This window comes from Streptomyces sp. AJS327 (assembly GCF_013450295.1).
In the GTDB taxonomy this organism is placed as follows: domain Bacteria; phylum Actinomycetota; class Actinomycetes; order Streptomycetales; family Streptomycetaceae; genus Streptomyces.
In genome coordinates this window covers 632,469-747,811 of record NZ_SKBR01000002.1, presented here as the reverse complement: position 1 = coordinate 747,811, position 115,343 = coordinate 632,469, and the positions used below count along the sequence as shown (strand labels likewise).

90 protein-coding genes and 3 tRNA genes (1 of these 93 only partly in view) are annotated in these 115,343 nt (G+C 72.3%); 19 read left to right on the top strand and 74 right to left on the bottom strand.

Going from position 1 to position 115,343, the window contains the following annotated elements:
• The 4 genes from coaD to E0L36_RS12965 all read right to left on the bottom strand — a co-directional run.
• Positions 1–376 carry the 5' portion of a pantetheine-phosphate adenylyltransferase gene (gene coaD / locus E0L36_RS12980; protein WP_308416802.1) on the bottom strand. The gene continues 104 nt to the left of window position 1, outside the view, so only the first 376 of its 480 coding nucleotides appear in the window; it begins with the start codon at positions 374–376; the stop codon falls past the left edge of the window.
• 26 nt (positions 377–402) lie between these two features.
• The gene (rsmD, locus tag E0L36_RS12975) at positions 403–993 is read right to left on the bottom strand and encodes a 16S rRNA (guanine(966)-N(2))-methyltransferase RsmD (protein WP_180929175.1); all 591 of its coding nucleotides are present in this window, start codon (positions 991–993) and stop codon (positions 403–405) included.
• A gap of 59 nt (positions 994–1,052) precedes the next feature.
• Positions 1,053–4,268 (bottom strand): helicase-related protein, encoded by a 3,216-nt coding sequence (locus tag E0L36_RS12970; RefSeq protein ID WP_180929174.1) that lies wholly within the window; start codon positions 4,266–4,268, stop codon positions 1,053–1,055.
• Positions 4,269–4,447: 179 nt separating this feature from the next.
• Positions 4,448–6,280 carry a DAK2 domain-containing protein gene (locus E0L36_RS12965; RefSeq protein ID WP_180929173.1) on the bottom strand — a complete coding sequence of 611 codons (1,833 nt, stop codon included), beginning with the start codon at positions 6,278–6,280 and terminating at the stop codon, positions 4,448–4,450.
• 318 nt (positions 6,281–6,598) lie between these two features.
• Between E0L36_RS12965 and rpmB the strand changes: the two genes are divergently transcribed.
• On the top strand, positions 6,599–6,784 hold the full coding sequence (gene rpmB / locus E0L36_RS12960) for a 50S ribosomal protein L28 (protein WP_180929172.1): 186 nt from the start codon (positions 6,599–6,601) through the stop codon (positions 6,782–6,784).
• A 215-nt stretch (positions 6,785–6,999) separates the two neighbouring features.
• On the opposite strand, the gene thiD is transcribed toward rpmB, so the two are convergent.
• Positions 7,000–7,809 carry a bifunctional hydroxymethylpyrimidine kinase/phosphomethylpyrimidine kinase gene (thiD, locus tag E0L36_RS12955; protein ID WP_180929171.1) on the bottom strand — a complete coding sequence of 270 codons (810 nt, stop codon included), beginning with the start codon at positions 7,807–7,809 and terminating at the stop codon, positions 7,000–7,002.
• A 168-nt stretch (positions 7,810–7,977) separates the two neighbouring features.
• Positions 7,978–9,000 (bottom strand): thiamine-phosphate kinase, encoded by a 1,023-nt coding sequence (locus E0L36_RS12950; RefSeq protein WP_180929170.1) that lies wholly within the window; start codon positions 8,998–9,000, stop codon positions 7,978–7,980.
• Between the two features lie 159 nt (positions 9,001–9,159).
• On the opposite strand from E0L36_RS12950, the gene E0L36_RS12945 reads away from it, so the two are divergent.
• Both E0L36_RS12945 and E0L36_RS12940 read left to right on the top strand, forming a co-directional pair.
• A complete protein-coding gene (locus E0L36_RS12945; RefSeq protein ID WP_180929169.1) occupies positions 9,160–9,393 on the top strand; it encodes an Lrp/AsnC ligand binding domain-containing protein in 234 nt (77 codons plus the stop codon).
• 20 nt (positions 9,394–9,413) lie between these two features.
• Entirely contained in the window at positions 9,414–9,926 is a 513-nt protein-coding gene (locus tag E0L36_RS12940; protein WP_180929168.1) for a DUF3515 domain-containing protein, read from the top strand.
• 361 nt (positions 9,927–10,287) lie between these two features.
• Here the strand turns inward: E0L36_RS12940 and E0L36_RS12935 are convergent, their stop codons facing one another.
• The 3 genes from E0L36_RS12935 to E0L36_RS12925 all read right to left on the bottom strand — a co-directional run bounded on the left by E0L36_RS12935 (position 10,288) and on the right by E0L36_RS12925 (position 13,432).
• Complete coding sequence (locus tag E0L36_RS12935) at positions 10,288–11,424, bottom strand: D-alanine--D-alanine ligase family protein (RefSeq protein ID WP_180929167.1); 1,137 nt, start codon at positions 11,422–11,424, stop codon at positions 10,288–10,290.
• Positions 11,425–11,486: 62 nt separating this feature from the next.
• Complete coding sequence (locus E0L36_RS12930) at positions 11,487–12,593, bottom strand: NAD(P)H-dependent glycerol-3-phosphate dehydrogenase (RefSeq protein WP_180929166.1); 1,107 nt, start codon at positions 12,591–12,593, stop codon at positions 11,487–11,489.
• Positions 12,590–13,432, bottom strand: coding sequence for a 1-acyl-sn-glycerol-3-phosphate acyltransferase (locus tag E0L36_RS12925; RefSeq protein ID WP_180929165.1), 843 nt, complete (start codon positions 13,430–13,432; stop codon positions 12,590–12,592). The genes E0L36_RS12930 and E0L36_RS12925 overlap by 4 nt, the downstream gene beginning before the upstream one ends.
• A gap of 171 nt (positions 13,433–13,603) precedes the next feature.
• On the opposite strand from E0L36_RS12925, the gene cofC reads away from it, so the two are divergent.
• Together cofC and E0L36_RS12915 are read left to right on the top strand one after the other, a co-directional pair.
• Positions 13,604–14,257 (top strand): 2-phospho-L-lactate guanylyltransferase, encoded by a 654-nt coding sequence (gene cofC / locus E0L36_RS12920; protein ID WP_180929974.1) that lies wholly within the window; start codon positions 13,604–13,606, stop codon positions 14,255–14,257.
• Positions 14,258–14,267: 10 nt separating this feature from the next.
• A complete protein-coding gene (locus E0L36_RS12915; protein WP_180929164.1) occupies positions 14,268–14,471 on the top strand; it encodes a hypothetical protein in 204 nt (67 codons plus the stop codon).
• A gap of 135 nt (positions 14,472–14,606) precedes the next feature.
• Here E0L36_RS12915 and E0L36_RS12910 read toward each other — a convergent pair whose 3' ends face one another.
• The 4 genes from E0L36_RS12910 to leuC all read right to left on the bottom strand — a co-directional run bounded on the left by E0L36_RS12910 (position 14,607) and on the right by leuC (position 17,739).
• Positions 14,607–15,224 carry an HU family DNA-binding protein gene (locus E0L36_RS12910; RefSeq protein WP_180929163.1) on the bottom strand — a complete coding sequence of 206 codons (618 nt, stop codon included), beginning with the start codon at positions 15,222–15,224 and terminating at the stop codon, positions 14,607–14,609.
• Positions 15,225–15,348: 124 nt separating this feature from the next.
• The gene (locus E0L36_RS12905; RefSeq protein ID WP_180929162.1) at positions 15,349–15,603 is read right to left on the bottom strand and encodes a hypothetical protein; all 255 of its coding nucleotides are present in this window, start codon (positions 15,601–15,603) and stop codon (positions 15,349–15,351) included.
• A 114-nt stretch (positions 15,604–15,717) separates the two neighbouring features.
• Complete coding sequence (leuD, locus tag E0L36_RS12900; protein WP_180929161.1) at positions 15,718–16,311, bottom strand: 3-isopropylmalate dehydratase small subunit; 594 nt, start codon at positions 16,309–16,311, stop codon at positions 15,718–15,720.
• A gap of 3 nt (positions 16,312–16,314) precedes the next feature.
• The gene (leuC, locus tag E0L36_RS12895) at positions 16,315–17,739 is read right to left on the bottom strand and encodes a 3-isopropylmalate dehydratase large subunit (protein WP_180929160.1); all 1,425 of its coding nucleotides are present in this window, start codon (positions 17,737–17,739) and stop codon (positions 16,315–16,317) included.
• Positions 17,740–17,850: 111 nt separating this feature from the next.
• Here leuC and ndgR point away from each other — a divergent pair, with 111 nt between their 5' ends.
• Positions 17,851–18,564, top strand: coding sequence for an IclR family transcriptional regulator NdgR (gene ndgR, locus E0L36_RS12890; RefSeq protein WP_180929159.1), 714 nt, complete (start codon positions 17,851–17,853; stop codon positions 18,562–18,564).
• Between the two features lie 50 nt (positions 18,565–18,614).
• On the opposite strand, the gene E0L36_RS12885 is transcribed toward ndgR, so the two are convergent.
• On the bottom strand, positions 18,615–19,079 hold the full coding sequence (locus E0L36_RS12885; protein ID WP_180929158.1) for a DUF4188 domain-containing protein: 465 nt from the start codon (positions 19,077–19,079) through the stop codon (positions 18,615–18,617).
• Between the two features lie 267 nt (positions 19,080–19,346).
• On the opposite strand from E0L36_RS12885, the gene E0L36_RS12880 reads away from it, so the two are divergent.
• A complete protein-coding gene (locus tag E0L36_RS12880) occupies positions 19,347–20,075 on the top strand; it encodes a MerR family transcriptional regulator (protein WP_180929157.1) in 729 nt (242 codons plus the stop codon).
• A 388-nt stretch (positions 20,076–20,463) separates the two neighbouring features.
• Here the strand turns inward: E0L36_RS12880 and E0L36_RS12875 are convergent.
• From E0L36_RS12875 to E0L36_RS12815, 13 genes are all read right to left on the bottom strand, one after another.
• Positions 20,464–20,536, bottom strand: a tRNA-Glu gene (locus E0L36_RS12875).
• Between the two features lie 24 nt (positions 20,537–20,560).
• Positions 20,561–20,633: transfer RNA gene (locus E0L36_RS12870), tRNA-Glu, on the bottom strand.
• A 34-nt stretch (positions 20,634–20,667) separates the two neighbouring features.
• Positions 20,668–20,739, bottom strand: a tRNA-Gln gene (locus tag E0L36_RS12865).
• Positions 20,740–20,945: 206 nt separating this feature from the next.
• The gene (gltX, locus tag E0L36_RS12860; protein ID WP_180929156.1) at positions 20,946–22,433 is read right to left on the bottom strand and encodes a glutamate--tRNA ligase; all 1,488 of its coding nucleotides are present in this window, start codon (positions 22,431–22,433) and stop codon (positions 20,946–20,948) included.
• A complete protein-coding gene (locus E0L36_RS12855; RefSeq protein ID WP_180929155.1) occupies positions 22,426–23,208 on the bottom strand; it encodes a fumarylacetoacetate hydrolase family protein in 783 nt (260 codons plus the stop codon). Before E0L36_RS12855 ends, gltX begins: the two co-directional genes overlap by 8 nt.
• 79 nt (positions 23,209–23,287) lie before the next feature.
• The gene (locus E0L36_RS12850) at positions 23,288–23,872 is read right to left on the bottom strand and encodes an ATP/GTP-binding protein (protein WP_180929154.1); all 585 of its coding nucleotides are present in this window, start codon (positions 23,870–23,872) and stop codon (positions 23,288–23,290) included.
• Positions 23,853–24,584: a DUF742 domain-containing protein gene (locus E0L36_RS12845; RefSeq protein WP_180929153.1), complete on the bottom strand. Its 732-nt coding sequence runs from the start codon at positions 24,582–24,584 to the stop codon at positions 23,853–23,855. Before E0L36_RS12845 ends, E0L36_RS12850 begins: the two co-directional genes overlap by 20 nt.
• A 100-nt stretch (positions 24,585–24,684) precedes the next feature.
• Positions 24,685–25,098, bottom strand: coding sequence for a roadblock/LC7 domain-containing protein (locus E0L36_RS12840; RefSeq protein WP_086814009.1), 414 nt, complete (start codon positions 25,096–25,098; stop codon positions 24,685–24,687).
• A 10-nt stretch (positions 25,099–25,108) separates the two neighbouring features.
• Positions 25,109–28,321, bottom strand: coding sequence for a nitrate- and nitrite sensing domain-containing protein (locus tag E0L36_RS12835; RefSeq protein ID WP_180929152.1), 3,213 nt, complete (start codon positions 28,319–28,321; stop codon positions 25,109–25,111).
• A 411-nt stretch (positions 28,322–28,732) separates the two neighbouring features.
• Positions 28,733–29,359 carry an ATP/GTP-binding protein gene (locus E0L36_RS12830; RefSeq protein ID WP_374705532.1) on the bottom strand — a complete coding sequence of 209 codons (627 nt, stop codon included), beginning with the start codon at positions 29,357–29,359 and terminating at the stop codon, positions 28,733–28,735.
• Positions 29,340–29,750, bottom strand: a complete 411-nt coding sequence (locus E0L36_RS12825) for a DUF742 domain-containing protein (protein ID WP_180929150.1) — start codon at positions 29,748–29,750, stop codon at positions 29,340–29,342. Before E0L36_RS12825 ends, E0L36_RS12830 begins: the two co-directional genes overlap by 20 nt.
• Before the next feature lie 71 nt (positions 29,751–29,821).
• Positions 29,822–30,235, bottom strand: a complete 414-nt coding sequence (locus E0L36_RS12820; RefSeq protein WP_180929973.1) for a roadblock/LC7 domain-containing protein — start codon at positions 30,233–30,235, stop codon at positions 29,822–29,824.
• Positions 30,236–30,244: 9 nt separating this feature from the next.
• Entirely contained in the window at positions 30,245–33,637 is a 3,393-nt protein-coding gene (locus E0L36_RS12815) for a nitrate- and nitrite sensing domain-containing protein (protein WP_180929149.1), read from the bottom strand.
• A gap of 613 nt (positions 33,638–34,250) precedes the next feature.
• On the opposite strand from E0L36_RS12815, the gene E0L36_RS12810 reads away from it, so the two are divergent.
• Positions 34,251–34,433 carry a hypothetical protein gene (locus E0L36_RS12810; RefSeq protein WP_180929148.1) on the top strand — a complete coding sequence of 61 codons (183 nt, stop codon included), beginning with the start codon at positions 34,251–34,253 and terminating at the stop codon, positions 34,431–34,433.
• A gap of 272 nt (positions 34,434–34,705) precedes the next feature.
• Here E0L36_RS12810 and E0L36_RS12805 read toward each other — a convergent pair whose 3' ends face one another.
• The 6 genes from E0L36_RS12805 to E0L36_RS12780 form a co-directional block, all read right to left on the bottom strand.
• Positions 34,706–34,957, bottom strand: coding sequence for an acyl-CoA carboxylase epsilon subunit (locus tag E0L36_RS12805; protein ID WP_308416743.1), 252 nt, complete (start codon positions 34,955–34,957; stop codon positions 34,706–34,708).
• Between the two features lie 11 nt (positions 34,958–34,968).
• Positions 34,969–36,573: an acyl-CoA carboxylase subunit beta gene (locus E0L36_RS12800; RefSeq protein WP_180929147.1), complete on the bottom strand. Its 1,605-nt coding sequence runs from the start codon at positions 36,571–36,573 to the stop codon at positions 34,969–34,971.
• A 331-nt stretch (positions 36,574–36,904) separates the two neighbouring features.
• Positions 36,905–38,647, bottom strand: a complete 1,743-nt coding sequence (cimA, locus tag E0L36_RS12795) for a citramalate synthase (RefSeq protein WP_180929146.1) — start codon at positions 38,645–38,647, stop codon at positions 36,905–36,907.
• A gap of 565 nt (positions 38,648–39,212) precedes the next feature.
• On the bottom strand, positions 39,213–40,451 hold the full coding sequence (locus E0L36_RS12790; RefSeq protein WP_180929145.1) for a PD40 domain-containing protein: 1,239 nt from the start codon (positions 40,449–40,451) through the stop codon (positions 39,213–39,215).
• A gap of 516 nt (positions 40,452–40,967) precedes the next feature.
• Positions 40,968–42,071 (bottom strand): branched-chain amino acid aminotransferase, encoded by a 1,104-nt coding sequence (locus tag E0L36_RS12785; RefSeq protein WP_180929144.1) that lies wholly within the window; start codon positions 42,069–42,071, stop codon positions 40,968–40,970.
• A 248-nt stretch (positions 42,072–42,319) separates the two neighbouring features.
• Positions 42,320–43,378 carry a 3-isopropylmalate dehydrogenase gene (locus tag E0L36_RS12780; protein ID WP_180929143.1) on the bottom strand — a complete coding sequence of 353 codons (1,059 nt, stop codon included), beginning with the start codon at positions 43,376–43,378 and terminating at the stop codon, positions 42,320–42,322.
• Between the two features lie 165 nt (positions 43,379–43,543).
• Between E0L36_RS12780 and E0L36_RS12775 the strand changes: the two genes are divergently transcribed.
• On the top strand, positions 43,544–45,136 hold the full coding sequence (locus tag E0L36_RS12775) for a metallophosphoesterase family protein (protein WP_180929142.1): 1,593 nt from the start codon (positions 43,544–43,546) through the stop codon (positions 45,134–45,136).
• Between the two features lie 27 nt (positions 45,137–45,163).
• On the opposite strand, the gene E0L36_RS27640 is transcribed toward E0L36_RS12775, so the two are convergent.
• The 3 genes from E0L36_RS27640 to E0L36_RS12765 form a co-directional block, all read right to left on the bottom strand.
• Positions 45,164–45,295, bottom strand: coding sequence for a hypothetical protein (locus tag E0L36_RS27640; RefSeq protein WP_258016154.1), 132 nt, complete (start codon positions 45,293–45,295; stop codon positions 45,164–45,166).
• Positions 45,296–45,723: 428 nt separating this feature from the next.
• The gene (gene pruA, locus E0L36_RS12770; protein ID WP_180929141.1) at positions 45,724–47,355 is read right to left on the bottom strand and encodes an L-glutamate gamma-semialdehyde dehydrogenase; all 1,632 of its coding nucleotides are present in this window, start codon (positions 47,353–47,355) and stop codon (positions 45,724–45,726) included.
• A gap of 81 nt (positions 47,356–47,436) precedes the next feature.
• Positions 47,437–48,363: a proline dehydrogenase family protein gene (locus E0L36_RS12765; protein WP_180929140.1), complete on the bottom strand. Its 927-nt coding sequence runs from the start codon at positions 48,361–48,363 to the stop codon at positions 47,437–47,439.
• A 244-nt stretch (positions 48,364–48,607) separates the two neighbouring features.
• Here E0L36_RS12765 and E0L36_RS12760 point away from each other — a divergent pair, with 244 nt between their 5' ends.
• On the top strand, positions 48,608–50,008 hold the full coding sequence (locus E0L36_RS12760; protein WP_180929139.1) for a CdaR family transcriptional regulator: 1,401 nt from the start codon (positions 48,608–48,610) through the stop codon (positions 50,006–50,008).
• A gap of 95 nt (positions 50,009–50,103) precedes the next feature.
• Here the strand turns inward: E0L36_RS12760 and serA are convergent, their stop codons facing one another.
• The 6 genes from serA to E0L36_RS12730 form a co-directional block, all read right to left on the bottom strand.
• A complete protein-coding gene (gene serA / locus E0L36_RS12755; protein ID WP_308416742.1) occupies positions 50,104–51,693 on the bottom strand; it encodes a phosphoglycerate dehydrogenase in 1,590 nt (529 codons plus the stop codon).
• 383 nt (positions 51,694–52,076) lie between these two features.
• On the bottom strand, positions 52,077–53,072 hold the full coding sequence (ilvC, locus tag E0L36_RS12750; RefSeq protein WP_180929137.1) for a ketol-acid reductoisomerase: 996 nt from the start codon (positions 53,070–53,072) through the stop codon (positions 52,077–52,079).
• A 105-nt stretch (positions 53,073–53,177) separates the two neighbouring features.
• Complete coding sequence (gene ilvN, locus E0L36_RS12745) at positions 53,178–53,702, bottom strand: acetolactate synthase small subunit (protein ID WP_180929136.1); 525 nt, start codon at positions 53,700–53,702, stop codon at positions 53,178–53,180.
• Positions 53,703–53,725: 23 nt separating this feature from the next.
• A complete protein-coding gene (locus E0L36_RS12740; protein WP_180929135.1) occupies positions 53,726–55,588 on the bottom strand; it encodes an acetolactate synthase large subunit in 1,863 nt (620 codons plus the stop codon).
• Positions 55,589–55,828: 240 nt separating this feature from the next.
• Positions 55,829–59,227: a bifunctional diguanylate cyclase/phosphodiesterase gene (locus E0L36_RS12735; protein WP_258016153.1), complete on the bottom strand. Its 3,399-nt coding sequence runs from the start codon at positions 59,225–59,227 to the stop codon at positions 55,829–55,831.
• Between the two features lie 169 nt (positions 59,228–59,396).
• On the bottom strand, positions 59,397–60,383 hold the full coding sequence (locus tag E0L36_RS12730; RefSeq protein WP_180929134.1) for a 2-hydroxyacid dehydrogenase: 987 nt from the start codon (positions 60,381–60,383) through the stop codon (positions 59,397–59,399).
• Between the two features lie 93 nt (positions 60,384–60,476).
• Here E0L36_RS12730 and E0L36_RS12725 point away from each other — a divergent pair, with 93 nt between their 5' ends.
• The 4 genes from E0L36_RS12725 (at position 60,477) to E0L36_RS12710 (ending at position 65,721) form a co-directional block, all read left to right on the top strand.
• Positions 60,477–61,472, top strand: coding sequence for an aldo/keto reductase (locus E0L36_RS12725; RefSeq protein WP_180929133.1), 996 nt, complete (start codon positions 60,477–60,479; stop codon positions 61,470–61,472).
• A 396-nt stretch (positions 61,473–61,868) separates the two neighbouring features.
• Positions 61,869–64,145: an MMPL family transporter gene (locus E0L36_RS12720; protein ID WP_180929132.1), complete on the top strand. Its 2,277-nt coding sequence runs from the start codon at positions 61,869–61,871 to the stop codon at positions 64,143–64,145.
• Positions 64,146–64,151: 6 nt separating this feature from the next.
• On the top strand, positions 64,152–64,946 hold the full coding sequence (locus E0L36_RS12715) for a hypothetical protein (protein ID WP_180929131.1): 795 nt from the start codon (positions 64,152–64,154) through the stop codon (positions 64,944–64,946).
• Between the two features lie 163 nt (positions 64,947–65,109).
• Positions 65,110–65,721, top strand: a complete 612-nt coding sequence (locus E0L36_RS12710; RefSeq protein ID WP_180929130.1) for a M23 family metallopeptidase — start codon at positions 65,110–65,112, stop codon at positions 65,719–65,721.
• A 117-nt stretch (positions 65,722–65,838) separates the two neighbouring features.
• Here E0L36_RS12710 and E0L36_RS12705 read toward each other — a convergent pair whose 3' ends face one another.
• The 11 genes from E0L36_RS12705 to E0L36_RS12655 all read right to left on the bottom strand — a co-directional run bounded on the left by E0L36_RS12705 (position 65,839) and on the right by E0L36_RS12655 (position 79,428).
• A complete protein-coding gene (locus tag E0L36_RS12705; protein ID WP_180929129.1) occupies positions 65,839–66,087 on the bottom strand; it encodes a DUF6191 domain-containing protein in 249 nt (82 codons plus the stop codon).
• 39 nt (positions 66,088–66,126) lie between these two features.
• Complete coding sequence (locus E0L36_RS12700) at positions 66,127–67,284, bottom strand: PQQ-dependent sugar dehydrogenase (RefSeq protein ID WP_308416801.1); 1,158 nt, start codon at positions 67,282–67,284, stop codon at positions 66,127–66,129.
• Positions 67,285–67,563: 279 nt separating this feature from the next.
• On the bottom strand, positions 67,564–69,072 hold the full coding sequence (gene gatB, locus E0L36_RS12695; RefSeq protein ID WP_180929128.1) for an Asp-tRNA(Asn)/Glu-tRNA(Gln) amidotransferase subunit GatB: 1,509 nt from the start codon (positions 69,070–69,072) through the stop codon (positions 67,564–67,566).
• 23 nt (positions 69,073–69,095) lie between these two features.
• Entirely contained in the window at positions 69,096–69,335 is a 240-nt protein-coding gene (locus E0L36_RS12690) for a hypothetical protein (RefSeq protein WP_180929127.1), read from the bottom strand.
• Positions 69,332–70,840 carry an Asp-tRNA(Asn)/Glu-tRNA(Gln) amidotransferase subunit GatA gene (gene gatA / locus E0L36_RS12685; protein ID WP_180929126.1) on the bottom strand — a complete coding sequence of 503 codons (1,509 nt, stop codon included), beginning with the start codon at positions 70,838–70,840 and terminating at the stop codon, positions 69,332–69,334. The genes E0L36_RS12690 and gatA overlap by 4 nt, the downstream gene beginning before the upstream one ends.
• A 5-nt stretch (positions 70,841–70,845) precedes the next feature.
• Entirely contained in the window at positions 70,846–71,142 is a 297-nt protein-coding gene (gene gatC, locus E0L36_RS12680; RefSeq protein WP_180929125.1) for an Asp-tRNA(Asn)/Glu-tRNA(Gln) amidotransferase subunit GatC, read from the bottom strand.
• 317 nt (positions 71,143–71,459) lie between these two features.
• A complete protein-coding gene (locus E0L36_RS12675) occupies positions 71,460–73,508 on the bottom strand; it encodes a bifunctional diguanylate cyclase/phosphodiesterase (protein WP_258016236.1) in 2,049 nt (682 codons plus the stop codon).
• A gap of 416 nt (positions 73,509–73,924) precedes the next feature.
• The gene (ligA, locus tag E0L36_RS12670; protein WP_180929123.1) at positions 73,925–76,135 is read right to left on the bottom strand and encodes an NAD-dependent DNA ligase LigA; all 2,211 of its coding nucleotides are present in this window, start codon (positions 76,133–76,135) and stop codon (positions 73,925–73,927) included.
• Positions 76,136–76,155: 20 nt separating this feature from the next.
• The gene (locus E0L36_RS12665; protein WP_219636672.1) at positions 76,156–77,226 is read right to left on the bottom strand and encodes a methionine synthase; all 1,071 of its coding nucleotides are present in this window, start codon (positions 77,224–77,226) and stop codon (positions 76,156–76,158) included.
• A gap of 172 nt (positions 77,227–77,398) precedes the next feature.
• Entirely contained in the window at positions 77,399–78,088 is a 690-nt protein-coding gene (locus tag E0L36_RS12660; RefSeq protein ID WP_180929121.1) for an SDR family oxidoreductase, read from the bottom strand.
• A gap of 308 nt (positions 78,089–78,396) precedes the next feature.
• Entirely contained in the window at positions 78,397–79,428 is a 1,032-nt protein-coding gene (locus tag E0L36_RS12655; protein WP_180929120.1) for a rod shape-determining protein, read from the bottom strand.
• Positions 79,429–79,959: 531 nt separating this feature from the next.
• On the opposite strand from E0L36_RS12655, the gene E0L36_RS12650 reads away from it, so the two are divergent.
• On the top strand, positions 79,960–81,453 hold the full coding sequence (locus E0L36_RS12650) for a class I SAM-dependent methyltransferase (RefSeq protein WP_219636546.1): 1,494 nt from the start codon (positions 79,960–79,962) through the stop codon (positions 81,451–81,453).
• 467 nt (positions 81,454–81,920) lie between these two features.
• Here E0L36_RS12650 and E0L36_RS12645 read toward each other — a convergent pair whose 3' ends face one another.
• Entirely contained in the window at positions 81,921–83,873 is a 1,953-nt protein-coding gene (locus E0L36_RS12645) for an NAD(P)-binding protein (protein WP_180929968.1), read from the bottom strand.
• Positions 83,874–83,910: 37 nt separating this feature from the next.
• Between E0L36_RS12645 and E0L36_RS12640 the strand changes: the two genes are divergently transcribed.
• Complete coding sequence (locus E0L36_RS12640; RefSeq protein ID WP_180929119.1) at positions 83,911–84,477, top strand: TIGR00730 family Rossman fold protein; 567 nt, start codon at positions 83,911–83,913, stop codon at positions 84,475–84,477.
• Between the two features lie 97 nt (positions 84,478–84,574).
• On the opposite strand, the gene E0L36_RS12635 is transcribed toward E0L36_RS12640, so the two are convergent.
• From E0L36_RS12635 to mnmA, 3 genes are all read right to left on the bottom strand, one after another.
• Positions 84,575–85,237, bottom strand: a complete 663-nt coding sequence (locus E0L36_RS12635) for a DUF4276 family protein (protein WP_180929118.1) — start codon at positions 85,235–85,237, stop codon at positions 84,575–84,577.
• Positions 85,234–86,430, bottom strand: a complete 1,197-nt coding sequence (locus E0L36_RS12630; RefSeq protein ID WP_180929117.1) for an AAA family ATPase — start codon at positions 86,428–86,430, stop codon at positions 85,234–85,236. The genes E0L36_RS12635 and E0L36_RS12630 overlap by 4 nt, the downstream gene beginning before the upstream one ends.
• A gap of 227 nt (positions 86,431–86,657) precedes the next feature.
• A complete protein-coding gene (mnmA, locus tag E0L36_RS12625) occupies positions 86,658–87,803 on the bottom strand; it encodes a tRNA 2-thiouridine(34) synthase MnmA (RefSeq protein ID WP_180929116.1) in 1,146 nt (381 codons plus the stop codon).
• Between the two features lie 244 nt (positions 87,804–88,047).
• On the opposite strand from mnmA, the gene E0L36_RS12620 reads away from it, so the two are divergent.
• Entirely contained in the window at positions 88,048–88,701 is a 654-nt protein-coding gene (locus E0L36_RS12620) for an N-acetylmuramoyl-L-alanine amidase (RefSeq protein ID WP_180929115.1), read from the top strand.
• Between the two features lie 51 nt (positions 88,702–88,752).
• Here E0L36_RS12620 and E0L36_RS12615 read toward each other — a convergent pair whose 3' ends face one another.
• From E0L36_RS12615 to nudC, 12 genes are all read right to left on the bottom strand, one after another.
• Complete coding sequence (locus E0L36_RS12615) at positions 88,753–89,967, bottom strand: cysteine desulfurase family protein (protein WP_180929114.1); 1,215 nt, start codon at positions 89,965–89,967, stop codon at positions 88,753–88,755.
• A gap of 147 nt (positions 89,968–90,114) precedes the next feature.
• Positions 90,115–90,594 (bottom strand): Dps family protein, encoded by a 480-nt coding sequence (locus E0L36_RS12610; protein WP_180929113.1) that lies wholly within the window; start codon positions 90,592–90,594, stop codon positions 90,115–90,117.
• Between the two features lie 219 nt (positions 90,595–90,813).
• Positions 90,814–91,719 carry a thioesterase family protein gene (locus E0L36_RS12605; RefSeq protein ID WP_180929112.1) on the bottom strand — a complete coding sequence of 302 codons (906 nt, stop codon included), beginning with the start codon at positions 91,717–91,719 and terminating at the stop codon, positions 90,814–90,816.
• A gap of 112 nt (positions 91,720–91,831) precedes the next feature.
• The gene (locus tag E0L36_RS12600) at positions 91,832–92,926 is read right to left on the bottom strand and encodes an ABC transporter ATP-binding protein (RefSeq protein ID WP_180929111.1); all 1,095 of its coding nucleotides are present in this window, start codon (positions 92,924–92,926) and stop codon (positions 91,832–91,834) included.
• A 14-nt stretch (positions 92,927–92,940) separates the two neighbouring features.
• A complete protein-coding gene (locus E0L36_RS12595; RefSeq protein WP_258016150.1) occupies positions 92,941–94,299 on the bottom strand; it encodes an ABC transporter ATP-binding protein in 1,359 nt (452 codons plus the stop codon).
• Positions 94,296–95,303: an ABC transporter permease gene (locus E0L36_RS12590; protein ID WP_180929110.1), complete on the bottom strand. Its 1,008-nt coding sequence runs from the start codon at positions 95,301–95,303 to the stop codon at positions 94,296–94,298. The genes E0L36_RS12595 and E0L36_RS12590 overlap by 4 nt, the downstream gene beginning before the upstream one ends.
• Before the next feature lie 187 nt (positions 95,304–95,490).
• Entirely contained in the window at positions 95,491–97,236 is a 1,746-nt protein-coding gene (locus tag E0L36_RS12585) for an ABC transporter substrate-binding protein (RefSeq protein ID WP_180929109.1), read from the bottom strand.
• A 63-nt stretch (positions 97,237–97,299) separates the two neighbouring features.
• Positions 97,300–98,301 (bottom strand): ABC transporter permease, encoded by a 1,002-nt coding sequence (locus E0L36_RS12580; protein WP_180929108.1) that lies wholly within the window; start codon positions 98,299–98,301, stop codon positions 97,300–97,302.
• 673 nt (positions 98,302–98,974) lie between these two features.
• A complete protein-coding gene (locus E0L36_RS12575; RefSeq protein ID WP_180929107.1) occupies positions 98,975–99,400 on the bottom strand; it encodes a rhodanese-like domain-containing protein in 426 nt (141 codons plus the stop codon).
• A 113-nt stretch (positions 99,401–99,513) separates the two neighbouring features.
• A complete protein-coding gene (locus E0L36_RS12570; protein WP_180929106.1) occupies positions 99,514–100,797 on the bottom strand; it encodes an MFS transporter in 1,284 nt (427 codons plus the stop codon).
• Positions 100,798–100,825: 28 nt separating this feature from the next.
• The gene (locus E0L36_RS12565) at positions 100,826–102,049 is read right to left on the bottom strand and encodes an ATP-grasp domain-containing protein (protein ID WP_180929105.1); all 1,224 of its coding nucleotides are present in this window, start codon (positions 102,047–102,049) and stop codon (positions 100,826–100,828) included.
• A 47-nt stretch (positions 102,050–102,096) separates the two neighbouring features.
• A complete protein-coding gene (gene nudC / locus E0L36_RS12560; RefSeq protein WP_180929104.1) occupies positions 102,097–103,059 on the bottom strand; it encodes an NAD(+) diphosphatase in 963 nt (320 codons plus the stop codon).
• 1,168 nt (positions 103,060–104,227) lie between these two features.
• Here nudC and E0L36_RS12555 point away from each other — a divergent pair.
• Both E0L36_RS12555 and E0L36_RS12550 read left to right on the top strand, forming a co-directional pair.
• Entirely contained in the window at positions 104,228–105,241 is a 1,014-nt protein-coding gene (locus E0L36_RS12555; protein WP_180929103.1) for a helix-turn-helix transcriptional regulator, read from the top strand.
• Positions 105,242–105,442: 201 nt separating this feature from the next.
• Positions 105,443–107,125 (top strand): DUF885 domain-containing protein, encoded by a 1,683-nt coding sequence (locus tag E0L36_RS12550; RefSeq protein ID WP_180929102.1) that lies wholly within the window; start codon positions 105,443–105,445, stop codon positions 107,123–107,125.
• A 174-nt stretch (positions 107,126–107,299) separates the two neighbouring features.
• Here the strand turns inward: E0L36_RS12550 and E0L36_RS12545 are convergent, their stop codons facing one another.
• The 5 genes from E0L36_RS12545 to E0L36_RS12525 form a co-directional block, all read right to left on the bottom strand.
• Positions 107,300–108,601 carry an acetyl-CoA carboxylase biotin carboxylase subunit family protein gene (locus E0L36_RS12545; RefSeq protein WP_180929101.1) on the bottom strand — a complete coding sequence of 434 codons (1,302 nt, stop codon included), beginning with the start codon at positions 108,599–108,601 and terminating at the stop codon, positions 107,300–107,302.
• A gap of 95 nt (positions 108,602–108,696) precedes the next feature.
• A complete protein-coding gene (locus E0L36_RS12540) occupies positions 108,697–109,953 on the bottom strand; it encodes an acetyl-CoA carboxylase biotin carboxylase subunit family protein (protein ID WP_180929100.1) in 1,257 nt (418 codons plus the stop codon).
• Positions 109,954–110,165: 212 nt separating this feature from the next.
• On the bottom strand, positions 110,166–112,802 hold the full coding sequence (ectB, locus tag E0L36_RS12535) for a diaminobutyrate--2-oxoglutarate transaminase (protein WP_180929099.1): 2,637 nt from the start codon (positions 112,800–112,802) through the stop codon (positions 110,166–110,168).
• 4 nt (positions 112,803–112,806) lie between these two features.
• Positions 112,807–113,997, bottom strand: a complete 1,191-nt coding sequence (locus E0L36_RS12530; RefSeq protein ID WP_180929098.1) for a fatty acid desaturase — start codon at positions 113,995–113,997, stop codon at positions 112,807–112,809.
• Between the two features lie 56 nt (positions 113,998–114,053).
• The gene (locus E0L36_RS12525) at positions 114,054–114,842 is read right to left on the bottom strand and encodes a hypothetical protein (protein ID WP_180929097.1); all 789 of its coding nucleotides are present in this window, start codon (positions 114,840–114,842) and stop codon (positions 114,054–114,056) included.
• Between the last annotated feature and the right edge of the window lie 501 nt (positions 114,843–115,343).

Sequence of the window (115,343 nt, the reverse complement as noted above, 5' to 3'; positions counted from 1 at the left end):
AGAGGAAGCTGTAGGTGGGGTTGGTCGGGACGAACAGCGTCTCGACGCCGGAGAGGCCGTTGTTCATCTGGGCCATCTGGAGTTCGTAGTCGAAGTCGCTGACGGCGCGCAGTCCCTTGACGATGGCGGGGATGTCCCGCTCCTTGCAGAAGTCGACGAGCAGGCCGTGGTACGCCTCCACCTCGACGTTCCCGAAGCTGGCGGTGGTCTGGCGGATGAGGTCTATCCGCTGCTCCACCGGGAAGAGCCCCTGCTTCGACTTGTTGATCATCACGGAGACGTGCACCACGTCGTACAGCTTGGACGCGCGCTGGATGATGTCCAGGTGGCCGTTGGTGATCGGGTCGTAGGACCCGGGGCAGACTACGCGGCGCACGGGCGTCTCCTCGCTCTCCGAAGTCGTCATGAGGCGGTCGTCGCCTCGGGTGGGGCGGCGCGACCGTACCAAAGCGTGCCTTCCCCGTAGCGGCGGGACCTGACGGCCACGAACCCCTCCGGCCAGTGGAATTCACCACCGCGGGTGCCGCGCTCCACAGTGACCAGCGCGGTCTCCTCGATCCAGTGCCGAGCGAGGAGTGTGAGCAGGATCTCGCGGAGATCATCGTCGGCGAGGGCGTAGGGCGGGTCGAGGAAGACGACGTCGTAGGGGGCGACGGGGTCCTCCTCCGTCACCACCCGGGCCGCCCTGCCGTGCCGGACCTCGGCGCCCGGCAGCCGCACGGCACGGACGTTCTCCCGGATGGTGCGGACGGCGCGCGCGTCCGCCTCGACGAGCAGGACGTGGGCGGCGCCACGGGATAGCGCCTCCAGACCGACGGCGCCCGATCCGCCGAACAGGTCCAGCACCCGCTTTCCCCGTACGCCGCCCGCGAGTTGGGCCTCCCAGCTGGAGAAGAGGCCCTCCCTGGCGCGGTCCGAGGTGGGGCGGGTGCCGCTGCCCGGCGGCACCGCGAGGCGGCGGCCCCCGGCGGCACCGGCGATCACACGGGTCATGTCCTGGCGTCCTTCGCGTCGGGCGGGTGCGAACCGCCCCATTGTCCCGGCCGTCGCGCTCAGCCCTTGTCCAGGTACTCCTCGCGCTCGGCGTCCAGCAGGGCGGTCAGGGCGGTGCGCAGCGCGGGGTGGCCGTCCAGCTCCGGGTCGGCGGCGACCAGCGCGCTCGCCTCCTGGCGGGCCTCGGCGATGACCTCCTCGTCCTCGATGACGGTGAGCATCCGCAGCGAGCTGCGCACCCCGGACTGGGCCTGTCCCAGCACGTCCCCCTCGCGGCGCTGCTCCAGGTCGACGCGGGACAGCTCGAAGCCGTCCAGCGTGCTGGCGACCGCGGCCAGGCGAGCGCGGGCGGGGCTCGCCTCGGGCATCTCGGTGACCAGCAGGCAGAGTCCGGGGGCCGAGCCCCGGCCGACGCGTCCGCGCAGCTGGTGCAGTTGGGAGACGCCGAAGCGGTCCGCGTCCATGATCACCATCGCGGTGGCGTTGGGGACGTTCACTCCGACCTCGATGACGGTGGTGGCGACCAGGACGTCCAGCTCGCCGGCGGTGAACCGGCGCATCAGCTCGTCCTTCCGGTCAGGCGGCATCCGGCCATGCAAGGCGGCCACCCGCAGGCCGCTCAGCGGGCCCTCGGCCAGCCGCTCGGCGACCTCCAGCACCGCCAGCGGCGGGCGCTTCTCCGCTCCGTCGGCGCCCCCGCCCTCCTCGTCGCTCTCGCTCTCCCCGTCGCTGGCGCCGCCCGGCGCGGGCTGGGCGAGCCTCGCGGGTGCGCCGCCGGGGGGTTCGGCGGCCTCGTCGAGCGTGGGGTGGCCCGGGCGGGCGGGCTCCTCCTCGTCCCCGATGCGGGGGCAGACGACGTACGCCTGGTGGCCGGCGGCCACCTCCTCGCGCACCCGCTCCCAGGCGCGGGTCAGGAAGTGCGGCTTGTCCGCGACCGGGACGACGTGGGTGGCGATGGGCGACCTGCCGCTCGGTAGCTCGTCCAGCACGGAGGTCTCCAGGTCGCCGAAGACCGTCATGGCGACCGTGCGCGGGATGGGGGTGGCCGTCATCACCAGCAGGTGCGGCGGCTGTTCGCCCTTGGCGCGCAGGGCGTCCCGCTGTTCCACGCCGAAGCGGTGCTGCTCGTCGACCACGACGAGGCCGAGGTCGTGGAAGGTGACGCGGTCCTCGATCAGCGCGTGGGTCCCGATGACCAGGCCCGCCTCGCCCGTCGTCAGGTCCAGCAGCGCCTGCCGCCGGGCCGGGGCGCCCATCGAGCCGGTCAGCAGCACGACCTTGGTGCCCGGCTGGCCGGACACCCGGCGGGGCACCGCCAGTTCGCCCAGCATCTCGGTGATCGAGCGGTGGTGCTGCTGGGCGAGGACCTCGGTCGGCGCGAGCAGGGCGCTCTGCCCGCCCGCGTCGGCCACGGTGAGCATCGCGCGCAGCGCCACCATGGTGTTGTGGGTCACGGTGAAGTGGTCCGTCACGTAGGCGTGTTCCGGGTGTCGGACGCTGATGCAGCGGGCCGGCCGGCGCCCCACCCACACCACCCGGCGTACGGCCCGCCGGAACACCGCCCCGCCGCTCCTCGGCGCCAGCCCGGCCGTCCGCCGCTCGGAGCGGAACGGGCGGTACTCGGCGGGGAGTTCGGCGGTGACCTCGCTCGACTCCGGGCCGTGCTCGACCCGGGCCCAGCCGCCGAGCGAGCGGACCAGCCAGGCCAGGTCCCCGGCCAGCGCGGGCGACGGGCAGCGGAAGCGCACGCCGTGGCCGTCCGGGGCGGCCTCGCCCGCCGTGTCCAGCAGCCCCCGCGTCAGCGCGAGCCGCTCCTTGAGCGGGGCGTTCCGGTAGGCGCCGGGGACGGCGGCGCGGCGTGGGGACGGGTCCACCCCCAGCGCGGCCAGCGCCTCCCGTGGCCCGGACGCGGCGGGGTCCGGGGGCCCGGCGGGGGTGCCGCCCACGAGCAGGGTGCCGAGGAGGTGGGCGTCGAGCGGGCGGGGCTCCGCGCCGTCGAGGTCGACGGGGGTGGCCTCGGGCAGGTACCAGACCGGTGAGCCGTCCGGGGCGAGCAGTTCCTCGCGGATCCGCCGGGTGGTGAGGACGCTGGGGGGCGCGCCGCTGCGCCACTGGCGGCTGGTGCCGACGATCCACAGGTGCTCGTCGTCGCACTCCACGCTACTGCCGTCGGACAGCTCCAGGCGCCAGATGTCCCGCTCGCCCTGGGGGAACACCCCGTCCACCGGGGCGATCTCGCCGGAGGGGGTGATCACCGGGTCGCCCACCCGGAGGTCGCCGATGGGGCGGTACCCGCTCGGGGTGAGCACCCCGGCGTCGAGCGGCTGGGCCTTGCCCGAGCCGACCTCGCCCTGGAGGAGGCGGTGCATCGGGTGGCTGGTGGCGAGGTCAGCGAGGATCTCCCCGCTGACCCGGCGCTGCCCGCCGGTGAGGGTGAACGGCAGCGCGGCGTCGAACGCCTCCAGCAGTCCGCCGCCGCGCTCCGGGCGGGGTGTGGCGGGCAGTTGGGTCTCGGCCTGCCGGCGGCGGGCCAGCGCGGTCTGGAGGACGAACGCCTCGTCCCACTTCAGCCGGGACCGCGCCTCGGCCACCTCCCGCCGGTCGCGCGGGTGGTGCGCCTTGGTCAGCGCCTCGGCCAGGGGGAGGAGGCGCCGCCCCTGGCGCACGGTCTCGGGCAGCGGGTCGGTCAGCTCCCGCCAGCCACCGCTCTCCATGGTGCGCAGCAGGGTGTCGACCGCCTTCTCCAGCTTCCACGAGGGGAGTTGGGCGCAGGCCGGGTAGATCGGCAGCAGCCGGTTCGCGAAGGCGTCGACGCGGGTGGAGTCGTCGGCCGGGTCGTCCTCGCCGTCCAGCAGTTCGTACTGCGGATGGGCCAGCTGGAGACGGCCGTTGAAGACGCCGACCTTGCCCGCGAACATGCCGCGGCGCCCGGGGAGCAGCTTCTGCTGCGGGACGTGCGCGCCCCGGCCGAAGAAGACGAGCTGGAGGCGTCCGCTGCCGTCGGTCAGGGTGACCTCCAGCCGCTGGCCGCGCCCCCGGTTGAACCGGTGCATCCGGGCGTCGGCGACCCGCGCGACCACGGTGACGTGCTCGTCGAGCGGGAGGTCGGCGAGACCGGTCAGCTCACCGCGCTCGGCGTACCGGCGCGGGTAGTGGTGGAGCAGGTCTCCCACGGTGCGGAGATCGAGGTGCTCGGCCATCACCTTCGCGGTGTTGCCGCCGAGGACCTTGCTGAGGGGTTCGTCGAGCGCGGGCACGGGCCTATTGCACACCATCCCGCTGACAGCGGGCGTGTTCCCGACGGTGCCCCGCCGCTCCCGCCGGTTCCCTGACCGGTCCCCGGCGGTTCCCCACCCGTGCACGGCCCGCCCCGGCTCGGCCGGTTCCGGCCGGGGGAAGGCCGGTCCCCTTCGGTCCCGGCCCGGTCGCGGCGGCCCGGGTCACCCGGTGCCGGTCACTCGACGCCGATCAGCAGCGGCGAGTGAGGCTGGCCGCCCGCGCACACCACGGTGCTCACCCCGAGGTGCCGGTGGCGCACGTGGTCCTCCAGCCGCTCGGTCATCCCGCAGGGCGCCCCGGCGCCGGTGACGAGGGTGACGAGTTCGCCGCCCGCGGCGAGCATCCGCGTGAGCACCCCCAGCGCGGCCCGCTCCACGGACTCGCCGATCAGCGCCACGTCGCCGTCCACCAGCCCGAGCACGTCCCCGGCGGCACAGACCCCGGCCATCGTCCAGGAGCGGTGCTCGGCGACGGTCACCTCGCCGTACCGGGTGGCCCCCGCCGCGGCGGTCATCGCCACCACGTCCTCGTCGAAGCTGAGCCCCGGCTCGTGGACGGCGAGCGCGGCGACCCCCTGCACGGCGGCCCGGGTGGGAATGACGGAGATCCGCACCCCGCCCGACCGGGCGCGGGCGGCGGCCCGGGCGGCGGCCTCCCGCAGCGCGGTGTCGTTGGGCAGCAGCACGACCTCGCGGGCGCCGGTGCCGCGCACCGCCTCGTACAGCGCCTCGGCCCCGGAGTCCGCGCGGGCGGCCTCGGCCGGTACGGGCCGCGCGCCCGCCTCCGCGCAGAGTGCCGCCAGCCCCTCCCCCGCGACGACGGACACCACCGCGCGGGGCGCCGGTGCCGCAGCCAGCCGCGCGGGTGCGGCGGATGGCGGCGCGCCCGGCGACGGGCGGCGCTCAGCGCCGGGAACGGTGCTGGGGGCGGTGGCGGCGTCCGGCGCCTCCGGCGGGGGGCCGGGCAGTCCGCTCACCCGGATCCGGTGGGGGCGGCCCGCGGCGATCCCCGCCTCCACGGCGGCGCCCGCGTCCCCGGTGTGCAGGTGCACGCTCCACGTGCCGCCGCCGCCCGCGACGGCGAGCGAGTCGCCCAGCGCGTCCAGCCGGGCGCGGAGCGCGGGCAGCGCGGACTCCTCGGCGTCGAGCAGGTACATCACCTCGAAGTGCCCGGCGGGCGGCCCGCCCTGCCCGGGGAGCGGCCCTCCGGGACGCGCGCCCGGACAGCGCGCCGGAGCGGCGGGGGGCTCCTCGGGCGGTGGGGCGCCGAGTGCCTCGGCGAGCGCGCCGAGCACCGCGGTCAGCCCCCGTCCGCCCGCGTCCACCACTCCGGCCTCGGCCAGCACGGGCAGCCGCGCGGGCGTCTCCAGCAGCGCGCGTTCGGCGCCACGGCGCGCCGCCAGCGCGACCTCCGGAGGACCGCCGCCCGTCCGCCCGGCGGCCTCGGCCGCCGCGGCGGCGACGGTCAGCACGGTGCCCTCGGCGGGACGCGCGACCGCCTCGTACGCCGCCTCGGCGGCGCTCCGCAGCGCGCGGCACAGCGCCTCGCCCGCCGGATCGCGCCCCTCCGCCCCGGAAGCCGCCCCGGTGTTCCGGGGGTTCGCGGCGGGCTCGTCCTCCCCGCCGCTCTCCCCACCGGACGCGGTACGGGCCAGCCCCTCCGCGAAGCCGCCGAGGTACTGGGCCAGGATCGTGCCGGAGTTGCCGCAGGCCCCGAGCAGCGCCCCGCGCGCGAGGGTCCGCAGCAGCGTCACGGCCTCCCCCGCGCCCGCCGGGCGGGACGCCTGCCCGTCCGGCTTCCCGTCCGGGCTGTCGTGCGGGGTCTCCCTCCGGCTCTCGTCCACCGCGCGGACGGCCGCGTCCAGGGTGTGCCACAGGTTGGTCCCGGTGTCGCCGTCCGGCACCGGGAAGACGTTGATCGCGTCCAGCTCGGCCCGGTCGGCCCGGAGGGCCTCCAGCGCGAGGGCGCACCAGCGCCGTATCGCCGCCGGGTCGAGCGGTCGCGGCATGGGGGGCTCCCTCACGGGTCGGACTCACGGGCCGGGCGCGGACGGGGTCCGGATCGCGGCTGCTGCCTGGAAGGTTAGGGCACCGGGCGTGGGACCCTGATCCGGTGACCGCCTCCGGTACGGGCCGCGCGGGCGCCCGGGGCCGGGCGGTGCGGGGTCGGGGACGGGTGCGGTTTCGCTGTTCGAAGACGCCCGTTGTATGCTGCTCCGGTTGCCTGACATGGGTTGGGCACCATCCACCTGACAGAGACGGTCACTGCGTGACCCTCAGCTCGTCAGGATTCTCCGTTCGCGCATCAGAAGTCTTTGGAGTGACCCGTGGCTGCCAACTGCGACGTCTGCGGCAAGGGGCCGGGCTTCGGCAACAGCATCTCCCACTCGCACCGCCGCACCCGGCGCCGCTGGAACCCCAACATCCAGCGCGTGCGTGCCGTGGTCGGCGGGACGCCGAAGCGCCTCAACGCCTGCACCTCGTGCATCAAGGCTGGCAAGGTCTCGCGCTGAGCACGGGTGCTCCCCGTTGACGCGGGGTGATTCCGCGGCGCGGCCACCTCGCTGGTTGCTGTGAAGCCGGTCCGCTCATGGCGGGCCGGCTTTCTGGTGCGCCCGCACGTGTTCGACGTGCCCGCGGGCCCCGCCCGCGAAGACGCGCCCTGCCCCGCGCCCCTCGCCGGGGGCTGACGGGGGCGCCGGGACTGACGGGGGCGCCGGTTGTCCGGTCAGTGTCCCGGGACGCACCAGCCGTGGTCGACGGGCCCGATCCCGGCGCCGAGCGGGAAGCCGGCGGCGATGGCTCCGGTGACGTACTCCTTCGCGGCGCGTGCCGCGCGCTCCACCGTGTCACCTGCGGCGAGCCGCGCGGCCAGCGCGCTGGCGAGGGTGCAGCCGGTGCCATGGGTGTGCCGGTTGTCGTACCGGGGTGAGCGGAGCCAGTGCTCGGTCGCCCCGTCCGTCAGCAGGTCGACGGCGTACGGGCCGGGCAGGTGGCCACCCTTGATCAGCGCCCAGCGGGGCCCGTGGGAGAGCATCGCCACCGCCGCGTCCCGCATGCCCTCCTCCGTCTCCACGCACACCCCGGTGAGCTGCGCCACCTCGTCCAGGTTCGGGGTGACGACGGTGGCGGTGGGCAGCAGCTTCGTGCGGACCGCGTCCAGCGCCTCGGTGGCGAGCAGCGCGTCACCGTGCTTGGACACCCCGACCGGATCCACGACCACCGGTACCGCCAGCCCGGAGAGCAGTCCGGCGACGGTCTCGGTGAGTTCGGCTGAGGCCAGCATGCCGGTCTTCACGGCGTCCACCCCGATGTCCTCGGTGACGCTGTGGAACTGGGCCCGCACCGCCTCCGCCGGCAGCTCCCAGTAGCCCCGCACGCCCAGCGAGTTCTGCGCGGTCACCGCGACTATCACGCTCATGCCGTGGGTGCCGAGCGCCAGCATCGTCTTGAGGTCGGCCTGGATCCCGGCGCCGCCGCCGGAGTCGGATCCGGCCACGGTCAGGACCCGGGGCGGAGCGGTGGGCTGCGATGTCATACGACGACGGTACGCCGCCCGTCCCCACGTCCCTCCGGCCACCCGGACCGTCCGGCCGCCTCCCCCGCCGCTCGGCACCTCTCGGCCTCGCCGGACGCCGTCCCGCCGACGGCGCCGCCCCGGCGGGACGGACGCGGCGGGGCGCCGCGGGCCGAGGTGGGACGGGGGTCAGTCGACCGGGTCGGAGCCGAAGTGGTCCCAGCCCCCCGCCTTGTCCCACGGCGCCCCGTCGACGGTGACCTGCGGCAGCGCGGTGGGCGCCAGGACCTCCCCGATGACGCGCCAGCGGGCCGGGAGCTGGGTCTCCCGGGGGAAGGTCGCGACGATCGCGTGGTCCTCGCCGCCGGTGAGCACCCACTGGAGCGGATCGACGCCCACCGCCTGCCCGATGTCGGACATCTGCGCCGGGACGTCGAGGTCGGCGGCGCGCACGTCGATGCGGACCTTGCTCGCCTCGGCGATGTGCCCGAGGTCGGCGATGAGCCCGTCACTGACGTCCGTCATGGCGGTGGCGCCGCGCTGGGCGGCGGCGGGCCCGGCGTGGTACGGCGGCTCGGGCCTGCGGTGCGCCTCGACGAAGGCGCGCGGCGAGCGGAAGCCGCGGGAGAGCACCGCGTGCCCGGCGGCCGACCAGCCGAGCCAGCCGGTCACCGCGACGGTGTCGCCGGGCCGGGCACCGGATCGGGTGACGGGGTCGGCGCCACGCAGGTCGCCCAGGGCGGTGATGGAGACGGTCACCGCGTCGCCGCGCGCCACGTCGCCCCCGGCCACGGCGGCCGCCGCGACGTGCGCCTCGTCCCGGATGCCGTCCATCAGCTCGGTGGGCCAGTTCGCGGGGAGTTCGGCGGGGACGACCAGGCCGAGCAGAAGCGCCGTCGGGTAGGCGCCCATCGCCGCGATGTCCGCCAGATTCTGGGCTGCGGCCTTACGGCCGACGTCATACGCTGTTGACCAGTCACGCCGGAAATGCCTGCCCTCCAGCAGGATGTCGGTGGTCGCCACGACCCGCCGGTCCGGCGCCGCGACGACCGCCGCGTCGTCACCGGGTCCGATCCGCACGGCGGGCGCGGGGGTGACGCGGGAGGTCAGCTCCCGGATCAGCCCGAATTCCCCCAGTTCGCCGACCGTTCCGGGGGTTCGCCCGACGGCGTAGCCGCCCGCTGGCGCGCCGCCCCCGTTCAGATCCCGCATCCCACTCGCCCCTTCATCGCCTCGCTCCTCGCGCTACTGGTTCGTCATCTCGGTACTCCACCGTCCGGCGGGGCCGCGGGGGCTCCCTCGCGGCTCGGGGGCGCGGTACCGTAGCGTCCCTTTTCCCGGAATGATCCTCGAAGCCGTCCTGGAGGACCCGTGGTACAGGCGTACATCCTGATCCAGACCGAGGTCGGCAAGGCGTCCGCGGTCGCCGACGTCATCGCCAAGATCCCCGGAGTGATACAGGCCGAGGATGTGACGGGGCCTTATGACGTGATCGGGCGCGCCCAGGCGGACACGGTCGACGAACTCGGCCGCATGGTGGTCGCCAAAGTCCAGCAAGTGGACGGCATCACCCGCACCCTGACCTGTCCGATCGTCCATCTCTAGCTCCCCCGTATGCTCGTCCGGTGAGCGTTCAGCACCACCGGTCCCCGCATCGCACCGTCCGTCGCGCCCTCGCGGCCGTGGGTGCCTGCGCCGCCCTCGCCGTCGGCTGTTCCTCCTCGTCCGGCCGGGTCGGTCCCCAGGATCCCAGCCCGTCGGGTGCGGCGGCCACGGCGTGCCGGGCGCTCCGGGCGGAGTTGCCGGAGCGGCTGGACGGGCAGCGGAGGGTCACCCCGGAACCCGCGACAAAGTACACCGCGCTGTGGGGGGATCCGCCCATCGAGCTGCGCTGCGGCGTGCGGCGGCCGGAGAAGCTGACGCCCGGGAGTGAACATTACAACCCCACCTCGGACGCGGCGGAGGTGAACGGCGTCTCCTGGCTGGTGGAAGAGGAGGACGGGGGCTATCGGTTCACCACCACGGACCGCACCGCCCACGTCGAGCTGACGGTTCCGGACGACTACGCGCCGGAGGTCGGCCCGCTGACCGAACTGGCCGACGCGGTGCGGAAGACGCTCCCCCGCCGCGACCCCTGACCGCCCGTCGAGCACCGGGCGACCTCCCGCTGACCGACCCGCCCGCGCCCGGGGGCATCCCCGAGGGCGCTTCCGGCCGCGCGGCCGCCGGAAGTTGAAGTGGGTGAGCCGGGGGTGGCTGGCGGTCCCCGGGGAACTGACGCGGCCTCATCACCGGTGTGCCCCGCCGGTCGTGGTCGCCGCCAGGCCACGGCCGGGCGGCGGGGCGGACCAGGCTCCGGCGAGGGGCGGACGACCTCAGCGCGGGCCCTGTCCCCGCTCCGGCGCGTGCGCTCAGCGGGGGCCGGGCGACGGAGACGGGGGCGGGGCCGACCGCCGGGGCGGGGACGGCGCCCGGGACTGACCCGGCGCTGACGTGCGTTCAGCGCAGGCCGGTGCCGCGCCGCAGCGCGGCCTGGACCAGGCGGTCGACCAACTCCGGGTAGTCGACGCCGGTCTCCCGCCACATCCGCGGGTACATCGAGATGGGCGTGAAGCCGGGCATGGTGTTGATCTCGTTGATGACGAACTCGCCGTCCTCGCGGAGGAAGAAGTCAGCCCGCACCAGGCCCTCGCAGGAGGCGGCGTCGAAGGCCCGCACGGCGAGGCTCCGCACCCGCTCCGTCTCCTCCTCGGTCAGCGGGGCCGGGACGACGCCGGTGGCCGAGTCGATGTACTTGGCGTCGAAGTCGTAGAAGTCGTGCGCGCTGACGGGCGGGATCTCGGCGGGGAGGCTGGCGCGCGGGCCGTCCTCGAACTCCAGCACCCCGCACTCGATCTCCCGGCCGCGCACCGCCGCCTCCACGATGACCTTGGGGTCGTGGCGCTGGGCCTCCTCGATCGCCGCGTCCAGCCCGGCGAGTCCGGTGACCTTGGTGATGCCCATCGACGAACCGGCGCGCGCGGGCTTCACGAAGACCGGCCAGCCGTGGTCACCCGCGAGGTCCACCACCCGCTTCCGGGCGGCGGTCGGGTCCCCCTCCCAGTCCCGGGGACGGATGGTGACGTAGGGACCGATCGGCAGACCGAAGGAGTCGAAGATCCGCTTCATGTACTCCTTGTCCATCCCGACCGCCGAGGCGAGCACGCCCGCGCCGACGTAGGGCACCCCGGACAACTCCAGTAGTCCCTGGAGGGTGCCGTCCTCGCCGTACGGGCCGTGCAGCACCGGGAAGACGACGTCGACCTCGCCCAGCGCCTTCGGCACGGCACCCGGCTCCAGGTACGTGACCTCACGGCTGCCGGGGTCGACGGGGAGCAGCACGCCGCCCGCCTGGGAGTCGGCCAGTTCGTCCACGCTGGGGAGCTTCCGGCCCTCGATCGCCATCCGCTCGGGGTCGTCGGCGGTCAGCGCCCAGCGTCCGTCCCGGGTGATGCCGATGGGCAGCACCTCGTACCGCGACCGGTCGATGGCGGACAGCACCGCGCCCGCCGTGAGGACGGAGATCGCGTGCTCGGAGCTGCGTCCACCGAAGACGACGGCGACGCGGGGCTTGCGGGAAGGGGAGTTGCTGCTCATAACGCGTCGACTGTACCCGCTGGCCAGTGGCGCGTCAGCGGCGCGGCACCGGGTCGGGCCGGTCACACCCGCTCGGCCTTGGCGCTCCGCGCCATCAGCTCCTTCAGCGCGACGTGCGGCGGCTTCCCGTCGTGCACGATGTCCACCACGGTCTCGGTGATCGGCATCTCCACCTCGTGGCGGCGCCCCAGATCGAGCACCGACTCGCAGGACTTGACGCCCTCGGCCGTCTGCCTGGTGACGGCCACGGTCTCCTCAAGCGTCATCCCCCGGCCCAGGTTGCTGCCGAAGGTGTGGTTCCGGGACAGCGGTGAGGAGCAGGTGGCGACGAGGTCCCCCATCCCCGCGAGCCCGGCGAAGGTGTGCTCCCGCGCTCCCATCGCCAGCCCGAGCCGGGTGGTCTCGGCCAGGCCCCGGGTGATGAGCGACGCCTTGGCGTTGTCGCCCAGTCCCATGCCGTCGGCGATGCCGACCGCCAGCGCGATCACGTTCTTGACCGCTCCGCCGAGTTCGCAGCCCACCACGTCGGTGTTGGTGTACGGCCGGAAGTACGGGGTGTGGCAGGCGGCCTGGAGGCGCTGGGCCACCGCCGCGTCGGCGCAGGCGACGACGGCCGCCGCGGGCTGCCGCGCGGCGATCTCCCGGGCGAGGTTGGGCCCGGTGAGGACGGCGACGCGCTCCGGCCCGGCGCCGGTGACCTCCGCGATGACCTCGCTCATCCGCGCGGCGGTGCCGAGTTCGACGCCCTTCATCAGCGAGACCAGGACGGTGCCGGGGGCGAGCAGCGCTGTCCAGCGCTCCAGGTTGCCGCGCAGGGTCTGGGACGGGACGGCGAGCACGGTGACGTCCGCCCCGGCCGCCGCCCGCGCCGGGTCGGTGGTCGCCCGTACGGCGGCGGGGAGTTCGGCGTCCGGCAGGTAGTCGGGGTTCCGGTGTCGCAGGTTGACGGCCTCGGCCACCTCGGGGCGGCGACTCCACAGTGTCACCGCGCAGCCGGCGTCGGCCAGGATCATGGCGAAGGCGGTGCCCCAGGAGCCGCTGCCGAAGACCGCCGCGCGGACTGGCGGCTGGCCGGTCCCGGACGGGTCGGGCCCGTCGGCCGCGGCGGGACCGGGAGTCTCCGGACCGTCCGGACGCGGGGGTTGTGCGGGTGGTGCGGGAGGGGTCACGCGCTCTCCTCCTCCGCGCCTCGCGAACGTGCGCGCGCGGTCTGGGTCCGTCGCTGTCCGGGCCGGGGCTTGCGGGACGTACGGGGCGTACGCTCCGGCCGCCCGGCGGAGTTCCCGCCGGGGGTGTTCCGGGCGTTCCCGCGGTGCGTGTAGCGCTCCGCGGGCGCCGGTTCACCGCGCAGTTCGGCCAGTTCCGCGGTGATCGCGTCCATGATCAACTCGGTGACCTCGCGCAGCACCTCGGCGGTCGGTTCCATCCCGTAGTAGCGGGAGAGGTCGACGGGCCGCCCGGCGCGCACCGCGAAGGTCTTCCGGGGGAACAGCCGCGGCCGCTTCGCGTACGGCGGCAGCACCCGGTGCGCGCCCCACTGGGCGATGGGCACCACGGGCGCCCTGGTGACCAGCGCCACCCGCGCCGCGCCCGTCTTGCCCTGCATCGGCCAGAGGGCGGGATCGCGGGTCAGCGTGCCCTCCGGGTAGAAGGTGACGCACTCGCCGCTCTCCACGGCGTCCACCGCGGCCCGGAACGCGCCGACCGCGTCGCTCGACTCGCGGTACACCGGGATCTGGCGCGAACCACGCATGAAGCGGGCCGGCAGTCCGTTGCCCCGGAAAAGGGACTCCTTCGCGAGGAAGCGCGGCAGACGCCGTGAGTTGTAGGCGAAGTGCGCGTACGCGAGCGGGTCGAGATACGAATTGTGATTGACGACGGTGATAAAGCCACCCTCGGCCGGAATGTGTTCCATTCCTTGCCAGTCCCGTTTAAACAGCACCAAGAGCGGCGGTTTCGCCAGCACCGCGGCAAGGCGGTACCAGAAGCCGACTTTCTGGCGGGACACCCGGACACCATCTCCTCTGGCGCTCTCGACAACCGCACAAGTGTCGCCGCAGAGCACCGCTCTGTCGACCACACCGTGCGTCCCCTCTGACGTGCACACCGTAACCCCGCGGATGCCCGGACGCTGCGGCGGCGGTCCAGAATGGGGGGCGTGCAGCCACCTCCGACGCCGGTGGCCTGGACCCTGGTGGTGCCGCTGAAGCCACTGGCCCGGGCCAAGAGCAGGCTCGCGGACACCGCGGGCGCCGCCGCGCTCCCCGGGTTCGCACTCGCCTTCGCGCGGGACACCGTGGGCGCGGCGCTGGCCTGCGAGGCGGTACGGGATGTGGTGGTTGTCACGGACGACCCCCTCGCCACGAGGGCGCTGACCGAGACGGGCGCCCGGGTCATACCCGACACCCCGGGCGCCGGGCTGAACCCCGCGCTCGCGCACGGCGCCAGCGCGGCCCGCGCCCACCGTCCGCTGGTGCCGGTGGCCGCGCTCAACGCGGACCTGCCCGCGCTACGCCCCCGCGAACTGGCCCGGGTGCTGGGCGCGGCGTCCCGGCACCCGAGGTCCTTCCTCGCGGACGCGGCGGGACTCGGCACCACGTTGCTCAGCGCGATGCCGGGCAGCGAGCTGAACCCGGGCTTCGGCGGGCCCTCCAGAGCGCGGCATCTGGCCTCCGGCGCGGTGGAACTGCGGTTGCCCGACGTGCCGAGCGTGCGCCAGGACGTGGACACCGGAGGCGACCTGCGGGCCGCGCGGGCCCTGGGGGTGGGCCCCTTCACCGCGCGGTACGTCGGCCTTCCGGCGCCCGGTGCCGCCCCCGGCGCCGCCCGGTAGGCTGCGCCGCATGCAGGCCACCTCGTACACCTACGACGCGGAGACCCGCTCCGGCAGCGTGCTGCTCGACGACGGCACCCCGCTGCCGTTCGACGCGGCGGCGTTCGACGCGGGCGGCCTGCGGCTTCTCCGCCCTGGCCAGCGAGTGCGGATCGAGGTGACGGGCTCGGGCGCGGAGGCCCGCGTCACCCTGGTCACGCTCCAGACCTTCTGACCCCCGAACCCGCCGGGCGGTGACCGCCGCCCCGCCCCGCTGACGGGCGAACCGCGCGCACAGCGCCGGGCCGAGCCCTCCTGGGGCCCGGCCCGGCGCTGAGTGGTGCGGAACGTGTGGTTCTCGGGAGGCGCGTCAGCGCCTGCGCGCGGTCGCCCTCTTGGACGTGGTCTTGCGGGCCGCCGTCTTCCGGGCGGGAGCCTTCTTCGCGGTGCTCTTCCGGGCCGGTGCCTTCTTCGCGGTGGTCTTGGCGGCCGTGCTCTTGGCGGCTGACTTCTTGGCCGGTGCCTTCTTCGCGGTGGCCTTGGTCGCCGTCTTCTTCGCGGTGGCCTTCTTGGCGGTGGTACGCGTGGCCGTCTTCTTCGCGGTGGTCTTCTTGGCCGCGGCCTTCTTGGTGGCGGCCTTCTTGGTGGAAGTTCCACCGGACAGGCTGCCCTTCGGTGCCTTCTTGACGGCCACGTCGTTCTTCGGGAGCTTCTTCGCTCCGCTGACCAGGTCCTTGAATCCGGCACCGGCGCGGAAGCGCGGCACCGAGGTCTTCTTGACCCGGACCCGCTCACCGGTCTGCGGGTTACGCGCGTACCGGGCCGGGCGGTCGACCTTCTCGAACGACCCGAAGCCGGTGACGGACACCCGCTCACCGGAGACGACCGCGCGGACGATGGCGTCGAGTACGACGTCGACCGCGTCCGACGCCTGCTGACGTCCACCGAGCTGATCCTGGATTGCTTCGACGAGCTGCGCCTTGTTCACGTCTTCCCCTTCGGAGGCATTGCAGGGCGAATGGGTTCAAGCTTTTTCGCACGCTAGGCAGATATATACCGCAAATCAAATACGAAACGGGCGAATCACCCTTGTGCCGCAACGAAGTCGTCCGTCACGGAGTTCCGTCAGCGCGCACATCCCCGCGCGCCATGGGGATTCGGCCCGCGTCAAGCTCGGCCATCAGGCGCTCAAGGCGCCGCTCGGCGTGCGCCAGATCGTGGTTGGCGGCTGCCGTGATCACCAGTAGCTTCTTGGTGAGCACCACCCGGACCCCGTGCGGGACCCGCAGCGTGCGCACCGTGCGGTGCGCGTCCTTGAGCCGGGCGGCGAGGCGGCCGTAGAGCTCCAGTTGACCGTCGCGTTCCATGTACCGATTGTGGCAGCTAGGGCGAGTTGTGCCGACACCGGGCCTCAACACGGCGAACGCGCCCCGGCCGGCAGGCGGGGCGCGTCGCGCGCGCGAGGGCCTTCCGCCCCTGGCTCACACCCGCAGGGTACGGGGCAGGAAGGAGGGGCGGGCGGCCTCGAACTCGGCGATGTGGGACTCGTTCTGGAGGGTGAGGCTGATGTCGTCCAGCCCCTCCAGCAGTCGCCAGCGGGCGTTCTCGTCCAGCGTGAACTCCTCCGCCACACCGGGCGCCGTCACGGTGCGGGTCACCAGGTCGACGGTGACCTCGGTGGCCGGGTCGGTCTCGCTCAGCTCCCAGAGCCGCTCGATCACCGGCTGCGGCAACACCACGGTGAGCAGGCCGTTCTTGAGGGAGTTGCCCCGGAAGATGTCCGCGAAGCGGGAGGAGAGCACGGCCTTGAAGCCGTAGTTCTGGAGCGCCCACACGGCGTGCTCGCGGGAGGAGCCGGTACCGAAGTCCGGTCCCGCGACGAGCACCGTCCCACCGTGGTGTGCGGGCTTGTTGAGCACGAACTCCGGATCCCTGCGCCATGCTTCGAAGAGACCGTCCTCGAAGCCGTCCCGGGTGACCTTCTTGAGCCAGTGCGCGGGGATGATCTGGTCCGTGTCGACGTTGCTGCGGCGCAGCGGGACGACCCGGCCGGTGTGCGTGGTGAAGGCTTCCATGGCTCAGACTCCGGCGGGCTCGGGTACGTCGGACAGGTCGGCGGGCGAGGCGAGATGGCCCAGCACCGCGGTGGCGGCGGCCACTTGGGGTGAGACCAGATGGGTCCGGCCACCCTTGCCCTGCCTGCCCTCGAAGTTGCGGTTGGAGGTCGAGGCCGACCGCTCCCCCGGCGCGAGTTGGTCCGGGTTCATCCCGAGACACATCGAGCAACCGGCGTGCCGCCACTCGGCCCCGGCCTCGGTGAACACCTTGTCCAGGCCCTCCTCGACGGCCTGGAGCGCCACCCGCACCGAGCCCGGCACGACGAGCATCCGCACGCCGCTCGCCAGCGACCGGCCGCGCAGCACCTCGGCCGCCGAACGCAGGTCCTCGATACGGCCGTTGGTGCAGGACCCGACGAAGACGGTGTCGACGGCGACCTCGCGCAGCGGCTGCCCGGCGCTCAACCCCATGTACTCCAGGGCCTGTTCGGCGGCGAGTTGGGCGCTGGGGTCGGAGAAGGAGCCGGGGGCGGGGACGCTCTGCGAAAGCGGCGCGCCCTGCCCGGGGTTGGTGCCCCAGGTGACGAACGGGGCGAGCCCCGCGGCGTCGATGACCACCTCGTGGTCGAACCGGGCGTCCGCGTCGGTGCGCAGGGTGCGCCAGTAGGCGACCGCCTCGTCCCACTCGGCGTCCCGCGGGGCGTGCGGGCGGCCCGCCAGGTACGCGAAGGTGGTGTCGTCCGGCGCGATCATGCCGGCGCGGGCGCCCGCCTCGATGGACATGTTGCAGACGGTCATCCGGGCCTCCATCGACAGCTTCTCGATGGCCTCGCCCCGGTACTCGATGACGTACCCCTGGCCGCCGCCGGTGCCGATCCGCGCGATGACGGCCAGGATCAGGTCCTTCGCCGTGACGTCCGCCGGCAGCTCGCCGTTGACCGTGACCGCCATCGTGCGGAACGGGGCCATCGGCAGCGTCTGGGTGGCCAGGACGTGCTCGACCTGGCTGGTGCCGATACCGAAGGCGAGGGCGCCGAACGCGCCGTGGGTGGAGGTGTGGCTGTCGCCACAGACCACGGTGGTGCCCGGCTGGGTCAGGCCCAGCTGCGGTCCCACCACGTGGACGACGCCCTGCTCGACGTCGCCCAGCGGGTGCAGCCGCACACCGAAGTCCGCGCAGTTCTTACGGAGCGTCTCCAGCTGGGTACGCGAGACGGGGTCGGCGATCGGCTTGTCGATGGCGAGGGTCGGGGTGTTGTGGTCCTCGGTGGCGATGGTGAGGTCGGTGCGGCGCACCGCGCGCCCCGCCTTGCGCAGGCCGTCGAATGCCTGTGGGCTGGTGACCTCGTGCAGCAGGTGCAGGTCGATGAAGAGCAGGTCCGGCTCGCCTTCCACGCGCCTGACGACGTGGTCGTCCCAGACCTTCTCCGCGAGTGTGCGTCCCATCGCTTTCCCTCCGGTGCCGTGCGACGCCGTGTGGCTGCCGTGAGTACAGCCTGGCGGGTGCGGGGGAAATCTGAACTTGCGTTTCACACTCTGAGACGGGAGTATCGACGCATGGACAACTCTAGTGGCGTCGGCGTTCTCGACAAGGCCGCGCTCGTGCTGAGCGCTCTGGAGTCCGGTCCGGCCACCCTTGCCGGGCTGGTCGGGGCGACCGGCCTCGCCCGCCCAACGGCCCACCGGCTCGCGGTGGCCCTGGAGCACCACCGCATGGTGGCCCGCGACATGCAGGGCCGGTTCATCCTGGGCCCCCGGCTCGGTGAACTGGCCGCCGCCGCCGGGGAGGACCGGCTCCTCGCCTCCGCCGGGCCGATCCTGACCCACCTGCGCGACGTGACCGGCGAGAGCGCCCAGCTCTACCGGCGGCAGGGCGATATGCGGATCTGCGTGGCGGCGGCCGAGCGGCTGTCCGGCCTGCGAGACACCGTCCCCGTCGGCTCCACCCTGCCGATGAAGGCGGGCTCGGCGGCGCAGATCCTCATGGCCTGGGAGGAGCCGGAACGGCTGCACCGGGGCCTCCAGGGTGCCCGGTTCACCGCCACGGCGCTCTCCGGGGTGCGGCGGCGCGGCTGGGCCCAGTCGATCGGGGAGCGCGAACCGGGCGTGGCCTCCGTCTCGGCACCGGTACGCGGTCCGTCGAACCGGGTGGTGGCGGCCGTCTCGGTCTCCGGCCCCATCGAGCGGCTGACCCGCCACCCCGGCCGGATGCACGCCCAGGCGATCGTGGACGCGGCCGCCCGACTCAGCGACGCCCTGCGCCGGGGCTGAGACGATCCGTGCCCCAGACCCCCGCCCCGGGGCACGGATCCACCGGCGGCTCAACCGGCTCGGCTCCGCAGCCGGTCCGCGGCGCGGGCACCACCCTGACCAACCGGTGCGGTCCCCCGGGCCGCGCCGAGCCCGAACGCTGGCATGTCGACGTAGACGCTTTCGTAGTGCCCCGGGGGCACGCGGTAGGACTCGTGCCAGATGCCCACGGCCCCGTTCGCCCGCCGCGCCCGGCGATGGAACGCCGCCCAGGCGGGCCGGTGTTCGCGCTCCGGACTGGAGGCGTAGGCGTGGAGCCGCTCCTGGGACTCCCAGTACTGCACGACGCAGAAGATCCTCGGCCCTCCGAACAGCAGGCGGTAACCGAGCATCCCCGCCGAGGGGTCCCGGGACAGTTCCCGCAGCATCCTCGGCATCGCCCGGAATACCGGAAGCCAGGCGCGCGGCGCGCGCAGCCGGTTGATCCGCATCCCGATCAGGAAGACGACGATCTCGCCCTCCGACGCGTCCGTCATCCGACCCGGCAGCACCTCGTGACGCACCACACACCCCTCCCCTTCGACACAATGGACGACTCTTCGGCAGAACCGAACGACCGCTGGACAGCGGCAGGTCAGCACCGACGCGTCAGCGGTGACAGCGACGCTGGGCACAGCACCGACAGCAGGACGGCACGGCAGGACTGAACACCAGAACTGGAAAGCAGGACTGGATAGCCGCACTATCCAATACATGGATAGTGCCACTCTCCAAGTGCTCGGCACAACCCCAGGAAGGCCGATATGCGACTGGCGGAACTCAGCGAGCGGAGCGGGGTCCCCACCGCGACGATCAAGTTCTATCTGCGCGAGGGGCTGTTGCCGCCTGGAGAGCGGGTCAACGCGCGGCAGTCCCGGTACGAGGAGGACCATCTGCGCCGTCTGCGGCTGGTGCGCGCGCTGATACAGGTCGGCGGGATGTCGGTGGCCACCGCCCGCGAGGTGCTGACCGTCGTGGACGACGACTCGCGCAGCCCGCACCAGCGGTTCGGGGCGGCCCACTCGCTCCTGCCGCCCAGCGCCGGACCCCCGGGGACATCAGCGCGCGCTGAGGGCCCCGGGAGCGCGACCCACGGGGACGGGGCGGAGGGGGAGGACGAGGGGGAGCCCGGGGAGCCGGGACCGCACGAGCGGACGGCCCGGGAGTCGGTCGACGCGCTGCTGACCCAGCTCGGCTGGGACTTCTCCCGACGGCTGCGTCACCACGTCCCGGCCTACACCTCGCTGATCAACGCGGTGGCGGCGCTCTCCCGGCTCGGCTACCCCTGCGACATCGAGCGGCTACTCCCCTACGCCCGGGCCGCCGCCCAGATCGCGGAGACCGACACCGAGACGATCGCCGCCTACGACACCCTCAGCGAACAGGTGGAGGCCGCCGTCGCCTGCACCGTGCTGTACGAGCCGGTGCTGCTGAGCCTGCGGCGGCTCGCGCAGACCGAGGAGTCCAACCACCGGTTCGGGGAAGGGAGTTGACGCACCGTCGCCGACCGACGTTCGACGGCGGCGGCGCCACGGACTCCGGGGCGGCACTGATCACCGAAGCGCGCGGACAGCCCGGGCCGAGAACCGGGCGGAGCCGCCGGGCGGGGGCCTCGACGGGTCGCCGCCCGGCGGCCGGGAGGCCCCACAGCCCCGGGAAGCGCCCCCGGAGAACCGGGAGGACACGGGGAGTACCGGGCGCGCGGGGAGTACGGGAACGCGGGGAGTCGTGAGGGTGGAGAGAACACGGAAAACCGCGTGAGCCAGGTGATCCACGGAAATTCCCGGTAAACGGGGGAATGCGGAAATACCGGAGTGCGGGAAAACCAGAATGCAGGGGAACGAAAAAGACCCTCCCCGAGGGGAGGGTCTTGTGATCGCGTACCCCCGACCGGATTCGAACCGGCGCTACCGCCTTGAGAGGGCGGCGTGCTAGGCCGCTACACAACGGGGGCCCTAGCAGATCCCTGGTGGATCCGTACCCCCGACCGGATTCGAACCGGCGCTACCGCCTTGAGAGGGCGGCGTGCTAGGCCGCTACACAACGGGGGCATCGATCATGCGACATGGAAAAACGCAGATCGTGCTGGGCTACCAGGACTCGAACCTAGACTAACTGAACCAGAATCAGTCGTGCTGCCAATTACACCATAGCCCACCAAAACACAATCCCCGGTGGGGATCTTGTCTGGATGGCCGCCGGTGGTGTGGGCCTTGTGGCCCGCCCCTCGCGGCGACAGGAAGAACATTACCTGATCGTGGACGGTGCTCCAAAACGGGTTCTGGGGCCCCGAGGCCGCCGTGGTGCGCTGGGATTCACCGGATCTCCGGCCTCTCCCGGCCCACCACGGACGGCGGGGGGCGTCAGCCCGAGAGTTTCGCCAGGGCGGCGTCGATCCGGGCCAGCGTGCGCTCGCGGCCCAGCACCTCCAGCGACTCGAAGAGCGGCAGCCCGACCGTACGGCCGGTCACCGCGACCCGGACCGGGGCCTGCGCCTTCCCCAGCTTGAGCCCGTGCTCCTCGCCGGCGGCCAGCACGGCGGCCTTCAGCTCGTCCGCGGTCCAGCCGGAGAGGGCCAGCTTCTCGCCCGCGGTGCGCAGCAGCGCGTCGGCGCCCGGCTTCATCGCCTTCTGCCAGGACTTCTGGTCTTCCACCGGCTCGTCGAGGAAGAGGAAGTCCACGTTGGCGGTGATGTCGGAGAGCACCGTGAGCCGTGTCTGGGCCAGCGGGGCCAGGGCGTCGAACCCGGCCTGGTCGAAGTTCTCCGGGGACCAGGGCGCGTAGGGGGCCTGGAGCCACGGGGCGCAGGCGGCGGCGAAGTCGGCGACCGGCAGCTCCCGCAGGTGGGTGGCGTTGATCGCCTCGCACTTCTTGAGGTCGAAGCGGGCCGGGTTGGCGTTGACGTCCCGCACGTCGAAGGCGGCGACCAGCTCGTCGACCGAGAAGATGTCCCGGTCCTCGGAGATCGACCAGCCCAGCAGCGACAGGTAGTTGAGCAACCCCTCCGGCAGGAAACCGCGCTCCCGGTACAGGTTGAGCGAGGACTCCGGATCGCGCTTGGAGAGCTTCTTGTTGCCCTCCCCCATGACGTACGGGAGGTGCGCGAAGACGGGGGTGTGGCCGGCGCCCACCCCCAGCTCCGCCAGCGCGCGGTAGAGGGCGATCTGGCGCGGGGTGGAGGAGAGCAGGTCCTCGCCGCGCAGCACGTGCGTGATCTCCATCAGCGCGTCGTCGACCGGGTTGACCAGGGTGTACAGCGCGGCGCCGTTGGCGCGCACGATGCCGTAGTCGGAGACGTGTTCCGGGGCGAAGGTCAGCTCTCCGCGCACCAGGTCGGTGAAGGTGATCGGCTCGTCGGGCATCCGGAACCGCACGATCGAGGTGCGACCCTCGGCCTCGTACGCGGCGACCTGCTCGGGGGTGAGGTCGCGGCAGGCGCCGTCGTACCCGGAGGGGCGGTTCTCGCGCCGCGCGGCCTCCCGCCGCTTGTCCAGTTCCTCGGCCGTGCAGTAGCAGCGGTAGGCGTGCCCGCTCTCCAGCAGGCGCCGGGCGACGTCCGCGTAGATCTCGGTGCGCTCCGACTGCCGGTAGGGAGCATGCGGTCCGCCGACCTCCGGGCCCTCGTCCCAGTCGAGGCCGAGCCAGCGCATCGCGTCCAGCAGCTGCTGGTAGGACTCCTCGGAGTCCCGGGCCGCGTCGGTGTCCTCGATCCGGAAGACCATGGTGCCGCCGGTGTGGCGGGCGTAGGCCCAGTTGAAGAGGGCGGTGCGGACCAGGCCCACGTGGGGGTTGCCGGTCGGGGAGGGACAGAAACGTACGCGGACGTCCGATGCCGCGGTCGCGTTAGTCACGCTTGATCACCTTGTTGGTGAGAGTGCCGATGCCTTCGATGGTGACGGCGACCTCATCGCCGATCTGGAGCGGGCCGACGCCCGCGGGGGTGCCCGTCAGGATGACGTCGCCGGGGAGCAGCGTCATCGCGGCGGAGATGTGGACCACGAGGTCCTCGACGGAGCGGACCATCTCGCTGGTCCGGCCCAGCTGCCGCTGTTCCCCGTTGACCGTGCACATCACGCCGAGGTCGGAGGGGTCCAGCTCGGTCTCGGTCCAGGGGCCGAGCGGGCAGGAGGCGTCGAAGCCCTTGGCCCGGGCCCACTGTCCCTCACGGCGCTGAACGTCCCGCGCGGTGAGGTCGTTGGCGCAGGTGTAGCCGAGGACGACCTCCCGCACCCGCTCCCGCGGAACCTCCTTGCAGAGCCGCCCGATCACCACCGCCAGCTCCGCCTCGTGGTGCAGGTCGGCGGTGATGGCCGGATAGCCGACCGGGTCCCCCGGGCCCGCCACCGAGGTGGAGGGCTTGAAGAAGACGATCGGGTCGGCCGGAACCTCGTGCCCCAACTCCTTCGCGTGTTCCGCGTAGTTGCGGCCGACGGCCACCACCTTGCTGGGCAGGACCGGCGGCAGCAGCCGGACCGCGCTCAGCGGCAGCCGCCGGCCGGAGCGTTCGAAGTCGGCGAAGGGATGGCCCTTGATGATGTCGAGGACGGGGCCGCCCTCGGTGTTCGCGTCGCCTTCGACGACGCCGAAGGCGACGTTCCCGTCGAGGGAAAACCTTGCGATACGCACGGGTGCGCTGTCCTTACGGTGACCGGGGTGCGGGCTGAGCCCCCAGCGTATGCCACCCGCTCGCCGGCCCCGCCCGGGATCAGCGCAGCCGGGCCATGAGCGCGTGCTCGACCAGGGTGATCAGCGCGCTCTTGGCGTCCGCGCGGTGCCGCGCGTCCGTCGTGATGATCGGGGCGTCCGGACCGATCTGGAGGGCTTCGCGAACCTCCTCCGGCGAGTACGGCTGGTGGCCGTCGAAGCCGTTCAGCGCGATCACGAAGGGCAGTCCGCTGTTCTCGAAGTAGTCCACCGCGGGGAAACAGTCCGCCAGCCGCCGGGTGTCCACCAGCACGACCGCGCCGATCGCCCCGCGCACCAGGTCGTCCCACATGAACCAGAACCGGTCCTGCCCGGGAGTGCCGAACAGGTAGAGGATCAGGTCCTGGTCCAGGGTGATCCGGCCGAAGTCCATGGCCACCGTGGTGGTGGTCTTGTCGGCGGTGTGCGTCAGATCGTCGATTCCGGCCGAGGCGGAGGTCATCACGGCCTCGGTACGCAGCGGATTGATCTCCGAGACCGCGCCGACGAAGGTCGTCTTGCCCACGCCGAAGCCGCCCGCCACCACGATCTTCGCGGAGGTGGTGGAACGGGCAGCAGCACCGCCACTAGAGCTTGCGAAGTCCACTGAGCACCCTTTCGAGCAACGTCACGTCTGGCTGGCCGTCGGCGGAGGTCTGCTCGCCGCCGGGCTGGTGGATGGCGACGAGTCCGGCCTCGGCCAGGTCGGCGACGAGGATCCGGGCGACGCCGAGCGGGATGGACAGGAGTGCGGAGATCTCGGCGATCGACTTGATCTCGTAGCACAGTCGGCAGATCCGCTGGTGTTCGGGCAACTGGCCCTGGAGCCGCGCGGAATCGGCCGTGGTGTGCACCAGCGCCTCGATGGCGAGCTGGTATCGGGGACGGGTCCGGCCACCCGTCATGGCGTACGGACGCACCAGCGGCTGGTGGTCGTTGCGGCCGCCCGGGTCGTCCGGGCCGCCCTCCGGCCCGGTGCCGTCCGGTGCGGACGGCACCGCTGGCTGGACCGGCTCGGCCGGCGCCTGGTCGTGCGGCGCCGGAGCGGGCACTCCTCCCGGCGCGCCGGGGAACCCGGTCCCGTCCGGGCCTGGCCGCGGCGGGCCCGGGGGCTGGGGCTGCCGCGCCTGCGGGACGCGCGGCGGGACCTGCCGCTGCCGCGGCATCGGCTGTTCGCGAACGCGTTCGCTGGGCGCGGAGGGAAAGTTGAATCGCTTGAGGAACGGAGCGTCCCCGCCCGAGGCGAGGGTCGGATCCGCTGGCTGCTGGTGGTCGTCACCGGTGCCGTACGACGACGGACCTCCTGGGGGCGTTGCCACGTTTCCTCCTCCGACTCACTGAACCGCGCCCATGGCGGGCACCACGCCCCGCACTTTATGGCGCGGAGACGGGATGTGCACTGCCTGTCTGCTGGTTGACCTAGTTGAGCAGGCTGCCCTGGAGCTCAGCGCGGAGGTCCGGGGTGAGGACGGTACCGGCGCGGTCGACGAGCAGCGCCATCTCGTACCCCACCAGACCGATATCGGCCTCCGGGTGCGCGAGCACCGCCAACGACGAACCATCCGAGATCGACATGATGAACAGGAACCCCCGCTCCATCTCCACCACCGTCTGGTTCACCCCACCCCCCTCGAAGATCCGCGACGCCCCCGCCGTCAGCGAAGTCAACCCCGAGGCCACCGCCGCCAACTGATCAGCACGATCACGCGGGAAACCCTCGGACATCGCCAGCAGCAGTCCGTCGGCGGAGACCACCACCGTGTGCGAGACACCCGGAGTGTTCTCCACGAAATTGGTGATCAACCAGTTGAGGTTCTGCGCCGCCTGACTCATCGGGCTCACACTAACGCTCCTGATCGTAGGTGCTACCGGGGCCGAAGCCCTGGCGGTCATTCCGGACCGAGCCACCCGCACCGCGCCCCCTGCGGACGCCACGGTGAAGGTTACTCAGCCTGCCGCGCACGTCCTCGGGCGCGCGGGAAACTGATGGGCCACCCTGGGCGCTCTCCTCCGCCACGCCCTCGACCAGATTGGCCCGGGGTACCCGGCGGGGAAGGCCGGACGTGGTGACGCCGCCCGCCTGGGGCGCGCGCAGCCGGCCCGCCCGCTCCCAGCGGTCGTCGTTCGCGGCGCGGAAGCCTCCGGCCGCCTCCGGGGACTCCGCGGATTCCGGTCCCGAATCCGCCGGACCCTCCGGGCCGCCGCCGAGGTGCGACTGCCCCGGCTCGCGGCGGGGCAGGCCCACACCGGTCGTGGAGTGATAGCTGCTCGGATGCGGTCCTGGCCGGTCGAAGCCTACGCCGTCAGAGGGCGGTTGGGGACCGCCGACGGCGGGTTCCGCTTCCACCCGGGGCGCGGGGGCGTCCCACACGCTCCGCTCCTCCCCCAGGGGCGCCTGCGCCTGCCCGGCGGGCTCGTCGCGGTCGGCCCACCATCCGGGACCGGGCTCCGGGGCGCCGTCACCGGGCCCGAACACGCCGCCGTAGCCCACCGGTTGGGCCGGGGCGTCGGGGAAGGCCTGACCGAACGGGTCGGCGCCCGCCGGGTCGTGGGGGGCGGGCCCGGCGGGCGCGTAGCCCTCCTGGTGGCCCGGTACGGGGAACTGGCCGGTCCCGGTGGGGTCCACGGGGTCGTAGCCGCCTCCGGCGGGCAGCGCGGGGCCCGGCACGGGCGCCTCCGGCCCCGGATCGGCGGCGCCCTGTGGGGAGCCGAAGTACGGCTCGTCCGGGCCGTGTTGGCCCTCCAGCGCGGCAAGGCGCTCCTCGCGCATCAGGGAGCGCCCGATCGGGTCCAGCCGTCCGGGCGCGCGCCGCTCCCCGGCCCGGGCCTCTGGGCCCTCCAGGGCTGGGGCGCCGGGGTGCTGCTCGGGGGCGCCGGGCGCGGTCGGGGACTCCATCACCCGGGAGACGGTGATGTCGCCGTCCACCTCCTCGGTGAACCCCGAACCGCCGCCTCCCTGGGTGATGTTCTCGGGCAGCATCACCAGCGAGGTGGTGCCGCCCTGTTCCCCGGAGGGTCGCAGCTGCACCCGGATGCCGTGCCGGGCGGCCAGTCTGCCGACCACGAACAGGCCCATGCGCTGCGAGACCGACACGTCGACGGTCGGCGGGTGGGCCAGCTTGTGGTTGATGTCGGCGAAGTCCTCGGACGTCAGGCCGATGCCCTTGTCGTGGATCTCGATCATGACCCGCCCGTCCGGGAGGCGGGTCGCGGTCACCCGCACCTTGGTCTGCGGCGAGGAGAACGAGGCGGCGTTCTCCAGCAGTTCGGCGAGCAGGTGGACGAGGTCGTTGACGACCCGGCCGTGGATCTCGCTCTCCGGGACCCCGCTGATGTCGATCCGCTCGTACTGCTCGACCTCCGAGGTGGCGGCGCGCAACACGTCCACCAGCGGCACCGGCTGGGTCCAGCGGCGGCCCGGCTCCTCGCCCGCGAGCACCAGCAGGTTCTCGCCGTTCCGGCGCATACGCGTGGCGAGGTGGTCCATCCGGAAGAGGCTGTGCAGCTGGTCCGGGTCGGACTCGCTGTTCTCCAGCTGGGTGATCAGGTCGAGCTGCCGTTCGATGAGCCCCTGGTTCCGGCGCGAGAGGTTGGTGAAGATGGCGTTGACGTTGCCCCGCAGCAGCGCCTGCTCGGCGGCGAGCCGGACGGCCTCCCGGTGTACCTGGTCGAAGGCCCGGGCCACCTCGCCGATCTCGTCCCGGGTGCCGATCGGGATCGGCTTCACCCGGGTGTCCACCCGGCCCGGCTCGGTGCGCGAGAGCTGGTCGACGAGGGCGGGCAGCCGCTGCTCCGCGACCTCCAGCGCGGCGCCGCGCAACCCGCGCATGGAACGGCTCATCGACCGGGCCATCTTGCCCGCCAGCACGAAGGCGGCCAGCAGCGCGGCGATACCGACCGCGCCGTTGACGATCGCGTCCCGCTTGGCGTCCGAGGCGATCTGCTTCGTCTCCTCGAACGCGTCCCGGCTGTGCCGCTCCTCCACCTCGCGGTAGGCGTCGAACTTGGCCGTGGCGGCGTCCATCCAGCTGTCCTGGGTGATGCCCTGGCCGCGCAGGGTGCTGGGCGAGGCACCGCTGGCGATGGCCTCCCCCATCTTCTTCAGCGAGGGCGGCGTCACGAACTTCTCGCCCTCGGCCTCCGCCTCCTCCCTGGCGTTGGCGTGCAGCTGCCGGGCGTTCCTCTCGCCGGCCGCCGTCTCGCGCTTCAGCAGCGTCAGGTCCTCCGGACGGCCGCCGGAGGTGTACTCGATGAGCGCGAGCCGCTCCAGGTAGGCGTAGGAGGCGAAGGCGGTGAGCTGCGCCTTCTTGTCCTTGGCCCCGGGGCCCGGGTCGACGAGCAGGTGCAGGCCGATCGAGCGCTGGAGGGACTCGGCGGCCTTCGCCAGCGAGATCGCGTAGACGGTGCGCCCGAAAGAGGTGACGTTGCCGGTGCCCAGGCCGAGTTCGTTCGCGAACTCCATCAGCGGGTGCTGGATGGTGACGTAACCCTCGTGGGTCTCGATTCCGCCCATCCTCGCGGTGTAGGCGTGCTCCCGAAGCTTCCCCAGCTTCGGCTCCTGCTCCATGAAGACGGCCAGCCGGCGCTTGAGCCCGTCCTGGTCGGGCATCCGGTCGACGGCGTCGTGGAAGACCTCGGCCGCCTTGTCGGTGGTGTTCCGGACCTTGGCGATCACCGGGTCGTCCTTCTCACCGGTCAGCAGCGGGACGGCGGTGCGGTCCCGCTCGTCGATCAGCGCGTGGCCGTAGTCCGCGGCGGCGGCGACCAGTTCGGCGACCTTGCGGGCGTCCTCCGCCTCGCGCCAGGTCTGGATCTGGCTGTTGACCTGGATACTGCCGAAGACGAGCGCGATGACGACGGGCACGAGCAGGATGGCGTTCAGCCGGGTGGGCACTCTCCAGTTGCGGACGGCGAGTCTGCTGCCGCTCCGCGCCTCTGGCTCCGCACCGGCGTCGCCCGCGGGCGGCTCCGCGTGCGACGGCGGGGTGAAGTTCCCCCTCGTCTCACCCGGGGCCTGCGACGCGGATTCCGTCGCGCCTTTCCTGCCTAGCCTCACTCGCGTCCTCACTCTCGGCACGCGGCCCGCCCGGGTCAGGTGCCGTCGCTACTGCTGAGTTCATGGAATTCCAGCACGTCACCGTCGTACCGTCCAAACACCTCAGCGAACTCTTCACACCCTCCCTGCCCGGCGAACCCAGCCCGCAAAAAGGGACATTGAGCCTTTGCCGCACCAAACAGGTTAAGGAGTGTGCACAGAGTGAAGCGCCTTGCTCGCCACCCGTATAGCGGGAGCGCGGTTTTCACACCTGAAACGTTATGAACGCGCCAGTCAGGATGGCGAAGAACACAACGAAAAACCAGCGGGAATCACGACGCCGGCGCCGGACCCGTCCGTATCCCGGGGCCGCACCGTCCGGCAGGGCCCCTCGGGAGACCGGCTCCGGCGCCAACGCAGCGTGTTCCCAGGCTACTTGAGGCGCGCCAGCAGCGCGTGCTCGACGAGCGTGATCAGTCCGCTCTTGGCGTCCGCGCGGTGCCGCGCGTCCGTCGTGATGATCGGCGTCTCCGGGCCGAGTTGCAGCGCCTCACGGACCTCGTCGGGCGAATAGGGCTGGTGGCCGTCGAAGCCGTTCAGCGCGATCACGAAGGGCAGTCCGCTGTTCTCGAAGTAGTCCACCGCGGGGAAACAGTCCGCCAGCCGCCGGGTGTCCACCAGCACGACCGCGCCGATCGCCCCGCGCACCAGGTCGTCCCACATGAACCAGAACCGGTCCTGCCCGGGAGTGCCGAACAGATACAGGATCAGGTCGTCGTCGAGGGTGATCCGGCCGAAGTCCATGGCCACCGTGGTGGTGGTCTTGTCCCCGGTGTGCGTCAGATCGTCGATTCCGGCCGAGGCGGAGGTCATCACGGCCTCGGTACGCAGCGGATTGATCTCCGAGACCGCGCCGACGAAGGTCGTCTTGCCCACGCCGAAGCCGCCCGCCACCACGATCTTCGCGGAGGTGGTCGAACGCGGCGCGGACGTCGCCTGGTCGCCGGGGGCGGTCCCCGCCATCGGCCCCGGCTGCGTGCTAGAGCTTCCGAAGTCCACTGAGCACCCTTTCCAGCAAGGTCACGTCCGGAGTGCCGCCGGGCTCCGCGCCCCCGCCGGGCTGATGTATCGCCACCATCCCGGCCTCCGCCAGGTCGGCCACCAGAATCCGGGCCACCCCCAGCGGAATGGCCAGCAGCGCCGACACCTCGGCCACCGACTTCACCTCGCGGCACAGGTGACAGATCCGCTGGTGTTCCGGGAGGAGCCCCTGGAGGTGCACGGGGTCGGCGCTGGTGCTCACCAGCGCCTCGATGGCGAGCTGGTAGCGCGGCCGGGTCCGGCCGCCCGTCATGGCGTACGGCCGCACCAGCGGCTGGTCACCTTCACCGCCGTACGGTGATGAGTGCGGCACGCCGTACGGGCCGGTCGAGGCGGGCGGCGGGGTCATGGGTCCTCCGGAAGAGGCGTCAGTGGGGACGGGCGGACAGTGGGGGCTCGGGTGGGGCCGGGCCGGTCGGGCTAGTTCAGGATGCTGCTCTGTAGTTCGGCGCGTACGTCCGGGGTGAGGACGGTACCGGCGCGGTCGACGAGCAGCGCCATCTCGTACCCCACCAGACCGATATCGGCCTCCGGGTGCGCGAGCACCGCCAACGACGAACCATCCGAGATCGACATGATGAACAGGAACCCCCGCTCCATCTCCACCACCGTCTGGTTCACCCCACCCCCCTCGAAGATCCGCGACGCCCCCGCCGTCAGCGAAGTCAACCCCGAGGCCACCGCCGCCAACTGATCAGCACGATCACGCGGGAAACCCTCGGACATCGCCAGCAGCAGTCCGTCGGCGGAGACCACCACCGTGTGCGAGACACCCGGAGTGTTCTCCACGAAATTGGTGATCAACCAGTTGAGGTTCTGCGCCGCCTGACTCATCGGACTCAACTAACGCTCCTGCTGGTAAGTGGGGCCGGTGCCGCGTGTTTCCGTACCGGCCTGCCGACCCTGCTGGATTCCGCGACGGAGGTTGGTGAGCCGACCGCGGACGTCATCGGGCGCACGGGACACCTGCGGACCGGACGGGCCCGCTGGCTCCTGCTGCGCGGTACCGGCGACGAGGTTGGCCCGGGGTACCCGGCGCGGCAGGCCGGAGGTCGTGATCCCGCCCGCGGCGGGCTCCCGCACCGCTTCGGCCTGACGCCAGCTCTCGTCGTTCGGTGAGGCGCCCCAGCGGCCGCCGGAGCCGGACTCCGGCGCGCCACCGCCGCCCACGTCGCCACCTCCGGGCACCGGACGCCGCGGCATCGGGCGCTGCGGCATCGGCGGCACCTGCTCCGGCCGCCCGCCGGGGGAAGCCCCCCGCGGGGCCTGGGGCGGGCCCGGCGCCGGGCCCGGCTCGGCCAGCCGCCCGGCGGGCGGGGCCTGCTGGGGAACGGCGCCGGAGGGGTGTCCCGAGGAGTCGCGGAACCAGCTCGACTCCATCGACTCGAAGATCGGCGTCGAGGCGTTCTCCGGGGCGTGACCGGCGGGGATACCGAACGCGGGGTCCGTGAACTCCTCGCCGGAGCGCGCCGGTTCGGCGTGGTGCCCCTGACCGGCGGACACCGGTTCCTCATGCCCGCGCGGGGTGTCGTGGTCGGCCGCGACGGGGGCGGACGGCGCGGCGGGGTGGCCGGGGCCGGACGCGACGCCGTTGGGCCGGGGCTCACGGGGCAGGTCGCCGGGGGCCGTCTCCGGCCGGGCGAACTGCCCGGTGTCGCCGGGGCCGCCCACCTGTGGACGGGCGAACTCGGCGGTGTCGCCGGGGCCGGGGCGCGCGGGGGCGGCGCCGTTCGCCACCGAGCCGCCGTGCGCGGGCGCTCCGGGGAGCTCACCGGCCGGTCCACCGCGGGTGGGCAGCGCGGGAGGGACGTCGGCGGGGCGTGCCTCCGCGCCGCCCGGCCGCTCGCCCGTGGACGCGCCGCCGGGGGCCGCGCCGGGCGCGGGCGGTGACGGCGGGGCGCCGAAGAAGCTGGTGGCGCCGGACTGCTGGCCCTGCGGCTCCCCGCCTCCGGTGAGCGCCGCGCGCGGCGCTCCGCCGGAGACCTGACCGCGGGTGTGCAGCCCGCTGAGGCCGCCCTTGCCGCCGCCCGGACCGCCCTGCGGCCCGCGCTGGAGGGCGGCGGCGAGCCCACCGGACTTCCCGGCCGCTCCCCCGGCGGGGCCGCCCTTGCCGCGCGGGCCCTGGGCTCCGCCCTGGGCCACGTCGACGGGCAGCATGACCAACGCGGTGGTGCCGCCGGAGTCGGAGGGCCGCAGTTGGATGCGGATGCCGTGCCGCAGCGAGAGGCGCCCGACCACGAAGAGGCCCATGCGCCGGGAGACCGAGACATCGACCGTCGGCGGGTTGGCGAGCCGCTCGTTGATCGAGGAGAGGTCCTCGGGAGAGAGGCCGATGCCGGTGTCGTGGATCTCGATCAGCACCCGGCCGTCCGGCAGGGCGTGCCCAGTGACCTTCACCTTGGTCTGCGGGGAGGAGAACGAGGTGGCGTTCTCCAGCAGCTCGGCGAGCAGGTGGACGAGGTCGTTGACGACCCGGCCGGCGACCTCCGTAGAGGGGACGGAGTTGAGTTCGATGCGCTCGTACTGCTCCACCTCGGAGGCGGCGGCGCGCAACACGTCCACCAGCGGCACCGGGCGGGTCCAGCGGCGGCCGGGCTCCTCACCGGCGAGCACCAGCAGGTTCTCGCCGTTCCGGCGCATACGCGTGGCGAGGTGGTCCAGCTTGAAAAGCGAGGAGAGCTGGTCCGGGTCGGCCTCCCGGGACTCCAGCTCGGAGATGAGGGAGAGCTGACGCTGGATGAGCCCCTGGCTCCGGCGCGAGAGGTTGGTGAACATCGCGTTCACGTTGCCCCGCAGCAGGGCCTGTTCACCGGCGAGCCGGACCGCCTCGCGGTGCACGTCGTCGAAGGCGGCGGCGACCTTGCCGATCTCGTCCCGGCTGTGCACGCCGACGGACTCGACGGAGGTGTCGACGTCCTGCGGCTCGGCCTCGGACATCTGCTTGCCCAGCTCGGGCAACCGCTGCCGGGCCACCTCCTGCGCGGTGTCCTGGAGGCGGCGCAGCGAGCTGACCATCGAGCGGGCCACCACGAAGGCGCCCACCAGCGAGATCCCGAGGACGAGGAAGATGATGACGCCGTTGACCACCGCCTCCCGCTGTGCCTCGGAGCGCAGTTCGCGGGCCTGCTCCTCCATCTGCGAGAGCAGACTGGCCTCGATCTTGCCCATGGCCTCCAGCTTGGACTTGTCGAGGTCGATCCAGTCCATGTAGGAGCGCTGCTTCTGCTTGATGCCGTCCGGATGGTCGAGCACCCGCTCGCGGTACTGGTCGGCGGTGACGATGTTGACCACGCCGCCGTCCAGCGGGGCCATCAGACCGGCGGCGCGCTCCTCGCCGTAGATCTGCTCGAAGCTGCCGAGGGCGGCGTTCTCGCGGGCCATGGCGGTACGCGCGTACAGCCGGTCGGTCTCGGAGAGTTCGGGACCGCCGGGGCGGGCGAGGCCGGCCGAGATGACGGCCCGCTGGATCGAGGCGAACTCCTTGGCGCTGGAGAAGGCCGCCAGCGCGCGGGTGCTCTGGATCATCTCGGAGTTGCTGGTCGCCTGCGCCATGTCCTGGGAGAGCGAGAGCAGCGAGGAGATCAGCTGGTTGTAGCTGTTGACGGTCTGCGAGGTGTACGCGGCGTTGGTGTAGGCGCGTTCCCGGATGTCCTTGATGGTGCCCAGCTGGCGGGTGATGTCCAGCACGGTGGTCTGGACACCGGCCATCGCCTTGTCGGTGTCGTCGATGCTGGCGGTGCGTTCCTTGAACGCCTGGAACGCCTGGTCGGTGCGCTCGCGCGGCCCGACCACGGTGTCGTCCTTGGCGTTCTTGGTGGCCACCAACGGCCCCGCGGAGCGGTCCCGTTCCTCCTGGAGTGCCTGGGCCAGCTCCGTCGCCTGCTCGGTCATCTCGGTGAGCAGCTTCATGTTGTCGAGCTGCGAGACGTTGTTCAGGGAGCTGTGGATCCGCATCCCGCCGAGCGTGGTGGCGGCGATGACGGGCAGGGCCAACAGCGAGACCAGGCGGGTGCTGATGCGCCAGTTGCGGAGGGCGAGCCGGGAACCGCTGCTCACCGCGGCCTCGTTGGCGGCGTCGGCCGTCGCCGCGGCGGCGCCCTCGGCGGTGTTACCGCCCTCGCGCCCGGCGGCGGTGCCGCCCTCCTGGGCGCGCTCGGCGGAGGAGCCACGGTCGGTCGAACCTCCCGGCTCCCCGGACCCCTCGGCGCTGCCGTTCCTCTTGAAACGTCCCTGCACTAGCGTCGCAACCTCTGGACCAGGCGTCCCCCCGCCTGCGACGGAGGGACGGTATCGAGTCGTGGGGGTTCCCAGGCCCCCCGCTGTCGGTCGTCAGTGACCGGCTCGTCCCCTCATCTCCGCCGCACGGTGCGCTGCATCTGCGCCCCCAGCGCGCCGGCCGGGGGTGCCTCCGGGTCGAAACTCTGAGGAGGCGTCCTGCGCGGTCCGTGGAATTCCAGCACAGCGCGGGATCTCCAACAAGGGCTGTGGATAACCCGCCGGAGGGCGCTACTCCCCGGATCGGCACGACTACCTCTCGTGCACAACTCCGACCGGAATTCCGGACTTTCCCCTACAGCTCACCCTGACCCCCACCGCCGGACCCCGGGGGCACGCGGCGGCGGCACGCCGGAGGAATGCGCGGTACGCCCACAACGCCCGTATTTCCGGGGGGAGATACGCGATGGCAATTGTCGCTTTTGACCGCAGCTCGTGAGCAAACTCACACGCTCCGCGTTGTCTACATCACGCTGCGAGCGGGAAAGGCGCGTCTACTCTCACCGTTTACACTTTCCAGAGAATCGACAAGCGAGAGTCGACACACCAGCAGCCGAGTGAGGAACGGGCGATCGTGAAGTCCACCATCTCCATCCGGAGCACCGCCAACCCGCGCCGCACCACCCTGGCACACCTCTCCGACGCGGACGAACTGACCGTCAGGCCGCACGAGTCCGCCGCGTCCGGCGCGGAGGGCCTGCCCGCGAGCACGGCCAACCCGCGCCGTACCGTCCTGGAGGACGCGCCGGGCAACTGACCGCGGCTCAGGCACGCGAGAGCGCACTGCGGTACCCGAGAACACACAGCGCGGGACGGGAGCGAGTCTCCCTCCCGCGCTTCGTGCGTTGCGCCCCCGTCCGGCGACGAGGTCCGGCGGAGGGGCGGCAGGAGGTCCCGCCGTCCGCACCGGCCCGCCCGGACGCCGACTCGGCCCGTGCCGGGAACCGGGCTCCGTGGCGGCCCAACCTGGGCCACGGCGCGGTGAGTTGGCGCGGTGAGTTCAGGGGTCCCGGCGGGCGGCTCCGCCGCTCAGCTGTGCCAGCTCCGCGGGGACTGGTAGCCGTGGTGTCCGTGGTGGCTGTCCAGACGGCGCCAACGCGGCTTGCTGGCCGGGCGGTTGTCCGCCGCCCGCGCGGGCGCGTGGGTACGGGCGAGGAGCAGGGCGGTCACGGCGGCGAGTTCCTCCTCGCTCGCGTGGCCCTTCTCGACGCGGATCGGCTGGGCCGGGATCGTCCCCTCGGTCTCGGGACGGCTCTCGGTAAGGGACGGGCTCTGCGGCACGATGACTCCGATTACTGGGGTGGGTTGCCGTGCTTGCGGGAGGGCAGATCCGCGTGCTTGCTGCGGAGCATCGCGAAGGTGTCGATGAGCACCCGGCGGGTCTCGGACGGGTCGATCACGTCGTCCACCAGGCCGCGTTCGGCGGCGTAGTACGGGTGCATCAGCTCCGCCTTGTACTCCTTGACCATCCGGCGGCGCATGGCCTCCGGGTCGTCGGCGGCGGCGATCTGCTTGCGGAAGATGACGTTCGCGGCGCCCTCGGCGCCCATCACCGCGATCTCGTTGGTGGGCCAGGCGTAGGTGATGTCCGCGCCGATGGACTGTGAGTCCATCACGATGTACGCGCCGCCGTACGCCTTGCGCAGCACCACCGAGACCCGGGGGACGGTGGCGTTGCAGTACGCGTAGAGGAGCTTCGCGCCGTGCCGGATGATGCCGCCGTGTTCCTGGTCGACGCCCGGCAGGAAGCCCGGCACGTCGAGCAGGGTCAGCAACGGGATGTTGAAGGCGTCACACATCTGCACGAAGCGGGCGGCCTTCTCGGACGCCTCGATGTCCAGCACTCCGGCCAGCGACTGGGGCTGGTTGGCGATGACCCCGGTCACCTGGCCGTCCATCCGCCCCAGGGCACAGATGATGTTGGTCGCCCAGCGCTCGTGGACCTCCAGGAACTCCCCGTCGTCGACCAGTTCCTCGACCACCCGACGCATGTCGTAGGGCCGGTTGCCGTCGGCGGGCACCAGGTCGAGCAGCGCGTCGCAGGGGCGGTCGGCCGGGTCGTCGCCCGGTTCGGCCGGCGGGTTCTCGCGGTTGTTCCGGGGCAGCAGCGAGAGCAGGTAGCGCACCTCCTCCAGGCACGACTCCTCGTCGTCGTAGGCGAAGTGACAGACCCCGGAGGTCTCCGCGTGGACGTCCGCGCCACCGAGGCCGTTCTGCGAGACCCGCGCGCCGGTCACCGCCTCGACCACGTCCGGGCCGGTGATGAACATCTGCGAGGTGTCCCGCACCATGAACACGAAGTCGGTCAGCGCGGGCGAGTAGGCCGCGCCCCCGGCGCACGGCCCCAGCATCACCGAGATCTGCGGAATCACCCCGGAGGCACGGGTGTTGCGCTGGAAGATCCCGCCGTACCCGGCGAGCGCGGCGACGCCCTCCTGGATCCGGGCCCCCGCGCCGTCGTTGAGCGAGACCAGCGGAGCGCCCGCCGCGATCGCCTTGTCCATGATCTTGTGGATCTTGCTGGCGTGCGCCTCGCCCAGCGCTCCGCCGAAGACGCGGAAGTCGTGGGCGTAGACGAAGACCTGGCGCCCGTGGACCGTCCCCCAGCCGGTGATCACACCGTCGGTGTAGGGCCGGTTGTGCTCCAGACCGAACCCCGTCGCGCGGTGCCGCCGCAGGGGCTCCATCTCCTGGAAGGAGCCCTCGTCGAGCAGGAGGGCGATGCGCTCCCGCGCGGTCAGCTTCCCCTTGCCGTGCTGCGCGGCCGTCGCCCGGTCGCTCGGCCCCCGCAGCACCTCGGCCCGCATCGCGTGCAGCTCGGCGACGCGCCCCCGTGCGTCCGGCGCCACCGCTTCGTCCTGATCCGCTGACGGCGACGGCTGAGAAAGATCGGTCATGTATAGACCCTACGAAAAAGCGATGCCGGAAGCCGTCGTCAGATTCGTACAGTCTCGGTGCCGGATTCATGGCTGCGCTGGACAGAACCGTGCTTAGCGGAGGCCCTCCATCCGGTCATACTCCGCATAACGAGCGCCGGACGCTGTGGGGACCCGACAGCTCCCCCGCAGCCTCCCCGAACCGTTAGCCGCTGGTCAGCGGCCCGGAGCGACGGCGTCACCCGCCAGGGGACCGCCCCGGGCAGCGCCCGCGGACCGCCCCGGACCGCCCAGAGACGCCGCGCCTCCGGGTCCCGCGGCGCACGGGACCCGGAGGGGCGGAGCCCACGGCTCACTGGGGCGCGGCGACGCCCGCGCGCAGCAGCCCGTAAGTGTAGGCGTCGTCCAGCGCCTGCCAGGACGCCGCGATGACGTTGTCGCCCACCCCGACCGTCGACCACTCCGTGCTGCCGTCGCTGGTCGAGATCAGCACGCGGGTCGTGGAGGAGGTGCCCTGCCCCTCCTCCAGGATCCGCACCTTGTAGTCGACCAGGGCGAGCCGGGCCAGTTCGGGGTACAGCCGCTCCAGCCCGATCCGCAGGGCCCGGTCGAGGGCGTCGACCGGGCCGTTGCCCTCGCCCGTGACCACGATCCGCTCGCCCTTCGCCCAGAGCTTCACGGTGGCCTCGTTGAGGGGCGCTCCGTCGGGGCGCTGCTCGACGATGGCCCGCCAGGACTCGACGCGGAAGAACCGGGGGGCCGCACCCTCGTGCGCCTCGTCCCGGAGCAGCAGTTCGAAGGAGGCGTCGGCGGCCTCGTAGGTGTAGCCGCGCAGCTCCTGCTGCTTGACCCGCTCGACGACCCGTCCGGCGAGTCCGGGCTGGGCGGCGAGGTCGTACCCCAGCTCCCGGCCCTTCAGCTCGACGGAGGCGCGGCCCGCCATGTCGGAGACCAGCATCCGCATGGTGTTGCCGACCCGCTCCGGGTCGATGTGCTGGTAGAGGTCGGGGTCCACCTTGATCGCGGAGGCGTGCAGCCCGGCCTTGTGGGCGAAGGCGGAGGTGCCGACGTACGGCTGGTGGGTGGAGGGGGTCAGGTTGACCACCTCGGCGATGGCGTGCGAGACCCGGGTCGTCTCGGCCAGTCCGCCCGGCGGGAGGACCCGCATGCCGTACTTCAGCTCCAGCGCCGCCACGACGGGGAAGAGGTTGGCGTTGCCCACCCGCTCGCCGTACCCGTTGGCGGTGCACTGGACGTGGGTGGCCCCGGCGTCCACCGCGGCCAGGGTGTTGGCGACCGCGCAGCCCGTGTCGTCCTGGGCGTGGATGCCGAGGCGGGCGCCGGTGTCCGCGAGGACGGTGCGGACGACGGCCTGGATCCGGGCGGGGATCATGCCGCCGTTGGTGTCGCAGAGCACCGCCACCTCGGCGCCCGCCTCGTGGGCCGCGCGCACCACGCTCTTCGCGTAGTGGGGGTTGGCCAGGTAGCCGTCGAAGAAGTGCTCGCAGTCGACGAAGACGCGCAGGCCCCGCTCCCGGAGGTAGCCCACCGAGTCCCGCACCATCGCGAGGTTCTCCTCCAGGGTGGTGCGCAGCGCCAGCTCGACGTGCCGGTCGTGCGCCTTGGCGACCAGGGTCACCACGGGGGCGCCGGAGTCGGCGAGCGCCCGCAGCTGCGGGTCGTCGGCGGCGGCGGTCCCGGCGCGCCGGGTGGCGCCGAAGGCCACCATCTGGGCGTTGCGGAACCCGCCCTCCCGGGTGACGCGGGCGAAGAACTCGGTGTCCCGGGGGTTGGCGCCGGGCCAGCCCCCCTCGATGAACCCGACGCCGTAGTCGTCCAGGTGCCGCGCGATGGCGAGCTTGTCCGCGACGCTGAGGTTGATCCCCTCGCGCTGGGCGCCGTCCCGCAGGGTGGTGTCGAAGACGTGGAACGCGTCGCTGGGGACGGTGTCCGCCGTGACGCCGGTTACGTCAGTCACGTCGGTCACGTGAGCGACGTGCCCGACACCTGGGACGTCGGGACCGGGGGCGGCGGGGACGGCGGAGGTGGCGGAGGACTGGGCCGCCGTACCGGCGTCGGTGGGTTCCGTGCTCATGGCTGGTGTGGCTCCTGTACGGGTGACGGTGGGTCCGGAATGCGTGGCTCCACTTGCCCCATCCTCCCTCGCGCCTCGTTCGTCCGGCCGAGTGGGCCGAAAAACGAAAAAACCCCTCGCGGGTGCGAGAGGTCTGCGCGCGGGTCTGAGACACGGTGGCCGCGCCGCACGGGGTGGTGCGGGGCGGTCACTGCGGACCGGCGCGCCTGCTGCCAATAATCATGACGAACGAGGACACGTCGGCAGTCTGGCACAGTTCGCGCCCCCGTCCAGGGGGCGTCTCACCATGCGGAAGAACCCGGTGGCGGAGCCGCGGGCCACGAAACGACGCCGGACACGAGCCGGGCCCGACCGAACCGCGCCCGGACGGGATGGGTCCAGGCGCGCGCCGTGTCCTGGGACACAGCGGGGAGGCCAGCACGGCACGGGGGGACCGTAGCGCCGCGCGGGGCCTCCCCGCCGCCCGCCCCCGGCGCACACGGCGGGGGCACCCGGCCCGCCGGACACGAGGCGGACCGGTGGACCGGTCACCGGCCGCCCCGGCTACGAGGCGGCCGGCGGCGCGTCAGCCGGTGTGCGCCACGTAGACGTCCCACGCCTCGTTGCCGTCGTCCTCCGCGATCGCGTCGGGCGAGGTGTAGGCGACCGCGGCGGCGCCGTCGGAGAGCGCCCCGGCGCGGGTCTCGACGTAGTTGCCCTCGGCGTCCGGGGTGACGGGCCGGGCCGCCTCGTCGGAGTCCACGTCCATCAGGTAGGTCGGCGAGGTGCCGTGCCCGGTGTACAGCAGGCGCTTCCCGTCCGGGCTCGGCACGGGGGATCCGGAGAACGTCGAGTCCTCGGAGTGCCGCCCCGGCACCCGCTTCAGCTCGGCGCCCATGGCCCCGACGAAGACGTTGACGGCCTTGTCGCCGTCGTCCGGCACCAGGCCGTCGTCCCCGGACTGGAAGACCACCGACCCGCCGTCCGCGGTGATGGCGGGCCGGGTGGAGTCGCGGCCCTTCTGCTGGTCGCTGGTGCTCTCGGCGTCCAGCTGGGTCGGCTTCTCGTCGGTCAGCTTCCGCGTGAAGACGTCGCAGCAGTCGGCGCGCGGCCCGTTGAAGTGGTTGTACTGGTAGGCCAGCGTGCCGCCGTCATCGCTCAGGGTGAGCTGCGAGATGGACCGGGGCTGCCAGTCCGGGCGCGCGTGCTTGAGGGCCTTGGTGGTGCCCGCCGCGCGGTCGGTGACGTACACCCACGCCTCCTTGTCGTCCGGCGGCGGGGTGCCGACGAAGGCGACGCTGCCGCCGTCGGCGCTGATGGCCGGGGACCAGCTCTGCACGTCGTGGCCGACGCCCTCGGTGCTGATCCGCTCGGTCTTCCCCGTCTTCCGGTCGTGCACGTGGACCCGGCGGTCGTCCTCGCCGTCCTCGGTCTCGAAGGCGACGTAGCGGCCGTCGGCGCTGAGGACCGGCGAGGAGGCGGTGCGCCCCTCGACACTGATCCGCTCGACGGCGCCGCCGGTGGCCGAGTCGCCGTCCCCGGTCCCCTTCAGGTGCTTGACGAAGATGTCAGCGGCCCCGTTGGTGTCGCCCGGCACCAGGTTGGTGGCTTCCGAGGTGAAGACGGCGAGCGTGCCGTCCCTGCTGACGACCGCGTCCCGGGAGGGGCCGTCGGCCTCGGTCCCGTCCGCCGCGGTGCTGACCCGCTGGGTACGCGGGGCCGAGGGCTCGGCTCCCTCGTCCGCCGAGGCCAGCACCGGCAGGATCGCGGCGGTCAGGCCGCCGACGAGTGTGGCCCCTAGGGCCGTGCGCGTGACGAGGCGCATGTTCTCTCCCCCTTGGTGAGCGGGACGGCGACGCGGCGCGGCCCGCGCGAGCCGTACGGCGCCGTGCCCGGCGGCCCCAGCCGGTGCGGGCACCCGCTCCCCACGCGGGTGCCCGCACCGGTGGCCGGTGCCGCGGTGCCGTACGGAGGTCGCGGGGCAGCCCCGCGCCCGCCCCGGAAGGGTGGGCGGTACGCGGGGTGCCGTCTCGCGGGTGCGCGCCGAACCGGCGCGTGGCTGGCGCCGGGCGCCGCCGTCCCCTGCTTGGATTCCCCGGGGAATCCAAGCAGGCCGTCAACGCCCGGACAATCAGCGCTTTTGCGTACAACCCCGGGGGCCGTCGGGGAGTCCGCGCACCTCCACGGACCGCCGGGGCGTCGCGCCGGTTGTGCTCCGGTCACCCCAGCACCGCCCCCGGCGTCCCCACCGTGGGCGCGTGGGAGCCGTCGACGGGACGACGGGCGGGCGAGGACCGGGGCCGGGCGGCGCCTGAGGGTGGGGGCTCTTGCGCGGAGGGGGTCAGCGGATGGGGTGGACCCAGCCGTGCCGGTCCTCGGCCCGTCCGGTCTGGACGGCCAGCAGCGCCTCGCGGAGCCGCATGGTGATCTCGCCGGGGCTCCCGTCGCCCACGGTCCAGGAGCCGCCACGGGACTTCGCCTCACCGACGGGGGTGATGGCCGCCGCGGTGCCGCAGGCGAAGACCTCGGTGATCTCCCCCTCGGCGTTCCCCCGCCGCCAGTCCCCGGTGGAGATGCGCGCCTCTCCGGTGCGGTAGCCCAGGTCGGTGGCGAGGGAGAGCAGCGAGTCCCGGGTGATGCCGGGCAGCAGGGTGCCGGTCAGCTCCGGTGTGACGATCTTCGCGTCGGCGCCCGAGCCGTACACGAAGTACAGGTTCATGCCGCCCATCTCCTCGATCCAGCGGTGCTCCGTGGCGTCCAGCCACACCACCTGGTCGCACCCCTGCTGCGCCGCCTCAGCCTGGGCGACCAGCGAGGCGGCGTAGTTTCCCGCGCACTTGGCCTCGCCGGTGCCGCCCGGCGCCGCGCGCACGTAGTCCTCGGAGAGCCAGACGGAGACGGGCTCGACCCCGCCGGGGAAGTACGGACCGGCGGGCGAGGCGAGGACCATGAAGGTGTACTCGTTGGCCGGGCGGACCCCGAGCCCCACCTCGGTGGCGAACATGAACGGCCGCAGGTACAGCGACTCCTCGCCACCGGCCGCCGGAACCCAGCTCTGGTCCTGCCGGACGAGCAGTTCGCACGCCTCGATGAAGGTCTCGACGGGCAGCTCGGGCATGGCCAGACGGCGGGCGCTGCGCTGGAACCGGGCGGCGTTGGCCTCGGGACGGAAGAGGGCCACCGAGTCGTCGGGCTGGCGGAACGCCTTGAGCCCCTCGAAGATCGACTGGCCGTAGTGCAGGGTCATGTTCGCCGGGTCCATCTGGAGCGGCGCGTACGGCTGGAGCAGCGCCTCGTGCCAGCCGCGGCCCTCGGTCCACCTGATGGTGACCATGTGGTCCGTGAAGTAGCGGCCGAAGCCGGGGTTCGCCAGCACCGCCTCGCGCTCCGCCGGGGAGAGCGGCTGTGCCGAGGGCTTGAGGTCGAAGTCGATCCGGGTGGTCATGAGCGCGTCCTTCGCTGAGTGTCGTGGCGGACCGCGCTTCCTAGCCGTGCCGCTCACGCGGCACGCACGTGCTACCGCGTGGTACTAGGACGTCCGAGCTTTCCCTCCTGCGGCGGCCCCGCGTCCGATTATCGCGCGCGGGTTCCCGGAGTGGGGACACGGGTGGGTCGGTCCTGGATTAGATGGTGACACCCAACCGACGGGTAGCCCAGCGGCCGGGCGTCTGGAGCCCGGCCGCTGGGGCCGGGTCAGCTCGCTACTCGGGCGGCGAGCGCGTCGCCGATCGCCTCGGTGGTGCGGGTGACGGGGGCGCCACCCGTGGCGCGGGGGGACTCGGCGAGGTCGGCCGAGACGGCCCGCTCCACCCGCTCGGCCTCCGCCTCGAAGCCGAGGTGGCGCAGGAGCAGCGCGACCGAGAGCACGGTGGCGGTGGGGTCGGCGGCGCCGGTTCCGGCGATGTCCGGCGCGGAGCCGTGTACCGGCTCGAACATCGAGGGGTAGTCGCCGGAGGGGTTGATGTTCCCCGAGGCGGCCAGCCCGATACCGCCGGTGATCGCGGCGGCGAGATCGGTGAGGATGTCACCGAAGAGGTTGTCGGTGACCAGCACGTCGAACCGGCCGGGGTCGGTGACGAAGAAGATCGTCGCCGCGTCGACGTGCAGGTAGTCGGTGGTGACGCCCGGGTACTCCCGCCCGACCCGGTCGAAGGTGTTCTTCCACAGGTGCCCGGCGTGCACCAGCACGTTGTTCTTGTGCACCAGGGTGAGCTTCTTCCGCGGCCGGGCGGCGGCCCGCTCGTAGGCGTCCCGCACCACGCGTTCCACGCCGTACGCGGTGTTCACGCTGACCTCGTTGGCCACCTCGTGCGCGGTGCCGGTGCGGACGCTGCCGCCGTTGCCGACGTACGGGCCCTCGGTACCCTCGCGGACCACCACGAAGTCGATCTCCGGGCGGCCGGAGAGCGGGGAGTCGGTGTTCGGGAAGAGCTTCGAGGGGCGCAGGTTGACGTAGTGGTCGAAGGCGAAGCGCAGCCTCAGCAACAGTCCGCGCTCCAGCACGCCGGAGGGCACCTTCGGGTCGCCGATCGCGCCGAGCAGGATCGCGTCGTGTCGCGCGAGCAGCTCCAGGTCGGCGTCGGGAAGGGTTTCGCCGGTCGCGTGCCAGCGCCGGGCGCCGAGGTCGAACTCGGTCGTCTCCAGCCGGACGTCCGTGGGGAGGACGGAGTTCAGGACCTTGAGCCCCTGGGCCACGACCTCCTGGCCGATGCCGTCCCCGGGAATCACTGCGAGATTGATGCTGCGCGCCATGGCGGGGACCCTACTCCGCGTCCCAGGTGATGACACCCATAGTCCAGGATACGGACACTGGGCGCATCGTGAGCGGATCGCCGGGGCGGAGCGGGACCGGCGGCTCACCTTCCGTATACCGGAGTGACTTCCCTTCGTCGCCAACTCCTGCCAGATTCCCAGCACATGACACCCGGTGACCTACCCAACGTCGGCATCCCCGCGCACCTCGCCGAGCGGATGAGCATGCCCGAACAGCACGAGTACCTGCGCGCCCGGCTCTCCCGCCGTGGCGTGCTGCGCACCGGCGGAGCGGCCGGCGCGCTGGCCACCGGCGGCCTGCTGCTGGGCGCCGGGAGCGCGGGGGCCGAGCCCCGGCGGGCCGGCCCCGAACTCGTGCGCACCCGGCCCCGGGTCGACGGTTCGCTCGTCGCGCCGTTCGGACGGCACCTCGCCCTCGGTGCCGACCCACGGACCGAGATGCGCGTCTCCTGGCAGGTGCCGCTGCCGGTGCGCGGCCCCTACCTGCGGCTGGGGCGGGCCCCCTGGGACCTCGGCGAGCGGATCGAGGCGGAGGTCCGGGAGTTGCGCACCCCCTCCCTCGCCAAGGACCTGCCCGAGGTCGAGCAGTACTACCTGCACGTGGCGCTGGACGGGCTGCGGCCGGACACCACCTACTACTACGGCGTCGGCCACGAGGGCTTCGATCCCGCGACCGCCGAACGGGTCTCCACGCTGGGCTCGTTCACCACCGCCCCGAAGGGCTCCGGCGACCCCTTCGTCTTCACCGCCTTCGGTGACCAGGGCGTCAGCTACGACGCGCTCGCCAACGACCAGCTGATCCTCGGGCAGAACCCAGCCTTCCACCTGCACGCCGGGGACATCTGCTACGCCGACAGCACCGGAAAGGGCAACTCCTCCGACACCTACGACGCCCGGGTCTGGGACCAGTTCCTCGCCCAGACGGAGTCGGTCGCCGCCCGGGTCCCCTGGATGGTGACCACCGGCAACCACGACATGGAGGCCTGGTACTCACCGAACGGCTACGGCGGTCAGTCCGCGCGCTGGTCCCTGCCGGAGAACGGCCCGGACAGCCGGAAGGCGCCCGGGGTGTACTCCTTCGTGTACGGCAACGTCGGGGTGGTCGCGCTGGACGCCAACGACGTCTCGTACCAGATCCGCGCCAACAAGGGCCACACGGACGGGGCGCAGACCCGCTGGCTGGACCGCACCCTGCGGGAGCTGCGGGCGAGGGACGGGGTGGACTTCATCGTCGCCTTCTTCCACCACTGCGCCTACGCGACCGGGCTGCACGCCTCGGACGGCGGGGTGCGCGACGAGTGGGTGGGGCTGTTCGAGAAGCACGGGGTCGACCTGGTCGTCAACGGCCACAACCACGTCTACGAGCGCACCGACCCGGTCAAGGGCGGGAAGGGCACCCGGAAGCTGTCCTTCGGCGAGACCACCGACCCCACCCGCGACGGCATCGTGTACGTCACCGCGGGCGGGGCGGGCAAGGACCTCTACGGCTTCGCCGTACCGGACAGCTACGAGGGCGAGGTGAACGAGCGGGACAGCGTGCTCAGCCACTACTGGACCAAGAGCGGGCTGCCCGTACCGGACCGCGTCGGGTGGTCGCGGGTCCGCTACACCGGCTTCTCCTTCCTCGCCGTCCGCTCGGTGCCGGGCAAGCGCCCGGAACCGCCGAAGCTGGAGGTCACGGCGCTGGCCCAGACGGGGCGGCGGGTGGACCACTTCACCGTGCGCCGCCCGTCCTGAGGCCGCCGGTGAGCGGCGGCGCGGGGCTCAGTGCCCGGTCGCGCCGCCGTTGTCCCGGCGGTCGAGGGCGCGCTGGAGCGCGGCGGCGGCGTTTTTGCGGGCGGCGTCCTGACCGGCGCGGGGGGCGCGGCGGACACGTCGGCGGGAGGTCTCGGCCATGATGCGGCTCCTTCAGCACAGGAGGGCGCGACACCGGGTCGCGCACGAGGAGGGCTGAACTGGGTGTGGTGGGGGGGTACGCGTTGCCGGGAGGGGCGGGGCCACCGGTGCGGCGGGGATCACCCGCGGCTGGGCACCGGGCCGCACCGCCATTCGCTGATGGAGCGAGACGTTCGGCTACGTCCACGGTAAGAGGCCCGTCGCGCGCTGTCTCCCCCGTTACTTGGTCTTCCTAGTATCTGAGACGGCTTCTTCGTCACACCCCTGCGACCTGCGGGTTCAACCACTCCCCCGGGACTTCCACCCCGCGCCGCCCGCGCCCGTTCGCGGTCGGCGCTCGCGGGATCGCGCCCCCGCCCGGACACCGCCGCGCCGCGCCCCCGGGACGGGAGCGCGGCGCGGCGGGACGGCGACGGGGCGGAACCCGGTCAGTCCATGTGCGGGTACCGGTAGTCGGTCGGCGCCAGCTGGGTGTCCTTGATGGCGCGCGGCGAGGACCAGCGCAGCAGGTTGAACTTCGAGCCGGCCTTGTCGTTGGTGCCCGAGGCGCGGGCGCCACCGAAGGGCTGCTGGCCGACGATGGAGCCGGTCGGCTTGTCGTTGATGTAGAAGTTCCCGGCGGCGAACCGCAGTCGGCCGGCGACCTCGGAGGCCACCGCCCGGTCCCGGGCGATCACACAGCCGGTCAGCGCGTAGCCCGAGGCGGACTCCATCTGGTCGACCACGGCGTCGAAGTCCGCGTCCTCGTAGACGTGGACGGCGATCACCGGGCCGAAGAACTCCGTCTTGAAGAAGTCGCTCTCCGGGTCGGAGCAGGTCAGCACGGTCGGGCGGATGAAGTAGCCCACGCTGTCGTCGTAGCTGCCGCCCGCGATGATCTCGCAGGCCGGGTCGGCGTGCGCCCGGTCGATCGCCTCCTTGTTCTTCGCGAAGGAGCGCTCGTCGATCACCGCGGACATGAAGTGCGACAGGTCGGTCGGGTCGCCCATGCTCAGCCCGTCGACCTCGGCCGCGAGCCGCTCCCGCAGGCCGCCGTCCCACAGCGAGCGCGGGACGTAGGCGCGCGAGGCCGCCGAGCACTTCTGCCCCTGGTACTCGAAGGCGCCACGGGTGATCGCGGTCTTCAGCACCGCCGGGTCGGCGGTCGGGTGCGCGACGATGAAGTCCTTGCCGCCGGTCTCGCCGACCAGCCGCGGGTAGGACCGGTAGCCCGCGATGTTCTCGCCGACCGTACGCCACAGGTGCTGGAAGGTGGCGGTGGAGCCGGTGAAGTGCACCCCGGCCAGGTCCGGGTGCGGCAGCGCGACCTCGGAGACCTCCTTGCCGTCCCCGGTGACCAGGTTGATGACGCCCTTGGGCAGCCCGGCCTCCTCCAGCAGCTCCATCAGCAGCACCGCCGAGTGGGTCTGGGTGGGCGAGGGCTTCCAGACCACCACGTTGCCCATCAGGGCCGGGGCGGTGGGCAGGTTGCCCGCGATCGCGGTGAAGTTGAACGGCGTGATCGCGTAGACGAAGCCCTCCAGCGGACGGTGGTCCATCCGGTTCCAGACGCCCTTGGGCTGGATGGGCGGCTGCTCCTCCAGCAACTCCCGGGCGAAGTGGACGTTGAACCGCCAGAAGTCGATCAGCTCGCAGGGCGCGTCGATCTCGGCCTGCTGCACGGTCTTCGACTGCCCGAGCATGGTGGAGGCCGCGATGGTCTCGCGCCACGGGCCGGAGAGCAGCTCCGCCGCCTTGAGGATGATCGCGGCGCGGTCGTCGAAGGACATCGCGCGCCAGGCGGGGGCGGCGGCCAGCGCGGCGTCGATCGCCTCCTGGGCGTCCTGCCGGGTGGCGGTCGCGTAGGTGCCGATCACCGCCCGGTGGTTGTGCGGCTGCACCACGTCGTGCCGCTCGCCGCCGCCCATCCGCCGCTCGCCGCCGATAGTCATCGGCAGCTCACGCGGGTTCTCGGCCAGTTCCTTAAGCTTCCGCTCCAGCCGGGCGCGCTCGGGGCTGCCCGGCGCGTACGTGCGGACCGGCTCGTTGTAGGGGGCGGGTACCTGGGTTACAGCGTCCATGGCTGCCGTCTCTCCTTCGGTCGGGTGGGGAGGGCGATCAGGGGTCGGGGTCGGAGGCGGGGCGGGCCCCGCCGGTGCGGGTCAGCCCCGGGTGACCAGCGAGCGCAGGAAGAAGCCCACGTTGGCCGGGCGCTCGGCGAGGCGCCGCATGAAGTAGCCGTACCAGTCGGTGCCGTAGGGGACGTAGACCCGCATCCGGTGGCCCTCGGCCACCAGCCGCCGCTGTTCGGCGGTGCGGATCCCGTACAGCATCTGGTACTCGTACTCCCCGGGACCACGGCCGGAGGCGCGGGCGAGTTCCCGGGCGATGTCCACCAGCCGCGGATCATGTGAGCCGACCATGGGGTAGCCCTTACCCTCCATGAGCACCCGCAGACAGCGCACGTAGGCCAGGTCGACCTGGTGCTTGTCCTGGTGGGCCACCGTGGACGGCTCGTCGTAGGCGCCCTTGACCAGCCGCACGCGCGCCCCGGAGGCGGCCAGTTCCCGGCAGTCGTCCTCGGTCCGGTAGAGGTAGGACTGCACCACGGCGCCGGTGCCGGGGAACCGTTCGCGGAGCCTGCGGTGGATGGCCAGGGTCGAGTCGACTGTGGTGTGGTCCTCCATGTCGAGGGTGACCGTGGTTCCGGCCGCGTCGGCGGCCTCCACCACCGGGAGGACGAGCCGGTAGGCGAGGTCGTCCCCGTCGGGCAGGGCCTGTCCGAAGGCCGAGAGCTTGACGGACATCTCCGCCCGCTCCCCCAGGCCCAGCTCGCCCAGCGCCCGGGCCAGCGCGAGGTAGGCGTCCCGGCTGCGCGTCGCCTCGGCGGGGCTGGCGATGTCCTCGCCGAGGTGGTCCAGGGTGACCTCCATGCCCTGGGCCGTCAGCGCGCGCACCACCTCCAGGCAGGAGTCCAGGTGCTCGCCCGCGACGAAGCGGTCGACGACGGAGCGGGTGGGGGGCGCGGACGAGACCAGGCGCCGGACGGTGTCGCTCCGCGCGGCGGCGAGAAAGACGGGACCGAGCACGGGCACCTCCACGACGTTCCTGACCCGGTTCAGTCGACCCCGGGAGCCACCGCAGAACCTAGGGACCGCGCCGTCCCGGAACCATCGACAGCTGTCACGCATCCGTGGCTCGTATCTCAGACAGTTGTATGAGAATGGTGTGCCGGAGCGGTGGAAGCCCGCCCGCCGCGCCACCCGGCCCGGTCGGCGGCCAGCCCGCCGTGGGCCACGGGAGCGGACGAGAACCGGCGCGGACGGAGGCGATGTGCGCGAGGACTACCAGAGCCTGATCGACGAGGTGTGCGCGCTGCTCGCCAGCCCCGCGACGCTGGAGGGGCGGGACTTCGCGCTGATCGCCTTCGGCGCGCACGGCGGCGGGGACGGCCGGAGCGAACCGTCCGACCTCGCCCTGGACCCCGTCCGCACCCGCTCGATCCTCCAGCGCCGCTCCACCTCCGCGGTCCGCGCCTGGTTCGAGCGGTTCGGTATCACCCGGGCCACCGGGCCGGTGCGCATCCCGCCGGACCCGGCCGCGGGCGTGGTCCACGGCCGGATCTGCCTCCCCGCCCGCCACCGGGGCGTCGTCTACGGCTACGTCTGGCTGCTGGACGACGGCACGCTGGAGCTGACCGGCCCCCGGGTGACGGCCGCGATGGCGACCGCGGAGCGCATCGGGGCGCTGCTGGCCTCCGAGGCGCACGCCGGGGCACGCGTGAGTGAGCTGCTGCGGGTGGTTCTCCAGGGCGCACCCGGCGGCGGCCCGCACCCCGGGGCCCCGGACCGCCCCGGGCCGCCGGACCGCCCCGGCCACCCGGGGCGCGCCGGATTCGAGGAGGCGCTGCGCGAGTTGGGCGGCGCGCTCGGCGGGGCGGCGGAGGGCCCACTGGCGGTGGTCGCCGTGCTGCCCTGGGCCACCGGGCGGACCGGGCCGGGCACCGCGCCGCCCCCGGCCCCCTCCGGTATCCCGCGGCTGCTCGCGCAGTGTGGCCTGGAGGGCGGGGAGCCGGGCACGCCCCCGGGCGGCACCGCCCCGGAGAGCGGGGGCGCGGGCCGGAGAGACGGGGGTGCGGCGCGGGAGGGGGCCGTGCCGCGCGGGGCTCTGGCCGGGCTCGTCCGGCTCCGCTCCGCCGGGAGTACCGGCCCCGCCGAGGCCGTCGCGGAACGGCTGGTGGAGGCCGGGGAGGAGCGTCCCGCCGCCGTGGAGGTGGCGGGATCCGGCCGCGCGGAGCACCGGCCGGATCCGGGGGAAGGCCCTCCGGAGCGGGCGGCCGGGGTGAGCGCCCCGCGCACCGGGCTCCGGGAGGTGCCCGCGGCCTGGCGGGAGGCGAGCGCCGCGGCGCGGGCCGCCCTGGCCGAACCCCGGCTGGGACCGGTCGCGGACTGGACGTCCATCGGGCCCTACCGGCTGCTCACCGCCCTGCCCGGCGCCGCTCCCGACCCGGCGATCCGCGCGCTCCTCAGCCCCGCGCACCGGGAGATGGCCCGCACGGCCGAGGCGTTCCTGGACTGCGCGGGCCAGGCGGGCCGTACCGCCGCCGTGCTGGGCGTCCACCGGCAGACGCTGTACTACCGGCTCTCCCGTGTGGAGCGGCTCACCGGCCTCGACCTGGACGATGGGGAGCACCGGCTGCTCCTGCACATGGCGCTCAAGTCCGCCCGGCTGTGAACGGGGGCGGCGGTCCTCGCCGAACGGCACGGAACAGCCCCGCCCCGGCGCTGGTGGCCGGGGCGGGGTTCCGCGGGCCGCGGGGCGGCCGGGGGTCAGTCGGTCAGGTCGACGCCGCGGGCCTTGGTGGCGCCGATCTCCCCGGCGATCTCCTGGAGCACGGCGGGCTCGATGCTGTCGTCGACGGTGAGCGCGACCAGCGCGGCGCCGCCCTCCTCCGCGCGGGAGACCTGCATGCCCGCGATGTTGATCCCGGCCTCACCGAGGATCCGGCCGACCGTGCCGACGACGCCGGGGCGGTCGCTGTAGCGGAGGAAGGCCATGTGGTCGGCGAGGGCGAGGTCGACGTCGTGGTCGTTGATCGCGACGATCTTCTGGAGGTGCTTGGGCCCGGCCAGGGTGCCCGAGGCGGAGACCTTCTCACCGTTGGCCAGGGTGCCGCGCACCGTCACCACGTTGCGGTGCTCGGAGAACTCGCTGGAGGTGGTGAGCCGCACCTCCACCCCGCGCTCCTGGGCGAAGAGCGGCGCGTTGACGTAGGAGACGGTCTCGTCGACGACGTCCTCGAAGACGCCCTTCAGCGCGGAGAGTTCGAGGACCTTGACGTCGTGCTGGGTGAGGTCGCCGTACACCTCGACGTCCAGCCGGAGCGCGACCTCCCCGGCCAGCGCGGTGAAAACCCGGCCGAGCTTCTCCGCCAGCGGCAGCGCCGGGCGTACCTCCTCGGCGATGACCCCGCCCTGTACGTTGACCGCGTCCGGGACGAGTTCGCCCGCGAGCGCCAGCCGCACGGAGCGGGCGACCGCGAGGCCCGCCTTCTCCTGCGCCTCGCCGGTGGAGGCGCCGAGGTGCGGGGTGGCGACGACCTGGTCGAACTCGAAGAGCGGGGAGTCCGTGCAGGGCTCGCTGGCGTAGACGTCCAGCCCGGCCCCGGCGACCCGGCCCTCCTTCAGCGCGGAGGCCAGCGCCTCCTCGTCGACGATGCCGCCGCGCGCGGCGTTGACGACGCGGACGCCGGGCTTCACCTTGTGCAGCGCCTCGTCCCCGATCAGGCCCACGGTCTCGGGGGTCTTGGGGAGGTGCACGGTGATGAAGTCCGACACCTCCAGCAACTCGTCCAGCGAGAGCAGCTTGACGCCCATCTGCGCCGCGCGGGCGGGCTGCACGAAGGGGTCGTACGCGACGACCTGCATGCCGAAGCCGGACATCCGCTGGGCGACCAGCACCCCGATCCGGCCGAGCCCGACGACGCCGAGCACCTTCTCGTTCAGCTCGACACCGGTGTACTTGCTCCGCTTCCACTCGCCGTTCTTCAGCGCGGCGTTGGCCTGCGGGATGTTCCGGGCCGTCGCGACCAGCAGCCCGCAGGCGAGTTCGGCGGCGGTGACGATGTTGGAGGTGGGCGCGTTCACCACCATCACGCCCGCCTTGGTCGCCGCGGGGACGTCGACGTTGTCGAGCCCGACGCCGGCCCGCGCCACCACCTTCAGCCGGGACGCGGCGGCGATGGCCTCGGCGTCGACCTTGGTGGCCGAGCGGACGAGGATGGCGTCCACCTCGGCGATGGCGGAGAGAAGCTCGGCCCGGTCGGCGCCGTCACAGTGCCGGATCTCGAAGTCCGGTCCGAGGGCGTCGACGGTGGCGGGCGAGAGCTCTTCAGCGATCAGTACTACGGGCTTGCTCACGTGGTCTCCAGTCCTGGCGGATCCACCCCGCGGGCGGCGAGGTGCGGCAGCCGTGTCCCGACGGCCGTAGACGGTGGAGGGGGTCATCCCCGCGGGCGCAGGGCAGACGCACGACGTTGTGAGCCTGGGCGCGCTTTCTGTGCAGTGTATCTACGAAGCGGGTCGCGATCGGCCGCTTGTACAAAGCTCCCCAGGGGGGAGCCGGGGCAATCCCCGGGCGGGTATGCGGGCGGCACGGGCCCTCCCCGCCGCGCGAAACGGAACGCTTCGCTCCCCCGGCGGGAGCGGGCACGTGACCGCTCCGGGCCGGTGTCCGGGGTGGCGTCCCAGGGGGGCCGGGGCGGGCGCCGACCGCCCGGCCCCGCGCCCCGACTCCGGGCGACTCAGCGCTCGTCGACCCAGCTCATCAGCTTGCGAAGGTCGCGGCCGGTCGTCTCCAGCAGGTGCTCCTGGTCGGCCTTCTTGTACTCGTTGTACCGCGGCAGCCCGGAGGCGTACTCCTTCATCCAGTTCTGCGCGAAGGAGCCGTCCTGGATCTCGCCGAGGATCTTCCGCATCTCGGTCTTGGTCGCCTCGTTCACCACCCGGGGGCCGCTGACGTAGTCGCCCCACTCGGCGGTCTCGGAGATCGACCAGCGCATCTTCTCCAGCCCGCCCTCGTACATCAGGTCCACGATGAGCTTCAGCTCGTGCAGGCACTCGAAGTACGCGATCTCCGGCTGGTACCCGGCCTCGACCAGGGTCTCGAAGCCCGCCTTCACCAGCGCGGCGGTGCCACCACAGAGGACGGCCTGCTCACCGAAGAGGTCGGTCTCGGTCTCCTCGGTGAAGGTCGTCTTGATCACGCCCGCCCGGGTGCCCCCGATCGCCTTGGCGTAGGAGAGGGCCAGGGCGAAGGCGCCACCGCTGGCGTCCTGCTCGACGGCGGCGATGCAGGGCACCCCGCGCCCCTCCTCGTACTGGCGGCGGACCAGGTGGCCGGGGCCCTTCGGGGCGACCATGCACACGTCCACGCCCTCCGGCGGCTTGATGAAGCCGTACCGGACGTTGAGGCCGTGCCCGAAGAAGAGCGCGTCGCCCGGGCGCAGGTGCGGGGCGATGGACTCCTCGTACACCGCGGCCTGGATCGGGTCCGGCACCAACACCATGATCACGTCCGCCTCGGTGGCGGCCTCGGCGGGGGTCGTCACCCGCAGGCCCTGCTCCTCGGCCCTGGCGCGGGAGGACGAGCCCTCGTGCAGCCCCACCCGGACGTCGACTCCGGAGTCGCGGAGCGACAGCGCGTGGGCGTGGCCCTGGCTGCCGTAGCCGAGAACCGCCACCTTGCGGCCCTGGATGATGGACAGGTCGGCGTCGTCGTCGTAGAACAGCTCGGCCACGTCGGATATCTCCTTGCTTTACGTATGTGGTGCGGATGTACGGAACTCCGCCGCCCCAACCTATGCGGTCCGCCGGGTTCGGGACGGCGCGGTGCTACGGAGGGCTCACGCGGTCCGGTCGAGGGACCGCAGGCTCCGGTCGGTGATGGAGCGTGCTCCGCGTCCGATGGCGATCGTGCCGGACTGCACGAGTTCCTTGATGCCGTACGGTTCCAGCATCTTGAGCATGGCTTCGAGCTTGTCGCTGCTGCCTGTCGCCTCGATGGTGACGGCCTCGGGGGAGACGTCGACGGTCTTCGCCCGGAAGAGCGAGACGATCTCGACGATCTGCGAACGCGTCTGGTTGTCGGAGCGCACCTTCACCAGGACCAGCTCGCGCTGGACCGCGGCGGCGGGCTCCAACTCCACGATCTTGAGGACGTTGACCAGCTTGTTGAGCTGCTTGGTGACCTGCTCCAGCGGCAGGTCCTCGACGTTCACCACGATGGTGATGCGCGAGATGTCGGGGTGCTCGGTGACACCGACGGCGAGCGAGTCGATGTTGAACCCGCGACGGGAGAAGAGCGAGGCGATCCGCGCCAGGATGCCGGGGGTGTTCTCCACCAGAACGGAGAGCGTGTGCTTGGACATCGGGAGGGACTCCGTTCTCGTACTCAGTCGTCGCTGTCGCCGAAGTCGGGGCGCACGCCGCGCGCCGCCATGACCTCGTCGTTGGAGGTGCCCGCCGCGACCATGGGCCAGACCATGGCGTCCTCGTGCACGATGAAGTCCACCACGACCGGCCGGTCGTTGATCGCGTTGGCCTTCTCGATGACGGCGTCCAGCTCCTCCGGGTCCTCGCAGCGCAGCCCGACGCACCCCATGGCCTCGGCCAGCTTCACGAAGTCGGGACAGCGGGTGCCCCTGCCGTGCCCGGCGCCCGCGCCCTCGTGCAGCACGGTGTTGGAGTAGCGCTGGTTGTAGAACAGGGTCTGCCACTGGCGCACCATGCCCAGCGCCCCGTTGTTGATGATCGCGACCTTGATCGGGATGTTGTTCAGCGCGGCGGTGGCCAGCTCCTGGTTGGTCATCTGGAAGCAGCCGTCGCCGTCGACCGCCCAGACGGTGCTCTCCGGGCTGCCCGTCTTGGCGCCGAGGGCGGCCGGGACGGCGTAACCCATGGTGCCGAGCCCACCGGAGTTCAGCCAGGTCGCGGGCTTCTCGTAGCGGATGAAGTGCGCGGCCCACATCTGGTGCTGGCCGACCCCGGCGGCGAACACGGTGCCCTCGGGGGCGAGCTGACCGAGCCGCTCGATCACCTGCTGCGGGGCCAGCGAACCGTCCCGTGGCAGGTCGTAGCCCAGCGGGTACGCCTCGCGCCAGCGGTTCAGCAGCGCCCACCACTCCGGGTAGCCGGAGCCCGCCTCGGCGTTCCCCTCCAGCTCGCTCTGGACGGCCACGATCAGGTCCGCCAGGACCTCCCGCGCGTCGCCCACGATGGGCACGTCGGCGGCGCGGTTCTTGCCGATCTCGGCCGGGTCGATGTCGGCGTGCACCACCTTCGCGTGGGGCGCGAAGGAGTCCAGTCGGCCCGTCACCCGGTCGTCGAAGCGGGCACCGAGCGCCACGATCAGGTCGGCCTTCTGGAGCGCGGTCACCGCCGCGACGGTGCCGTGCATCCCGGGCATCCCCAGGTGCTGGGGGTGGCTGTCCGGGAACGCGCCGATCCCCATCAGGGTGGTGGTCACCGGGGCGCCGGTCAGCTCGGCGAGCACCTTCAGCTCGGCGGTGGCCCCGGACTTCAGCACCCCGCCGCCGACGTAGAGCACCGGGCGGCGGGCGTCCCGGACCAGCCGCGCGGCCTCCCGGATCTGCTTGCCGTGCGGCTTGGTCACCGGACGGTAGCCCGGCAGGTCGGCGGCCGGGGGCCAGCTGAAGACGGTGGTCCCCTGGAGCGCGTCCTTCGCGATGTCCACCAGCACCGGGCCGGGACGGCCGGTGGAGGCGACGTGGAACGCCTCGGCGATGGTGCGCGGGATCTCCGCCCCATCGGTGACCAGGAAGTTGTGCTTGGTGACGGGCATGGTGATGCCGCAGATGTCAGCTTCCTGGAAGGCGTCGGTACCGATCGCGGCGGACGCGACCTGCCCGGTGATCGCCACCATCGGGACGGAGTCCATGTGCGCGTCCGCGATCGGCGTGACGAGGTTGGTGGCACCGGGCCCCGAGGTGGCCATGCACACTCCGACCTTGCCGGTGGCCTGCGCGTAACCGGTGGCCGCGTGGCCCGCGCCCTGCTCGTGCCGCACCAGCACGTGGCGGACCCGGCCGGAGTCCATCATCGGGTCGTACGCCGGGAGGATCGCGCCTCCGGGAATGCCGAATACCGTGTCGACGCCGACTTCCTCAAGGGAGCGGATGAGGGACTGGGCGCCCGTCATACGCTCGCCTGCGCTGGCTGCTGCGGGCTGCTGCTGGGATCCGCCGCTGCGGGGCCGCGGCTGCGGTTTGGGGGCCCCGGTGGCCTGCTCGGTCATCGCTTGTCTCTTCTCGGAGAGTTCGGAGAGTGAGGAGGGGGTGACGTTCGTTCGGAGTGCTCTGGGCGCGTGCTGGCCGGCGCTGATGCAACAAAAAACCCCTCGTGCCACAAGGCAAGCGAGGGGAAGCGCGCCGCTGAGGGGTCGGGGCGAGAGATGCCCCGGTCAGCCGACGCGCCGTCCAAGTACGAGAATTCGGGTGCGCATGGCACCGACCATCCCCCCGCCGTGCACGGAGTGTCAAGTGGGTGGGACGGACGTCTCAGCATTCGAGCACACCGGGGTGTGCCGGACCGCCTCGGGCACCCCCGGGCCCCCCTGCCGGGCCGGTCCCGCGCCCGGCCGCCCACCGCCCGGGCCCGACCGGGCACCGCTCCCGCCGGGCCGGGCGGGACCGCTCTTGGACCGCGCCATCGGCACCGCGCCACTCAGCGGCAGGGAGCCCGCCACCACCATGGAGCGCGCGGCGGCACGCGCTGGCGCGCTGTTGGGCCGCGGGGCGGACGGGGGCGCGGTCTCGGGCAGCGCGCGGACGCCCCGGAGCAAGGCCCCCCGGAGCCGTCGTTCCTCCAGCGGACCGGAGAAGACCACGCCCTGCGCATGCGAGCAGCCCATCTCCCGCAGCGCCGCCGCCTGCTCCGGCATGTCCACGCCGTCGGCGACGGTGGCCACCCCGAGGTCGGCGGCCATCCGGAGCAGCCCCGCTGTGATCTTGCGCTGCCGGGCGGAGGTGGTGAGCCCCGCGACCAGCCCTCGGTCTAGGCGGAGTATGTCCACCGGGAGGCGGCGCAGCGCGGGCAGGACGTCTCCGCCGCCGCCGGCGCCGTCCAGCGCGATGCACACGCCCATCCGCCGCAGGGTCGCCAGCCGGCGCTCCAGGGTGTCGAGCGGGACGCGCTCGTCGATGCCGTACAGGCCCAGTATCAGGGCTCCGGAGGGCAGCCCGGAGCGGCTGATCAGGGCCTCGATCCCGGTGGCGGCGGCCGGGCCGGGGTCGTCAGCCAGCAGGCTGGCCGGGATCCGGACGCTGACCGGGGCGGCCAGTCCGGCGGCGTGCCGGGCCACCGCCTGCTCCACCGCCTCCTCCAGCAGCCAGCGGTCCACCTCCCCGCCACGGTCGGCGCCGCCGCGCGTGCCCACCTCGCCACGGGCCGGGGAGTGCTCGGAGCGCAGGAACTCCTCCGGGGTGAGCAGCAGCCCCTGGGGGGAACGCCAGCGGGCCTGGGCGGCGACGGCGGTGACCTTGCCGCTGGACAGTTCGACGATGGGCTGGTGCAGCACGGTGAACTCGCCGTCGTGCAGGGCGCTGCGCAGCCGGACGGTCAGCTCGGCGCGCTGGACCACCTCGGCCTGCATCTGCGGCGCGTACAGCTCCACCCGGCCCTTGCCCGCCTGCTTGGCGCGGTACATCGCGAGGTCGGCGTTGCGCATCAGGGAGGCGGGCGAGATGCCCGGTTCGGCGAAGGCGATGCCGATGGAGGCGGCGACCCGCATCTCGGTGCCCTCGACGAGGTACGGCTCGGAGAGGGTGAGGCGCAGCCGGTCGGCGATCTCGTGGATCCGCAGTTCGCGCTCGGCCGCGTCCCGCCAGGCGGTGTCCCCGCCGCCGACGATCAGCACCGCGAACTCGTCTCCGCCCAGCCGGGCGGCGGTGTCCCCGGCGCGGACCGACTCGCGCAGCCGCCGGGCCGCGTGCACCAGCAGTTCGTCGCCCGCCTGGTGGCCGTGGGTGTCGTTGACCGCCTTGAAGCCGTCGAGGTCGATGAAGAGGACGGCCGTCTCGCCGTCGCCGCCGCGCCGTCCGGCGAGGGCGCCGCGCACCCGCTCGGTGAACAGGGCGCGGTTGGGCAGGTCGGTGAGGGCGTCGTGGGAGGCGCTGTGCTGCAACTGGGCCTGGAGCCGGACACGTTCGGTGACATCGCGGCTGTTGAAGATCAGGCCGCCCTGGTACCGGTTGACGGTCGACTCGATGTTGAGCCAGTGCCCGTCGCCGTGCCGGAAGCGGCACTCGATGCGGGTGGACGGCTCCTGCTCGGACGGGGCGGCGAGGAAGCGGCGCAGCTCGTGCAGGACCCCACTCAGGTCCTCGGCGTGGATCAGCGCGCGGAGTTCGGTGCCCACCAGCCGGTCGGCGTCGCGGCCGTAGACCCCGGCGGCGGCCGGGGAGACGTAGCGCAGCGTGCCGTCCGCGGCGGCGATCATGATGACGTCGCTGGAACCCTGCACCAGGGAGCGGAAGTGGCTCTCCTGGCGGGCGAGTTCGTGGGTGAGGGTGATGTTGTCCAGCAGCATGATGCCCTGCCGCACCACGAGCGCGAGGACCACGGCGCAGCCGGTGAACAGCACCACGCGGTCGATCTTCTGGCCGTCCAGCGAGTTGTACAGGATGCCCAGGGTGCAGACCGCGGCGGCGAGGTACGGGGTGAGCGCCGCCAGCGAACCGGCGAGCGGCCGGCCCGGCTCGTCCGCCCGGCCGGGGGCTCCGGTGAGGGCTCCCCGCCCGGGTGCCGCCGCCCCGCGCCGGGCGTTGGCCCGGGTGGTGCCGACGGGGCGCCGGACGGCGTCCGCGGCGCTCTCCCGGACACCGACCCAGGGCGCGTAGGCCAGCAGCAGCGAACCGGCGAACCAGCCGGCGTCCAGCAGCTGCCCGGAGGCGTAGTGCTCGCGCAACAGTGGCGAGGTGAACATCGCGTCACACAGGACGGTGAGCGCGAGGGCGCCGACGGCGGTGTTGACCGCGCTGCGGTGCGCGGAGTTCCGCCGGAAGTGCAGCGCCAGCACCATGCTGACCAGCACGATGTCGAGCAGCGGGTAGGCGAGGTTGAGGGCGGCCCTGGCCACCGAGCCGTCCTCCCAGGGCGCGGTGTGGGCCAGCGCCAGCGACCAGGAGAGGGTGAGCAGGGAGCCGCCGATCAGCCAGGCGTCCAGCCCGAGACAGACCCAGCCGGCGCGGGTGACCGGGCGCTTGGCCAGCACGAGCAGTCCGACGATGGCGGGCGGCGCGAAGAGCAGGAAGCAGAAGTCGGCGAGGGAGGGCTGCGGGACGGGCTCGCCCCGCACCACCTCGTGCCAGCCCCAGATCGCGTTGCCGAGGCAGACCATCAGCGAGGAGACGCCGAAGAGCAGCCAGGCCGGGCGGGTGTCGCTCCGGCGGGAGGGGCCCTCGGCGTGGCCGCGCTGGGGACGGTGCGTCCCGTGGTCGCGGCGGGTGCGCGCGTACCAGAGGCAGGAGACCGCGGCGATCAGGGCCGCGCCCGCCAGTCCGAAGTCCCCCATCACCAGGGCGATGCGGGGCGAGCCCCAGCCGAGGGCCGCGCCCACCGCGTAGGCGGCGCAGACGGCGGCGAGGCAGAGCTGTGGCAGCGCGCCGTTCAGCCGGGTGCCGCGCGCCCGGTCGTCACCTACGGTGGCGGGGCGCCACGGGGTGTTCGCGGTGCCCGCCGTGCCCACCGCGTCCGCCGCCTGGGCGGTGCGGGGGACGGCCGGGCCGGTGGCGGTCAGGGACGGCTGGTGGGCCGTCCGGGCGGTGCCGCGGCAGGGTGCCGTCTCCAGTGTGCCAATGGCCCGTCGGACCCCGGGCCGCGCTTCCTGGGTGCTCCCCGCGTACCGCATCCGGTGGTTCGTCCATGGGTCGTGCATTCGCCCGTCGCCCCCCTCGTGTCCGTTTTCGCCCCCGTCGGACAATACACGAGTCCGTCACTCAGGGACATAGCGCCAATACAGACGGTGACGGATAGCGAGCTTCAGGTACAGCGCGGAGTTCTACCCATCCGTAGCGTCGCGATGACGGGTACGGGAGGCCGTCTGCTCAGTCGGCGACCGCCACGGTGTGCTCCAGCGGCTCACCCGTCACCCAGCGGTTCAGCTGGCTCCGCAGCAGTCGCCGGGCGCGCGGCGGGAAGGCGGTCGTGGGGCCGCCCACATGCGGTGTGACCAGGGCACCCGGCGCCCGCCAGAGCGGGTGCCCGGGCGGCAGCGGCTCGGGGTCCGTGACGTCCAGCGCCGCGCGCAGCCGGCCGGACTCCAGCTCGCGCAGCAGCGCCCCGGTGTCCACGACGGCCCCGCGCGCGACGTTGACCAGCGACGATCCGTCCCGCATCCGGCCGAGGAAGGCGGCGTCCACCAGCCGCGTGGTCTCCTCGGTGAGCGGGACGGAGAGGATCACCACGTCGGCCAGCGGCAGCAGTTCGGGCAGCTCCGCCGTGGACCGCACCGGTCCTCGCGGCGCTGACCTGGGAGTTCGCGCGACGCGGAGGACGGATCCGACCTCGAAGGGCAGCAGCCGCTCCTCGATGGCGGCCCCTATGGACCCGTAGCCGACGATCAGCACGGTGGAGTCGGCGAGCGCCCGGTGGACCCCGGGCCGCCAGCTCTCCTCCTCCTGGGCGCGCACGAATTCCGGCAGGTGACGGAGGGAGGCGAGGGTCAGCGCCAGGGCCAGCTCGGCGGTGCTGGCGTCGTGTACCCCGCGGGCGTTGCACAGGACCGTCCCGCTCGGCAGATCGGGCAGCGCCGGAAGCACGTGATCGACGCCGGCCGTGAGCGTCTGTACCACCCTGAGCTGCGTCATCTGCCGCAGCGGCCGTACGGCGACCTCCGCCCCCCGCATATAGGGCGTGACGTAGAAGGCACACCGCGCGGGATCGGCGGGGAAGTCCCGCTGTCCGTCCCAGAAGTGGCACGCAAGTCCGTCCGGCAGGCCCTCGACGCTCTCGGGCGGTATCGGGAGCCAGACGTCCCCGGCCCCGGGACGGGGTGGTGCGGGGCGGGTACCGGGGTGCGGAGGTGAGGCCATGGTCAGAGCCTATGCCTCTGTGACGGAGCCCGTAGGAGGGGCGGGTGGGGCACCGGTTAGTTTGTGGGGGCCTTCAGGAGGGAGCTCGGCGAGGTGGAGCGCAGGACGATCGGCGCGGCGGCGCTGGAGGTGGGCGCCGTCGGACTCGGCTGCATGCCCATGAGCTGGGCCTACTCCTCGTCCGAACAGCGCGGCGAGGAGTCCCTGCGGGCCGCGCACCTGGCGCTGGACCACGGGATGACGCTGCTGGACACGGCCGACATGTACGGCCCGTTCACCAACGAGCTGCTGCTGGGCCGGGTGCTGCGGGAACGGCGGGCGGACGCCTTCCTGTCCACCAAGTGCGGTCTCCTGGTGGGTGATCAGCACATCGTCGCCAACGGCCGCCCCGGCTACGTGAAGCGGGCCTGCGACGCCTCGCTCCGGCGCCTCCAGACGGATTCGATCGACCTCTACCAGCTGCATCGGGCCGACCCCGAGGTCCCGGTGGAGGAGACCTGGGGCGCGATGGCGGAGCTGGTGTCCGCCGGGAAGGTGCGCGCGCTCGGGCTCTGCGCCGTCGGAGCCCGAGCGGACCGGCGCGCCGGAACCCGGCTGTACGAGTCGACGGTCCGCCAGCTGGAGCGCGTCCAGCAGGTGTTCCCGGTCAGCAGCGTGCAGGCGGAACTCTCGGTCTGGTCACCTGAGGCCCTGGAGACGCTGCTGCCCTGGTGCGAGGCGCGCGGAGTCGGCTTCCTCGCCGCGATGCCGCTGGGCAACGGCTACCTGACCGGCGCGCTCACCACCGGTGGCGGCTTCGAGCCGGACGACGTGCGCGCCCGGCACCCGCGCTTCACCGCCGAGATGATGGCGGCCAACCAGCCGATCGTCGCGGGGCTGCGCCGGGTCGCGCGGCGGCACGGCAACGCCACCCCGGCGCAGGTCGCGCTGGCCTGGCTGCTGGCCCAGGGCCGTCACGTGGTTCCGGTGCCCGGCGCGAAGAAGACGTACTGGGTGGCGGAGAACGCGGGCGCTCCCCGGGTGGCGCTGACCCCGGGGGACGTGGCGGAGATCAACGCGCTGCCGTCCGCGGTCGGTTCCTGGGACTGACGCGCGCCAGTCGTCCGGCGTCCACAGCGTGCGCCGGGCTCGCCCGCGTACCCCGGGCGCGAGATGGGGACGCGCGGGCGCGGGCCCGCGCGGTGGGACCCGGCAGGCACGGCGCGTCCTACCGGCCGGTCGGGCCCGCGGGCGACGGTGGCGCGCGACCGGTGACGGAGCGCGACCGGCCGTGAGGCCGGTGTGGGCCTCCCCACAGAGGGGCCACTGGATCTTCACATCGTGACACTCTGCCCCGTACGCCCCCTTTCTGTGTGCGCGTCCCCACCGCCCCGGGAGCCCCTTCGCACCGCGCGACTCCCGGACCCCATCCCCCGCACGCCCTCGTGCCGCTCGGCTCGCGCAGCCCGAGCCCCGCCCGACCGACCGGGAAGCAGGCGACCGCGTATGACCGCTCTCGCCCACTGGTGCCTCCGGCGCCGTGTGCTGGTCGTCCTGCTCTGGCTCGCGGTGCTGGCCGGGACGGCGACCGCCTCGGCCCTGGCCGGTTCGGCCTACTCCGCCGACTACGACGTGCCGGGCACCGAGTCGGGGCAGGCCGCGCGGCAGCTGACGGACGCCTTCCCAGAGCGCGGTGGCAGCACCGCCACGGTCGTCTTCCACGCCGAGGGGGACGGTGGGGTCCGGTCCGCCGAGGCGCGGGAGCGGGTGTCCGGGGCGCTGGACGCGGTAGCCGAACTACCGGGCGTCGAGGGCGTCGAGAACCCCTACGGCGCGGGCGAGGCCCGGCTGCTCAGCGCGGACGGCCACACCGGCCAGGCCACCGTGGCCTTCGGCGCCCCGCTGGACGCGCTCGACTCCGCCGAGGTGGACCGGGTGGTCGACACGGCGCGCGCGGCGGCCGGTGACGGCCTGCGGGTGGAGGTCGGCGGGGAGGCCGTGGGACAGACCGGCACCCCCACCGCGCAACTGCCCGAACTGATCGGCCTGGGCGCGGCGGCGGTGGTGCTGTTCCTCGCCTTCGGCTCGCTTGCGGCCACCGCGCTGCCCCTGGTCACCGCCGTGGTCGGGGTGGGCACCGCGGCGGCGGGCGTCGGGCTGCTGAGCCGGGTGATGACAGTCGCCGACTTCGCGCCGGTGCTGGGGGTGCTCATCGGGCTGGGCGTGGGGATCGACTACGCGCTGTTCATCGTGACCCGGCATCGCGCCGGGCTGCGCGCCGGGCTGCCGGTGGCCGAGGCCGCGGCCCGGGCGGTGACGGTGTCCGGGCGGGCGGTGGTGTTCGCCGGTGCCACGGTCTGCGTGGCGCTGCTGGGCATGCTCGTGCTCCAGCTCGGGTTCCTGACCGGGGTGGCCCTCGCGGCCTCCCTGACGGTCCTGCTCACCGTGGCCGCCTCCGTGACCCTGCTGCCCGCGCTGCTCGGGGTGACCGGGATGCGCGCGCTGAGTGTCCGGGAGCGGAACCGGCTGGCGGCCGACGGGCCACGGCCGCAGGCTCCGGGGCCGCTCGCCGCCCGCTGGTCGCGCCTGGTCGAGCGGCGGCCCCGGGTGCTGGGGCTGGTGGCGGCGGCGCTGATGGCGGTGCTGGCGCTTCCGGTGTTCGGCCTCCACCTCGGCACCTCCGACCAGGGCACCCACCCGGCCTCCAGCACCACCCGGCAGGCGTACGACCTGCTCGCGGACGGCTTCGGGCCGGGCGCCAACGGTCCGCTGAGCCTGGTCGCGGAGGTGGACGGGCCGGGTGACCGCGCGGCCGTCGAGCGGCTGCCCGGGACGCTGCGCCAGACGCCCGGCGTGGAGCGGGTCTCCACTCCGGAGTTCGACACCGCGGGGACGACCGGGGTGATCACCGTGGTCCCGGAGAGCGCGCCGCAGTCCCGGGAGACCAGCGACCTGGTGGACGAGCTGCGCGAGCGCACCCTCCCGGAGGCGACGGGGGCGGGCGGACCCAAGGTCCGGGTCGGCGGGGTCACGGCGGGCTACGACGACTTCGCCGAGGTGGTGGTCGGCAAGCTGCCGCTGTTCGTCGGCACCGTCGTCGGACTGGGCTGTCTGCTTCTGCTGCTGGCCTTCCGCAGTGTGGGGATCCCGCTGAAGGCGGCGGTGATGAACATCCTGGCGGTGGCCGCCTCGTTCGGCGTGGTCATCGCGGTCTTCCAGTGGGGCTGGGGCAGCGAGCCACTGGGGCTGGGCAGTGCGGGGCCCATCGAGCCCTTCCTGCCCGTGATCATGGTGTCGGTCCTCTTCGGGCTGTCGATGGACTACCAGGTCTTCCTGGTCAGCCGGATGTACGAGGAGTGGAAGCTGACCGGGGACAACCGTCGGGCGGTGCGCGTCGGCCTCGCGGAGACCGGCCGGGTGATCAACTCCGCGGCCGTCATCATGATCGCGGTGTTCGGCGCCTTCGTGCTGAGCGGCGACCGGATCATCGCCATGTTCGGGGTCGGCCTCGCGGCGGCGGTGGCGCTGGACGCCTTCGTCCTGCGCACCCTCCTCGTCCCGGCGCTGATGCACCTGCTCGGCGGCGCCAACTGGTGGCTGCCGCGCTGGCTCGACCGGTGGCTCCCCCGCCTGAGCGTGGAACCCGAGGGCGCGGAGGCCCCCACCGCGCCGCCGTCGGCGCGGGCGGGTACGCCGATGACGCCACCCGAGGGGTTCGGCGCCCCGATTCCGCGCCCCACCCCCTCGCTCTCATCGGACTCTCAGAAAGGGCCTCTACGGTGACGCCCCATGGCTAGCGACCGCGTCACCGAGAAGACCACCGAGAAGGACCGCTCCACCCCTCAGGACGCCGACGTCCCCCTGCCGGACCAGGCGGCGGCGTCCGCGACGGAGGACGCGGGGGCACCCCCGCCGGGAGACGGTGAGGCACCCACTCCGCCGGACGCGGCGGCGCACGCCGCCGAGGCCGGGCGCACCAGGACGAAGGACGGGCCCGTCCCGGGGAAGCCGGAGACCGAGCGGCGAGCGGACGCCGAGGGGTTCGGGCCGGACGAGCCGGAGGGACCGGACGAAGGTGCCGGGGACGACGGGGAGGCGGACGCCGACCTCCCGTCGGACGAGGAGGAGGACGAGTTCGGCGGCGAGGAACCGCCGCCCGCCCCGTCCTCCGGCGGTGGGCTGGGCGCCGCGGCCGCGGCCGTGGTCGGCGCGGGTCTGGGGGTCTGCTCGCTCACCGGCACCGCGCTCAGTGAGATGCTCCGCGAGCGGAAGCTGCTGATCGCCCAGCTGGAGTCGGACCGCGGCGGTGACCAGATCGAGGCGGTCTTCGGCGCGCCCTGGCACGCGAGCGCCCTCCTCAACGGGGCTTTCGGGCTGCTCGCGCTGGCGCTGGGCGCGGTCGCCTTCCTCTCCGCTGGCCGGAGAGCGGACGGCTCGACGTGGGTGCGGGCCGTGGGCCTGGGCGGGCTGCTGCTCGGGGTGCTCGGCCTGCTGATCGCCGCGGGCATGTACTTCGACGTCCTCGCGAGCCAGCCCGAGATGCCCTCCGCCCCCACCCCACCGGCGCCTCCGCAGGCCCCCTGACCGGCGCCCCGCTCCGCCCGTGCCCGCTCCCCGGCCAACTCCCTTCCCCACGGAGGACATTGGCGGAACCAATGGTGGCTCGGGGACGGGTGGACACCTGTCGCGTCCGTGCGATCCGATGACCCGCGGAACACGTACGTACCCCCCACACAGGAGGACGCGCATGAGGACCACGCGCTTCAGGTCCACCGGAGTACGAGCGGGCGCCGTGGCGGTCGCCGCGGTCGCGCTGCTCGCCACGAGCGCCTCGGGCGCCGTCGCCGCAGCCCCGGCCGACACCGCCCGGCACGCCGCCAGCGTCTCCGCGCAGGACGGGCTGCCCGACAACAGTTGGTGGGGCGTCCCGAACGGCGAGACCACCGCCGCCTACAACGAGCACTTCCCGGGCTACGCCTTCGGCTGCGACGGGGACGAGCGGCACAAGGGCCTCGACATCGGCGCCCCGACCGGGACGACGATCCACGCCTGGGGTGAGGGCGAGGTGGTCGGCACCGGTTACGACGACGGCGGCTACCACCGGTGGATACAGGTCTACTTCCCGTCCATTGACATGTCTATGACCTTGGGTCATCTGCTGGACGGCTCGGAGAAGGCCGTCGGCAGCACCTTCAAGGAGGGTGACGTCCTCGCCGAGGTCGGCACCGAGGCGGACGGCATCAACCACACCCACGTGCACTACCGGGCCGCCAAGGGCAACCACGGCGCCGAGCCCGTGGGTCCCTGCGAGGACATGGACCCGTTCGTCATCTGGGAGGCACTCGGCCTGCCGGTCTGAGCAGGGGCCGCTGACCGGCGTCACCCGCCGGTCAGCGGCGCTCCTCGCACGGGCGACAGCGCGCGGCCCGTCACCCGGGAGGCCGGGCCGGAAGGAGGCCGACGGCCGGGGCGCCGGTCAGGCGTCGGCCTCCGGATCCGTGCGGGACGGCGCCTCGGCGTCCTCCTCCAGCCGGGGACGCGGCGGCAGGACCGCGGGTTCGGCGGGCAGCGTGATCACGACCCGGCCGGAGGCCAGGTCTATCGGACCGCACCCCGGGTCGTTGCTGCCCGCGTCCTCCCGACTGTGTTCGAGCCGCTTCCGCTCCTCGTGCGTGTGGTGACTGCCCGGGACGAACAGCTCCTCCAGGACGTTCAGGGTCATCATGGTCTCTCGCCTCCGTCGTGGCCGCGCGCCCCGGTACCGCTAGCGCACCCTGAGTTTGAGGATACGGTCGTCCTTCTCACCGGGGGTGCCCCGCGAGTCCGTCTCGCTCGTCACCAGCCAGAGGCTGTCGCCTCCGGCGGAGACCACGGTGCGCAGCCGCCCGTACTTCCCCTTGAGGAAGGCCCGCGGCTTGGCGGAGGGCTTCTCCCCCCGCAGCGGGATCCGCCACAGCCGCTCGCCCCGCAGCCCGGCCATCCACACCGAGCCCCTGGCCACCGCGAGACCGCTGGGCGAGGCCTGCTCCGGCTTCCACTCCTCGACCGGATCGACGAAGCCCGGCTCGTCCGCCTTGCCCTCCGCCTCGGGCCAGCCGTAGTTCTTGCCGGGTTCGACGAGGTTCAGTTCGTCCCAGGTGTCCTGGCCGAACTCGGAGGCCCAGAGCCGCTTCTCGCGATCCCAGTCGAAGCCCTGCACGTTGCGGTGGCCCCAGGAGTAGACGGTCGAGTCCCGCTCCGGATTGCCCTGCCCGGGGGGCTCACCCTCCGGCGTCATCCGCAGGATCTTGCCGCCGAGGGAGTCCTTGTCCTGGGAGAGGTCCTCCTCCCCCGCCTCACCGGTGCCGACGTAGAGCATCTTGTCCGGGCCGAAGGCGATACGGCCCCCGTTGTGCACGGTGCCCCGGGGGATGCCCTTGAAGATCGTGTCGGGGGCGGCGAGCTGGTTGCCCGGCCTCTGCTCCCTGTCGTAGGCCATGCGGACGACGCGGTTGTCGGACTCGGTGGTGAAGTAGGCGTAGATCAGGGAGGTTTGGCCGGGCTGCACGGCGATGCCCAGCAGACCGCCCTCGCCCTCGGGCGCGACCCCGGGGACGGTACCGAGCTTCGTCTTCTTCCCGCTCTTCCCGTCCACCCGGATGATCTCGCCGGAGTCCCGCTGGGAGACGAGCAGATCGCCGCCGGGGAGCGGGGCGAGGCCCCAGGGGGAGGAGAGCTTGGTCGTGAGCGTCGTGGTGACCTTCACCGAGCCCTTGGCCGGGGGCGCCGGGCGCTCGCTCGGGCTGGCGCCCTCCGAGGGCTTCGCCGAACCGCCCGGGCCGTCCTCCTTCGACGAGGCGGAGGGGCTCTCGACGCCCAGGCCGCCGTCCCCGTCCGAGGAGCAGCCCGCGAGGAGCAGCGCCCCGGCGGCGCAGCCGGCCACCGCCGCCCGCCGCGCGCGACGGCCGGGCGCCCCGGAGGGAGACGGGGAACCGGGGGCTCCGGCCCCGCTGGACAGTGAACGGCTCGGCAATTGGACCCTCCTGGCGTCACGCACGGTCGCCACAGCACACCACACTCCTGTCCTACGGCCCACGGAAACCGGAAGTTCCCGGCGACGCCCTCCGGCCCACGCCTGTCAGCCGCCTGCCGGGCGGCGGCCGTCGCCCGGCACGCGAACGGCGCGCGCCCCGGGTCCGGGACGCGCGCCGTTCGCGAGAGGTCAGCCGGAGACGCCCAGCCGCTCCAGGATCAGCTCGCGGGCCCGGCCCGCGTCCGCCTGGCCGCGGGTGGCCTTCATGACGGCGCCGACCAGCGCGCCCGCCGCCTGGACCTTGCCGCCACGGACCTTCTCCGCCACGTCCTCGTTGGCCGCGATGGCCTCGTCGACGGCGGCGCCGAGCGCGCTGTCGTCCGAGACGACCTTCAGCCCACGCCGCTCGACGACCTCGTCCGGCGTGCCCTCACCCGCCAGCACGCCCTCGATCACCTGCCGGGCCAGCTTGTCGTTGAGCGACCCCTCGGCGACGAGCGCGCAGACCCGGGCGACCTGCTCGGCGCTGATCGGCAAGGCCGCCAGCTCCACGCCCTCCTCGTTGGCCCGGCGCGCCAGCTCGCCCATCCACCACTTGCGGGCCTGGTCGGCGGGGGCACCGGCCTCGGCCGTGGCGACGATCAGGCCGACCGCCCCGGCGTTCAGCACCGACTGCATCTCGTGCCGCGAGATGCCCCACTCCTCGCGCAGCCGGTTCCTGCGCACCCGGGGCAGCTCGGGCAGGGTCGCGCGCAGTTCCTCCACCCACTGCCGGGAGGGGGCCACCGGCACCAGGTCGGGCTCCGGGAAGTAGCGGTAGTCCTCCGCCTCCTCCTTCACCCGGCCGGAGGTGGTGCTGCCGTCGTCCTCGTGGAAGTGCCGGGTCTCCTGGACGATCGTGCCGCCCGCGTCGAGCACCGCGGCGTGCCGCTGGATCTCGAACCGCGCGGCGCGCTCCACGCTCCGCAGCGAGTTGACGTTCTTCGTCTCGCTGCGGGTGCCGAAGGTGGAGCTGCCGGTGGGTGTCAGGGAGAGGTTGACGTCGCAGCGCATCTGGCCCATCTCCATGCGGGCCTCGGACACCCCCAGCGCCTTGATCAGCTCGCGCAGCTCGGCGACGTACGCCTTGGCCACCTCGGGGGCACGGCTCCCGGCGCCCACGATCGGCTTGGTGACGATCTCGATCAGCGGGATGCCCGCGCGGTTGTAGTCCAGCAGCGAGTGCGAGGCGCCGTGGATACGGCCGGTGGCACCACCGACGTGCGTCGACTTGCCGGTGTCCTCCTCCATGTGCGCCCGCTCGATCTCGACGCGGAAGACCTCGCCGTCCTCCAACTGCACGTCCAGATAGCCGTCGAAGGCGATCGGCTCGTCGTACTGGGAGGTCTGGAAGTTCTTCGGCATGTCCGGATAGAAGTAGTTCTTCCGGGCGAAGCGGCACCACTCGGCGATCTCGCAGTGCAGCGCCAGGCCGATCCGGATGGCCGACTCGACGCCGTCGGCGTTGACCACCGGCAGCGCGCCGGGCAGGCCCAGACAGGTCGGGCAGGTCTGGGAGTTGGCGTCCGCGCCCAACTCGGTGGCGCAGCCGCAGAACATCTTGGTCTTGGTGCCCAGTTCCACATGGACCTCAAGGCCCATGACGGGGTCGTAGGACGCCAGCGCGTCCTCGTAGGGCACCAGCTCAGTGACGGTCACGGAAAACGAACCCTTCTCTTCCGTCAGTCGTCCGCGCGGACGTCGAGGGCGGGGGAGCCGTCACCGGCTCGTCGCAGCTCCCGGATGAGCAGCGCGACCCCGGTGACGATCGCCGCGGCCGAGACGACCGCGTCGACCAGCTGGAGCCGGTCGCCCTCCTGCCTCGCCTGCCGGGCCTGCTTGGCGACGCTGACCGCGCCGAAGAGGGTGGTGCCGATGGACAGGTACGTGCCGGGCTTGGACTTCTTCAGCTTTCCACTCACAGCGACGGTGCCTCCTCAAGCAGCGGGTGCCCCCAACGTGCCTCGAAGGCGGACTCGACCGCCGCACCGACACGATAGAGCCGGTCGTCGGCCATGGCGGGGGCGATGATCTGGAGCCCCACCGGCAGGCCGTCCTCGTCAGCCAGCCCGCACGGGAGGGACATGGCGGCGTTCCCCGCCAGGTTGGTCGGGATGGTGCACAGGTCGGCCAGGTACATCGCCATCGGGTCGTCGGCCCGCTCGCCGATCGGGAAGGCGGTGGTCGGGGTGGTCGGCGAGACCACCACGTCCACCTGCTCGAAGGCGCGCGCGAAGTCGCGGGCGATCAGGGTGCGGACCTTCTGGGCCGAGCCGTAGTACGCGTCGTAGTAGCCGGAGCTGAGCGCGTAGGTGCCGAGCATGACCCGGCGCTTGACCTCGTCCCCGAAACCCGCGGCCCGGGTGAGGGCGGTGACCTCCTCGGCCGAGTGACGGCCGTCGTCCCCCACGCGCAGGCCGTACCGCATCGCGTCGAAGCGGGCCAGGTTGGAGGAGCACTCGGACGGGGCGATCAGGTAGTAGGCCGCCAGGGCCTTGGTGAACGAGGGGCAGGACAGCTCGACGGGCTCCGCCCCCAGCTCGCGCAGCAGCTCCACGGCCTCACCGAAGCGCCGCATCACCCCCTCCTGGTAGCCCTCGCCGCCGAACTCCTTCACCACGCCGACGCGCAGCCCGCGCACCGAGCCGTTCCGCGCCGCCCCGACGACGTCGGGCACCGGCTGGTCGATGGAGGTGGAGTCGAGCGGGTCGTGCCCGGCGATGACCGAGTGCAGCAGGGCCGCGTCCAGCACGCTGCGGGCACACGGTCCGCCCTGGTCCAGCGAGGAGGAGAAGGCGACCATGCCGTAGCGGGAGACCCCGCCGTAGGTCGGCTTGACGCCGACGGTCCCGGTGACGGCGGCGGGCTGCCGGATGGAGCCGCCGGTGTCGGTGCCGATGGCCAGCGGGGCCTCGTACGCGGCGATGGCGGCGGAGGAACCGCCGCCGGAGCCGCCCGGGATCCGGGTCAGGTCCCAGGGGTTGCCGGTGGGGCCGAAGGCGCTGTTCTCGGTGGACGAGCCCATCGCGAACTCGTCCATGTTGGTCTTGCCGAGGATGACGACCCCGGCCTCCTTGAGGCGGCGGGTGACCGTCGCGTCGTACGGCGGGACCCAGCCCTCCAGGATCCGCGAGCCGACGGTGGTGGGCACGCCCTCGGTGGTGAAGATGTCCTTCAGCGCCAGCGGCACCCCGGCCAGCGGCCCCAGGGCCTCGCCGCGCGCGCGGCGGTCGTCGACCGCGCGCGCCTGGGCGAGCGCCCCCTCGGTGTCGACGTGCAGGAAGGCGTGCACCTTCTCGTCGACCGCCGCGACGCGCGCCAGGTGCGCCTCGGCGACCTCGACGGCGCGCACCTCGCCCGCGGCGATCCGCTCGGCGAGCGCCGCCGCGCTGAGCCTGGTCAGCTCGGTGGAGGTCTCCCCTGTCATGCCGTTCACTCCTCTCCCAGGATCTGCGGCACCATGAAGCGCTGCTGCTCGGCGGAGGGCGCCCCGGAGAGCGCCTGCTCGGGCGTGAGCCCCGGACGCACCTGGTCGGGACGCATCACGTTGGTGAGCGGCAGCGGGTGGGACGTCGGCGGTACGTCCTCGTCGGCGACGTCGGAGACGGTCGCGACCGCTCCGATGATGTCGTCGAGCTGACCGGCGAAGTGATCCAGCTCTTCGTCCTTCAGCTCCAGACGCGCCAGCCGGGCGAGGTGGGCGACCTCCTCGCGCGAGATGCCAGGCATGCAGCGATCCTCTGGGTGAGTGGTGGCTTGTTCGGCCCAATCCTATGGGGCGCGCGGCGATGCCCGTGAAGCCGTGGGGTCCCACCGCCGCACGGCCCGCCCGGCGGGCCCCCGCCGGGATGGTCCGGCGCGCGCCCGGCGCGGCCACCGCCGCCCCGCTCAGGGCGCCACCGCCCTCCGCTCCCGGCCCCCGCGCCCGTCCGGCGGCGCCGCCACGGCGGGCGTGCTCGTCCGGATGGGGCCAACCTCCGTACGGGCGTGCCGGGTTGGGATGGTGGTGGCCGCCGGTCCCCCGGCGGCCACCACGGAAGCGGTGGCTACTGGACGGGCTGCCGTCCGGTGCGGCCCGCGCCCGGCGCGGGCGAGCGGCCCGGGGGATTCTCCGGGCCGGAGCCGGCCGAGGAGACGTCGCGGGCCCGGAGCCAGGCGGTGGTCTCCTCGGGCGGCATCGCGGCGGCTACCAGCCAGCCCTGCACCGCGTCGCAGCCCAGGTCGCGCAGCCGCTCCCAGGTCTCGTCGTCCTCCACACCCTCCGCCACCACCAGCAGGCCCAGCGAGTGCGCCAGGTCCAGGGTGCAGCGGACGATCTCCGCGTCCTCGGTGTCGACCGCGAGCCGGGCGACGAAGGAACGGTCGATCTTCAGCTCGCTGACCGGCAGCCGTCGCAGGTGGACCAGCGAGGAGTAGCCGGTGCCGAAGTCGTCCAGCGACATCTTCACCCCGTGCCCGGTGAGCCCGGCCAGCGTGTCCGCGGCCTGCTGCGGGTCCTCCAGCAGCACGTGCTCGGTGATCTCCAGCTGGAGGGCGCCCGCGGGGACGCCGTGCCGGGCCAGCCGGGCGGCCACCGCGCCCGCGAAGCCCGGCGAGTAGACGTCCCGGGGCGAGACGTTCACGGCGACCGGCACCTTCAGCCCGTGCGCCCGCCAGGTGGCGACCTGGGCCAGCGCCGTCTCCAGCACGTACTCGGTGAGCCGGGGCATCAGGCCGGAGGTCTCCGCGATGGCGATGAACTCGTCCGGCGGCACCTTGCCGCGCTCCGGGTGCACCCAGCGCACCAGGGCCTCCAGCCCGGAGACACCGCCGTCGAAGCCGACCTTCGGCTGGTAGTGCAGCTCGACCTCGCCCGCGTCCAGCGCGCGCCGCAGGTCCGCGAGGAGCCCCAGCCGGTCGGGGGTGTTGCCGTCCCGGGTGGCCTCGTACACCTCGACGGCGGTGCGGTCCCGCTTGGCCTCGTACATCGCCACGTCGGCGCGGCGGAGCAGCCCCTCCGCCGAGCGCGCGTGGTCGGGGAAGACGGAGACGCCGGCGCTCGCCTCCAGCACCAGCGTCAGCCCGTCCAGGTCCAGCGGCGAACTCAGCGCCGAGACCAGGGAACGGGCGGTGCGCTGGGCGCTGGTCGGTGAGTCGGTCACCGGGATCAGCACCGCGAACTCGTCGCCGCCGAGCCGCGCGACCTCGGAGCCCCGGGGCAGCGCGGCGCGCAGCCGTTCGGCTATCTGCAACAGCAGCCGGTCCCCGGCGAGATGGCCGAGCGTGTCATTGACGGAACGGAACCGGTCGAGGTCGATCAGGACCAACGCCGATCTGGCGCCGGTGCGTTCCGCCTCGTCCAGCGCGGAGAAGGTACGTTCCAGCAGCCACTGCCGGTTGGGCAGCCCGGTGAGCGGATCGCGCAGCTGCTCCTCGGCGCGGGCCCGGGCCATCCGCAGCGTCGCGTCCAGCGCGATCAGCGGGACGCTGAACAGCGGCAGCAGCACCGGCGTGTGCGTCGCGACCACGCAGATCAGCGGGGCGATCCCGAGTAACGCGACGCCCAGCAGCCCCTGCCGCACCAGCGCGGTGCGCAGCGCCCGGGGGATCGTCCGCCGCGGGGAGAAGGAGAACCACAACAGCCCCCGGGTGACGAGCAGATAGGCACAGGCCGCGACCGCCACCCCCGGGAGCGCCGTGAGGCTCCACTCCTCCGGCTCCCACGGCCGCTCGACCGAGGGGTGGATGCCGAAGAGGGAGAGGAGCAGCGCCGCGCCGCCGATCCCCAGCACGTCGACCGCGCCGTGCACCAGGGCGTGCCGGAAGCCGCTGCGCCGGGCGGCGCTCACCAGGGCGATGACGGCGAGGCTCGCCAGCACCGCGGGCACCCAGCCGTAGAGCAGCAGGATGGCCAGCGTCAGCGCCGCGCCGGAGCCGGGCCCGCTCCACCAGCGGTCGCGGCCCATCGCCACCAGATGCCCGACGACGCAGCACACCAGCACCGCCAGCGACCAGCCCGTGGTGGAGCCGGGGAACAGCGCGTGGCCGCCCTCCAGCGCCCGGCGCACGCCGATCGCGAGCGCCACCGCCGCCACGGCGACCACCAGCACCGGCATTCCCGGTACTCTTCGAGCGGCGAGCCGGTGCAGCCAGGGGGCCTCCTCGCCCCCACCGCGGGAACCCGCGTTGCCCTCACGCGCTTCGGAGGGCAGGCGGACATGCGGGGGGCTCACTCCCCCGGAGGTTTCCTGCATCCCTGTCCCTCTCAAGCCGTCCGCGCCCGCCCTCCCCACGGCAGGCCCACCCCTCAACAGTAGGGCGGGGACAGGTGGATGGGGCAGCGATCTGTCGGGGTTGCCTCAAAGCGTTCGACGCGAGGACTACCCAACTTCCGCACACTGCAAAGGAACAGCGCAGACGCCGTGTGGACGGCGCGCACCCCGCGCGGCCCGGCGGCCGTTTCCGGCGGGGACGCTGGGGCGGGCGGAGATTCCTGCGGTTCCCCCCGCCCCGTGGCACGCGGGCCGCGGCCTCACCCCTCGGCGGCCGAATCCCCGGCGCTCTCCTCCGCTACCGGCAGCGCCGCCTCACGCGCCGCGTCCGCCCCCTGCTCCAGAAGAACACCGAACCCCCCATCATCCAGAATCGGCACCTTCAGCTGCACGGCCTTGTCGTATTTCGAGCCAGGGCTCTCTCCGGCGACCACGAAGCCGGTCTTCTTCGAGACCGAACCCGTCACCTTCGCACCGCGCCGCTGGAGCGCCTCCTTCGCCGCGTCCCTGGTGAAGTCGGCGAGCGTGCCCGTCACCACGACGGTGATCCCCTCCAGCGGCCGCGGACCCTCCTCGCCCTCGTCCTCCTCCGCCATCCGCACGCCCGCCGCGCGCCACCGCTCGACGATCGCCCGGTGCCAGTCGTCGGCGAACCACGCCTTCACCGAGGCGGCGATGGTCGGGCCGACCCCCTCGGTCGCGGCCAGCTCCGCCTCGTCCGCCTCGGCGATCCGGTCCAGACCGCGGAACTCGCGGGCCAGCGCCTCGGCGGCGACCGGCCCGACGTGCCGGATGGACAGGCCGGTGATGATCCGGGCCAGCGGCCGCTCCCGGGCCGCCTGGATGTTCTCCAGCATCGCCAGGGTGTTCTTCTTCGGCTCGCCCTTCTGGTTGGCGAAGAAGGTGACGACCTTCTCCTCACCGGTCTTCGGATCCCGCTTGGGCAGCCCGCTGTCCGGGTCGACGACGTGCGAGCGGATCGGCAGCAGGTCCTCGACGCGCAGGTCGAACAGGTCGCCCTCGTCCTTCAGCGGGGGCTCGGCGGGCTCCAGCGGCTGGGTGAGCGCGTTCGCCGCGACGTACCCGAAGTGCTCGACGTCCAGGCACTTGCGGCCCACGAGGTAGAAGATCCGCTCGCGCAGCTGGGCGGGGCAGGAGCGGGCGTTGGGACAGCGGAGATCGATGTCGCCCTCCTTCATCGGCCGCAGCCCGGTGCCGCACTCCGGGCAGGTGTCCGGCATCACGAACTCCCGCTCGGTGCCGTCCCGCAGGTCCACCACCGGGCCGAGGATCTCGGGGATGACGTCCCCCGCCTTGCGCAGCACCACGGTGTCCCCGACGAGCACGCCCTTGGCCCGGACCACCTCCTGGTTGTGCAGGGTGGCGAACTCCACCTCGGACCCGGCGACGGTGACCGGCTCGACCACCGCGTACGGGGTGACGCGGCCGGTGCGCCCGACGCCGACCCGGATGTCCACCAGGCGGCTGTTGACCTCCTCCGGGGCGTACTTCCAGGCGATGGCCCAGCGCGGGGCGCGCGAGGTGGAGCCGAGGCGGCCCTGGAGCGGGATCTCGTCCAGCTTGACCACGACGCCGTCGATCTCGTGTTCCACGGAGTGCCGGTGACGTCCGTAGTACTCGATGAACTCCCGCACCCCGGTCAGCCCGTCGACGACGCGGGGGTGCGGCGAGGTGGGCAGGCCCCAGGAGCCGAGCAGTTCGTAGACCTGGGAGAGGCGGTCGGCGGCCAGCCCCTCGGCGGCGCCGACGCCGTGCACCACCATGTGCAGCGGGCGGGTCGCGGTGACCCGCGGGTCCTTCTGCCGGAGCGAACCGGCCGCCGCGTTCCGCGGGTTGGCGAACGGTTTGTCCCCGGCCGCCACCAGCCGCGCGTTCAGCTCCTCGAACCGCTCCATCGGGAAGAAGACCTCGCCGCGCACCTCCAGCAGCGCCGGAACGCCCTCGCCGCTCAGCCGCTCGGGGATGTCCGCGATGGTGCGCACGTTGGGGGTGATGTCCTCGCCGGTGCGGCCGTCTCCCCGGGTGGCGGCACGGGTCAGCCGCCCGTCCTCATAGGTCAGGTTGACGGCGAGGCCGTCGACCTTCAGCTCGCACAGGAAGTGGTGCTCCAGCCCGGCCAGTTCGCGCCCGACGCGCTCGGCCCACTCCCCCAGCTCGGCGTCGTCGAACGCGTTGTCCAGCGAGAGCATCCGCTCCCGGTGGGCGACCTCGGTGAACTCCGTCTCGTACTGGCCCGCGACCTTCTGGGTCGGGGAGTCCGGAGTGCGCAGCGCCGGGTGTTCCTCCTCCAGCCGCTCCAGCTCCCGCAGCAGCCGGTCGAACTCGGCGTCGCTGACGACCGGCGCGTCCCTGACGTAGTACCGGAAGCGGTGCTCCTCGACCTCCTCCGCCAGCCGCGCGTGCCGCTCCCGCGCCTCGGAGGGGATCTCCTCCTGCTGCTCACCCGCCACCGTCTGTCCTCCCGTATCGGTTACTCAGGGTCGTCGGCGAGGGATCTCGCGGACCGGACGCAGTGGGCGAGGGCCTCCCGCGCGTACGCGGGAGAGGCACCGGCCATCCCACACGACGGGGTGACCACGACGGTCTCCGCGAGGAGCCCCGGCGCCAGCCCCAGCCTGCGCCACAGCGACCTGATGACCCCGACGCTACCGGTCGGGTCCGACAGTGCCCCGGACTCCGGCTCCAGTGGCGGCACGACCCCGGCGAACAGCGCCGTGCCGCCCTCCACCGCCTCGCCCAACGCCTCGTCGAGCGCGTCCCGTTCGTCCCGCCGGTCCGGTTCGCCGGACGCGGGCCCGGCGGCCTGCTCACGCACCGTGGCCGGGGGCTGGGAGAGCGGCGAGGGCCGCGCGGGGTCGGCCAGCAACGCGGCGTCGAAGGAGATCCCCGCCGCCCCGGCCCGCCGGAGCAACCGGACGGGCAGCACTGCGCCGCACGAGTGAACGACGGTGGGCACGTCCGCCCGCTCGATGAGCGCCCGCAGCGCGCCCTCCACCAGCGCGCGGTCCACGGCGGGGTGCGCGCGGTAGCCGCTGGCGGTCCGCACGTCACCGCGGAGCACCGCGCCGAGCGAGGGCTCGTCGAGCTGGAGGACCGGGTGCGCGCCGGGGACCCGGCGGCGCACCTCCGCCAGGTGCTCCACCACGCCCTCGGTGAGCGAGGCGGCCAGGTCCCGGCGGGCGCCCGGGTCGCCGAGCACCGCCTCGCCGTTGCGCCGCTGCACCGTGGCCGCGAGCGTCCAGGGGCCGACGACGGACACCTTGAGGGCGCCGGAGTAGCCCTGGGCGAACTCCTCCAGGGCGTCCAGGTCCTCGCCGAGCCAGGAGCGGGCGCGGCGGGTGTCGCGGCCGGGGCGGTCGCAGAACCGCCAGCCGCTCGGCTCCAGCTGGGTGTACATGTCGACGAGGAGACCCGCCGTCCGCCCCGTCATGTCGGCGCCGGGCCCCCGCGCGGGAAGCTCGGGCAGGTGCGGAAGGTGGGGCGGGCCCTCCAGGGCGCCGGTGACGGTCCTGGCCGCCTCCCGCGCGTCGGTACCGGGCATGGAGCCGATCCCGGAGGCCGCGCCCGGGCCCCAGGGGTGCTTGCGTCGCGTCTCACTCACGCCGGAAGCGTACGTGCGGCACGGCGGCGGCTGGCCGGGAGGGAGCGCGGCCGGGCGAACCGGAGCGGCGCGGCGACCCGGGGCGCACCGGGCGCGGGCGGGTGGGCCGGGGTCAGCCCGGGGGGCGGATCTGGAGGTCGGTGACCTCCGCGTCCCGGGGCAGGTCGAGCACGGTCAGCACGGTGCCCGCCACCGTCCCCGCGGCCATCCAGCGGTTCGCCTCGTACGCGCGGCCCTCCTGCCGGTGGACCTTCTCCTGCATCGCGGTCGCGGTACGCCCCGGGTAGACCGAGGTGACCCGCACCCCGTTGCCCGCCTCCTCGGCGCGCAGCGCGTCCGCGAGCGCCTTCAGCGCGTGCTTGCTCGCCGCGTAGGCGCTCCACTGCGGGTTGGCCCGGAGCCCGGCCCCCGAGTTGACGAAGACGGCGTGGCCCCGGGCCAGCCGCAGCTGGGGCAGGAGCAGCCGGGTCAGCTCCGCCGGGGCGGCCACGTTGGCGGCGAGGGTGGCGCTCCAGACGGCCGGTGTGAGTTCCTCGACCCGGCCCAGCTCCACCACCCCGGCCACCTGGCACAGCGAGTCCAGCCGCTCCGGCAGCTCCTGGTGGCTCAGCGCCCAGGACAGCCGTTCGGGCCGGGCGAGGTCCCCGACCACGGTGCGGGCTCCGGGGAAGCGTTCGGCCAGCTGCGTGGCGCGGCCCGCGTCCCGGGCGAGCAGCCACAGCTCGTCCCCGCGGTCCTGGAGGCGTTCGGCGAGGGCGGCGCCGATGCCCGATCCGGCGCCGGTGATCAGATGAGTTGCCATGGCCCCATGATCTCCCGGGGCCGCGTCCGTTCCCCAGCCCCTCGCGCGGTCCCGCGCGAGGGGCGCGGTGGAGACGGCGTGGGAGCGGCGGGATACGGGGGGGGTACCGGGGAGCGGTGGGGACGCGGGAGCGGCGCGCGGCCTCGCGGGTGGTCCGCTGATCCGGCGGCCGCGGGGGCGTACGGGCGGGCGGGGGCGCGGCGATTTCCGGCCAGTCACGGACGGGACGGCGCTCCGGGACGTGGTCCGGGCCGGGGCCGGGCGGAACCCGTGGGCGCCCGCTGGCCCACCCGGGGGGCGGCGGCCGGTCAGGCCGCCGCGTAGGGGTACTGGGGAGCGGTGCTGACCAGCGACTCCAGGGTGGCGTGCTCCTCCAGGCAGCGGCCCGTGCCGAGCGCGACGCAGTCCAGCGGGGCGTCGGCCACCAGGACCGGCATCCCGGTCTCCCCGCTGAGCCGTTCGTCCAGCCCGTGCAGCAGGGCTCCGCCGCCGGTCAGGACCATGCCGCGCTCCATGATGTCGCCGTACAGCTCGGGCGGGCACTCGTCGAAGGCGGTGCTCACGGCGTCCACGATGGCCTGTACCGGCTCGGACACCGCCTCCAGGATCTGGCCCTGGCTCAGCTCGACGGTCTGCGGCATGCCGGTGGTGCGGTCCCGGCCGGAGACCCGCACGGGGCCGCCGATACCGAGTCCCACCTTGATCTCCTCGGCGGTCCGCTCCCCGACGGCCATGGTGAAGTGCTTCTGTAGGTAGGCGTTGATGGCGTTGTCCAGCGCGTCCCCGGCCGTGCGCACGGAGTGCGCGGTCACCACGCCGCCCATCGAGATCACCGCGATCTCGGTGCTGCCGCCGCCGATGTCGACCACCATCGAGCCGCGGGCCTCGTGCACCGGCAGCCCGGCGCCGAGCGCGGCGGCCATCGGCTCCTCGATCAGGTGCACGGAGCGCACTCCGGCGCGGGCGGCGGTCTGGAGCACGGCCCGGCGCTCCACTCCGGTCACCCCGCTGGGCACGCAGATCACCACGCGGGGGCGGCCGCGCTTCCCCAGGGCCGAGCGGATGAAGCGGCGCAGCATGCCCTCCGCCGCGTCGAAGTCGGTGATCACTCCGCCCTTCAGGGGACGGGTGGCCGTGATGCTGCCCGGGGTGCGGCCGACGGCTTGTTTTGCCTCGGTGCCCACCGCGAGCACCTTGCCAGTACGCCCTTCGACCGCTACCACAGAGGGTTCGTTGAGGATGACCCCGCGCCCGCGCGCGTACACCAGAGTGTTGGCGGTGCCGAGGTCTATGCCGACGTCGCGGCTGGTGAACCTGGTGATCGAGGTGCTCTTCGCCATGGGGGACTCACTGATGTCGTAGGTCGCCGTCTCCCAGCAAGATGCACTAAATACCGCCATGTCGCACTGGCAGGCCCCATACCCAACTGTCCTGGTTTCGTGGTAAGCGGGCCCCGAAAAATCTGCGGGTACAAACCCACAGGTCGGAGGTGGTTTGAACATCAATCTAACGGCTGTACACGCGATTTGGTGGCATAGATCTTCGCCCGGTGGATAGCTATGCGCTGAGACCGCGTGCGGATCCCGAGACAGGCTGTGCTTTCCCCCGGGGGGAGACCCAGGCCGAGTGCGGCAAGACCGCCGGCCGACCCCGGCTGAGGTGTCCCGGGACATCGCATCGGATTTGCCGTCCCTTCTACCGGAGGTTTCGTCATTACCGCGCGACCGGCTCAGGAGTTCGGAGACAACCCCGTCGAGGTCCGGGAGACCGGGCACTACACCGAGGAATACGTTCCCAGCTTCGTGGAGAAGTGGGACTCTCTCATTGACTGGGAGAAGCGGACAGAAAGCGAGGGAAATTTCTTCATTGACTTGCTTCGCAAGCGGGGCGTGAAGAGCGTTCTTGATGTCGCGACGGGTACCGGGTTCCACTCGGTGCGACTGCTCGAAGCCGGTTTCGAGACCGTCAGCGCAGATGGGAGCGCTGACATGCTCTCCATGGCCTTCGAGAACGGGAAGGCCCACGGGGAGCACATCCTCCGGGTCGTGCAGGCCGACTGGCGCTGGCTCAACCGGGACGTGCACGGCGAGTACGACGCCATCGTCTGTCTCGGGAACTCCTTCACGCACCTCTTCGAAGAGGGGGACAGGCGCAAGGCGCTCGCCGAGTTCTACGCCATGCTGAAGCATGACGGAATCCTCATCCTGGACCAGCGCAACTACGATGTGATGCTGGACAAGGGGTATTCGAGCAAGCACACGTTCTACTACTGCGGCGAGGATGTCGCAGTGGAGCCGGAACACGTCGACGAGGGCCTGTGCCGAATGCGGTACAAGTTCGCTGACAATTCCGTCTACCACCTCAACATGTATCCGCTGCGAAAGGACTACACGCGGCGTCTCATGACCGAGGTCGGATTCCAGAACATCGAGACCTACGGTGATTTTCAGCACACCTACCGCGACGAGCAGCCGGACTTCTTCATCCATCTCGCGGAGAAGGAGTACCGGCCGGAGGGGTATGGCGGAGCCGTCGGCACGGCCCGGGACTACTACAACTCCTCCGACGCCGACACCTTCTACCAGTCCGTCTGGGGCGGCGAGGACATCCACGTGGGCCTCTACGAGGGCCCGGACGAGCCGATCGCGGACGCCAGCCGCCGCACCGTCGCGCGGATGGCGGCGCGGCTGGGCCTGACGAGGGAGTCGCTCGTCCTCGACCTCGGCTCGGGCTTCGGCGGCTCGGCCCGCTACCTGGCGGAGAACCACGGCTGCCGGGTGCTGGCGCTGAACCTCAGCGAGGTGGAGAACCAGCGGAACCGTGAGCTGACCGCGGAACGCGGTCTGACCAGCCGCGTCGAGGTGCGGGACGGATCCTTCGAGGCGATCCCGTTCCCGGACAACCACGTGGACGTGATCTGGTCGCAGGACTCCTTCCTGCACAGCGGTAACCGGGTGAAGGTGCTGGAGGAGATCGCGCGGGTGCTGAAGCCCGGCGGCCAGCTGATCTTCACCGACCCGATGGCGGCCGACGGCTGCCCGGACGGTGTCCTCCAGCCGATCCTCGACCGGATACACCTGGACGACATGGGCTCGCCCGCCTTCTACAAGGAGGAGCTGGCGCGGCTCGGCTTCGTACCGGCCGACAGCGGTGACGGCTTCTCCGAGCACACCGCGCAGCTGCCCACCCACTACGGGCGGGTGCTGGCGGAGACCGAGCGTCAGGAGAACGAGGGGCTCGGGGACCGGGTCAGCTCGGACTACCTCGCCCAGATGAAGAAGGGGCTGCGGCACTGGGTGGACGGGGGTCGGGCCGGTCATCTGGCCTGGGGCATCTTCCACTTCGCCCTGCCCGGCGGGCGCTGAGCCAGCGCCCGCCCGACGCGGGGCGGACGGCCGGGCGGCCCCGCCGCCCCGGTCACCGCGGAGACCGCCGCCCGCTCGCGCGTCCCGCGCTCACGAGCCCGTGCCCCACGGGGACGGCACTCCGCACGGTGTTCGTGGCGCCCGGCTCCGCCGCCTCCCGGGGCCGGGCGTCTCCGGCGTGGTTCCGGCCCGTTCCCCCGGCGCGTCCCGCCGGTGGGACGGGCCGCGCGACGCGGCGTCCGCTCCGTCCCGTCGTCGCGCTCCTCCGGGACCGCGACCACCCGCGCCTCCGGCCGTGCTCACCCGCGGCCGGTGCGGCGGCCGACCCGGCCCGGCGTTCGCTCGCCCGGTCCCAGGGACGGCCGCCCGGTGGGGCTGGGAGCCCATCGCGCGGGCGGAGTGGGGCGGCCGGGTCACGCACCCGGCCGCCCCGCACCACCTCCGGCGGCCCCGGTCCGTCAGCGGGTTCAGCCGCCCCGGGTGTCTCCGTTCGGCGGGTCCGGCACCCTGCGGACCGTCCGCCGCACCGCGTCCGGGACGCGGGTCTCCCCCGTCCCCGGGATCGGTGACGGGAGGGTCTGCGGCCCGGCTTCGAGCAGCCGGCCGAGGCCGCGCCGGGTCGCGGCGACGATGACGCGGTCGCCGCGCTGGAGCAGGTAGCCCGGGTGCAGCTCCCACTGGAAGGCGCCGGGCTCCCCGACCGGGTTGCTCAGATCGGAGAGCAGGTCCGGCGGCCCCTGCCCCTCCGCCGCGACGTCCAGGGCCAGCACCCGCCAGGCGCCAGCGCGGGACGCCTCGGCGACGGTGCGGCCCTCCAGCAGCGGGTTGTCCCGTACGTCCACCGCGGCGAACACCAGCACCCGCCGCCCGACCGGGATCGCGCCGAGCACCTGCCGCCCCATCATCGCCCCGGCGAAGGCGGGCGCCGCGAGGGCGGAGACGCTGCGGCTGCGGGTCTGCGCCGCCGGATAGGTGTCGCGCAGGGTGCGGTACACGGTGGTCGCGAAGTTCTCGTCGAACAGCCGCATCACCAGGCGCAGTTCGGGCCGTATCTCGCGGGCCGAGAGGGACGCCTCCAAGTTGGTGCCGTCGCTGCTGGTCAGCGCGAGCAGGGTGCGGCTCCGCTTGATCTTCGCCGCCTCCAGCACCCCCTCCTTGGTGACGTCCGCGATCAGCGTCGGCACCCGGTGGGCCCGGGCGATCTCCACCCCGCGCGCCTCCGGGTCACGGTCGACGCAGACGACCGGGATCTCCAGCTCCAGCAGCCGGTCCAGCACGCGGGAGCCCACCTTGCCCAGTCCGAGCAGCACCACGTGCCCGGACAGACCGCGCGGCGGCACCGGCAGCGAGGTGGCCCGGCGGAAGGCGCCGTAGCTCTCCAGGACCACGGCGAGCAGCAGCGGCAGCATCATCATCCCGGCGAGCGCGGCGAGGAGCTGGAGCAGCTGCTCGTCGGGCGGCTCCTCGATGTTGGGCTCGTTGATCGCGAAGACGTCCAGCAGCGTCAGATAGCCCGCGTGCAGCAGGGAGCCGTCGCTGATCGTCCAGTTGACGATCGCGAGGGTCAGCACCATCAGCGTCAGTCCCAGCAGGGCGTAGCGCAGCCGCCGGGAGAAGAACTCCTTGAAGGTGACGAGCCGGGGGAAGCGCGCCGGGCGCGGGCCCGCCTCCCTGGGGCGGGTGATCGCCTCCAGCACCACGGCGCCCCGCCGCCGGGGCAGTCCGACCAGCGCCTCCTCGCTGGGCAGCAGCACCGGGCCGTCCAGGTCGCGCTGGTCCTGACCGTCCTCGCCCCCCTCGGGCTCGTCGCCGTCGCCCTCGTCGGAGTCCTCGGTGTCGGGCAGCAGGGCGAGCGTGGCCAGCGGGTCGCGTCGCGTCGCGGTGCCGAGCGTCCGCTCCTTCGCGCGCAGCAGCAGCCCGTCCGCGTGCACGATCTTGTCGCTGCCGACCACGGCGGAGGCGACCAGCAGCGGCGCCGCGGTGTCCGCGTCCGAGAGGACGGTCGTGCTGGCGTCGACCGCGTCGCGGTCCAGCCCCGGGCTGTGCAGTTCGGTCGCGCGGTCCAGCAGGCTCTCCAGGTATCCGCCGAGCGTGCGGTTGAACATCCGGATGACCAGCCGCACGCGCGGGTTGATCCGCCGGGCGCGCAGCGCGATGTGGATGTTGAGCTGGTCGTCGCCGGAGGTCAGCGCGAGCGCCCCGGCGTGCTCGATACCGGCCCGCTGTAAGGCGTGGTCGTCCGGTACCTGCGCCTCGACCGCCGACACGGGAAGGTCCTCCCGGCCGACGAGTTCGGCGATCCGTGGTCCCTGGTCACCCCCTCTGAGCGAGGGCAGTACCACGACCACCTGCTGCTTGTAGACGGTGGCCAGCTCCTTGGCCACCCGCTGGGCGAGCGCGTTGTCCCCGCACACCACCATGTGCCCGGGACGCCGGTTCCCCTCTACGCTGCCTCGCATGGTTGCCAAGAACAGCTCCCCCTCCGCGGGCCGACCGGCCCGGAACATCTGTGTCTTCTGCTCGGCCGCCGAACTCGGCGCCGTGTACACCGAGCCTGCCCGTGAGTTCGCGGAGCTTATCGGCGGACGCGGACACTCGCTGATATGGGGCGGGTCCAACGTCGGACTGATGCGCGTGATCGCGGACGGCGTGCGGCACGCCGGGGGCGGACTGGTCGGTGTGTCGGTCGAGTTCCTCCGCGACAAGGCCAGGACGGACGCGGACGAGATGATCGTCACCCGGGACCTCGCCGAACGGAAGGCCCTGTTGCTCCAGCGCGCCGACGCGATCGCGGTGCTGGCGGGCGGCACCGGAACGCTGGACGAGGCGACGGACATCCTGGAGCTGAAGAAGCACGGTATGCACGCCAAACCGGTCGTCTTCCTCAACTCGGCCGGGTTCTACGACGGTCTGCGGCTCCAGATGGAGCGGATGGAGGCGGAGGGCTTCCTGCCCCGGCCGCTCGCCGACCTCGCCGGCTTCGCCACCACCCCCGCCGAGGCCCTGGAGTGGGTCGAGGGCTGAGCGGGCCCGGTGCCTCACACGCCTGCTGACGCAAGCCCCTCAGCCTCATCGGAGCAGATGTGGTTGAGGGGCCAGATCGTCCTCCGAAGCAGGACCTTCAGCGCGTATCATCCCGCACAATTTCACGCAGTCCATCGATAAACGCCCGGAAGCTCATCGAATTGTTGCGGTCCGGGTCAAGATGCGGTCCAATACGTTGACCCCACATGGTTTTCGCCGTCATGCGCACACCGGCGCCACGGAGCACCCGATTAAAGGCTTCGGATGGTTTTCCATCTACACAGTCAGGATTTCCACGAAAGCGCTTAGGCGGTTCGACGGGAATTTTCGGGAACGCCTTACGAACGGCTCTCCAATCCCCAAAGTACCAGCTTTCGAGCTCACGTACCGCGATTCGATTTAAGACACAGAATTCACCCCCCTGTTTCCCTTTAACCGTGAGCCCGGCCTGCATGGCAATCGAATCCAAATTCGCTTTTAGATTTCGGCAATCGTCGTCGTCCTTGTCGAGAAGAACCAGAATCCGCACGTCATCACCCCGATCGCGAGCAGCCGCATACCCGCGAAGACGTGCGGGTAACTTCTTGAGGAGATCAGGCTTTCCCCGAAACTGCCGAATACGCACCGTCACCTGGGCATCCGCTACAACCCGGTGGACCAGATCTTTGACTGCTATCCCAGCAGACTCTTCTTCCACCAGGATTTCCAACTCAACGGCACGGATCCCCCGCGCCGCACGGTCCTTATCGCGGCGCTTCACTGCTCATCCCCCACCGCGATCACCGGCGTTCTGGGGTCCGGCACGTCCTCGAAAAACCCCTCCTCCCAGAGAGTTCCCAGCAGAGCACCCTGGTGCAGCATGTCGTTCACCCGGGGCAGCTCATGAGGTCGCACCACGCGCGTGTACCCGTCCGCACCCCTATGCAGCGCGATTACCTCGTCGGGCGTACAGGAGTTTAGAAAATCCCGTGAATGCGTGGTCACTACAATCTGAGAGAATGCACTGGAGTGCCGACACTGCTCAGCGAGACCAGGAAGGACTGTCGGGTACAGGTGGTTCTCTGGCTCCTCGACGCCAATAAACGGCGCCGGGTCCGGATCATAGAGCAACGCAAGATAGGACAGCAATTTGAGAGTGCCATCCGAAGAGTTTCTAGCCAGCACCGGCTTCTGGAAAGGGGCATCCTTGACGAACAAAACCAGCCGCCCGTCAGGCGAAGTCTCATAATCCGCACGCTCAAGGGCGGGAACCGTTTCACTGAGCGCCTGCATAACCCGCTCAAGCCTCTGGGGATGATTCTCCTTTAGATACTGCAGGACGTTGCTGATGTTGTCCCCAGTCCTCGACAGTCTTTCCTGAGGTCCGGCGACGGGAGATTTCCTCTCATCTGCTACCGAGAGATATGAGAGATACCAGCCTGAGATGAAACGGCGCAGCGCGGCGACCCGTGGATGCGATCTAAACTGGCCGAGGGCGTTTACTGCCAGTCGATCGTAACTGTCCAGCTCCTCCGAGCTCTTCCGCCCGTCCTCGTCAACCACGTACCCCGACCCCCGGCTGAAGTCCAGAACGTGGGTCGGCCTCCCAGGACCGGGCCTCCGCGTCCAGCGCAGAAGCTCCTTGGCCACCACGGGACGTCCGCCCTCCTCATCGAACTCCAGCCGGTACGTCAGCTTCTTCGCTGTAGGGCTCTCGCGGTAGGAGAGTTGGATGGAGATCGGTCCCTCCATGCCGCGTGAACGAAGCTGATCCATTCCGCCGCGTGCATCCCAGGCGCTGCGCACGCCGGATGTGAAGCACGTTTCCAGAAATGCAAACACATCGAATAGTGTCGATTTCCCGCTTCCGTTCGGCCCGACCAACACCATGAACGGTCTGAGGTTTTTGATCTTCACATCACGCAGTGCGCGATAGTTTCCGACTTCGATCGACTCGATAACAGGGGGCCGCATACCGCTCCTCAAGACGTCTCCGGAGACTCACAGGTCCCATTCTCACCCAGTGCGCGATCACTGACAGCCACTCCGGGAACCGCACTGTGTGGGTCACGCTGGTGAAGGGCTGCCCGCCGAGGCCCTGGAGTGGGTCGAGGGCTGAGCGGGCCCGGTGCCTCACCGGACGCCGGGCGGCGCACCCCACCGCCACCGAACGGCGGGACGCACCGGGCGGCGGGCCGGTGTCAGCTGGCGGTGGGGGCGGCGCGGGTGGTGCGCGCGATGGTGGCGGAGCCGACCACGCGGGTGCCGTCGTACAGCACGACGGCCTGCCCGGGCGCGACGCCCCGCACCGGCTCCTCGAACGCCACGAGCAGCTCGCCGTCCCGGAGTTCGGCCGTCACCTCGCACTCGCCGCCGTGCGCCCGGAGCTGGGCGGTGTACCGGCCGGGGCCGGTGGGCGGGGCGCCGCACCAGCGGGGGCGGAGGGCGGTCAGGGCCGTGACGTCCAGCGAGGAGGCGGGGCCGACGGTGACGGTGTTGTCCACCGGCGAGATGTCGAGCACGTACCGCGGCTTGCCGTCCGGCGCGGGGTGGCCCAGCCGGAGGCCCTTGCGCTGGCCGACGGTGAAGCCGTACGCGCCCTCGTGGCTGCCGACCCGCTCCCCCGACTCGTCGACGATGGCGCCCTCGGCGGTGCCGAGCCGCCGGGCGAGGAAGCCCTGGGTGTCACCGTCCGCGATGAAGCAGATGTCGTGGCTGTCCGGCTTGCTGGCGACGGCGAGCCCACGCCGCTCGGCCTCCGCGCGGATCTCCGCCTTGGTCGCCCCGGTGTCCCCGAGCGGGAACATCGCGTGCGCCAGCTGCCGCTCGTCCAGCACCCCGAGGACGTAGCTCTGGTCCTTCGCGGCGTCCCCGGCGCGGTGCAGCTCGCGCTCGCCGCCGTCTCCGGTGACGACGGTGGCGTAGTGGCCGGTGCACACCGCGTCGAAGCCGAGCGCCAGCGCCCGGTCCAGCAGCGCGGCGAACTTGATCTTCTCGTTGCAGCGGAGGCACGGGTTGGGCGTCCGGCCCGCCTCGTACTCGGCGACGAAGTCCTCGACCACGTCCTCGCGGAAGCGCTCGGCGAGGTCCCAGACGTAGAACGGGATGCCGATCACGTCGGCGGCCCGGCGGGCGTCCCGGGAGTCCTCGATCGTGCAGCAGCCGCGCGCCCCCGTACGGAAGGACTTGGGGTTCTCGGACAGCGCGAGGTGGACACCGGTGACGTCGTGCCCGGCCTCGACGGCGCGGGCGGCGGCGACGGCGGAGTCGACCCCGCCGGACATGGCGGCGAGCACGCGCAGACGTGGACGCGCGGGCTCGGCTGGGGTGCTGGCGTGTGCGGTCATAGCCCGTCCAGGGTACGGCCCCCGGCGCGGCCCGGCCGAGCGGCCGCCGGGAGCGGCGGACGCCGCGCGCGGACCCGGACGGACGGTACCGGGGGACGCGAGCGGCCCCCGGCGGAGGGTCTCCGCTTTCGGCCGCGCGGCAGACCGAGGGACAATCTCCTCATCGGATCAGGAGCGCCTCCCCGGTACCGGAGCACCACCGCCGGAGCCCCGCGGACGGCGCCGCGCACGGGGAAGCGAGCGCATGGCAGACGACGACCGGCCAGAGGGAATCAGCAGGCGCAAGCTGTTGATCGGAGGCGGTGTCACGCTGGGCGCGGCCGGTGCGGGAGCCTACGCCGCCTGGGACGCGCTCACCCGGCAGTGGTGGCGCGTCCCCGGGAACCACAAGCCCCGCCGGACGGGCGTGGTGGACTTCCGGGGCGCCGAGTGGGTCGCGGCCGCCGAGGCCAACTGGCGGCGTGCCAACCGGCCGGACGACTACCGCATCGACCGGGTGGTGATCCACGTCGTGGAGGGCACCTACCCGGTCGCGCTCAAGGTCTTCCAGGACCCGCGGCACGGGGCAGCCACCCACTACGTGGTGCGGAAGGACGGGCACATCGCCCAGCTGATACGCGAGCTGGACGTGGCCTACCACGCGGGCAACCGGGCGTGGAACGACCGCAGCGTCGGCATCGAGCACGAGGGCTTCGTCTCCCGGCCGCAGGACTTCACCCCGGACATGTACCGGGCCTCGGCCCGGCTTACCGCGCGGATCTGCACCCGGTACGACATACCCATCGACCGGAAGCACATCGTGGGCCATATCGAGGTGCCCGGCGCCGACCACACCGATCCCGGGCCGCACTGGGACTGGAAGCGCTACATGCGGCTGGTCCGCGCCGCCGCCCGCTGAGGCCCGCCCGGCCCGCCGGTCGTGCGCGGGACGAACGGAACCGGCCGGCGGTCAGCTCAGCCCGGCGTTCCCGGCCCGCTCCACCGCCGGGCCGATCGCCCCGGTCAGGGCCGCCACGTCGGCCTCGGTGGAGGTGTGCCCGAGGGAGAACCGGAGGGTGCCGCGCGCCAGTTCGGGCGCCATCCCGGCGGCCAGCAGGACGTGGCTGGGCTGGGCCACGCCGGCCGTGCAGGCGGAGCCGGTGGAGCACTCGATGCCCTGGGCGTCCAGGAGGAGCAGCAGCGCGTCCCCCTCGCAGCCGGGGAAGGCGAAGTGCGCGTTGGCGGGCAGCCGTCCCGCCGGGTCGGGGTCACCGTTGAGCACGGCCCCGGGGACGGCGGCGCGCACTCCCTCCACCAGCCGGTCGCGCAGCGCCCCGCCCCGCTCGGCGAACTCCACGCGCTCCGCGACGGCCCGCCGGACCGCGACCGCGAAGGCGGCGATCGCGGGGGTGTCCAGGGTGCCCGAGCGCACGTGGCGCTCCTGACCGCCGCCGTGCAGCACCGGCACGGGGGTGTACTCCCGCCCCAGGAGCAGCGCGCCGATGCCGTAGGGCCCGCCGGTCTTGTGGCCGGAGACGGTCAGCGCGGCCAGCCCGGAGGACCCGAAGTCGAGCGGCAGCTGCCCGCAGGCCTGCACCGCGTCCGCGTGCAGGGGTACGTCGAACTCCCGGGCCACGGCCGCCAGTTCGGCTACCGGCTGGACGGTGCCGACCTCGTTGTTGGCCCACATCACGGTGGCGAGCGCCACGTCGTCCGGGTTCCGCTCGATGGCTTCGCGCAGGCCGTCGGGGTGCACCCGGCCGTGGCCGTCGACCGGCAGCCAGTCGATCCGGGCGCCCTCGTGCTCGCCCAGCCACTCGACGGCGTCCAGCACGGCGTGGTGCTCGACGGGGCTGGCGAGGACGCGGACCCGTGCCGGGTCGGCCGCCTTCCGCTCCCAGTAGAGGCCCTTGACGGCCAGGTTGTCCGCCTCGGTGCCGCCGGAGGTGAAGACCACCTCGCTGGGCCGGGCGCCGAGGGCGTCCGCCAGCGCCTCGCGGGACTCCTCGACGGCGCGGCGGGCGCGTCTGCCCGCGCCGTGCAGGGAGGAGGGGTTGCCCAGGGTCGCGAGCTGTTCCGTCATGGTCCGCACGGCCTCGGGGAACATCGGGGTCGTCGCGGCGTGGTCGAGGTACACGGTGGCGGGTGCCCCGGGGGCACGGGCGGTGTCGACTGTATGGGCCATGGTGCCGCCGATTCTACGAGCAGCCCCGCCCTCCCCCGCGCCCCCGTCCGTCCCGCTGCCCGGCGTCCGCGCTGGTCGTCGGCGGCTCCACGGTGGCGCGGCGGCGGGGGCTGCCGAACCGCCGCCCCCGCGCCCGCCGGGGCCGGTTCAGTCGCCGCGGTGCTCGGCCTGGAACATCCACTGGTGCTTCTCCAGCTCACCGGTGAGCTGGATGAAGATGTCCTCGGTGACCGGGTCGGCCTCCCCGACGGCCACCATCCGCTCCCGGGCCTTGGTGATCACCGCCGCGAGCGCGTCTACCATCGCCTGGACCGCGTCGGTGTCCTGCTGCCAGCCCTCCTTGACGATCCCCGCGGAGCTGTGCGCCGCGACGGTCGCCGAGCGCCCGTCCGGGGGGACGCCGAGGGTGGCGGCGCGCTCGGCGACGGTGTCCGAGTAGTTCCGCGCGGTGTCCACCACCTCGTCGAGCTGGAGGTGGACGGAGCGGAAGCGCGGGCCCACCACGTTCCAGTGGATCTGCTTGGCGATGAGGGAGAGGTCGACCAGGTCGACGAGCGCGCCCTGGAGGGACGCACCGACGATCTTCAGGGACTCCCCGGGAAGGGTGCTCCGTACTGCGTTCGACACTGTGTGACCGCCTTCTCTCGAACGACGCCTCTTCTCCTCTTCCAAGCTACCTGGAATCGGCCAAACGGCCCGTTGTCGACGGTTACCGGGGCGTTCACCCCACGCGGTCCGGACCCGCGGGAACGCCCCGGCCACGAGCGGCTCCGGGAGCGGACAGCGGCGGGCGGCCCACCCCGGGAGCGGACGGCGGCGGGCGGCACCGTGCGGCGCCGGGGCCGCTCAGCCGATCCGGGCGCGGGCCAGCTGGCGAGACTGGGCGACGAGCCGGTCCTCGGAGTCCCAGATCTCGGCGTCCTCCTCCAGGAAGCCCCCGGCGAGGTTGCGGGTGGAGATCGCGACTCGGAGCGCGCCGGGCGCTGGGCGGCCGCGGACGTGCACGGTCAGCTCGACGGTGGGGACCCAGCCGGTGAGGCCGAGTTCGAAGGCGGTGGGCGGCAGCGCGTCCACCGTCATCAGCAGGGACAGCGGGTCGGCGGCCCGACCGTCGGCCAGTCCGAGCCAGGCCCGCATCTCGCCGCGCCCGCTGGGGGTGCCCACCGCCCAGCCGCAGGTCGACGGGTCCATCCGCAGGTCGAGCCGGTGGACCATCTCGGAGCCGCCGTCCGTGCCCTTCGGGGCGTCGGCCGCGCTGAAGCAGCCCTCGGGCGGCGGCATGGCCGGGGGTTTGGCGCTGGTGCGCACGTCGTCCGGGAGGGCGGCGAGGTCTCCGTAGGTGGCGAGGACCCGGATGCGCTCGGTCTCCTCGCCGTCCGGGCCGGTCTGGTACAGCCCGGCGGTGGCGGTGGACAGGGTCCGGCCGGCGCGCAGGGTGTCGACGCGGACGGTGGCGGGACCGGCGCTGGTCGCGCTCAGGTAGTGCGCACTCACCGTGAAGGGGTCCGGGTGCGGCAGCTCCTCCCCGAGGGCCCGCCCGAGGACGGCGAGCAGGTAGCCGCCGTTCAGCGCGTGGCCGATGCCCCAGCCACCGGAGAGTTCGGCCCGGTAGTCGCCGGGACCGGTCCGCCGTACGGCGGTGTCCCGGTCGAACTCGTACTCCACGGCGGGCGGTGCGGACGCCGGCGCTGGCACGGGGCTCCGCTCGGGCGCGGAGTCGCCGGTGGGGACTCCGGTGGTGACATCAGACATGCGGGCACGGTACACGGATTTTGTTACCCGCGGGTATCCGTCCCCCGCCAGCGGCTCCGGGACGCCCCCGTCCCCCGCGCCCAACGGCGCCGGGGACGGGCGGCCACCCGGATCAGACCGTGGCCAGCGGCTCGGTGTCCTCGGGGTGCTGGTCCTCGGCGTTCTCCGGGTGGTGGCAGGCCACCTCGTGTCCGGTGGCCAGCGAGAGCAGCGGCGGCTCCGTCGTCTTGCAGATCGTCGTCGCCTTCCAGCACCGGGTGTGGAAGCGGCAGCCGGTCGGCGGGTGCATCGGCGAGGGCACGTCGCCCTGGAGCAGGATGCGCTCCCGGCCCCCGCCCTCCTTCCTCCGGCGCGGGTCCGGCACCGGCACCGCCGAGAGCAGCGCCCTGGTGTAGGGGTGCATCGGCGTCTCGTACAGCGTGGAGCGGTCGGTCAGCTCCACCAGCTTGCCGAGGTACATCACCGCGATCCGGTCCGAGACGTGCCGGATGACGGAGAGGTCGTGCGCGATGATCACGTAGGTCAGGCCGAGTTCCTGCTGGAGGTCGTCCAGCAGGTTGACCACCTGCGCCTGGATCGACACGTCCAGCGCGGAGACCGGCTCGTCGGCCACCACGAGCTTGGGATTGAGGGCCAGCGCCCGGGCGATGCCGATGCGCTGCCGCTGGCCGCCGGAGAACTCGTGCGGATAGCGGTTGTAGTGCTCGGGGTTGAGCCCGACGACCTGGAGGAGCCGCTGCACCTCCTCCTTGACGCCACCCTCCGGGCGCACCTTCTGGAGCGCGAAGGGGGCGCCGACGATCGCGCCGACCGTGTGCCGGGGGTTCAGCGAGGAGTACGGGTCCTGGAAGATCATCTGGACGTCGCGGCGGATCGGCCGCATCTCGGAGGCGCTGAGATGCGTGACGTCCGTCCCCTGGAAGACGACCTCGCCCGCGGTGGGCTCCAGCAGCCGGGTGATGAGCCGTCCCATGGTGGACTTGCCGCAGCCGGACTCGCCCACCACCCCCAGGGTCTCGCCCTGCCGGACGTCGAAGTCCAGCCCGTCCACCGCCTGGACGGCGCCGACCTGCCGCTTCAACAGCCCCTGGCGGACGGGGAAGTGCTTCTTCAGCCCGCGCACCCGCAGGAGCGGCTCACCGTCGGCCGGCTCGCGCGGCTCCGCCGCCTCCCGGGGCTCCCCCGAGGTCTGCTCTGGGATCGTCATGCGCTCGTCCTCGTTCACAGCTTCGGGGCAATCTCTTCGTTCCAGATCCGGTCGCGCTGCGCGGCGGAGAGGTGGCAGGCCGTCAGGTGACCCTCCGCCACCACGCGCAGCTCCGGCCGCTCGGTGCGGGTCCGCTCCTCACCGGGCAGGTCCGCGTACGGGCAGCGGGGGTTGAACGCGCAGCCGGACGGGATGTTGATCAGGCTGGGCGGCGAGCCCTTCACCGGGACCAGCCGCTCGGTGCGCTCCCGGTCGATACGCGGCATGGATCCCAGCAGGCCCCAGGTGTAGGGGTGGTGGGGCTCGTGGAAGACCTGTTCGGCGGAGCCGTACTCCACGCACCGGCCGCCGTACATCACCAGGATGTCGTCGGCCAGCTCGGCGACGACCCCGAGGTCGTGGGTGATGATGATGACGGCCGAGCCGAACTCCTGCTGGAGGTCGCGGATCAGGTCCAGGATCTGGGCCTGGACGGTCACGTCGAGCGCGGTGGTCGGCTCGTCCGCGATCAGCAGCTCGGGGTTGTTCACCAGCGACATCGCGATCATGGCGCGCTGCCGCATACCGCCGGAGAACTCGTGCGGGTAGCTGTTGACCCGCTTGTCCGGCTGCGGGATCCCCACCCGGTCGAGCATCTCGACCGCGCGCCGCCGCGCGTCCTTCTTGGAGACGTCGTGGTGGACCCGGTAGGCCTCCACGATCTGGTGCCCGATCGTGTAGTACGGGTGCAGCGCGGAGAGCGGGTCCTGGAAGATCATCGCCATCTCCCGGCCGCGCAGCCGCCGTACGGTGTCCGGCGCGGCCCCCAGCAGCTCCTGCCCGTCCAGCCAGATCTCGCCGGAGATCCGGACCTTGGACTTGTCCCGCTGTCCCGCGGTGTGCAGCCCCATCACGCCGAGCGAGGTGACGGACTTACCCGAGCCCGACTCCCCGACGATGCCGAGGGTGCTGCCCTTCTCCAGCGAGAAGGTGAGCCCGTCGACCGACTTGACCAGTCCGTCGTCGGTGGGGAAGTGCACCCGCAGATCGCGCACGTCGAGGAAGGCGCGCGGGCTCTCGCCGTCGGCCGCGGGCTTCCCGGAGACCTCGGAAGGCGCCGGGCCCTTCGAGACCGCCGGGCCCTCGGTGGCTTTCGGGCCCTGGGAGACCTCGGGGATCCCGGCGGTCCCGGTCTCCCCGGCGCCGTCGTCAGCGGCGCCGTCGGCGGCGGCCTCAGCGGTGTCCGGCCGCTCGGGGGTGTCCGCGGTGTCCGGGGACTCCCCGGTGCGCGTCGCCGCGGTGGCCTCCGGCTCCGGGCTGGCGCCCGCCTCCGGCTCCTTCGCGGCCGTGTCCGGCTCGGGCTCCGGGGCGGCCCCCGGACGGGATGCGGTCATGCCAGCCTCACTCGGGGGTCGATGACGGCGTAGACGAGGTCCACAATCAGGTTGCAGACGATGACGAAGGCCGCCGTGAACAGCGTGACGCCGAGGATGATCGGCAGGTCGTTCTGCTGGATCGCGGCATAGGCGAACTGGCCCAGCCCCGGGTAGGAGAAGACCGTCTCGGTGACGACCGCGCCGCCGAGCAGCAGCCCGAAGTCCATCCCGAAGACGGTGACCACCGGGATCAGCGCCGAGCGCAGCCCGTGCTTGCTGATGACCACGCGCTCCCGCAGACCCTTCGCGCGGGCGGTGCGGATGTAGTCCTCACCCAGCGTCTCCAGCATCCCGGACCGGGTGAGCCGCGCGTAGAGCGCCGCGTAGAGGAAGGCGAGCGTGCACCAGGGCAGCACCATCGCCTGTGCCCAGGCGACCGGATCCTCCGTCAGCGGGACGTAGACGTTGGTGAACACCGGCCAGTGGAAGACGAACACCGCGAGCGAGAGGACACCGGTGAAGAACATCGGCAGCGAGACGCCGGCCAGCGCGACGCCCATCGCGATCCGGTCGAAGATCGAACCGGGGCGGAGGGCCGAGATGATGCCGGTGCCCACACCGGCGACCAGCCAGATGGTCGCGGCGCCGAGCGCCAGCGAGGCGGTGACCGGAAGCCGGTCGACCATCTGCGGCCACACCTCGAAGTTGTCCTTGAAGGAGTAGCCGAAGCAGGGGAAGTTGCACTGGGTCGGGTCCGGGCCGATCTGGTACTCGCGACCGGCGACCAGACCGCTGATGAAGTCCCAGTACTGCTGGTAGAGGGGCTGGTCGAAGCCGAGGTTCTTCTTGACCGCGGCGATGGCCTCGGGTGAGGGGTTACGGCCGACGTACTGCGCGGCGAGCGAGTCGGTGGTGGTGCCGGTCAGCCGCGGCAGCAGGAAGAAGATCGCAAACGTGATCGCGCTCACCACGAGCAGCAGCAACACCGCGGCGATCGTCCGCCTGACGAGGTACACAAACACTGATGAGCGGCTTCTGTGGCCCCCGGCCGCCAGCGCCTCCCTGTGGGGAGGTCCGGGCGGTCGATGACCAGCGCTGCCTTCACCTGCCTTCCACGGCGTGGGCAGTCGGGGGGCGGGACGTCAGCTGACGGAGGTCAGAAACGGGAGGGCCCCGGGCCAGCGGTTCGCCGCTGGCCCGGGGTCACGGTCACTTGAGACCGAGGTTGAGGTAGTCGTACTGACCGCTCCAGGCGGGGTTGGCTACCACGTTGGTGAGCTTCGGTGACCGGTAGTGCAGCGCCTTGCGGTAGGCGAGCGGCACGATCACCGCCTGCTCCATCACCATCTTGTCGACCGTGACGTAGGCCCGTTCCCGGGACGCCTCATCGGTGTTGGCGATGGTCTTGTCCAGCAGATCGTTGATCTTCGGGTCGTCCAGCTGGGACAGGTTGGTGTTGCCGGACTCCTTGATGGCGTCACCGTGCATCACCTGCTGGAGGTAGCCGAAGCCGGTCGGCCAGTCGGCACCCCACTCCATCATCATGATGCCGATCTTCTTGTCCTCGGTGAACTTCGGGACACCGGCGTAGTTCTCGAAGTACTTGTTGGTCGGGTACTTCTGGAGCTTCGCGTTGATACCGACCCGCTTGAGCGAGGACTGGACCGACGTCGCCGCGTCGACCTCGTCCTGCCGGTCGTTGCGGGCGGTCAGCGTGGTGCTGAAGCCGTTCGGCTTACCGCACTTCTTCAGCTCGGCCTTGGCCTTGGCGATGTTGCCCTTGTTGTCCTTGGTCTTGAACAGGTCGTACTTCTTGTGACCGGGCAGGTCCGAGGGGAGCACCGTGCTGGCGATGTCGCCCTTGACCGGGCCGCCGAAGGAGGTGCGCGCCGACTCCTTGTCGATCGCGTACTGCACGGCGCGACGGCAGGCGAGCTTGTCGAACGGCGCGACCTTGGTGTTCAGGGCGGAGTAGAACAGCCGGCCGCCCTGGGCGTTGTCGGTGTTCGGGTCCTTGTCGGAGAGCAGCTCGGACTGGGTCTGGGCCGCGACACCGGTACCCATGAGGTCGACGTGGGTCTTGCCGGCCTTCAGGTTGTTGTCGATGGTCTCCTGGTTGACCTTCAGCTTGACCACGATCTTCTCGGGCAGCTGCTTGCGCATCGGGTCGTTCTTGGCGCTCCAGTGCTTGTTGCGCACCAGCGTGACCTGCTGGTCGTGCTTGTAGTCCTGGATGCTGTACGAGCCCGAGGAGACCATGTTCTCGACGTACTTCGCGCCCTTGTCCTTGGACTTGGGAACCGGCGCCGACTGCGGGTTGGCCAGCAGGTAGTCGAACTCGGCGAAGGACTGCTTGAGGTGGAAGATGATCGTGTGCTTGTCCGGGGTCTCGATGGACTTGAGACCGTCCTCGTTGTCCTTCTCCTTGTACGGACCCTTGTACGGCTTGTCGTTGTCCTTCAGGTACTGCTTGAGGTACACGGGGCCGTTGTGGTTGACCTCGGGGGCGAAGTTGCTCCGCTCGATGGCGTGCTTGACGTCCTTCGAGGTGACCTCGGTGCCGTCGTCGTACTTCACGCCCTTGCGCAGCTTGTACGTCCAGGTCTTCGCGTTGTCCGAGGGCTTGCCCAGGCTCTTCGCGAGGTCCGGGACGACCTTGTTGCCCTGGTCGCCGGCGCCCGGCTGGAAGGTGGTGAGCGGACGGGCGTACAGGCGGCTGAAGTTGAAGATGAAGCCGTAGTACGTGTTGCCGGGGTCGAAGGAGTCCGGGGAGTCCTTCGACTCGTAGACGAGCGTCCCGCCCTTCTTTTCCGAGGCGTTGACCATCTGCTTGACGGCGGCGTTGGCCTTCGCGTCGCCTTCCTCGGTCTTGTCACCACCACCGCACGCGGTGGCCGTGAGCACCACGGCGACCGAAGCCGCCAGCAGTGCGGCCGATTTCGACCTGCTCTTCATGGTGGAGTGTGCCCCCTGGTTCAGAGTGTCGGGTATACAGGCGCAGCTCGGGCCGCGCTTCGGTCAGCGGCGGCTCTTCGGGTCGAGTGCGTCTCGCAAGCCGTCGCCCAGCAGGTTGAAGGACAACACCGTGATGAAGATCGCCATACCCGGCATGATCATGAACATCGGGTCGACCTTGTAGTAGTCCACGGCGTGGTTCAGCATCCCGCCCCACGACGCCTGCGGCTCCTGGATGCCCACTCCGAGGAAGCTGAGGTACGCCTCGAAGAGGATGTTGGTCGGGATGAGCAGCGTCGAGTACACCAGGATCGGCGCTATCAGGTTCGGCAGCAGTTCCCGGAAGAGGATGAACGGGCCCCGGGCGCCCAGACTTCGGGCGGCTTCGACGAACTCCCGCTCTCTGAGCGAGAGCGTCTGCCCGCGGACCACCCGCCCGATGTACGGCCAGCTGAAGAAGCCGATCACGAAGATCAGCACGCCGACGTGGAGGGGTAGCCCCTCCAGCCCGAAGGCACCGCCCTGGAGCGCGGCGGAGATCGAGATGGCGAACAGCAACAGCGGGAAGGCGAGGAAGACGTCCATGGCCCGGCTGATGACGGTGTCGGCCCAGCCTCCGTAGAAGCCCGCGATGATCCCGAGGACGGTGCCGAGGATCACCGCGAACAAGGTGGCGCTGAAGGCGACCAGCATCGACACCCAGGAGCCCTCCAGGATCCGGGTGGCGATGTCCCGCCCGAACTTCGGCTCCACGCCCAACGGATGGTCCCAGCTGATGCCGCCGAAGGAGCCGAGCGGGGTGCTCAGCGAGGGGTCCACGAGGTCCTGGTTCAGCCGGTTCGGGTCCAGGCCCAGCATCATCTGTAGCGGCCGGGAGAGGAGGGCGAGCACGATGAGGCTCACCACGATCACGGCGCCCGCCATCGCGAACTTGTCCCGCTTCAGCCGGTCCCAGGCGATCCGTCCGAGCGAGCGACCCTCGATCGCCTTGACTTCGCCCTCACCCTCGCCCGCCGGAGGGGTAGCCGCCTGCTCCGTAAGGGTCTTATGCGGTGGTGCCGTCATCTGGCGCAGATCCCTCTCAACCGGCGTTGCCTTGCCTGTATTTACCGCGGGTGGCGGTTTCGTTGGAGTGTCGTACACAGGACCGGGTGGCCTATGGCGGGTGAGTCTTCATCCCGGTCACGATCAGTCGCCAGCCTTCGAGACGAAAGGATGCGCAACTGTGATGGAAGGCGGCACGTACCGTTATACGGAGGCGGCGCCGCGAGTATCGGAATTCCGGGTGCCTCCGGGGCCGCACCATCCGCCCTTTCGCGCACGGTAGTTGGCCGATCCACCGGAGTGACGGGGGGAGGTCCGCGCGGGCGCCGCGCCGCCCGTCCGGCGAGCGGGGGCGGCGGCTCTCCCCCGGGAACCGAGGGCGAACTCCGCGGAACGCCGGGCGACTTGGCTCAGGTGCGGCGGACCAACCAACTACCGTCATTCTGCGCTGTGTTGGCCTGCCGCCCGGCGGTCCACCGGGGCTCCCCCGGGCCGTCACGGGCCGCTCGGCGGCCGCCAGGGCACCACGCGAGCCAGCCCCCGCCCCGGACACGTCCGCGCCCCGGTGCGCGCCGCTCAGGGCGCGTACCGGGGCGCGGGCGGCGACCCCGTCCCGGGGCGCGGGACGGCGCGCCGGAGCGGGCCGCGCCACCGGTGGGGTGGGGCGGCCCGCCGGGCCGGGAGCGTTCGCTCCTCAGTCGCTCTTCTCGATCGGGAAGCCCTGGCGCTGCCAGTACTCCAGGCCGCCGACCATCTCCTTGACCCTCAGCCCTGCCGCGGCCAGCTTCGCCGCGCCGCGCGAACCGCCGTTGCAGCCGGGGCCCCAGCCGTAGGTCACGTAGACCTGCTCGGGGTCGAGCGCGGCGATGGCCTCCGGGGTCATGTCGTGGTGCGAGAAGTTCCGGGCCCCGGCGACGTGGGCCTCGCGGTAGGCGGGCTCCCGGCGAACGTCCAGCACGACGAAGCCCTCGGCACCCGCCTCCAGGTCGTGGTGGACGTCGTAGGGGTCGGTCTCGCAGCGCAGCTTGGTCAGGTAGAAGTAGCGCAGCGCGTCCTCCGGGGCGGCGGGGGCGACGCCCAGGACACGCTTGCTCTCGTCGTTCAGCTCGTCGTGGCTCATGTGCTTCTCCGTGGACCCTCGTGGCCCGGTGGGCCGGTCGGTGGTGGTCGTGGGCCGCGCGGCGCGCGGCCCGGGCGGGCGCCGCCGGAGCGACCGGCGGCGCCCTGAGGGGGTCAGCTGACCGTGGTGCGCTCCAGCGGGGCGCCGTCGGTCGTGGCGGCCAGGCGCCGCTCCTTCTCCTTGATACGGCGGGCGACGTACTCCCAGCCGAGGACCAGCAGCCCGCCGCAGGCGACGTTGATCCAGACGGTCGGGGAGGGGCCGAGGCCGTTCAGGCCGAGCGAGAAGATCAGCGCGAAGACGCCCATCAGGCTGTAGCCCATGGCGGTCTGGGCGCCGACCACCGAGGCGATCTTCTCCTCGGGGCTCTTGGCGATCATCATCTTGAACTGGTGTGTCCACAGGGCCGTTCCGAGCATCACCACGACGGTGAAGAAGGCCGCGCAGACCACCAGGCTGTTCTGGGTCGCCGGCAGCGCGGCGTACATCACGGAGGCGCCCAGGATGATGGTGAGCGCCACCTTGCGGTGGTTCACGTCGGTGAAGTGGCCCCGGCGGTTGAAGTACTGGTACCCGAACAGGCCGACGACCGCGGCGATCGACTCGATCAGGAAGAACATCGCCGTGCCGGACGGGCCCCAGCCGAACCAGACTTCGGGGATGACGCTGATCAGCAGCTCGTAGGTGGCCTGGAAGGTGGTCACCGCCAGGATGATGTAGAAGACCGCGGAGGCGATCTGCTCCTTGTTGGCGATGATGCTGAACGCCCGCTTGATCCCGGCGAGTTTGCTCTCCCCCGGGTTCCCCTGGGCTATGGACTCGCGCAGGCGCTCCTCGTTCGGCCGGGTGAACATCATCAGCACCGCCGCCACCAGGAAGGTGAGGGAGTTGATGACGATGACGCCGGCGAAGGAGGTGTAGTTGAGGATGACGATGCCCACCGCGCCGGACAGGCCGACGGCCACCGGCTGGCTGGAGCTGAAGACCGGCGAGTAGAGGTCGGTCTCCTCCTTGGAGAACAGCTGCACCAGCGCCTTGATCCGGGCCGCGTTGACCGCGCTGTTCAGCAGGCCGCGGAAGAAGATGATGACGATCGCCGCGGCGTACCAACTCGGGTCGGTGAAGCCCAGGAAGACCAGGGTGACGCAGGCCGCCGCCACGTTGAGCCAGACGATGAGGTACTTGGCGTTCTTGTTGTCGATCCACTGGGTGACGAAGAGACCGACGACCAGGTTCGTGCCCCAGTCGATCGCGAACACCAGGGCGGAGGACGTGGCGTTGGAGGTCTCCTTGAAGATGAACGCCACGTAGGAGATCATCAGCAGTTTCGAGCCGAACCACGAGATGAACTGCGCCAGGTAGGTCAGCAGGAAGTTCCGCTTCAGATAGACGGACATGCGTGCCTCTCTTCGGCTGTCGGACGGGTCACGCGTCGACCGTCTCCACAATGATCTTCGCGGCGAGCGCGTCGCAGGTCTCCGCCGCCTCGTCGGTGTCCGCACCGCGCACCAGGACCTGGCCGCTGCGGTCGAGGTTGTCGCGCACCACCGGGGCCGTGTCGCCCACCTTCACCGAGATGTCGAGATCGATGAGGGAGGGGTGCGCCAGCACCTCGTCGGTGCCGTGGAAGCCCACGACCTTGCCCGGCTCGGCGGTCAGGAAGCGGGTGGCGGCGGCGCCCACCGCCCGGGGGCGGCGCGGCAGTTCGGGGAGCAGGCCGAAGGGCGCGCCGACCGCGTACAGCTCCAGGTCGATGTCGTAGGCGCCGAGGACCAGGTCGAAGATCCGGTCGCCGGAGATCCGGTCGTGCGACTCGATCACCCGGGGCCCGTTCGGGCCGACCTTGATCTCGGTGTGCGCGACGCCGTCCCTCAGGCCCATCGCGTCGAGGAAGTCGCAGACGTGGTCGGTGATCTCGGCGTCGCTCTCGGCGGAGATCCGGGCCGGTACCGCGTGCCCCATCTCCACGACGCCCCGGGTGTGCTTCTCGACGATGCCGACCACGCTGTGCCGCCCGTCGAAGGAGCAGCTCTCCACGCTGTACTCGGGGCCTCCGACGTACTCCTCGACCAGGAAGCGGTCACCGACCGGGAAGAACTTCCCGAACACCAGGTCCGTGCGCTGGGACAGCTCCCAGGTGCGGGTCCAGGCGGCCTCGACGGCCTCCTCGCTCTCGATGATCTCCACGCCCCGGCTGCCGGTGCTCCCGATCGGCTTGAGCACCACCGGATAGCCGTGCTCCGCGCCGAACTTGCGGATCCCGGTGGCGTCCTCCACCGTCTCGGCGGCCACCGTGGGGACCCCCCGCTCGGCCATCCGGCGGCGCATCGCCAGCTTGTCCTTGAAGAGCAGCGCCACCTCCTCGGAGGTGCCGGGCAGCCCCAGCAGGTCGTTGATCCGGCCGACGGTGACCATGCACTGCTCGGCGAGCGAGACCACCCGGGAGAAGCCGTACGCCCGGTGCGCCGACTCGATGAGCGGGCGCGTCTGCTCCCAGTCGCCGTACTCCACGAGGAACAGGGCGTCGGCCGCCTCGGCGTGGGCCGGCAGCAGCCGGTCCATGTGCTGGAGCGAGAGCGTCCGCAGCCCCAACCGTCTGGCTTTGAGGAGCGTTTCCGGGCGCCCGCCCACGATCAGAATACTGTCCATTCCTGCATGTGCTCCCTGTGTGTGAAATGGCCGGTGGATCGGCGTCGTCAGCGCTCCAGCCAGTCGCGCAGCATCCGGCTCCCGAGGGAGTCAGGGGGCCCCAGACCGTGCCCCGCGCGGACACGGGCCCGCAGCTCATCGCGGGTGAACCAGCGTGCGTCGATCAACTCCCGCTTGTCGGGGCGGAGTTCGTCGTGCGTGGCGCGGGCGTGGAATCCGGCCATCAGCCCCGAGGGGAACGGCCACCCCTGCGAGCCCACGTAGCTCACCGAGCCGACGCGCACGCCCGCCTCCTCACCGACCTCGCGGACCGCGGCGCCCTCCAGCCCCTCACCGGTCTCCACGAACCCGGCCAGCAGGGAGTAGGCGTGCGGCGGCGCGCCCCGGTGCCGCGCCAGCAGGCACCGGCCGGGTGGACCGGGGGCCTCGACGAGCACGATGACCGCGGGCTCGACGCGGGGGAAGTGCCGCTTCCCGCAGCCGTCCGGGCCGCATCGGCGCTCGTGCCCGCCGCTCACGCTCTCGGTCGGGCGCCCGCACACCCCGCAGTACCGCTGCTGCCGGTGCCAGTGCAGGTAGCCCCGGGCGCAGGCCAGCAACGCCGCATCCCTGGCGCTGAGCCGGGTGAACGGTTCGCGGGTCGGGGCGGTTTCGGTGGCGCCCGTCAGCTCCAGCGCCGCGGCCTCGGTGAGCCCCGACAGGTCGGCGGCGGCGACGGCGGGCTCCCCGCGCTGACCGGTTCCCGCGCCGGGGCCGCCGGAATCGAGCCCGAGGAGCACCCACTGCTCCACGCTCGTGCCCAACCGGGCCTGGGCGCCCGTCAGCTGGAGGGGGACGCGCGCGGCGTCCAGCAGGCAGCGGTCACGCCACAGGGGGATGACGACGGTGTCACCGGAGGCCAGGATCTCCGCGACCCACTCGGGGTCGGTCCGCCGGTCGCCCGCCCGGTCGAGGGGTACCTCGGTGTAGGCGGGGGCGGTGGCGGTGGCGGCCACCGAAAGTGATCCCATCTGTTCCGTCCACAAAGGTCCGTTCGGAATCGCGGAGGCCGGGTTCCGAACACTCCTCGCAAGAGGTTCGCGCCGGGCCGCGCGGCCCCGCAACACGGCACCGGCTTCCGGATTGCGACATGCGCGATGAGGACGGTGCCCGTTACACCCGCTCCGCGCGGTGGGCGGCGCCGTGCCGGGGGCGGGCGGCATCCGCGGGACACACCACTCGGGTCGCCCGCCGTCCGGCGTCCCGGACCCGTGTGACCGCGCGGCCGGCTCCCGCCGGTTCCCCACTCGTCCTTCCCGCTCCACCGGCCCCGCACGCCTCCGTCGCACCCAGTCCATCACCAACTCGGCCTGACTAGAGGGGAGTTGACCGTTACGGTCACCGCGACCCCGCGGCACCGACCGCGCCCCGGCGGCCCCTTGGTCTCAGCGACGGTCACAGGAGACGGCGGGACACGGCGGGAGCAGGCACGGCGGGACGCGCGGAGGCGGGCTGGGAGGCGCCATGAGAGGTACGCGGCAACGCGCCCGGAAGCGCGGAGTTTCCGGAAGCGGACGGCGGAGTCTCGACGGGACCCCGGTCTAACCCCAGCCGGTGTCGCCCGCCACCCCGGCGGCGACTCCCCATCCGGTGTCGGGGTTCCGGAATAACCGGCGCGCGCGGAGTGGACCTGGGAAACCCGCCGTGGTGACACCGGCCTCAGCCGCGCCGAAGAATGTGGATGCCGACCCGTCAACTCTCGCGCACACTTCTGAGATCCCCCGTGCGTCCCGGGCACGGATTCCCGAAGGAGGCAGCTCCGCACCCATTCGAATTTGCCCGAGTCAGATTGGCGCAACCCTCTCGCGAGGACAACCACAGAACGGCTTCCGGATAGCGACATGCGCGAGAACGACAACGCGGGGACTGCCCTTTTCGGCCTCGTTGACCGCCCCGAGCACCGGGTTCACAAAACACGTCATACCCGGTTTACTACCACGTAGTGGACATAACAAATAGGTAACGCTACCCCACTTCGCACCACTTGGTACTGCTGTCACGGGCGGATACTCGGTGAGGCCGAAACCTCACTCACACAGAGGTGCGGCGTCCGCACATCACGTCCTACTCGGACAGAACACCGGCCCTCGCCGGGCGGCGGCGACCCCTCCCCCGGCCCCAGTTGTGGGAAGTACGCCTATGAAACAGAGAGCCGCGCCGTTAGAAGACGCGGCGAGCCTGCCCCCCGCGCTCAGCTCCGCGGCGATGAACCTCTACCGCCACGTGCTCCGCTGTCACGTGATGGAGGTCTCGGAAGCACCAGCCGTGACCGAGAGCGACGAGGTCACCGCCGACGAGGCCATCCGCTCCCTGCTCGCCCTCGGGCTGCTGCGGCGGATCGGCACGGACCGGCTCACCGCCATCGCGCCCTCCGGGCGCTCCGCCGAACTCCTCCAGGCGCACGAGAGCCGGCTGATGGAGGAGTGGCGCCGACTCGGGCTGCTGCGCGACCAGATCCTCGCCCTGACACACCTGCACGAGACCGCCTCCGGCTACCTGGACCAGCCCCTTGAGCGACTGACCTCGCTGCCCAAGGTGCGGGAGGCGCTGAGCAAACTCGCCGTCAACTGCACGCAGGAGGTGCTCACCTCCCAGCCGGGCGGCCCCCGCCCGAAGGACGTGCTCTCCGAGTCCGCCGACCGCGACCTGGACCTGCTGGAGCGCGGGGTGCGGCTGCGGACCCTCTACCAGCACGCGGCCCGCTTCGACCCGGCGACCTCGCGGCACGCGGCCCGGCTCTCCGCCGCGGGCGCCGAGATCCGGACGGTTACCGGCGGGCTCACCCGCTTCCTGGTCTTCGACCGGGAGGTCACCGTCATCCCGCTGGACGACCTGCCGGGCGGCGCCCTGATCGTCCGTGACCCCGCCATCAGCTCCTTCTCCGCGGAACTGTTCGAACTCCTCTGGCCCCGGGGGCAGTCGTTCGGCATCCCGCTCAACCGCACCTTCGTCGAGGGGCTGGCCGACCAGACCAAACAGGCCATCATGCACCTGCTGGTGCAGGGCGAGGACGACCGCGCGGTCGCGCGCGCGCTGGGCGTCTCGGTGCGGACCTGCCAGCGCCACGTCTCGGAGATCATGACCAAGCTCGGGGCCGAGACCCGGCTGCACCTCGGCTACCTCATCCGCGAGCACAACCTGCTGGAGGACTGACGGCGGAATTCCCGGACGCCGCACGCGCCGCCACGGCGCCGTGTGGCATGGGAAGAACCCGCCCGCTTTTCCTCGCCTATCCCCGGGCTTTTCCTTCCCATGACCTCTCCGTGACTCTCGGCGGAGTTGGTCCGGGACTCCCCCACAATGTGTCCGCAAATCGACGGACACGGGACACCGCTCTGTACGAGGATTGCCAGCATGCCCGATAACTCAACCCCCCAGCTACCGCGTCAGATTGCCGACGACTATGTTGACGCGCTCACTCGGCTCGACCCGACGGTGGGCACCTACCTCGGAGAGCGGGAAAGCCACGCGAAACTCCCCGACTACTCCCCGGAAGGCCAGGACGAAATAGCGGACCTGGCCCGCGGCACCCTGAAGAAGCTCGCCGACGCCGAGCGGCAGCCGGAAGCCGAGGAGGGCGTGGAGCGGCGGTGCGCCCGGCTGCTGCGGGAGCGGCTCAACGCCCAACTCGCCCTGCACGACAGCGACGAGCACCTGCGTCAGGTGAGCAACCTGCGCTCCCCGCTGCACTTCATGCGGGAGGCGTTCAGCCTGAACCCGGTGGACACCGCCGAGGACTGGCTCGCCGTCGGGGAGCGGCTGCGCGCGGTGCCCGACGCGGTCGCGGGGTACCGGAGTTCGCTGACGCTCGGGCTGGAGCGCGGGCTGCCCGGCGGTCCCCGGGCCACGCGTACCGTCCTCGGCCAGCTGGAGAACTGGATCGATCCGGTGGACGGCTGGTTCCCCACCCTGGTCGCGGACGCCCCCGCCGGGACGCGCGAGGGGCTGGAGCCCGCCGTGCGGGAGGCGACCGCCGCCCTGGCCGAACTGCGCGCGTGGATGGAGTCGGTGTACGCCCCGGCGGTGGCCGACGCGCCGGACCCGGTCGGCCGCGAGCGCTACGCCCGCTCCTCCCGCTTCTTCAACGGCGCCGACCTCGACCTCCAGGAGGCGTACGAGTTCGGCTGGTCCGAGTACCACCGGCTGATGGGGCAGATGCGCGAGGAGGCCGGGAGGATCCTCCCCGGCGCCGGTCCCTGGGAGGCGCTGGCGCACCTGGCCGAGCACGGCACCCGGATCGAGGGCGTGGACGAGGTCCAGCGCTACCTCCAGGGGCTGATGGACGAGGCGATGACCTCGCTGGACGGCACCCACTTCGACCTCGCCGAGCCGATCCGGCGGGTGGAGTCGCGGATCGCCCCGGCCGGTGGTTCGGTCGCGCCGTTCTACTACCCGCCGTCCGAGGACTTCTCCCGCCCGGGCCGCACCTACCTGCCGACCATGGGCAAGACCAGCTTCCCGATCTACGACCTGGTCTCGATCTGGTACCACGAGGGGGTGCCGGGCCATCACCTCCAGCTCGGCCAGTGGGTGTACGTGGCCGACCAGCTCTCCCGCTACCAGGCGACGATCGGCATGGTGGAGGCCAACGCCGAGGGCTGGGCGCTCTACGCGGAGCGGCTGATGGACGAGCTGGGGTATCTGGGCGACGCCGAGCGGCGGCTGGGCTACCTGGACGCGCAGATGATGCGGTCGATCCGGGTGATCGTCGACATCGGGGTGCACCTGGGGCTCACCATCCCGGCCGACTCCCCCTACCTCCCCGGGGAGCGCTGGACGACCGAGCGGGCCGAGGAGTTCTTCGGGATGCACAGCGGGCGCTCGCCCGAGTTCATCGCGAGCGAGCTGACCCGCTATCTGTCGATGCCGGGCCAGGCCATCGGCTACAAGATCGGCGAGCGGGTCTGGCTGCGGGGCCGGGAGGCGGCCCAGCGGGCGCACGGCTCCGCCTTCGACGCGAAGCGGTGGCACATGGCCGCACTGTCCCAGGGCTCGCTCGGGCTGGACGACCTCGCGGACGAACTGGCCCAGCTGTGACGGGAGTTGACTGACACGGCCAGCCTGGCCGTACCGCCCCGCGCGTCCGGACGGCCGCGCGGGGCGGAGCCCACTCCCCGAAGGGCCTCGACGGTGGATGGGGAGTGGAGTCACGAGACCGCCCCGGTCCCGTCCGGCTGAGCCGGGGGGCCGGGGCGGCCGGGGCGCGGGGCCTCAGTGCAGCCGGGGCATGTCCCGGGCGAGGTAGGGGGAGAAGGCCAGGTCGTTGTTGGGGTTGTCGCCCAGCGGCTCCCCGTTGAAGACGGTGGCGCGGCGGGCCTCCAGCACCTTGGTGTGCACCTCGGCGGCGGTGTCCGCGCTGACGTTGAACATGCAGACCACGTCCAGCTGGTCCGAGCGGCCGGACAGCGGCTTTCCGAGGGGCCGCATCAGCCGCTGGCAGAACGAGCCCTCGGGGAACTCCAGCGACTCCATCAGGGTCGAGTTCGGCGGGGGCAGGACCAGCATCTCGGCGGTGTAGCGGATCGGGCCGCCGAGGAAGCCGAGGTCCGGTGTGACGCCGCAGGCGAGGTCGGTGAGGACCTCCTCGTGGCGGGTGCCGAACGCCTCGGAGAAGCAGACCACGGTGGCGACCCCGGCGCTGCGGAGGTTGAAGTCGATCAGCTCGACCGGCCCGTCCTCCACCACCATGACCTCGATGTGCGTCGGTCCGTGGCGAACACCCAGGCAGCGGTGGAAGGCCGTGACCCGCTCGATGATCTCCGGCGTCCTGGGGTGGTCGTAGGGGAAGCGGGTGCCGGCCTCCACCACCGGGTCGGACGCCAGGACGTACCGGCCCATCAGCCCGAGGACGTGGACCTCACCCCGGTCCACGAGGCACTCCACGGAGAGCAGTTCGCCGGTGGCCTCCTCCTCCAGCACGAAGCCGCCGTGCCGCTCCACGTACTCGCGCATCAGCGGGTTGACGACCTCGACGGACCGGGTCCGCTCGACGGCCTCGCGCAGCTCCTCCAGCGAGGAGACGCGGAAGCAGAGCGCGCTGCCGGTGCCGTTGGCGGGCTTGAGGATGGCGCCGCCCGCGAAGGGCCACTCGGTCCACTCCAGCGCCTCGGTCAGGGAGGCCGAGCCGAGGCCGGAGAGGCCGTTCTCGCGCAGGATCCGGCGGACCTCGATCTTGTCGAGCGCGGTGCTGGTGGTCTCCGGGCCGTTGCCGGGGAGCCCGGCGCGCTCGCGGAGGACCGCCTCGGCGGGCAGGGCCGCCTCGAAGGCGGTGTAGGTCCCGGCCACCTGGTACCGGCCCAGCACGTCGTCGAGGATCTTGCCGAGCTGCTCCTCGTCCGCCCAGGACTCGACGGGGATCACCTCGTCCACCACACCGTCCGGCACGGCGAAGGGGCCGGAGTCGCGCAGCGGGTCGTGGTTGAGCGCGACGACGTGGTAGCCACGGGCCTTGGCCTCCTGGGCCACCAGCACCATGTGGTTGAGGAGTTCGAGCAGGACGAAGGCGTTCTTCATGGAGGCGTCCTCGACGGGTGCGTTACGTACGGTCGTGGGGCCCGCCCGGCGGCCGGTGGGCGCGGGCGGGCGTCTCGGGAGCGGGACGGCGCGCGTCAGCCCGCGGTCTGGTACCGGATGGGCTGGTAGGTGGCGAGCCGGTGGAAGTCCCGGTAGGCGGCCTCGTAGTCCTTGTTGGAGACGAGGAAGGTACCGCCGTTGGCGAGCAGCGAGTTGCTCTTCTCGATCTCCTCGCCGACCTCGACCTTCCAGGTCATCTCGACGTCGCTCTCCAGCTCCGGGTCGACCAGCTCGGCGACCACGCCGTGGGTCTTGGGGACCACGCCGTCGAAGCAGTAGACCTGCTCCCCGTCGTAGGGGTGGCTCCTGGCGCCGCACTCGATCTCGAAGGCCAGGTTGACGAAGGCGATGCCGTAGTTGCGCTGCATCGCGGCGAGTCCCGCCATGCCCTTGAAGCGGGCGGCGACCTCCAGGAAGACCATCTCGTCCTCGGCGGTGAGGAACAGCTCCAGGTGCGAGCCGCCGTCCAGCCGACCGAGGGCGTCCAGCGCCCGCTCGGCGAAGCCGACCATGCGCGCGACCCGGGGATCCGAGTCGATCAGGTTGATGTCCGCGTTGACCTTGCCGTTCGGCACCTCGAAGGAGTTCACCAGGTACTCGGTGACGCCGCCGAACACGGTCTCGCCGTCCCGCGTGACGATGTTGACGCTGTAGATGGTGCCTTCGACGAACTCCTCGTACTCGTAGTCCCGTCCGAAGTCGGCGGGGAGCGCGGTGAACTCCGCCAGGTCCCTGATCTTGTACACGCCCTCGGCCGCCGCGGCGTCGGTCGGCTTGAGGATGAACGGCAGCCCCAACTCGCCGGTGAGGTCCCGGAAGTAGCCCTCGGCGTCGGCGGCGAAGCGCGCGGGCTCGTACCGCCCGAACTTCGGCACCCGGACCCCGGCCTTCACCAGGAGGTCCTTCATCCGGATCTTGTCCCGGTAGGGCAGGATGTCGTCCAGCCCGGGGCCGCGGAGCCCGAAGTGGCTCCGGATCTCGGCGGCGGCCAGCATGTTCTGCTCGTCGTAGCAGTGGACGGTCAGGTCGGCGGCGTCGGTCTCCCGCAGCACCTCGCCCACGACCTCCCGCGCCTCCGCGAGGTCGACGAGGGAGTAGAGCATCGGCGTCGGGTCGTCCTGCCCGCACCGCACCACGTGGACCTGCTCGAACCACGCGCGCTGTTCGTCGGTGAGGTTCTCGATGTCCCGGTCGGCGAAGACGCCGATCAGACGGACGGCGTCCGGCTCGACGAGCAGGTCGTGCCGGAAGACGCCGATACCCCGGGTGGAGATGATGACTGCGGTTTTCATGCTGGTGTTGACCCCATGCTCGTCCTGCCCGTCTTACCCGTCCTGCCCGCGCCGCCGCCTCCGCCGCGCGCGCGGGCCCGCGCTTCCGGGTCGCCCCGGTGACGGCCTCCGCCGGGGTGCCCCGGCCGGGCCCGCCCCCACGGTCCTCCCGCGGGGAACGGGCCCGACACTACCGCCGGGCGTGGCGCGGCCGCCATGTCGTGCTTCCCCAACTACCCCTGGTTTTCGGCGAGTTCGGTGATCGCCGCGACGATGGTGTCCAGCCCCAGCGAGAGGTTGAGCTGGCTGATGGTCAGCGGCGGGAGCAGCTTCAGCACCTCGTCCCGCCGCCCGCACGCCTCCGCCACCAGACCCTTCTCGAAGCAGAGCCGGGACACCTTGGCCGCGTCCACGCCCTCGACCGGGCTCAGGTCGATGCCGTACATCAGCCCCCTGCCGCGCACCCGGGCGCCGAACGGGCCGGCCACCCGCCGCTGGAGGCAGTCGCCCACCAGCTCGCCCTTCTTCACCACCTGGGCGGCGAAGCCGGGGTCCGACCAGTAGTGGCGCAGCGCCGCGGTGGCCGCGACGAAGGCCAGCTGGTGCCCGCGGAAGGTGCCGTTGTGCTGTCCGGGCCGCCAGACGTCCAGCTCCGGCGCGATCAGCAGCAGCGCCATCGGCAGCCCGTAGCCGCCGATCGACTTGGAGAGCGTCACCAGGTCCGGGACGATCCCCGCGTGCTCGAAGGAGAAGAAGGCGCCGGTGCGCCCGCAGCCCGCCTGGATGTCGTCGACGATCAGCAACATCCCGTGCTGGTCGCAGAGTTCACGCAGCTCGCGCAGGAACCCGTCGGGCGCGACGTAGATACCGCCCTCGCCCTGCACCGTCTCGATGAGCACGGCGGCCGGACGCTCGACCCCGGAACTCTCGTCGTCCAGGAGCCGCCGCAGCAGTCCGAGACTGTCGAACTCGCCCAGCGGGGAGTCGGGGTAGGGGATGTGCGTGGTCGTCGGGAGGGTGTCCTCCAGGCCCTGCCGGAAGTGGCCGGAGCCGGTCGCCGAGAGGGCCGCGGTGCTCACCCCGTGGAAACCGCCGCTGAACGAGACCACGTTGGTGCGCCCGGTGACCAGCCGGGCCAGCTTCAGCGCCGCCTCGACCGCGTTGGTGCCGGAGGGGCTGGTGAACTGCACCCGGTAGTCGAGGTCCCTTGGGTCCAGCACGCACTCCCGGAACGCCCGCAGGAACTCCGCCTTCGCGGCGGTGGCCATGTCGAGGCCGTGCACGAGTCCGTCGTCCCGCAGATAGGCGAGAACGGCCTCCTTCACCGGCTCGGGATTGTGGCCGTAGTTGAGGGTGCCGGCGCCGGAGAGGAAATCGACGTAGCAGGTGTCATCGGCGGTGTAGAGGCGGTCGTTCTTCGCCGTGGTGAACACGGCGGGAAAGGACCGCGAATACGAACGGACCGCGGACTCGTTCTCCTCGAACACGGTGCCGTCACCGGCGGCGAGCGCCATGGGTAACCCCTTTCCGGTGGCCAGGGTGCCTGGTTCGGCCCAGCTGGTCGGGGCGCTCGGCGGCTCCCCGATATCCGCGCGGTACCGCATTCCCGGAAAGGAGATCCGGCCGATCTGGCCGTAGGCGGCCGCGCGTGCCTCGGCCAGGGTGTCCCCCGAACCGACGGCGTGCAGCACCCGGCCTCCGGTGGTGACGGGGTCTCCCCCGGCGCCGGGTGCGATGTTGGCGTGGAACAGCCGGGCCCGGCCCTGGTCGACCGCGTCCAGCCCCCGGACCGGCTGACCGGTCTCGAAGCGGCCGAACGGCCAGCCCGGGGCATCCCCGTCGGCGGCGTCCCCGAGTCCGCCCTGGGTGAGCGCGACCGAGCAGCGCACCCGCCCGTCGGTGTCGAGCCGGAAGCGGTCCAGCTCGCCGTCGAGCACCGCGTGGCACAGCTCCCCGAAGTCGCTGCGCACACCGGGGAGTACGGCCTCGGCCTCGGAGTCCCCGAACCGCGCGTTGATCTCGATGGTGCGCAGCCCGTCCGCGGTGATCATCGCGCCGATGTAGACGAAGCCGGTGTAGCGCAGGCCCTCGGCACGGATCCCCGTCATGAACGGGTCCAGCAGGACCCGGCGGATCTCCTCCTCCAGGGCGGGGGTGATGTCCGGGTGGGGGGCGACGGAGCCCATGCCGTCGCAGTTCTTGCCACCGTCCCCCTCCAGCACCCGCTTGAAGTCGAGGCCGGTCGGGAACATCAGGTAGTTCTCGCCGTCGAGCAGCGCGAACACCGATATCTCCCGGCCGTAGAGCCGCTCCTCCACCACGACGTGGAAGTCCTCGCCCTGCTCGGCGGCGAAGGCGTCCACCGCGTCCTCGGCCCGCGCGGCGGTGTCGCAGACCACGGCGCCGTCCCCGTCGGGGGTGAGGCCGTCGGTCTTCACCACGCAGGCGTGCGGCACCTCGCGCACGTGCTTCCGGGCCGCCTCCGGGTCGGTGAAGGCCGTGAAGGCGGCGGTGGGCAGCCCGTACTCGGCGCAGAACCGCTTACCGCGCTCCTTGCTCGCCTCCAGGCTCGCGGCCTCCCGCGACGGGCCGATGACGCGGTGGCCCGCCGCGGAGAGGACGTCGGCGTACCCCACCGACAACGCGTCGATGTTGGAGACGAACACGAAGTCGACCGGCTGCTCCGCGAGGAAGTCCAGCGCGGTGCTCGGGTCGTCGAACGTGATCCGGTCCACCGTCACGATGCGCGGCTCGTCGATGGCGCCGCCGCCCGGACCGTAGTACACCGTCATGGCCGGGTCGGTACGCACGAACAGGTCGCAGATCGCGTGCCCGCGACCGGTTCCATCGACGACGAGTACGCTGCTCAAAGGGTCACCTGCCTGAGGAGGACGAGCCGGAGGGTGCCTGGGCGAGGAGAACCGACTCGGACTCCTCCCACGCGGTGGGCACCACGTCGCTGGGCAGCCCCACCCGGGAGTCGTCGACCTGTCCCGCGGCGCGCAGGTGGTCGGCGAGCGAACCCCAGATCTCGGTGTACCGCTCGGGCCGGTTGCCCACGTCGTCGGCGCGTATCCAGGGCGAGTTGGCCCAGTCACAGGCCGGCATGACGTGGTGCAGGTCGTGCTGGACGGTGTCGCCCACCAGGACGAACATCCGGTACGAGGAGTGCACCACCAGCATCCGGAAGGTCCACCGGCTCCAGGCGCCGACCTTGGCGAAACCGGTGTGCGAACCGTCCGGGGCGGCCTCGCCGCAGAACCGGCCGAAGGTCAGCAGGTCCCGCTTGTCGCGGGGCAGCCGCTCCTGGTTGCCGAACAGCCACCAGCGGTGCTCGGTCATGGTGTAGAGGTAGGTGCACGCCTGGAAGAGCACCGAGACGGGCAGCACCCAGAGCACCAGCCACTCCACCCACCAGCCGGTGAGCCAGAGGAAGGTCACCGTCGCCGCCAGGTAGACCAGCGACATGACGAGCCGGTACCGCGGGTGCACGCCCACGAAGTTGGACTTGACCCGCCCGAAGAAGAACCGCCCGTGGTGCTTGGGCGAGAACAGCGCCGTCAGCAGGTACCTGCGGAACTCGCTCCGGGTCATCCCCGGGCGCATTCCGGTGGACAGCAGGTAGAGCGTGTCCCCGTCCTTGAGCGAGCAGGGGTAGGCGTGGTGGAGCAGGTGCTCCTTCCGGTTCTCGTCGTACGGCATCCGCCAGAAGAAGGTGGTGATCAGCTCGCCCACCACCCGGTTCGCCCCGGCGGACTTGGCGAACATGCGGTGCAGCGTCTGGTGCACCACCACCACGTCGAGACGGCGCATACCGCCGGTCGTGAGCATGCTGCTCAGGACCAGCACCGGCACCGACCAGGCGGTGAACGGGTTGAGCATGAACGCGCCCAGGGTGATGCCGACGGCCATCTGGAACAGGCCGAGCAGCCCCGCCTTGGCCGGGCTCCACGGGATCAGCTGCTTCCCGCCCTCCAGCGGGACGCCGGTCACCCACGTCAGGTACGGCTGTACGAAGCGCGGTAGACCGCGCATGGTCTCGCGCGGGCTGGTCTCAGCCTGCACCGTTTCCTCCTCCGTTGCGTTGTGCGGCTCTCTCATCGCGCCGGGCTCCCGGCACCTCAGACCGCGACGGGCTGGGCTTCCCCGGTGCCGCCGAAGAGCGCGTCGTTGGTCTCGTGGGTCATGTCGCGGTCGAGGTCCGACCGGCTCGCCCAGGTGGTGTTGACGATGGTCCGCTGGGTCTCCCCACGGATCGGGTACACCCGGTGCATGGTGGTGTTCGTCTTGATCACGTACGCGTCGCCGGGCTGGAAGGCGTACGAGCGCACCTGGCTGCTCAGCAGCGCCCCGTGCACGTCCGGGTTCTCCTTGTCCCAGGAGGTGTGCGGCACGGCCTGCACGAAGCCGCCGTCCCGGTAGTCCGGGGTCTCCAGGACGAGGATGAAGCCGTAGGTGTAGTCGTCCCAGTGCCAGCCGTGGGTGTCACCGGACTTGCCGAGCCGGCTGATCACGTAGTGCTCGCCCGCGTAGGGGCAGGTGAAGACCTCCTCGCCGAACACGTCAGTGAGGAGCGTCTTGAGGGCTCCGGAGAAGTACACGGCGTCGATCAGCGGGCCGTGGTCCTTGATGATGGGCTGACCCACGGTGGTCATCTGACGCGGGGTGCCGTCGGTGATGTCGAAGTTGAAGCTGCGGTCGACACCGTGCTCGTCCATGATGCCGGACGCCTCGTTCTGGAGCGCCTTCAGCAACTCGGGTGGGCAGAATCCACGCAACGGCACCACGTGCTCGTTCTGGAAATTCTGCTGGATTTCCGCGAGCGCCTCTCCCGAGAACACCTCGGCGAAATGCGTCTCAAGAATGCCGTGCACATCGTTGGCGGCCGGGTAGGCAGTCTTCTCTTGCACGTCGTTGACAGTCAATGAGTCCCTCGCGTCGCATGCCGTGGGGTGAGCTACGTTCGCTTGTGGCTGCGCTGCCCTTCGTCCACGCCAGATTGCGCTGCGGCGTTCGCAGTCCACAGCGGAGGATCACGCTTCCTCTGAGCGAGCCTGTCCCTCCGCCACATGGTGTGACAAGTTGGAGAAGTCCTCGTGATGACGACAGTCACAAGAAGGACGGCACTAGGGCGGGGACATGTCAAAACAGCCCGTACCGGCCGGATCACGGTGTGCCAGCGGACGGCCCACGGCCCGCGCGGCGCCCCACGGCCACGCCCCCACACCGCCACGGAACGGCGCGGCCCGGAGTCCCGTCCGGCGTGCCCGAACGGTCGGCCGCGCACCCCCGGACAGGTCAACCGGGCGCCCGCCACGGTCAGCGGACCGCCCCACCACCCGGCAGCGCCCGGCCGGTGACTCCGCGTCAACCCACGCCCCACGGCGGCCGGTTGTCCGTCCCGGCCCCGG

Bases quoted from the DNA above. Each gene is read 5' to 3' on its own strand.
- rsmD (WP_180929175.1), bottom strand. From the start codon at position 993: ATGACCCGTGTGATCGCCGGTGCCGCCGGGGGCCGCCGCCTCGCGGTG.
- E0L36_RS12970 (WP_180929174.1), bottom strand. From the start codon at position 4,268: ATGGTGTGCAATAGGCCCGTGCCCGCGCTCGACGAACCCCTCAGCAAG.
- E0L36_RS12965 (WP_180929173.1), bottom strand. From the start codon at position 6,280: ATGCCGCGACCGCTCGACCCGGCGGCGATACGGCGCTGGTGCGCCCTC.
- thiD (WP_180929171.1), bottom strand. From the start codon at position 7,809: ATGACATCGCAGCCCACCGCTCCGCCCCGGGTCCTGACCGTGGCCGGA.
- E0L36_RS12950 (WP_180929170.1), bottom strand. From the start codon at position 9,000: ATGCGGGATCTGAACGGGGGCGGCGCGCCAGCGGGCGGCTACGCCGTC.
- E0L36_RS12935 (WP_180929167.1), bottom strand. From the start codon at position 11,424: ATGAGCAGCAACTCCCCTTCCCGCAAGCCCCGCGTCGCCGTCGTCTTC.
- E0L36_RS12915 (WP_180929164.1), top strand. From the start codon at position 14,268: ATGCAGGCCACCTCGTACACCTACGACGCGGAGACCCGCTCCGGCAGC.
- E0L36_RS12905 (WP_180929162.1), bottom strand. From the start codon at position 15,603: ATGGAACGCGACGGTCAACTGGAGCTCTACGGCCGCCTCGCCGCCCGG.
- leuD (WP_180929161.1), bottom strand. From the start codon at position 16,311: ATGGAAGCCTTCACCACGCACACCGGCCGGGTCGTCCCGCTGCGCCGC.
- leuC (WP_180929160.1), bottom strand. From the start codon at position 17,739: ATGGGACGCACACTCGCGGAGAAGGTCTGGGACGACCACGTCGTCAGG.
- ndgR (WP_180929159.1), top strand. From the start codon at position 17,851: ATGGACAACTCTAGTGGCGTCGGCGTTCTCGACAAGGCCGCGCTCGTG.
- E0L36_RS12885 (WP_180929158.1), bottom strand. From the start codon at position 19,079: ATGACGGACGCGTCGGAGGGCGAGATCGTCGTCTTCCTGATCGGGATG.
- E0L36_RS12880 (WP_180929157.1), top strand. From the start codon at position 19,347: ATGCGACTGGCGGAACTCAGCGAGCGGAGCGGGGTCCCCACCGCGACG.
- E0L36_RS12840 (WP_086814009.1), bottom strand. From the start codon at position 25,098: ATGAGTCAGGCGGCGCAGAACCTCAACTGGTTGATCACCAATTTCGTG.
- E0L36_RS12825 (WP_180929150.1), bottom strand. From the start codon at position 29,750: ATGACCCCGCCGCCCGCCTCGACCGGCCCGTACGGCGTGCCGCACTCA.
- E0L36_RS12820 (WP_180929973.1), bottom strand. From the start codon at position 30,235: ATGAGTCAGGCGGCGCAGAACCTCAACTGGTTGATCACCAATTTCGTG.
- E0L36_RS12800 (WP_180929147.1), bottom strand. From the start codon at position 36,573: ATGACCGATCTTTCTCAGCCGTCGCCGTCAGCGGATCAGGACGAAGCG.
- cimA (WP_180929146.1), bottom strand. From the start codon at position 38,647: ATGAGCACGGAACCCACCGACGCCGGTACGGCGGCCCAGTCCTCCGCC.
- E0L36_RS12790 (WP_180929145.1), bottom strand. From the start codon at position 40,451: ATGCGCCTCGTCACGCGCACGGCCCTAGGGGCCACACTCGTCGGCGGC.
- E0L36_RS12785 (WP_180929144.1), bottom strand. From the start codon at position 42,071: ATGACCACCCGGATCGACTTCGACCTCAAGCCCTCGGCACAGCCGCTC.
- E0L36_RS12780 (WP_180929143.1), bottom strand. From the start codon at position 43,378: ATGGCGCGCAGCATCAATCTCGCAGTGATTCCCGGGGACGGCATCGGC.
- E0L36_RS12775 (WP_180929142.1), top strand. From the start codon at position 43,544: ATGACACCCGGTGACCTACCCAACGTCGGCATCCCCGCGCACCTCGCC.
- E0L36_RS27640 (WP_258016154.1), bottom strand. From the start codon at position 45,295: ATGGCCGAGACCTCCCGCCGACGTGTCCGCCGCGCCCCCCGCGCCGGT.
- pruA (WP_180929141.1), bottom strand. From the start codon at position 47,355: ATGGACGCTGTAACCCAGGTACCCGCCCCCTACAACGAGCCGGTCCGC.
- ilvN (WP_180929136.1), bottom strand. From the start codon at position 53,702: ATGTCCAAGCACACGCTCTCCGTTCTGGTGGAGAACACCCCCGGCATC.
- E0L36_RS12740 (WP_180929135.1), bottom strand. From the start codon at position 55,588: ATGACCGAGCAGGCCACCGGGGCCCCCAAACCGCAGCCGCGGCCCCGC.
- E0L36_RS12735 (WP_258016153.1), bottom strand. From the start codon at position 59,227: ATGCACGACCCATGGACGAACCACCGGATGCGGTACGCGGGGAGCACC.
- E0L36_RS12730 (WP_180929134.1), bottom strand. From the start codon at position 60,383: ATGGCCTCACCTCCGCACCCCGGTACCCGCCCCGCACCACCCCGTCCC.
- E0L36_RS12720 (WP_180929132.1), top strand. From the start codon at position 61,869: ATGACCGCTCTCGCCCACTGGTGCCTCCGGCGCCGTGTGCTGGTCGTC.
- E0L36_RS12715 (WP_180929131.1), top strand. From the start codon at position 64,152: ATGGCTAGCGACCGCGTCACCGAGAAGACCACCGAGAAGGACCGCTCC.
- E0L36_RS12710 (WP_180929130.1), top strand. From the start codon at position 65,110: ATGAGGACCACGCGCTTCAGGTCCACCGGAGTACGAGCGGGCGCCGTG.
- E0L36_RS12705 (WP_180929129.1), bottom strand. From the start codon at position 66,087: ATGATGACCCTGAACGTCCTGGAGGAGCTGTTCGTCCCGGGCAGTCAC.
- gatA (WP_180929126.1), bottom strand. From the start codon at position 70,840: ATGACAGGGGAGACCTCCACCGAGCTGACCAGGCTCAGCGCGGCGGCG.
- gatC (WP_180929125.1), bottom strand. From the start codon at position 71,142: ATGCCTGGCATCTCGCGCGAGGAGGTCGCCCACCTCGCCCGGCTGGCG.
- E0L36_RS12675 (WP_258016236.1), bottom strand. From the start codon at position 73,508: ATGCCGGTGCTGGTGGTCGCCGTGGCGGCGGTGGCGCTCGCGATCGGC.
- E0L36_RS12665 (WP_219636672.1), bottom strand. From the start codon at position 77,226: ATGCCCGGTACCGACGCGCGGGAGGCGGCCAGGACCGTCACCGGCGCC.
- E0L36_RS12660 (WP_180929121.1), bottom strand. From the start codon at position 78,088: ATGGCAACTCATCTGATCACCGGCGCCGGATCGGGCATCGGCGCCGCC.
- E0L36_RS12655 (WP_180929120.1), bottom strand. From the start codon at position 79,428: ATGGCGAAGAGCACCTCGATCACCAGGTTCACCAGCCGCGACGTCGGC.
- E0L36_RS12645 (WP_180929968.1), bottom strand. From the start codon at position 83,873: ATGGTGGTGTGCGGGGACAACGCGCTCGCCCAGCGGGTGGCCAAGGAG.
- E0L36_RS12640 (WP_180929119.1), top strand. From the start codon at position 83,911: ATGGTTGCCAAGAACAGCTCCCCCTCCGCGGGCCGACCGGCCCGGAAC.
- E0L36_RS12630 (WP_180929117.1), bottom strand. From the start codon at position 86,430: ATGCGGCCCCCTGTTATCGAGTCGATCGAAGTCGGAAACTATCGCGCA.
- mnmA (WP_180929116.1), bottom strand. From the start codon at position 87,803: ATGACCGCACACGCCAGCACCCCAGCCGAGCCCGCGCGTCCACGTCTG.
- E0L36_RS12620 (WP_180929115.1), top strand. From the start codon at position 88,048: ATGGCAGACGACGACCGGCCAGAGGGAATCAGCAGGCGCAAGCTGTTG.
- E0L36_RS12615 (WP_180929114.1), bottom strand. From the start codon at position 89,967: ATGGCCCATACAGTCGACACCGCCCGTGCCCCCGGGGCACCCGCCACC.
- E0L36_RS12605 (WP_180929112.1), bottom strand. From the start codon at position 91,719: ATGTCTGATGTCACCACCGGAGTCCCCACCGGCGACTCCGCGCCCGAG.
- E0L36_RS12600 (WP_180929111.1), bottom strand. From the start codon at position 92,926: ATGACGATCCCAGAGCAGACCTCGGGGGAGCCCCGGGAGGCGGCGGAG.
- E0L36_RS12595 (WP_258016150.1), bottom strand. From the start codon at position 94,299: ATGACCGCATCCCGTCCGGGGGCCGCCCCGGAGCCCGAGCCGGACACG.
- E0L36_RS12585 (WP_180929109.1), bottom strand. From the start codon at position 97,236: ATGAAGAGCAGGTCGAAATCGGCCGCACTGCTGGCGGCTTCGGTCGCC.
- E0L36_RS12580 (WP_180929108.1), bottom strand. From the start codon at position 98,301: ATGACGGCACCACCGCATAAGACCCTTACGGAGCAGGCGGCTACCCCT.
- E0L36_RS12575 (WP_180929107.1), bottom strand. From the start codon at position 99,400: ATGAGCCACGACGAGCTGAACGACGAGAGCAAGCGTGTCCTGGGCGTC.
- E0L36_RS12570 (WP_180929106.1), bottom strand. From the start codon at position 100,797: ATGTCCGTCTATCTGAAGCGGAACTTCCTGCTGACCTACCTGGCGCAG.
- E0L36_RS12565 (WP_180929105.1), bottom strand. From the start codon at position 102,049: ATGGACAGTATTCTGATCGTGGGCGGGCGCCCGGAAACGCTCCTCAAA.
- nudC (WP_180929104.1), bottom strand. From the start codon at position 103,059: ATGGGATCACTTTCGGTGGCCGCCACCGCCACCGCCCCCGCCTACACC.
- E0L36_RS12555 (WP_180929103.1), top strand. From the start codon at position 104,228: ATGAAACAGAGAGCCGCGCCGTTAGAAGACGCGGCGAGCCTGCCCCCC.
- E0L36_RS12550 (WP_180929102.1), top strand. From the start codon at position 105,443: ATGCCCGATAACTCAACCCCCCAGCTACCGCGTCAGATTGCCGACGAC.
- E0L36_RS12545 (WP_180929101.1), bottom strand. From the start codon at position 108,601: ATGAAGAACGCCTTCGTCCTGCTCGAACTCCTCAACCACATGGTGCTG.
- E0L36_RS12540 (WP_180929100.1), bottom strand. From the start codon at position 109,953: ATGAAAACCGCAGTCATCATCTCCACCCGGGGTATCGGCGTCTTCCGG.